General features: G+C 58.1%; 104 protein-coding genes, 1 pseudogene and 1 other annotated feature (2 of these 106 running past the window's edge). Of the genes and pseudogenes, 59 read left to right on the forward strand and 46 right to left on the reverse strand.

Annotated features, from left to right (window positions below; genetic code table 11):
- From AAHA39_RS03190 to xdhC, 4 genes are all read left to right on the forward strand, one after another.
- On the forward strand, positions 1–99 hold the final stretch of the coding sequence (locus AAHA39_RS03190; RefSeq protein ID WP_162516894.1) for an NCS2 family permease. Its footprint begins 1203 nt before the window's first position; 99 of the gene's 1302 nt are visible here — the last part of the coding sequence; its start codon lies off the left edge, out of view; the stop codon is at positions 97–99.
- Between the two features lie 311 nt (positions 100–410).
- Entirely contained in the window at positions 411–2729 is a 2319-nt protein-coding gene (gene xdhA / locus AAHA39_RS03195; RefSeq protein ID WP_320654915.1) for a xanthine dehydrogenase molybdenum-binding subunit XdhA, read from the forward strand.
- Positions 2722–3600, forward strand: coding sequence for a xanthine dehydrogenase FAD-binding subunit XdhB (gene xdhB / locus AAHA39_RS03200; RefSeq protein WP_320654913.1), 879 nt, complete (start codon positions 2722–2724; stop codon positions 3598–3600). The genes xdhA and xdhB overlap by 8 nt, the downstream gene beginning before the upstream one ends.
- A complete protein-coding gene (xdhC, locus tag AAHA39_RS03205; protein ID WP_005345665.1) occupies positions 3597–4082 on the forward strand; it encodes a xanthine dehydrogenase iron sulfur-binding subunit XdhC in 486 nt (161 codons plus the stop codon). Before xdhB ends, xdhC begins: the two co-directional genes overlap by 4 nt.
- A 123-nt stretch (positions 4083–4205) precedes the next feature.
- Here the strand turns inward: xdhC and AAHA39_RS03210 are convergent, their stop codons facing one another.
- A complete protein-coding gene (locus AAHA39_RS03210; RefSeq protein ID WP_043850854.1) occupies positions 4206–4745 on the reverse strand; it encodes a glycine zipper 2TM domain-containing protein in 540 nt (179 codons plus the stop codon).
- 483 nt (positions 4746–5228) lie between these two features.
- Here AAHA39_RS03210 and AAHA39_RS03215 point away from each other — a divergent pair, with 483 nt between their 5' ends.
- Positions 5229–5417: a hypothetical protein gene (locus tag AAHA39_RS03215; RefSeq protein ID WP_041207688.1), complete on the forward strand. Its 189-nt coding sequence runs from the start codon at positions 5229–5231 to the stop codon at positions 5415–5417.
- A gap of 64 nt (positions 5418–5481) precedes the next feature.
- Here the strand turns inward: AAHA39_RS03215 and AAHA39_RS03220 are convergent, their stop codons facing one another.
- On the reverse strand, positions 5482–7008 hold the full coding sequence (locus AAHA39_RS03220) for a YfcC family protein (RefSeq protein ID WP_320654909.1): 1527 nt from the start codon (positions 7006–7008) through the stop codon (positions 5482–5484).
- A gap of 636 nt (positions 7009–7644) precedes the next feature.
- Here AAHA39_RS03220 and AAHA39_RS03225 point away from each other — a divergent pair.
- Positions 7645–9267, forward strand: a complete 1623-nt coding sequence (locus AAHA39_RS03225) for an acyl-CoA synthetase (protein WP_320654908.1) — start codon at positions 7645–7647, stop codon at positions 9265–9267.
- Positions 9268–9363: 96 nt separating this feature from the next.
- On the opposite strand, the gene AAHA39_RS03230 is transcribed toward AAHA39_RS03225, so the two are convergent.
- The 9 genes from AAHA39_RS03230 to hisG form a co-directional block, all read right to left on the reverse strand.
- Positions 9364–10653 (reverse strand): sensor domain-containing diguanylate cyclase, encoded by a 1290-nt coding sequence (locus tag AAHA39_RS03230; protein WP_320654906.1) that lies wholly within the window; start codon positions 10651–10653, stop codon positions 9364–9366.
- A gap of 275 nt (positions 10654–10928) precedes the next feature.
- Entirely contained in the window at positions 10929–11579 is a 651-nt protein-coding gene (gene hisIE, locus AAHA39_RS03235; protein ID WP_320654904.1) for a bifunctional phosphoribosyl-AMP cyclohydrolase/phosphoribosyl-ATP diphosphatase HisIE, read from the reverse strand.
- Positions 11572–12345, reverse strand: a complete 774-nt coding sequence (hisF, locus tag AAHA39_RS03240) for an imidazole glycerol phosphate synthase subunit HisF (RefSeq protein ID WP_320654902.1) — start codon at positions 12343–12345, stop codon at positions 11572–11574. Before hisF ends, hisIE begins: the two co-directional genes overlap by 8 nt.
- Positions 12345–13106 carry a 1-(5-phosphoribosyl)-5-[(5-phosphoribosylamino)methylideneamino]imidazole-4-carboxamide isomerase gene (gene hisA / locus AAHA39_RS03245; RefSeq protein WP_320654900.1) on the reverse strand — a complete coding sequence of 254 codons (762 nt, stop codon included), beginning with the start codon at positions 13104–13106 and terminating at the stop codon, positions 12345–12347. The genes hisF and hisA overlap by 1 nt, the downstream gene beginning before the upstream one ends.
- Before the next feature lie 5 nt (positions 13107–13111).
- Positions 13112–13753 carry an imidazole glycerol phosphate synthase subunit HisH gene (gene hisH / locus AAHA39_RS03250; protein WP_058059763.1) on the reverse strand — a complete coding sequence of 214 codons (642 nt, stop codon included), beginning with the start codon at positions 13751–13753 and terminating at the stop codon, positions 13112–13114.
- Complete coding sequence (gene hisB, locus AAHA39_RS03255; protein WP_320654897.1) at positions 13753–14862, reverse strand: bifunctional histidinol-phosphatase/imidazoleglycerol-phosphate dehydratase HisB; 1110 nt, start codon at positions 14860–14862, stop codon at positions 13753–13755. The genes hisH and hisB overlap by 1 nt, the downstream gene beginning before the upstream one ends.
- Positions 14863–14877: 15 nt before the next feature.
- Positions 14878–15948 carry a histidinol-phosphate transaminase gene (hisC, locus tag AAHA39_RS03260; RefSeq protein WP_320654895.1) on the reverse strand — a complete coding sequence of 357 codons (1071 nt, stop codon included), beginning with the start codon at positions 15946–15948 and terminating at the stop codon, positions 14878–14880.
- Positions 15945–17270, reverse strand: coding sequence for a histidinol dehydrogenase (hisD, locus tag AAHA39_RS03265; protein ID WP_320654893.1), 1326 nt, complete (start codon positions 17268–17270; stop codon positions 15945–15947). The genes hisC and hisD overlap by 4 nt, the downstream gene beginning before the upstream one ends.
- Positions 17271–17282: 12 nt before the next feature.
- Positions 17283–18179, reverse strand: a complete 897-nt coding sequence (gene hisG, locus AAHA39_RS03270; RefSeq protein WP_042030928.1) for an ATP phosphoribosyltransferase — start codon at positions 18177–18179, stop codon at positions 17283–17285.
- A gap of 24 nt (positions 18180–18203) precedes the next feature.
- Positions 18204–18332 (reverse strand) — a sequence feature (His leader region).
- A gap of 187 nt (positions 18333–18519) precedes the next feature.
- On the opposite strand from hisG, the gene AAHA39_RS03275 reads away from it, so the two are divergent.
- The 7 genes from AAHA39_RS03275 (at position 18520) to rnd (ending at position 26151) form a co-directional block, all read left to right on the forward strand.
- On the forward strand, positions 18520–18762 hold the full coding sequence (locus tag AAHA39_RS03275) for a hypothetical protein (protein ID WP_041207701.1): 243 nt from the start codon (positions 18520–18522) through the stop codon (positions 18760–18762).
- A 67-nt stretch (positions 18763–18829) separates the two neighbouring features.
- Entirely contained in the window at positions 18830–20737 is a 1908-nt protein-coding gene (locus AAHA39_RS03280) for an ATP-dependent DNA helicase (protein WP_320654889.1), read from the forward strand.
- A 134-nt stretch (positions 20738–20871) separates the two neighbouring features.
- Positions 20872–21573, forward strand: a complete 702-nt coding sequence (tsaB, locus tag AAHA39_RS03285) for a tRNA (adenosine(37)-N6)-threonylcarbamoyltransferase complex dimerization subunit type 1 TsaB (RefSeq protein WP_320654887.1) — start codon at positions 20872–20874, stop codon at positions 21571–21573.
- Between the two features lie 101 nt (positions 21574–21674).
- Positions 21675–22190 (forward strand): Slp family lipoprotein, encoded by a 516-nt coding sequence (locus AAHA39_RS03290; RefSeq protein ID WP_320654885.1) that lies wholly within the window; start codon positions 21675–21677, stop codon positions 22188–22190.
- Positions 22191–22199: 9 nt separating this feature from the next.
- Positions 22200–23066 (forward strand): alpha/beta fold hydrolase, encoded by an 867-nt coding sequence (locus AAHA39_RS03295; RefSeq protein ID WP_320654883.1) that lies wholly within the window; start codon positions 22200–22202, stop codon positions 23064–23066.
- Between the two features lie 198 nt (positions 23067–23264).
- On the forward strand, positions 23265–24941 hold the full coding sequence (gene fadD / locus AAHA39_RS03300) for a long-chain-fatty-acid--CoA ligase FadD (RefSeq protein ID WP_108570586.1): 1677 nt from the start codon (positions 23265–23267) through the stop codon (positions 24939–24941).
- A gap of 97 nt (positions 24942–25038) precedes the next feature.
- Complete coding sequence (gene rnd, locus AAHA39_RS03305) at positions 25039–26151, forward strand: ribonuclease D (protein ID WP_042030934.1); 1113 nt, start codon at positions 25039–25041, stop codon at positions 26149–26151.
- 175 nt (positions 26152–26326) lie between these two features.
- Here the strand turns inward: rnd and AAHA39_RS03310 are convergent, their stop codons facing one another.
- The 6 genes from AAHA39_RS03310 to AAHA39_RS03335 form a co-directional block, all read right to left on the reverse strand.
- A complete protein-coding gene (locus tag AAHA39_RS03310; RefSeq protein WP_320654876.1) occupies positions 26327–26971 on the reverse strand; it encodes an MBL fold metallo-hydrolase in 645 nt (214 codons plus the stop codon).
- 22 nt (positions 26972–26993) lie between these two features.
- Positions 26994–28109 (reverse strand): tRNA 2-selenouridine(34) synthase MnmH, encoded by a 1116-nt coding sequence (mnmH, locus tag AAHA39_RS03315; protein ID WP_320654874.1) that lies wholly within the window; start codon positions 28107–28109, stop codon positions 26994–26996.
- Positions 28106–29143 carry a selenide, water dikinase SelD gene (gene selD, locus AAHA39_RS03320; protein WP_150997707.1) on the reverse strand — a complete coding sequence of 346 codons (1038 nt, stop codon included), beginning with the start codon at positions 29141–29143 and terminating at the stop codon, positions 28106–28108. Before selD ends, mnmH begins: the two co-directional genes overlap by 4 nt.
- A 409-nt stretch (positions 29144–29552) precedes the next feature.
- Complete coding sequence (locus AAHA39_RS03325; protein WP_320654871.1) at positions 29553–30671, reverse strand: acyltransferase family protein; 1119 nt, start codon at positions 30669–30671, stop codon at positions 29553–29555.
- A gap of 344 nt (positions 30672–31015) precedes the next feature.
- Positions 31016–32209 carry a class I SAM-dependent methyltransferase gene (locus AAHA39_RS03330; RefSeq protein WP_025201720.1) on the reverse strand — a complete coding sequence of 398 codons (1194 nt, stop codon included), beginning with the start codon at positions 32207–32209 and terminating at the stop codon, positions 31016–31018.
- 110 nt (positions 32210–32319) lie between these two features.
- The gene (locus AAHA39_RS03335) at positions 32320–33750 is read right to left on the reverse strand and encodes a methyl-accepting chemotaxis protein (RefSeq protein WP_320654869.1); all 1431 of its coding nucleotides are present in this window, start codon (positions 33748–33750) and stop codon (positions 32320–32322) included.
- Between the two features lie 82 nt (positions 33751–33832).
- Here AAHA39_RS03335 and AAHA39_RS03340 point away from each other — a divergent pair, with 82 nt between their 5' ends.
- Together AAHA39_RS03340 and AAHA39_RS03345 are read left to right on the forward strand one after the other, a co-directional pair.
- On the forward strand, positions 33833–34105 hold the full coding sequence (locus AAHA39_RS03340; protein WP_033113652.1) for an acylphosphatase: 273 nt from the start codon (positions 33833–33835) through the stop codon (positions 34103–34105).
- A gap of 15 nt (positions 34106–34120) precedes the next feature.
- Complete coding sequence (locus AAHA39_RS03345; RefSeq protein ID WP_320654866.1) at positions 34121–34879, forward strand: CHAD domain-containing protein; 759 nt, start codon at positions 34121–34123, stop codon at positions 34877–34879.
- Between the two features lie 109 nt (positions 34880–34988).
- On the opposite strand, the gene metG is transcribed toward AAHA39_RS03345, so the two are convergent.
- Positions 34989–37022, reverse strand: coding sequence for a methionine--tRNA ligase (gene metG, locus AAHA39_RS03350; RefSeq protein ID WP_320654863.1), 2034 nt, complete (start codon positions 37020–37022; stop codon positions 34989–34991).
- 186 nt (positions 37023–37208) lie between these two features.
- On the opposite strand from metG, the gene apbC reads away from it, so the two are divergent.
- The 4 genes from apbC (at position 37209) to AAHA39_RS03370 (ending at position 41557) form a co-directional block, all read left to right on the forward strand.
- Complete coding sequence (apbC, locus tag AAHA39_RS03355; RefSeq protein ID WP_320654861.1) at positions 37209–38291, forward strand: iron-sulfur cluster carrier protein ApbC; 1083 nt, start codon at positions 37209–37211, stop codon at positions 38289–38291.
- 110 nt (positions 38292–38401) lie between these two features.
- Complete coding sequence (gene udk, locus AAHA39_RS03360) at positions 38402–39046, forward strand: uridine kinase (protein WP_041207717.1); 645 nt, start codon at positions 38402–38404, stop codon at positions 39044–39046.
- A gap of 63 nt (positions 39047–39109) precedes the next feature.
- Complete coding sequence (gene dcd, locus AAHA39_RS03365; protein ID WP_041207718.1) at positions 39110–39691, forward strand: dCTP deaminase; 582 nt, start codon at positions 39110–39112, stop codon at positions 39689–39691.
- 396 nt (positions 39692–40087) lie between these two features.
- The gene (locus AAHA39_RS03370; protein WP_320654858.1) at positions 40088–41557 is read left to right on the forward strand and encodes an inorganic phosphate transporter; all 1470 of its coding nucleotides are present in this window, start codon (positions 40088–40090) and stop codon (positions 41555–41557) included.
- Between the two features lie 778 nt (positions 41558–42335).
- Here the strand turns inward: AAHA39_RS03370 and AAHA39_RS03375 are convergent.
- A pseudogene (locus AAHA39_RS03375) lies at positions 42336–42428 on the reverse strand (dCTP deaminase); the annotation flags it as partial.
- Between the two features lie 85 nt (positions 42429–42513).
- Complete coding sequence (rne, locus tag AAHA39_RS03380; protein WP_320654856.1) at positions 42514–45537, reverse strand: ribonuclease E; 3024 nt, start codon at positions 45535–45537, stop codon at positions 42514–42516.
- Between the two features lie 412 nt (positions 45538–45949).
- Here rne and rluC point away from each other — a divergent pair, with 412 nt between their 5' ends.
- Both rluC and AAHA39_RS03390 read left to right on the forward strand, forming a co-directional pair.
- The gene (gene rluC / locus AAHA39_RS03385) at positions 45950–46894 is read left to right on the forward strand and encodes a 23S rRNA pseudouridine(955/2504/2580) synthase RluC (protein WP_219277885.1); all 945 of its coding nucleotides are present in this window, start codon (positions 45950–45952) and stop codon (positions 46892–46894) included.
- A complete protein-coding gene (locus AAHA39_RS03390; protein ID WP_320654851.1) occupies positions 46894–47556 on the forward strand; it encodes an HAD-IA family hydrolase in 663 nt (220 codons plus the stop codon). The genes rluC and AAHA39_RS03390 overlap by 1 nt, the downstream gene beginning before the upstream one ends.
- A gap of 98 nt (positions 47557–47654) precedes the next feature.
- On the opposite strand, the gene AAHA39_RS03395 is transcribed toward AAHA39_RS03390, so the two are convergent.
- Complete coding sequence (locus AAHA39_RS03395) at positions 47655–48236, reverse strand: Maf family protein (RefSeq protein WP_255933808.1); 582 nt, start codon at positions 48234–48236, stop codon at positions 47655–47657.
- Positions 48237–48355: 119 nt separating this feature from the next.
- Between AAHA39_RS03395 and yceD the strand changes: the two genes are divergently transcribed.
- The 15 genes from yceD (at position 48356) to AAHA39_RS03470 (ending at position 60541) form a co-directional block, all read left to right on the forward strand.
- Positions 48356–48877, forward strand: a complete 522-nt coding sequence (yceD, locus tag AAHA39_RS03400; protein WP_069526885.1) for a 23S rRNA accumulation protein YceD — start codon at positions 48356–48358, stop codon at positions 48875–48877.
- Between the two features lie 19 nt (positions 48878–48896).
- Positions 48897–49064: a 50S ribosomal protein L32 gene (gene rpmF, locus AAHA39_RS03405; RefSeq protein WP_005300935.1), complete on the forward strand. Its 168-nt coding sequence runs from the start codon at positions 48897–48899 to the stop codon at positions 49062–49064.
- 9 nt (positions 49065–49073) lie between these two features.
- Positions 49074–50093 carry a phosphate acyltransferase PlsX gene (gene plsX / locus AAHA39_RS03410; protein WP_041207723.1) on the forward strand — a complete coding sequence of 340 codons (1020 nt, stop codon included), beginning with the start codon at positions 49074–49076 and terminating at the stop codon, positions 50091–50093.
- A 7-nt stretch (positions 50094–50100) separates the two neighbouring features.
- Positions 50101–51060 (forward strand): beta-ketoacyl-ACP synthase III, encoded by a 960-nt coding sequence (locus AAHA39_RS03415; RefSeq protein ID WP_320654844.1) that lies wholly within the window; start codon positions 50101–50103, stop codon positions 51058–51060.
- Between the two features lie 71 nt (positions 51061–51131).
- Positions 51132–52067 carry an ACP S-malonyltransferase gene (gene fabD, locus AAHA39_RS03420; protein ID WP_320655068.1) on the forward strand — a complete coding sequence of 312 codons (936 nt, stop codon included), beginning with the start codon at positions 51132–51134 and terminating at the stop codon, positions 52065–52067.
- 13 nt (positions 52068–52080) lie between these two features.
- Entirely contained in the window at positions 52081–52815 is a 735-nt protein-coding gene (fabG, locus tag AAHA39_RS03425; protein ID WP_104014793.1) for a 3-oxoacyl-ACP reductase FabG, read from the forward strand.
- Positions 52816–52972: 157 nt separating this feature from the next.
- Positions 52973–53209, forward strand: coding sequence for an acyl carrier protein (gene acpP, locus AAHA39_RS03430; RefSeq protein ID WP_005300909.1), 237 nt, complete (start codon positions 52973–52975; stop codon positions 53207–53209).
- Between the two features lie 82 nt (positions 53210–53291).
- Complete coding sequence (gene fabF / locus AAHA39_RS03435; RefSeq protein ID WP_041207727.1) at positions 53292–54533, forward strand: beta-ketoacyl-ACP synthase II; 1242 nt, start codon at positions 53292–53294, stop codon at positions 54531–54533.
- Between the two features lie 67 nt (positions 54534–54600).
- Positions 54601–55407 (forward strand): aminodeoxychorismate lyase, encoded by an 807-nt coding sequence (gene pabC / locus AAHA39_RS03440; RefSeq protein WP_320654842.1) that lies wholly within the window; start codon positions 54601–54603, stop codon positions 55405–55407.
- Complete coding sequence (gene mltG, locus AAHA39_RS03445; protein ID WP_320654841.1) at positions 55397–56398, forward strand: endolytic transglycosylase MltG; 1002 nt, start codon at positions 55397–55399, stop codon at positions 56396–56398. The genes pabC and mltG overlap by 11 nt, the downstream gene beginning before the upstream one ends.
- Positions 56398–57024 (forward strand): dTMP kinase, encoded by a 627-nt coding sequence (gene tmk / locus AAHA39_RS03450; RefSeq protein WP_041207732.1) that lies wholly within the window; start codon positions 56398–56400, stop codon positions 57022–57024. Before mltG ends, tmk begins: the two co-directional genes overlap by 1 nt.
- The gene (holB, locus tag AAHA39_RS03455; protein WP_320654838.1) at positions 57009–57956 is read left to right on the forward strand and encodes a DNA polymerase III subunit delta'; all 948 of its coding nucleotides are present in this window, start codon (positions 57009–57011) and stop codon (positions 57954–57956) included. The genes tmk and holB overlap by 16 nt, the downstream gene beginning before the upstream one ends.
- Positions 57957–57982: 26 nt before the next feature.
- Complete coding sequence (locus tag AAHA39_RS03460) at positions 57983–58762, forward strand: TatD family hydrolase (RefSeq protein WP_320654836.1); 780 nt, start codon at positions 57983–57985, stop codon at positions 58760–58762.
- 295 nt (positions 58763–59057) lie between these two features.
- Positions 59058–60086 (forward strand): site-specific integrase, encoded by a 1029-nt coding sequence (locus tag AAHA39_RS03465; protein ID WP_407707123.1) that lies wholly within the window; start codon positions 59058–59060, stop codon positions 60084–60086.
- Between the two features lie 170 nt (positions 60087–60256).
- Complete coding sequence (locus tag AAHA39_RS03470) at positions 60257–60541, forward strand: hypothetical protein (protein WP_104014800.1); 285 nt, start codon at positions 60257–60259, stop codon at positions 60539–60541.
- 222 nt (positions 60542–60763) lie between these two features.
- Here the strand turns inward: AAHA39_RS03470 and rsmF are convergent, their stop codons facing one another.
- The 4 genes from rsmF to AAHA39_RS03490 form a co-directional block, all read right to left on the reverse strand.
- Positions 60764–62191: a 16S rRNA (cytosine(1407)-C(5))-methyltransferase RsmF gene (rsmF, locus tag AAHA39_RS03475; RefSeq protein WP_320654833.1), complete on the reverse strand. Its 1428-nt coding sequence runs from the start codon at positions 62189–62191 to the stop codon at positions 60764–60766.
- Positions 62192–62323: 132 nt separating this feature from the next.
- On the reverse strand, positions 62324–64876 hold the full coding sequence (locus tag AAHA39_RS03480) for an MlaD family protein (RefSeq protein ID WP_320654831.1): 2553 nt from the start codon (positions 64874–64876) through the stop codon (positions 62324–62326).
- 55 nt (positions 64877–64931) lie between these two features.
- Positions 64932–65534: a paraquat-inducible protein A gene (locus tag AAHA39_RS03485; RefSeq protein ID WP_033113812.1), complete on the reverse strand. Its 603-nt coding sequence runs from the start codon at positions 65532–65534 to the stop codon at positions 64932–64934.
- Positions 65518–66144 (reverse strand): paraquat-inducible protein A, encoded by a 627-nt coding sequence (locus AAHA39_RS03490; protein WP_156852772.1) that lies wholly within the window; start codon positions 66142–66144, stop codon positions 65518–65520. The genes AAHA39_RS03485 and AAHA39_RS03490 overlap by 17 nt, the downstream gene beginning before the upstream one ends.
- Positions 66145–66291: 147 nt before the next feature.
- Here AAHA39_RS03490 and prpB point away from each other — a divergent pair, with 147 nt between their 5' ends.
- The 3 genes from prpB to AAHA39_RS03505 are packed head-to-tail and all read left to right on the forward strand — an operon-like array spanning position 66292 to position 69773.
- Complete coding sequence (prpB, locus tag AAHA39_RS03495) at positions 66292–67179, forward strand: methylisocitrate lyase (protein ID WP_320655063.1); 888 nt, start codon at positions 66292–66294, stop codon at positions 67177–67179.
- A 10-nt stretch (positions 67180–67189) separates the two neighbouring features.
- Positions 67190–68317, forward strand: a complete 1128-nt coding sequence (gene prpC, locus AAHA39_RS03500) for a bifunctional 2-methylcitrate synthase/citrate synthase (protein ID WP_042030963.1) — start codon at positions 67190–67192, stop codon at positions 68315–68317.
- A 10-nt stretch (positions 68318–68327) separates the two neighbouring features.
- Positions 68328–69773, forward strand: coding sequence for a bifunctional 2-methylcitrate dehydratase/aconitate hydratase (locus AAHA39_RS03505; RefSeq protein WP_320654826.1), 1446 nt, complete (start codon positions 68328–68330; stop codon positions 69771–69773).
- A 258-nt stretch (positions 69774–70031) separates the two neighbouring features.
- Here AAHA39_RS03505 and AAHA39_RS03510 read toward each other — a convergent pair whose 3' ends face one another.
- Positions 70032–70760 carry an FFLEELY motif protein gene (locus AAHA39_RS03510; protein ID WP_320654824.1) on the reverse strand — a complete coding sequence of 243 codons (729 nt, stop codon included), beginning with the start codon at positions 70758–70760 and terminating at the stop codon, positions 70032–70034.
- 258 nt (positions 70761–71018) lie between these two features.
- Here AAHA39_RS03510 and AAHA39_RS03515 point away from each other — a divergent pair, with 258 nt between their 5' ends.
- Positions 71019–71354 (forward strand): polyhydroxyalkanoic acid system family protein, encoded by a 336-nt coding sequence (locus AAHA39_RS03515; RefSeq protein ID WP_108570551.1) that lies wholly within the window; start codon positions 71019–71021, stop codon positions 71352–71354.
- 261 nt (positions 71355–71615) lie between these two features.
- Positions 71616–73046, forward strand: a complete 1431-nt coding sequence (locus tag AAHA39_RS03520; protein WP_124242914.1) for a wax ester/triacylglycerol synthase family O-acyltransferase — start codon at positions 71616–71618, stop codon at positions 73044–73046.
- A gap of 92 nt (positions 73047–73138) precedes the next feature.
- Here AAHA39_RS03520 and AAHA39_RS03525 read toward each other — a convergent pair whose 3' ends face one another.
- From AAHA39_RS03525 to AAHA39_RS03540, 4 genes are all read right to left on the reverse strand, one after another.
- Positions 73139–73927 (reverse strand): hypothetical protein, encoded by a 789-nt coding sequence (locus AAHA39_RS03525; protein ID WP_320654817.1) that lies wholly within the window; start codon positions 73925–73927, stop codon positions 73139–73141.
- Positions 73928–73952: 25 nt separating this feature from the next.
- Complete coding sequence (locus AAHA39_RS03530; RefSeq protein ID WP_320654815.1) at positions 73953–74594, reverse strand: TetR/AcrR family transcriptional regulator; 642 nt, start codon at positions 74592–74594, stop codon at positions 73953–73955.
- A gap of 1 nt (position 74595) precedes the next feature.
- Positions 74596–75783: a patatin-like phospholipase family protein gene (locus AAHA39_RS03535; protein WP_215801257.1), complete on the reverse strand. Its 1188-nt coding sequence runs from the start codon at positions 75781–75783 to the stop codon at positions 74596–74598.
- Between the two features lie 81 nt (positions 75784–75864).
- The gene (locus tag AAHA39_RS03540) at positions 75865–76437 is read right to left on the reverse strand and encodes a phasin family protein (protein ID WP_042030972.1); all 573 of its coding nucleotides are present in this window, start codon (positions 76435–76437) and stop codon (positions 75865–75867) included.
- Positions 76438–76685: 248 nt separating this feature from the next.
- Here AAHA39_RS03540 and AAHA39_RS03545 point away from each other — a divergent pair, with 248 nt between their 5' ends.
- Positions 76686–78659: an SDR family oxidoreductase gene (locus tag AAHA39_RS03545; RefSeq protein ID WP_320654808.1), complete on the forward strand. Its 1974-nt coding sequence runs from the start codon at positions 76686–76688 to the stop codon at positions 78657–78659.
- A gap of 85 nt (positions 78660–78744) precedes the next feature.
- On the opposite strand, the gene AAHA39_RS03550 is transcribed toward AAHA39_RS03545, so the two are convergent.
- The gene (locus tag AAHA39_RS03550) at positions 78745–79620 is read right to left on the reverse strand and encodes an esterase/lipase family protein (RefSeq protein WP_320654806.1); all 876 of its coding nucleotides are present in this window, start codon (positions 79618–79620) and stop codon (positions 78745–78747) included.
- A gap of 169 nt (positions 79621–79789) precedes the next feature.
- Here AAHA39_RS03550 and AAHA39_RS03555 point away from each other — a divergent pair, with 169 nt between their 5' ends.
- From AAHA39_RS03555 to AAHA39_RS03575, 5 genes are all read left to right on the forward strand, one after another.
- Positions 79790–80092, forward strand: coding sequence for a YebG family protein (locus tag AAHA39_RS03555; RefSeq protein ID WP_320654804.1), 303 nt, complete (start codon positions 79790–79792; stop codon positions 80090–80092).
- A 285-nt stretch (positions 80093–80377) separates the two neighbouring features.
- On the forward strand, positions 80378–81625 hold the full coding sequence (locus AAHA39_RS03560) for a tyrosine-type recombinase/integrase (protein WP_407707124.1): 1248 nt from the start codon (positions 80378–80380) through the stop codon (positions 81623–81625).
- A gap of 524 nt (positions 81626–82149) precedes the next feature.
- On the forward strand, positions 82150–82365 hold the full coding sequence (locus tag AAHA39_RS03565) for a hypothetical protein (RefSeq protein WP_156852781.1): 216 nt from the start codon (positions 82150–82152) through the stop codon (positions 82363–82365).
- A gap of 10 nt (positions 82366–82375) precedes the next feature.
- Positions 82376–82561: a hypothetical protein gene (locus AAHA39_RS03570; protein ID WP_156852782.1), complete on the forward strand. Its 186-nt coding sequence runs from the start codon at positions 82376–82378 to the stop codon at positions 82559–82561.
- Between the two features lie 303 nt (positions 82562–82864).
- Positions 82865–83065, forward strand: coding sequence for a DUF3653 domain-containing protein (locus tag AAHA39_RS03575; protein WP_342689995.1), 201 nt, complete (start codon positions 82865–82867; stop codon positions 83063–83065).
- A gap of 146 nt (positions 83066–83211) precedes the next feature.
- On the opposite strand, the gene AAHA39_RS03580 is transcribed toward AAHA39_RS03575, so the two are convergent.
- The 8 genes from AAHA39_RS03580 to AAHA39_RS03615 all read right to left on the reverse strand — a co-directional run bounded on the left by AAHA39_RS03580 (position 83212) and on the right by AAHA39_RS03615 (position 90688).
- Positions 83212–83778 carry a helix-turn-helix domain-containing protein gene (locus AAHA39_RS03580; RefSeq protein WP_320654795.1) on the reverse strand — a complete coding sequence of 189 codons (567 nt, stop codon included), beginning with the start codon at positions 83776–83778 and terminating at the stop codon, positions 83212–83214.
- Positions 83779–84091: 313 nt separating this feature from the next.
- Positions 84092–85234, reverse strand: coding sequence for a zonular occludens toxin family protein (locus AAHA39_RS03585; RefSeq protein WP_320654793.1), 1143 nt, complete (start codon positions 85232–85234; stop codon positions 84092–84094).
- Between the two features lie 42 nt (positions 85235–85276).
- The gene (locus tag AAHA39_RS03590; RefSeq protein WP_320654791.1) at positions 85277–85609 is read right to left on the reverse strand and encodes a hypothetical protein; all 333 of its coding nucleotides are present in this window, start codon (positions 85607–85609) and stop codon (positions 85277–85279) included.
- Between the two features lie 9 nt (positions 85610–85618).
- Positions 85619–87124, reverse strand: a complete 1506-nt coding sequence (locus tag AAHA39_RS03595; RefSeq protein ID WP_320654789.1) for a hypothetical protein — start codon at positions 87122–87124, stop codon at positions 85619–85621.
- A 190-nt stretch (positions 87125–87314) separates the two neighbouring features.
- Entirely contained in the window at positions 87315–87554 is a 240-nt protein-coding gene (locus tag AAHA39_RS03600; protein ID WP_320654787.1) for a hypothetical protein, read from the reverse strand.
- A 259-nt stretch (positions 87555–87813) separates the two neighbouring features.
- Positions 87814–88131, reverse strand: coding sequence for a hypothetical protein (locus AAHA39_RS03605; RefSeq protein WP_320654786.1), 318 nt, complete (start codon positions 88129–88131; stop codon positions 87814–87816).
- Positions 88132–88175: 44 nt separating this feature from the next.
- A complete protein-coding gene (locus AAHA39_RS03610; RefSeq protein WP_320654784.1) occupies positions 88176–90320 on the reverse strand; it encodes a replication endonuclease in 2145 nt (714 codons plus the stop codon).
- The gene (locus AAHA39_RS03615) at positions 90317–90688 is read right to left on the reverse strand and encodes a hypothetical protein (RefSeq protein ID WP_320654782.1); all 372 of its coding nucleotides are present in this window, start codon (positions 90686–90688) and stop codon (positions 90317–90319) included. The genes AAHA39_RS03610 and AAHA39_RS03615 overlap by 4 nt, the downstream gene beginning before the upstream one ends.
- Positions 90689–90815: 127 nt before the next feature.
- Here AAHA39_RS03615 and AAHA39_RS03620 point away from each other — a divergent pair, with 127 nt between their 5' ends.
- From AAHA39_RS03620 to fabA, 3 genes are all read left to right on the forward strand, one after another.
- Positions 90816–91178 carry a transcriptional regulator gene (locus AAHA39_RS03620; protein ID WP_320654780.1) on the forward strand — a complete coding sequence of 121 codons (363 nt, stop codon included), beginning with the start codon at positions 90816–90818 and terminating at the stop codon, positions 91176–91178.
- 79 nt (positions 91179–91257) lie between these two features.
- On the forward strand, positions 91258–93234 hold the full coding sequence (locus AAHA39_RS03625; protein WP_320654778.1) for a Lon protease family protein: 1977 nt from the start codon (positions 91258–91260) through the stop codon (positions 93232–93234).
- 76 nt (positions 93235–93310) lie between these two features.
- Entirely contained in the window at positions 93311–93871 is a 561-nt protein-coding gene (fabA, locus tag AAHA39_RS03630; protein WP_320654776.1) for a 3-hydroxyacyl-[acyl-carrier-protein] dehydratase FabA, read from the forward strand.
- Between the two features lie 87 nt (positions 93872–93958).
- On the opposite strand, the gene rmf is transcribed toward fabA, so the two are convergent.
- The 4 genes from rmf to rlmKL form a co-directional block, all read right to left on the reverse strand.
- Complete coding sequence (rmf, locus tag AAHA39_RS03635; RefSeq protein ID WP_005315693.1) at positions 93959–94138, reverse strand: ribosome modulation factor; 180 nt, start codon at positions 94136–94138, stop codon at positions 93959–93961.
- Positions 94139–94296: 158 nt separating this feature from the next.
- Positions 94297–96207, reverse strand: coding sequence for an ATP-binding cassette ATPase Uup (gene uup / locus AAHA39_RS03640; RefSeq protein ID WP_320654774.1), 1911 nt, complete (start codon positions 96205–96207; stop codon positions 94297–94299).
- A 73-nt stretch (positions 96208–96280) separates the two neighbouring features.
- Positions 96281–96511 carry a glutaredoxin family protein gene (locus AAHA39_RS03645; protein WP_320654772.1) on the reverse strand — a complete coding sequence of 77 codons (231 nt, stop codon included), beginning with the start codon at positions 96509–96511 and terminating at the stop codon, positions 96281–96283.
- Positions 96511–98688, reverse strand: a complete 2178-nt coding sequence (gene rlmKL / locus AAHA39_RS03650; RefSeq protein WP_320654770.1) for a bifunctional 23S rRNA (guanine(2069)-N(7))-methyltransferase RlmK/23S rRNA (guanine(2445)-N(2))-methyltransferase RlmL — start codon at positions 98686–98688, stop codon at positions 96511–96513. The genes AAHA39_RS03645 and rlmKL overlap by 1 nt, the downstream gene beginning before the upstream one ends.
- 250 nt (positions 98689–98938) lie before the next feature.
- Here rlmKL and AAHA39_RS03655 point away from each other — a divergent pair, with 250 nt between their 5' ends.
- From AAHA39_RS03655 to AAHA39_RS03695, 9 genes are all read left to right on the forward strand, one after another.
- The gene (locus AAHA39_RS03655; protein WP_104014815.1) at positions 98939–99307 is read left to right on the forward strand and encodes a response regulator; all 369 of its coding nucleotides are present in this window, start codon (positions 98939–98941) and stop codon (positions 99305–99307) included.
- Positions 99308–99323: 16 nt separating this feature from the next.
- Complete coding sequence (locus AAHA39_RS03660) at positions 99324–99644, forward strand: STAS domain-containing protein (RefSeq protein ID WP_320654767.1); 321 nt, start codon at positions 99324–99326, stop codon at positions 99642–99644.
- On the forward strand, positions 99631–101805 hold the full coding sequence (locus AAHA39_RS03665; protein WP_320654765.1) for a chemotaxis protein CheA: 2175 nt from the start codon (positions 99631–99633) through the stop codon (positions 101803–101805). The genes AAHA39_RS03660 and AAHA39_RS03665 overlap by 14 nt, the downstream gene beginning before the upstream one ends.
- Before the next feature lie 43 nt (positions 101806–101848).
- Positions 101849–103525, forward strand: a complete 1677-nt coding sequence (locus tag AAHA39_RS03670) for a methyl-accepting chemotaxis protein (protein ID WP_320654763.1) — start codon at positions 101849–101851, stop codon at positions 103523–103525.
- A 10-nt stretch (positions 103526–103535) separates the two neighbouring features.
- The gene (locus tag AAHA39_RS03675; protein WP_033113544.1) at positions 103536–104069 is read left to right on the forward strand and encodes a chemotaxis protein CheW; all 534 of its coding nucleotides are present in this window, start codon (positions 103536–103538) and stop codon (positions 104067–104069) included.
- The gene (locus AAHA39_RS03680) at positions 104069–104932 is read left to right on the forward strand and encodes a CheR family methyltransferase (protein ID WP_209298540.1); all 864 of its coding nucleotides are present in this window, start codon (positions 104069–104071) and stop codon (positions 104930–104932) included. The genes AAHA39_RS03675 and AAHA39_RS03680 overlap by 1 nt, the downstream gene beginning before the upstream one ends.
- On the forward strand, positions 104929–105999 hold the full coding sequence (locus AAHA39_RS03685; protein ID WP_104014820.1) for a protein-glutamate methylesterase/protein-glutamine glutaminase: 1071 nt from the start codon (positions 104929–104931) through the stop codon (positions 105997–105999). The genes AAHA39_RS03680 and AAHA39_RS03685 overlap by 4 nt, the downstream gene beginning before the upstream one ends.
- An 11-nt stretch (positions 106000–106010) precedes the next feature.
- A complete protein-coding gene (locus tag AAHA39_RS03690; protein ID WP_320654755.1) occupies positions 106011–107240 on the forward strand; it encodes an EAL domain-containing response regulator in 1230 nt (409 codons plus the stop codon).
- Between the two features lie 75 nt (positions 107241–107315).
- Positions 107316–108947 carry a methyl-accepting chemotaxis protein gene (locus tag AAHA39_RS03695; protein WP_320654753.1) on the forward strand — a complete coding sequence of 544 codons (1632 nt, stop codon included), beginning with the start codon at positions 107316–107318 and terminating at the stop codon, positions 108945–108947.
- Between the two features lie 241 nt (positions 108948–109188).
- Here AAHA39_RS03695 and AAHA39_RS03700 read toward each other — a convergent pair whose 3' ends face one another.
- The 3 genes from AAHA39_RS03700 to AAHA39_RS03710 all read right to left on the reverse strand — a co-directional run.
- Complete coding sequence (locus AAHA39_RS03700) at positions 109189–109725, reverse strand: cell division protein ZapC (RefSeq protein ID WP_201959368.1); 537 nt, start codon at positions 109723–109725, stop codon at positions 109189–109191.
- Positions 109726–109814: 89 nt separating this feature from the next.
- Entirely contained in the window at positions 109815–110825 is a 1011-nt protein-coding gene (gene pyrD, locus AAHA39_RS03705; protein ID WP_033113539.1) for a quinone-dependent dihydroorotate dehydrogenase, read from the reverse strand.
- 74 nt (positions 110826–110899) lie between these two features.
- On the reverse strand, positions 110900–115343 hold the 3' portion of the coding sequence (locus tag AAHA39_RS03710; protein ID WP_320654749.1) for an NAD-glutamate dehydrogenase. 395 nt of this gene lie beyond the right edge of the window; only the last 4444 of its 4839 coding nucleotides appear in the window; its start codon lies off the right edge, out of view — the gene reads right to left on this strand; the stop codon is at positions 110900–110902.

Consider the following 115343-nt stretch of genomic DNA (forward strand, 5'->3'; position numbering starts at 1 on the left):
GGCCGCATCTGCTCCAAGGAGTGGCACAAGCTCAACACGGGCACCGTCATCATCGCCCTGGCGCTGGTGATTTTCTATGCTGGGGGGTGGGCTATTTAGGGATAACCCGCCCGTTTCGGGGCTGTCATCGGCAGCCCCGCTTTTCTTTGTCAAACCTGCATGTTCCTTTGATTTTCACCCCGTACCATTTTGATAAATCCCCTTACCAGATTGATAGCGCTGCGGGAACTGGTTGCATCGGGGGCTGCTGCTTCGTCTCCGGCAGGCACCTTGCCGGCCAGAAAAAGGGAGACAGATGGGATCCTCTTCACACTTCTTCCCATCGCCGGGGAGAGAGGGGGAAACAGGCGCATATCTTGCTGTTTTTTATCCCGGTTCTGGATTTTTCTTCCCTGAAAAAGGACTTGATCATGTCCATAGGATTACCGCTCAAGCGGGTGGATGCCGAGGCCAAGGTGACCGGCAGTGCCCGTTATACCGATGACAACATCATGCTCGGCATGCGCCACGCCAAGTACGTGCGCAGCAATATCGCCCACGGCAAGGTGCTTGCCATCGAAGCCAGCGAGGCCCTGGCGCTGCACGGGGTCGAAGCCGTGTTCACCCATGAAGATGTGCCCACCACCTGTTTTCGCACTGCCGGCCACGCCTGGTCCCTCGATGAGGCCAAGCGGGATGTGAAAGACCGCCGTCTGCTCACCGACCATGTGCGCCACTTTGGCGATGGGGTCGCCATCGTGGTGGCCCGCGATCCGCTGGTGGCCGAGAAGGCTGCCGCCCTGGTCAAGGTGACCTACGAACCGCTGCCGGTGATGACGGATGCCCACAGTGCGCTGGCCGAGGATGCTTATCCCATCCATCCGAATGGCAACCTGCTGCGGCAAAGCCAGATCCGGGCGGGTGAGCCGGAACAGGCCATCGCCGCTGCGGATCTGCAGTTCAAGGCGCACTATCAGACGCCGGTGGTACAGCATTGCCATCTGGAGACGGTGACCTGCTACGCCTATATGGATCAGCCGGACCACATCATAGTGGTCAGCAGCACCCAGATCCCCCAAATTGTGCGCAGCCGGGTGGCCAAATCCCTCGGTCTGCCCTGGTCGAGCGTGCGGGTGATCAAGCCCTACATGGGCGGCGGCTTTGGTAACAAGCAGGATGTGCTGGAAGAGCCGATGGCGGCGTTTCTGAGCTACAAGCTTGGCGGTGTGCCGGTCAAGGTTACCTTGAGCCGGGAGGAGTGCTTCTTTGCTTCCCGCACCCGCCACGGCTTTGCCATCGACGGCACCCTCGGTATCAACCGGGATGGCACCCTTAAGGGGTATCAGCTCGACGTGCTCTCCAACACTGGCGGCTATGCCTCTCACGGCCACTCCATCGCCAGCGCCGGGGCCAACAAGATCAGCTACCTCTATCCGCGCAGTGCCTTTGGCTACGACGCCAAAACCTTCTACAGCAACCTGCCCACCGCCGGTGCCATGCGCGGTTACGGCGCGCCGCAGGTGGTGTTTGCCCTCGAATGTATGCTGGATGATGCCTGCGCCGAGTTGGGGCTGGATCCGCTCGAAGTACGCATCGCCAACGTGGCGCGCGAGGGGGATGTCAATCAGGTCAACCAGAAGACCATCTACAGTGCGGGCTTGCCCGAGTGTTTGCGCCGGGGCGGCGAGCAGTTCCAGTGGGAACGGCTCAAGGCCGAATGTCTGGCTCAGGATCCGGCAAGTCGGGTACGCCGTGGCATCGGGGTGGCGTGTTTTAGCTACGGCTCCAACACCTACCCGGTGGGGGTCGAAATTGCCGGCGCCCGCATGCTGCTCAATCAGGATGGCACCGTCAATCTGCAGATCGGTGCCACCGAGATAGGGCAGGGGTCGGATACCGTCTTTGCCCAGATGGCGGCCCAGACGTTAGGCATTCCGTTTGATCAGATCCGGGTCATTTCGACTCAGGATACCGACATCACCGCCTACGATCCGGGCTCGTTCGCCTCGCGTCAGAGCTATGTGGCAGCCCCCGCCATCCATCAGGCGGCGCTGCAACTGCGGGCCCGAATTTTGTCGCTGGCAGCCCAGCTCTGCCATCAGGATGTGGGGTCGCTCACCCTGATCGACGGCTACGTGGTGCTGGCCGGTGCGCCGGACAAGGTACTGATCAGCGTCGCCGAGGTGTCGGTCAATGCTTATTACCATCTCACCATCGGCGGCCAGATCACCTCGGAAGTCTCCCACAAGACCACCACCAACCCGCCGAGCTTTGGCTGTACCTTTGTCGATCTCAGTGTCGACATCGATCTCTGCAAGGTGACCATCAATCGCATCCTCAACTTGCACGATGCCGGCAAGATCCTCAACCCGCAGCTGGCAGAGGGGCAGGTGCATGGCGGTATGGGGATGGGGATCGGCTGGTCGCTGTTCGAGGAGATGATCATCGACGCCAAGAGCGGCGTGGTGCGCAACCCCAACCTGCTCGACTACAAGTTCCCCACCATGCTGGATTTGCCAGAGCTTGAGTGCGATTTCGTGCAGACCTATGAACCCCAGTCGGTCTATGGCCACAAATCCCTGGGGGAACCGCCCATCATTTCGCCGGGCCCGGCCATCCGTAACGCCATTCGCATGGCGACCGGCGTCGCTATCAACGAGCTGCCCATCACCCCCAAGACCCTGTTTCGGGAGTTTGTCGCGGCGGGTTTGATTGGCGAGGGAGCAGGGGAGGAGCAACACCATGTTTGATATTGCCCGTTACTACAAGGCCCGCAGTGTGGCCGAGGCGGTCGCCCTGCGTCAGGCTGACCCCGAGGCACGCCTTCTGGCCGGTGGCACCGATGTGATGATCCAGCTCCACCACCTCAATGCCGCCTATCGTCATATCGTCGATATTCACGACTTGCCCGAGCTCAAAGGGGTGTGCGAGTTGCCTGATGGGTCGATCCGCATCGGCTCCGGTACCACTTTTACCGAACTCATCGAAAACGAGCTGGTGCAGCGCCGCCTGCCGATGCTGGCCGAAGCGGCCGCCACCATCGCCGGTCCGCAGATCCGCAACGTCGCCACCTATGGCGGCAACATCTGCAACGGCGCCACCAGTGCCGACTCGGCGGCGCCTACCGTCGCGCTGGAAGCTGAGCTGGAAATCGCCGGGCCCAATGGTACGCGCCGCATCCCCATAGCCGGATTTCATACCGGCCCCGGCAAGGTGGCGCTGCAACCGGCGGAGCTCCTGGTGGCGTTTCACTTTGCCCCGGACGCACACCCCCAGGTGGGCTCCCAATACTTCAAATACGCCATGCGCGATGCCATGGATATCGCCACCATCGGCTGCGCCGCCTACTGCCAGATTGAGGATGGTCACTTCAAGAGTCTGCGGCTGGCCTACGGGGTTGCGGCTCCGACCCCGGTGCGCACTCCTCACGCGGAAGCGGCGGCCGAGGGGCAACCCCTGACTCGCGCCACACTGGCCGCGATTGCCGAGGCGGTGGTGGCCGACGTGGCGCCACGATCCTCCTGGCGGGCAGAGAAGGAGTTTCGCCTGCACCTTATCAAAACCCTGGCGCAGCGGGTGGTCGCCTGCGCAGTCGAACGTGCCGGAGGCAAGATCCTATGATGCAACCGCAAAGCTGTCCCGCCGTAGAGATCCAGTGCGAGATCAACGGCAAACCCTACTCCTATGCTGTGTCGCCCACCATGTCGCTGCTCCACTTCCTGCGTGGGCAGGGGCTTATCAGTGTTAAAGAGGGGTGCAGTGTCGGTGAGTGCGGCGCCTGTACCGTGCGGGTGAATGGCACGGCTATCGACAGCTGCCTCTATCTGGCGGTTTGGGCCGATGGTAAATCCATTCGTACCGTGGAGGGGGAGCGCAAAGGTAACGAACTCTCCGACGTGCAGCAGGCCTTTATCGACGAGGGGGCGGTGCAGTGCGGTTTTTGCACCCCGGGCCTAGTGATGGCGAGCGCGGCATTGCTCGACAAGACCGAACGCCGTCCGCTGACCGATGCGGAGATCCGCCGCGGGCTGTCGGGCAACCTCTGCCGTTGTACCGGTTATCAGAATGTGGTGCGGGCGGTGAAGAAGTGCTGCAAGGGTTGAGCAGCAGTTTGTCCCTTCGATGACGAACGCCGCGTAACCGCGTAACCGCGTAACAAGTCATAAAACCACAGGCCCGTCTCGCAAGAGGCGGGCCTTCTCTCTTTGAGTCGTTAACCGGGTTGATTACCCTTTTTGCGGCTCGATCACCAGTTTGCCATCCTTGACCGGAATGGTGGGGCCGGGAGCCTGTTTCATCCGGATCACCCCCTCCTGACCGGCTAGGCGGTAGGTCACGTCATAGCCGATGGTGCGGGTACTGCTATCCTGCACCGTCTTGCAGCGCTGCTCGGTGGTGGTATAGGTGTCGCCCGCCTGCATATTGCCCTGCACCTGATTGCCGGCGTAGCCACCCGCAACCGCTCCGGCGGCTGTCGCAACCTTCTTGCCGCTGCCACCGCCAAACTGGTGGCCGAGTACACCACCCAGCGCTGCGCCAACCACGGTGCCGAGGATCTTGTTCTCATCCTGTACCGGTTTGCGGTGGGTGAGCGTGACGTTGCGACACTCCTGACGCGGGGTCTGGATAGTCTCTGTGACCGGCTTGCTGGCAATCACCTCGGCAAAGGTTGGGGTCGGTGTAAAGAGCGAGCCACTGGCCGCCGCCGACAGCGCCAGTGCGGAAGCGACGCCAATACCGATACCTGCCATCATGGATCTGTTCATTTTGTTGTTCTCCTGCAATGTCCATTCGAGCTGTTCCAATCTGGCGCCATCTTGTCATAGCCGCTGCAGCGGACAAGGCGAGAGGGATGAGGGTGCGACAGCAGGTGACAAGGTCAAAAAACAGCCACTACAAAAAAGTGTCTGACTTTGGCGACAGCGCCGTAAAAATGACCATTTTGGGGATAATGAAAAGGAAATGAGAGGGTGAACAGCCCATTATGAGTCGCATTTTGCAATGAAAAAATGACGGTTGTCTGGCACGTCGCAAACTGCTTCCGCCCGCGAGGTCAAGTGCAGTAGGTAATCCCCAGGATGCTGCTGCCAACCCATTGATAAAACACTGCAGCCAGATCGTCTTTGTGCCGATAAGAGAATACGGCAAGCCTTTTGCTTGGATTGGGGTAAGGAGAGTGGAGGTGTTAGGCACCAAGGTGCCACACCAGACAGGAGACCACCTCCGAACCGAAGCAATGAGGGGGAGATATGTCAATGTTACCCAGGTGGATCACCCCGGCCATTCAGGCCAACATCATCACGGTGCAGCAAGCGGAGCGCCTGCTCGCCTCTCTCTACCAGCCACTTGCCGAGCAGGGTGAAGAGTTGCCTGCTGAGCTGGCCGACATCAGTCTCAAACTCTATTGCTTCCGCCAACAGGGGCGGGTACGTCATTAAGGCTGAAAAAGAACACCCCGCGCCTGGCTCGGGGTGTTTTGTTGGGGGGCACAAAGCTAGCCAATCAGGCCATCATCACCTGCGCCACTAGCATCAGGGCGCCAAATCCCAGCACAAAGCCCACCATGGGCAGCACGAACCTGACCCACTGGTTGAACTGGATGCCGAGCATCTGCAGGGTGACCAGCACCAGCCCGGTGGGGGCCAGGAACAGCATGGCGTATTGCCCCCAGTTGTAGGCCGACACCACTATGCAGCGCGGGATCATCACGGTATCCGCCAGCGGGGCCATGATAGGCATGGAGAGCACCGCGAGCCCCGAGGAGGAGGGCACCACCAGCCCCAGCAGGGTGAACACCAGCATCTGCGCCACCGCAAACACGGCGCCGTGCATGCCGGCCACCAGACCGGAGGCATAGGCCAGGATGGTGTCCGAGATCATCCCCTGATCAAGCACCAGGTTGACCCCCCGCGCCAGCCCGATGATGAGCGAGACGGCCACCAGTTCTGACGCCCCCTGGGTGAAGGCCTCGACCGCCTCTTTCTCCTTGAGGCCGGAGATGAAGATGATGACGATGGCGACGGCAAGGAAGGAGGCCGCCATCTGCGGGAACCACCAGCCAGCCATGGAGACGCCCCACACCATCAGGGGGAAAGCGAGGATGAACAGGGTCAGGATGATCTTGCGGCGCAGGGTGAAGGGGACCGCTTCATCGAGGGAGCCCTCTTTCAGGAAGCGAGCCCGAAAGCTCTCTCTGTCTTCATAGGTGTAGGAGAAGGCCGGGTTGGCCTTGATCTTCTTGCAGTACCAGTAGAGATAACCGATCACCACCAGGGTGCCCACCAGACAGCCGACGGCGCGAAAGCTCAGCCCCTCGGTAAAGGGAATTCCGGCGGCGTTGGAGGCGATCACCACCGAGAAGGGGTTGATGGTGGAGAAGGTGGTGCCCATGGAGGCGGCAAGGAAGATGGCCCCCACGCAGACGATGGCGTCATAGCCGAGCGCCAGAAAGATTGGCACCAGGATGGGATAGAAGGCGACAGCCTCTTCCTCCAGCCCACAGGTGGTGCCCCCCAGCGCCATCACAAAGCAGACCAGCGCCACAAACAGGAACTCGTTGCCGCGGGTCTTGCGCGACAGCGCCACCAAGCCCGCACTGAAGGCCCCCGTCTTGTTGATGACGCCGATAAGCCCGCCCAGCACCAGGATGAAGACGATGATGTCAGCCCCCTCTATGGTGCCTTTGACCATGCTCACCGCCACGTCGGAGAGTCCCTTGGGCGCCTGGGCCAGCCGCTCATAGGTACCGGGGATGGCGATGGGCTTGCGGATGGTGCCGTTGACGAATTGCTCCACCCCGATATTGATGTCGAGCTTGGTCAGCTCATCCTGAGTGGCGGGCACTCGCCGGGTTTCCCCTTGCGGCGTGTTGATGGTCAGCATATGGCTGGCGGCATTATAAGAGAGCTTGGCATAGGCGCCCGCCGGAATTATCCAGGTGAGGGCGATGGCCAACAACATGATCAAAAACAAAATGGTAAACGCGGTGGGAAATTGTCTGCGGGTCTGGGTATTCGGCTCGGCACACATAAAATGCTCCTCGATAAAGCAGGTTCGGGCTCGGCGGAATATCGGGTCGATAGGGTTCCTTCGTCATGCAGCGGGAGTGCGCAAACTCACTGGTTGTGGCGCATCGTATGGCGAGAAATCTGGCCTGATATTGAACATCCGGTAGATTGTTTCACCAAAAAACCATAACCCGCCGAGGGGAAGCATGAACAGCGCTGCGGGCCTGCTTTATGGAAGTCGTCACAAAATATATTTCATGAGAAATTTTTCATTAATTTACTGGCGATAAAGCGATGTGCTTGTTTATGCCATAAATATCCACGCAAACTATCTTAGTTAATAAGTCAATATTGATGACCCTGCAACCTAATATGGTTAGGCTGCATGCCAACATCAGCATATTCATTATTTATCTGGTTTTATGCCTAGAATATTGTCCGTCGACATTTGTCGTTGAAAAAACAGGCGCCAGAATGCAGTTCGGTCAGATTAGCGTCGTCGGCGCAGCGCCTCTAAGACGTTTTGCTAATACCTGTGGCCATCACTTCGCGGTAGGCTGTGATCCCCGATACGAGCACCATCTGGCAGGATGCCGGACGATGGTTGCCGGCGCTCCCGGGAGCGCACCGCTTTTGCTACCTGCGAGGAAGGAACCCGATGACAGAGCAGAACATCTATCAGCGCGATCTGGAAAAAAATCCCGCCAATTACGAGGCGCTGACGCCCATCAGCTTTCTGGGGCGGGCGGAGCGGGTCTACCCCGATTATCCGGCGCTGATCCACGGCCCGCTGCGTCAGAGCTGGGGCGAGACTGCCCGCCGTTGCCGCCAGTTGGCCTCGGCCCTGCGGCTTCGCGGTATCGGGGAGGGGGATACCGTCTCCATCGTTGCGCCCAATATCCCGGCGATGTTTGAAGCGCACTTCGGGGTGCCTATGAGCGGCGCCGTGCTCAACACCATCAATACCCGGCTCGATGCCGAGTCGATGGCCTTTATCTTCCTGCATGCCCAGAGCAAGGTGGTGCTGGTGGACAGGGAGTTTGGCCCTGTGGTGCGCAAGGCATTGGATCTGCTGGAGAGCCAACCGCTGGTCATCGCCATCGACGATCCCCTCTACCGGGAGGGGGCGCTTGTCAGTGACCTCGGCTATGAGGCGTTTCTTGCAGAGGGGAATGGGGATGAGCCTGGCTGGCTGCCGCAAGATGAGTGGCAGGCCATCTCCCTTAACTACACCTCCGGCACTACCGGCAATCCCAAGGGGGTGGTCTATCACCATCGCGGTGCCCACCTCAACGCCATCAACAACGTACTCTCCTGGGAGCTACCCAAACATCCAGTCTATCTCTGGACCTTGCCGATGTTTCACTGCAACGGCTGGTGCTTCCCTTGGACCCTGGCGGCCACGGCCGGGGTGAGCGTCTGCCTGCGCCATGTGCAGGCGGCCGCCATTTATGAGGCGTTGCATGAGCACAAGGTGAGTCACTTCTGCGCAGCGCCCATCGTACTCAACATGCTCAACAACGCCGATCCGGCCCTCAAGCGCGGGCTGCATCACCCCATCAAGGTGATGACCGCTGGCGCTGCGCCCCCCGCCACCGTGATCGCTGGCATGGAGGCGATGGGGATAAACGTGACCCACGTTTACGGCCTCACCGAAACCTATGGCCCCTGCGTGTTGTGCGAACCGCAAAGAAGCTGGCAGGGGCAGGATGCCACGGCGCTCTCCCGCCTCAAGGCACGGCAGGGCGTAGCATCACCCTTGCAGGGAGAGATGCGGGTGGTCCATCCGGTCAGCGGCGAGCCGGTCCCCCGGGATGGCAAGACCATGGGCGAAATCGTGCTGCGAGGTAATGTGGTGATGAAGGGCTATCTAAAAAATCCGGCGGCCAGCGCAGAGGCGATGGCCAAGGGGTGGTTCCGGAGCGGCGATCTGGCGGTGTGGCACCCGGACGGTTATGTGGAGATCAAGGACAGATCCAAGGACATCATCATCTCCGGCGGGGAGAATATCTCCAGTCTGGAGGTGGAAGATGTGCTCTATCGCCATCCCGATGTGGACGAAGCGGCAGTGATCGCCATGCCCGATGAGAAGTGGGGGGAAGTGCCCTGCGCCTTTGTGAAATTGAAAGAGGGGCGAGAGACCACCCAGGCGGAGCTTATCGCCTTTTGCCGTGATCAGATGGCCCACTTCAAGGCGCCCAAGCGAATCATCTTCACCCCGTTGCCGAAGACCTCGACCGGCAAGGTACAAAAGTTTGTGTTGCGCAAACAGCTGGGCTAGGCGCCAATGGCGCGTGAGTGAAAGCAGCGTGCAATAGGAGCGAGAGATCGGGATAAGTGCAAAAAAGGCGGTGTGAGAGCCTGACGGGCCAGCCAGCTATCGCGCCTTGCTCGCGACGCAGTTGCGGCCGGTCTGTTTGGCCTGATAGAGCATCTGATCGGCGCGGGCGTAGAGGCTCTCCATCAGCTCCCCCTCGCCATTTTCCACCAGTCCGGCACTGATGGTGATGACCAGCTCATCCCCATCGGGCAGGGGCAGCGTGCTTTGCATCACCTGCAGGCGCAGCCGTTCGGCCAGTGATGCGGCGGCCTGGAGGGTGGTGTTGGGCAGTAAAATGGCGAACTCGTCGCCACCGATACGAGCCAGCACATCTTCGCTGCGCAGCACCGATTGCATCACCCTGCCCAAATGAACCAGCGCCCTGTCCCCCAGGGGATGGCCATAGCGATCGTTGATGCACTTGAACTGATCCACATCCAGCACCATCAGCACCGAGGTGAGGTGGTGGCGCATGTCCAGACTGAGGTTCTTCTCGCACATCTCGAAAAAGAAGCGGCGGTTGTAGAGGCCGGTGAGGCCATCGCGCACCGACTGATGGTGCAGCTGCTCCTTGAGCTGGTGCAGTTCGGTGATATCGGAGGAGATACCGATCAGGGTCGGGGTGCCATCCCCCAGCAGGAAGGGTACCTTGACCGACCAGTAGTAGTGCTGATTGCCCTCGATATCGGTCAGCGTCTCTTCTCCGGCTTGCAGTTCTCCCGTTTCGAATACCCGGTTATCCAGCCGCCACAGCTGGCAGGCGCTGGCGGCCGGGAACACCTCATCATCGCGCCGGTTGATTATCTGCTCGGCAGGAAGGCCAAGCAGATCGGAGACCTTTTGATTGACGTAAAGAAAGCGGTGCTGGCTGTCCTTCATGTAGATATGGGCATCGACATTGGCGAGGATGATCTCCAGCAACTGGTGTTGCTCGGCCAGCCGGGCTTCTATCAGTTTTTGCTCTGTGATATCGGTAGAGATGCCGCATAGTCCGATAAGTTGTCCCTCACCGTCGTAGAGCGGTTTCTTTACACTCCAGTAAACCCGCTTTTCTCCGGTGCGTTTGAGGTAGTTCACCTCCTCTCTGGCAATCGCAACCTGTTGTTCCAGTACCAGCCGGTCGTTGCGGGAGATGGAATCCGAAATGTGCAGATCGAAGAAGGCACTGTCATCCTGCCCCTGCAACTCGCTCAGTGAGCAACCAAACAGGTCGAGGACTGCCTGATTGGCATAGGTGTAGCGCCCCTCCAGATCCTTGGTAAACATGTAGGCGCCCGTCTCGTTGAAGATGGATTTGAGGTGATCCAGCTCGTGCTGCAATCGGGTAGAGAAGGAGGGAGCCTTCATGTTTGTCTGGTCATCCTTGAGCAGAAACGATGGAGTTCGAACAGTGACGAACATTTCCATCAACTGCTTTAAATTAAGCACTATCCCCCTCAATTTTCGCGGATTTTGTGAGGGATCTGCGGTATATCACACAGTTATTGTCATGTCCTGATATCGAAGGAAATCAGCTGAGTCCTGCATTTTTTGAATGATGGAAGCTGAATGACAATGTGCGTGGTGAGGAGTGGCAAACAAGTAAAAAGCCGGGGTTTTAATCCCGGCTTTGCTGATGAACACTATTTTTGATGCCGCTCATAAAGCCGCTGCACGACATCTTGTAATCCCAACCCTTCGTTTTGCAGCAGCACGGTCAGGTGGTAGAGCAGATCGGCGGATTCGTTGATGAGCTCCTCCCGATCCTTGGCCATGGCGGCCAGCGCCACTTCGACACCTTCCTCACCGACCTTCTGGGCGATGCGCTTGGTCCCTTTGCCGTAGAGGCTGGCGGTGTAGCTGGTGGCCGGATCGGCCCCTTTGCGGGCTGCCAGCACCTGCTCCAGCTCTGCCAGAAAACCGAGGGGCGGCAGCGGGTGACCATGGAAGCAGGAGGTCGTCCCTTTGTGGCAGGTAGGGCCGACGGGGTTGGCGGCAATCAGCAGAGAGTCCTGATCGCAGTCGGTACTGATGGCCACGAGTTGGAGCACATTGCCCGAGCTTTCACCCTTGGTCCAGAGCCGCTGTTTGCTGCGGCTAAAGAAGGTGACTTGACCGGTACTCTGGGTCTTCTCCAGTGCTTCACGGGTCATAAAGCCCTGCATCAGCACCTCGCCGCTGGCGGCATGCTGAACGATGGCGGGGATCATGCCGTCACACTTTTCCCAGTCGAGTTGTTCGGCAAGGGGGCGCGCACTGGCGGTTGTTTGCGTGTTATCAGAGAAGTTATTCACGGATGGCGACTCCTTCGGTTTTCAGCCAGCGTTTCAATTCGGGAATGGGGATAAGGCCCTTGTGGAACACGGAGGCGGCCAGCGCCCCGTCCACATCGGCGAGGGTAAAGGCATCGCGAAAGTGCGCCATGGCACCGGCACCGCCGGAGGCAATCAGCGGCACCTTGCAGACGCTGCGCACCAGCTTGAGCTGGTCGAGATCATAACCTTGGCGCATGCCGTCCTGATTCATCACGTTCAGCACGATTTCGCCCGCGCCGCGCTTTTGCACCTCCTGCACCCAGTCGAGGGTGTGCCAGGCGGTGATGCGGGTGCGGCTCTCGTCACCGGTAAACTGTTTGACCTGATAGTGGCCTGTTTCGGCATCGAAGTAGGAGTCAATGCCCACCACTACGCACTGCACGCCAAAGCGCTCGGCCAGTCGGCTGATGAGGGTGGGATCGGCAAGGGCCGGGGAGTTGATGGAGACCTTGTCGGCGCCAAATTCGAGGATCTGGCGGGCATCTTCCACGCTTTTGATGCCACCGGCGACGCAGAAGGGGATATCGATCACCTCCGCTACCCTGCTCACCCAGCTCTTGTCCACCACCCGGGCATCGCTGGAGGCGGTGATGTCATAGAACACCAGCTCGTCAGCGCCCTCTTCGGCGTAGCGGCGGGCCAACTCGACAATGCCGCCCATCACTTCGTGGTTGCGAAACTGCACCCCTTTGACCACCACGCCATCTTTCACGTCGAGGCAGGGGATAATGCGTCTTGCCAGCATCAGTTGCCTCCTCTGGTATCGGCTGCGGGTGCTTGCCAGCAGGCGATGGCGTCACCCACCGAGAATTTGCCCTCCAGCAGGGCGCGGCCAAGGATGATCCCCTTGACGCCGGAGCCTTTGAGCGCTTCGATATCCGCGATGCCACCAATGCCGCCGGAGGCCTGAAAGGCGACGTTCGGGTAGCGGGCGCAGAGATCACGATAGAGCTCGACGTTGGTGCCAGCCAGGGTGCCGTCACGGCTGATGTCGGTGCAGAGCACATGCTTGAGCCCGGCGGGGAGGAAGCGCTCGATCAGCGCCTCGATGGTCACGCCGCTGTTCTCCTGCCAGCCCGCCACCGCGATATGGCGATTGCCCTCCCCATCGATATTGACGTCCAGCGCCAGCACGATCTGCTCGGGGCCATATTTCTCCATCCAACTCGCCACCAGATCCGGGGATTTGACGGCGGTGGAGCCAATCACCACCCGGCTGGCACCGGCGGCCAAGAGGTCTGCCACATCCTGTTCGGTACGTACGCCACCGCCGACCTGCACCGGTGCTTCGGTGGCTGACAGCAGTTGGGTCAGCAGGGGCAGCTGGCGCGCCTTGGCATCCTTGGCACCGTCCAGATCCACCAGATGGAGCTGCACCGCCCCCTGGGAGACATATTCATCGAAGCGGGCCTGCGGGCTGCTGCTGTATTCGGTCTTCTGCTCGTAGTCCCCCTGATAAAGGCGAACTACCTGACCGTTGATAAGGTCAATTGCGGGAATGATCATGCTAGTCATAGCTCCAGAAAATTTTGCAGCAAACGGGCACCGGCTGCGCCTGAGCGCTCCGGGTGGAATTGGGCGCCGAAGAAGTTGCTGTGCTCTGCAACCCCACCGACGATGGCGGTAAACGGCTGGCCGTAGTCGCAGGTTGCCAGCGTCGCTTCGGTCACCTCCAGCGCATAGGAGTGCACGAAGTAGAAGTAGCTGCCGCTCGGGATCCCCTTGAGCAGAGGATGGGTCTCGTCGTGTTCAATCTGGTTCCAGCCCATATGGGGCAGGCGCAGATTACCGACCTCCATCAGGCGGATCTTGCCCGGCACTATGCCAAGGCAGTCGATAAGCCGCTCTGACGAGTCATCCGTACCCATGCTCTCTTCGGAGGCCTCCGCCAACATCTGCATACCGAGGCAAAAGCCCAGCAGCGGCTGTTTGGCGGCGCGAATAAGGGGAACCAACCCGCGCTCGTTGAGGTTTTTCATGGCGGCTACTGCGGTGCCGACGCCGGGCAGGATCAGCTTGTCCGCCTGCTCGATATCAGCCGCCTGGCTGGAGACCAGCGGCTGCACGCCGAGGCGCTCGAATGCCATTCTGACCGATGCCAGATTGGCGCAGCCGGTGTCGATAATGACCAGCTTCTGCTTGCTCACATCCATCACAGCACTCCCTTGCTGGAGGGGAGGTCACTCCCTTCCACTCGAATGGCCTGACGCAGGGCGCGGCCAAAGCCTTTGAACAGCGCCTCTACCTGATGGTGGGTATTGCCGCTGCCCACCTTCATCTGCAAGGTGATGGCCATGGCATCGGAGAGGGAGCGGAAGAAGTGGGGCACCATCTCGGTGGCCATCTCGCCCACGTTGTCACGGCCAAAGCCGCTCGGGCAGTCAAACACGAAGTAGGGGCGACCGCTGAGATCCAGCGCGGTACTCACCTCCTGCTCGGTCAGCGGGCGCGCATCGATCACCGCCTGCACCTCGTCCATCGCCAGTACGAAGCCGAAGCGACCGATGCCGCGCTTGTTGCCAAGGGCCTGGCGCAGCGCCTGACCCAGCGCCAGCCCGACGTCTTCTACCGTGTGGTGATCGTCGATGTGCAGATCGCCGCTGACGTTCAGCTTGAGCTGGAAACCGGCGTGGGTGGCAATTTGATCCAGCATGTGATCAAAGAAGCCGATGCCGGTGGCGATCTGGTTGCCGTTGCTTTTGTCCAGATCAACGGCCACCTGAATACGGGTCTCCTTGGTGTAACGCTCCACCGAGGCTACGCGGCCTTTGGATAACAGCTGATCACGGATGGCGAGCCAGTTGTGATCCTGCGGGTGATAGCGAATACCGCCAATGCCCATATTCTCGGCGAGTTGCAGATCGGTCTGTCTGTCACCAATAACGAAGGAGTTGGCAAAGTCGATGCGACCGGAGGCGAGGTACTCTTTCACCAGCCCGAGGTGGGGCTTGCGGCAGCTGCAGCCGTCGGTGGGGAAGTGCGGGCAGATCAGCACCTGTTCCCACTTCACCCCTTGCGATTCAAACAGATGCATCATCAGGTCGTGGGGGGGCTGGAAGTTCTCCAGCGGCAGGCTGGCGGTGCCCAGCCCATCCTGGTTGGTCACCATCACCAGCACGTAGCCAGCGGCCTGCAACTCGCGCAGCACCGGAATGACCATGGGCTCGAAGCGAAGCTTGGCGAGGCTATCCACCTGCTTGTCGGTCACCGGCTCTTCAATCAGGGTGCCGTCGCGGTCGATAAACAAATACGGGGTCTTCATCGCTACATCCTTGTCTTAAAAAGAGGGAGAGGGCAGATCACGCAATACCGCCAGCACGGCATCCATCTCGCCCTGATAGCCGATTGTGATGCGAATGCTGTTGTCCAGACTCGGCTTGCTGGAGAAATCCCGCAGAATGATGCCGGCGGCTTTCATGGCGGCAAAGACGGTGGCGCCATCCACAAAGCGCACCAGCACGAAGTTGCCCTTGTCCTCGAATACTTCCTTCACGCAGGCAAGCTTTGTCAGCTCTGCCTTGAAGGCGGCTTTTTGCTTGTTGAGTTCCACCACTCGCTCGCGCATCAGCTCCAGCCCCATGGGGGAGAGAGCCTGCGCCGCGATCTGGGCGATGGGTTCGGGGATGGGATAGGGGGCGATCACCTTGGCCAGCATGGCGATCACCTCGGGGCTTGCCAGCGTAAAGCCGCAGCGGATCCCCGCCAGAGCAAAGGCTTTGGAGAGGGTGCGGGTCACCACAAGATTGGGGAAGCGGGTCAGCAGGTCCACCACGGACGCATCAGGACAGAACTCGATATAGGCCTCGTCCACCACCACGATGGCGCGATCCCGCGCTTTCTCCAGCAGGGCGATAAGGCCGTCGCGCCCCACCAGATCCCCGGTGGGGTTGTTGGGGGAGCAGAGAAACACCAGTTTCACGTCGGACAGGCGATCGGCGATGGCGGGCCAGTCCGGTTGGCGGCTGGCGGTCAGCGGCTGTTCGACGATGCCAACGCCACAGGTCTCGGCGCTGATGGCGTACATGCCGTAGGTGGGCGGGCAGATGAGGATCTGATCTTCACCCGCTTCGCAGAAGGTGCGAATAAGCAGCTCGATGGCCTCGTCGGCGCCACGGCTCACCAGCACCTGATCGGGATTGACTCCAGCGTAGGCGGCATAGCCGTTCACCACCTCGGCCGGTTGGCACTCGGGGTAGCGGTTGAGACGGCTCCCCTCGATGGTGAAGGGATAGGCCAGTGGCGCCTCGTTGGCATTGAGCCAGACGTGGCCCTTGCCGCCGATGCGGCGGGCGGATTGATAGGGGGTGAGGGCCCGCACCACGCGGCGCGCCAGGTTGGCAATGCTCATAACAAATCCTTCTGCTGTGCTGTTGGTTGGGGCGCGGCGGCCAGGGCGTTCAATCTGAGGGTGACGGCATTTTTGTGGCCATCGAGCCCCTCGGCCTCGGCGATGCGCTCGACGATAGGGCCAAGGCCGCGAATGCCTTCGGCGCTCAGCTCCTGCACCGTGTAGCGGCGCTGATAATCGGCGAGGCCAAGGCTGGAACAGGTGCGGGCATAGCCATAAGTTGGCAGGGTGTGATTGGTGCCGCTGGCGTAATCGCCGACCGATTCCGGTGTCCATGCTCCCAGAAAGATGGAACCGGCATTTTCAAGCAGGTCCAGCAGATCGCGCGGGGCTCGGGTCTGCACGATCAGGTGCTCCGGCGCGTAGGCGTTGGAGATGGCACATGCCTCGGCCAGATCGTCACAGAGGATCACCAGACTGCTGCCGAGCGCCTGGGCGGCGATATCGCGGCGGCTCAGCTTGGCCAGCTGGCTCTTGATTTCCCCTGCGATGGCATCGGCCAGCAGGGGCGAGGTGGTCACCAGCACTACCTGACTGTCTGGGCCATGCTCGGCCTGGGAGAGCAGATCCGCCGCCACGAAGGCCGGGTTGGCGCTCTCGTCGGCAATCACTAGCACCTCGGAGGGGCCGGCGGGCATGTCGATGGCGGCGCCGCGCCAGTCGCGCGAAACCTGGCCCTTGGCTTCGGTCACATAGGCGTTGCCAGGGCCGAAGATCTTGTCCACTTTGGGGATGCTCTGTGTGCCGTAAGCCATGGCGGCGATGGCCTGGGCGCCGCCGATGGCGAACACCTTCTCGACGCCACAGGCGCGGGCGGCAAACAGGATCTCGTCGCTGGCGGGGGACGGGGTACAGAGCACCACTTCACGGCAACCGGCGATAGCAGCCGGAATGGCCAGCATCATCACGGTGGAGGGGAGCGGCGCGCTGCCTCCCGGCACATAGAGACCGACCCGGCTGATAGGCTGGGTGCGCAGCTCGCAGACCACCCCGGGCTGGGTTTCTACCCGTACCACGGGCTGAACTTGCGCGGCGTGGAAGGTACGAATGTTGGCAATAGCTGCTTCGATGGCGCTTTTGATGCCGTCATCCAGCCGCGCGCAGGCGGCTTCAATCTCATCCTCGCTAACACGCAACTGTTCACGGGGGGCGCGCTCGAAACGCTGGCTCAGCTCGCGCAGGGCCTCATCGCCACGGCTTCGCACCGCTGCGATGATCTCTTTGACCACGGCGCCGATATCGGCCTCGTCATTGAGAGCGGGCCGGGTCAGTACATCGGCCTGCTGGGCGGGGGAGAGGGTCTTCCAGATCAGGGTCTGCATGATGTCCCTTCCTTATTCCATCATCTTTTCGATGGGCAGCACCAGAATGGAGCTGGCACCGAGGGCCTTGAGCTGCTCCATGGTCTCCCAGAACAGGGTCTCGCTGGAGACGACGTGCAGCGCCACCTGATTAGTGTCACCGGCCAGTTGCATGATGGTGGGGCGCTCGGCACCCGGCAGCAGATCGGTGATGGCATCGAGCTTGTCTTTGGGGGCGTGCAGCATGATGTACTTGCTCTCGCGCGCCTGCTGCATCCCCTGAATGCGGGGCAGCAGTTTGTCGATGAGTTTCTGCTTGGCATCGGACAAGGGGTTGGGGGACTGTACCAGTACCGCCTTGGAGCGGTAGATCACCTCTACTTCTTTCAGGCCATTGGCTTCCAGGGTTGCACCGGTGGAGACCAGATCGCAGATGGCATCGGCGAGACCCGCGCGCGGCGCCACTTCCACCGAGCCGCCCAGCATCACGCTCTTGAAGCCGAGACCCTTTTCGTCGAAGAAGCGCTTGAGCAGCCCGGGATAGGAGGTGGCGATGCGTTTGCCGGCCAAGCTCTCTGGCCCTGTGTAGGTTACGTCTTCCGGCACCGCCAGCGAGAGGCGGCAGCCGCCAAAATCGAGCTGCTTGAGAGTCTTGACCGCAAAGGGCTGACCCTGAGAAGCGCGGATCAGCTGCACCTCTTCCAGCACGTTCTCGCCGATGATGCCAAGGTCGACCACCCCTTCCATTACCAGCCCCGGGATGTCGTCATCGCGCACCCGCAGGATATCGATGGGCATGTTCTCGACATGGGCGATAAGGCGCTGCTCGCGCAGGTTGATCTTGAGGCCGCAGCTCTTGAACAGGGCCTGGGAGTCCTGGCTAAGACGACCGGACTTTTGCATGGCGATACGCAGACGTTGTGTTTCCATTGCTCGATTTCCTTTTAGTCAAAAACGAAAAAACCCTCGGAAGTGGGTGCTTCCGAGGGTTTATGAATCTTGCGGTCCTTTTGGAAGTCACCAGTAACGTGTCTTCCAGCAGTCAACCTCCTGAAAGACTATTCGGGATGATGATGGTGGTGATGAGTCTTCAGGCTGGTGAACTGCATGTAATCAATCCTTTACAAATAAGATGTCGTAATTGACGCCCGATTTAAACTACCTGCCTTGACGGAAAAAGCAACCGGAAAATGTAATTTGGTCGATTAAAGTTGAGAAAACGGTTTTCTGGTCGATAACTAGACAATAACCCCTTGCAGGAGTTCGTATCATGCCCAGCCAGGACCTGTTGTTCCCCATTTTGCCCCGGGCACCCGCCACCCCCGGCAGCGAAGAGATCAAGCGGGAAGTGAACCAGATCAGCAAGAAGCATCAGCTGCGCAAGACCAGCACTGACAACAGTGACTCCCAGCAGCGCGAGCAGGCTTATAGTCAGAAAAAGCACGATCAGCAGAAGGTGGAAGAGAGTGATCACAAGCCGGATCCCGACCACCAGATCGATCTCTTCGTCTGAGCAGATTATCTGTCCCGCTTTTGCCGCACTTTTGGCATAATGGCCGCTTTGACCGCGGGACGCCCCTTTGACCATCCAGACCCTGTTCAAACCAGATGGCCCTCTGGCCAGCCATATCGACGGTTTCAAAGCTCGCGCTCCCCAGCTGGAGATGGCCGAGGCGGTCGCCCGCGCTATCAAAAGCCATGGTCGCTTGCTGGTGGAGGCGGGGACAGGTACCGGCAAAACCTACGCCTATCTGGTGCCGGCGCTGGAGTCCGGCAAACGGATCGTGATCAGCACCGGCTCCAAAAACCTGCAGGAGCAGCTCTTCTATCGGGATCTCCCGACCATCACTGGTGCGCTCTCCTATACCCCGCCAGTGGCCCTGCTCAAGGGGCGCAGCAACTATCTCTGCATCGAGCGGATGAACCGGCTCCTGAGTGAATCCCATCTGCAAAAGCCGGAAGTACTCAATGATCTGGTCAAGGTTAAGTCCTGGTCCACCGCCACCGACAATGGCGACGTGGGGGATATTCCGGGGCTGCAGGAGAATGCCGAGATCCTGGCTCACGTCACCAGCACCAATGAAAACTGCCTCGGTCGCGATTGCCCCTATTACGACGACTGCCATCTGGTGGTGGCCCGCCGCCGCGCCATGGACGCCCAAGTGGTGGTGATCAATCATCACCTCTTCTTCGCCGATATGGCGGTCAAAGACACCGGATTTGGCGAGCTGATACCGGAAGCTCAGGTCTATGTGTTTGATGAAGCCCATCAGCTGCCGGAGATCGCCACCAGCTACTTTGGCAAGTCGGTGGGCAGCCGTACCATTCTGGATTTGGCACAGGATATCCAGCTTGCCTATCGGGCCGAGGCCCACGACATGGCCCAGCTCGGCAAGGCGGCCGACCGGCTTGCCATTGCCAGTCAGGATCTGCGGCTCGCTTTCGGCGTGGATGGTGGTCGCGGTAATACCCGCGACATGCTGCGCCAACCGCTCTGGGGCCAGGCACTGGCTCGTCTTAACGATGCCATCGGGCTCTGCTATGAAGTGCTGAAGCTGGCGCTGGGACGGGGTGAACAGCTTGATCACGCCTTCGAGCGGATCAGTGAGCTGCGCACCCGCCTTGGCGAGGTGCTGGCGGTCAATCAGACCGGATTCTCCTACTGGTATGACTGCTCACGGCTGCACTTTACCCTCAACCTGACCCCGCTCTCGGTAGCCGAGCGCTTTGGCTCAGAGGTGCTGCGCCCCGAGGTGGCCTGGGTCTTTACCTCTGCCACGCTGACTGTCGATCAACGTTTTGATCACTTCAAGGCCGAGCTGGGACTGGCGGGCAGTGCTGAGCTAATCCTCGACAGTCCATTTGATTATGGCGAGCAGGCGCGGCTCTGCGTGCCGCGTTTCCTGCCCGAGCCCAACGCCTTTGGCCGCGGCGAGCAGCTGGCCAATTTGATGATCCCGCTGATCAACAAGACACCGGGGGGCTGTTTCTTCCTCTGCACCAGCCATCAGGTGATGCGTCAGGTCGCCGAGGTGCTGCGTCGGGAGATTGGCCGTACCGTGCTGCTGCAGGGGGAGGACAACAAGCAGCGGCTGCTCAAGGAGTTTGTCGAGAATGGCCGCGCCGTGCTGGTGGCGACCAGCAGCTTCTGGGAGGGGATCGACGTGCGAGGCGCTGCGCTCTCCTGTGTTATCATCGACAAACTTCCCTTTGCCAGCCCCGATGACCCTCAGCTCAAGGCACGGGTGGAGGATTGCAAGTTAAAGGGCGGCGATCCCTTTGCCGAACTTCAGCTGCCCAAGGCGGTGATTGCGCTCAAACAGGGGGTGGGGCGGCTTATTCGTGATCGCAGTGATCACGGCGTGCTGGTTATCTGTGATCCACGAATGGTCAACAAACCCTACGGCGCCACCTTCATCAAGAGTTTGCCTGCCATTCCGCGAACCCGCGAGCTGGCGACGCTGGGCAATTTTTTTGACCGCAGTTGAATATACCCGCCTGACATATGGCCTGTCGCAGCCGTTCAGGTGGGGGATTGTCGCTAACAAACGATTTGAACAACGGGCGAGCATCTCTTGCTTGCCCGTTATGTAATTGACTGATTTTATAGAGATTGGAAAGCATGAACGAGTTGAAGATCCTGGCCGTTGATACCGCCACCGAAGCCTGCTCCGCCGCCTTGCTGGTGGGTGACAAGGTATTCTCCCGTTGGGAGGAGGCGCCACGGGATCACACCCGCAAGATCCTGCCGATGGTTCAGGCTCTGTTGGATGAAGCGGGGATAACCTTGGACAAGCTCGATGCCATCGCTTTTGGCCGTGGCCCGGGCTCCTTTACCGGCGTGCGGATCGGTATTGGCGTCGCACAAGGGCTGGCGTTTGGTGCTGGCGTGCCGCTGATTGGCATCTCCACCCTGGCGGCCATGGCGCAAGGGGCTCATCGGCTGGAAGGGGCCGAGCGGGTGCTGACCGCCATCGATGCACGCATGGACGAGGTCTATTTCGGTCACTACGAGCTGATCGATGGTCGCATCCAACTGGTGGGGGAAGAGGTGGTGAGTGGCCCGGCCGCGTTGGTGGAAGCCCGTGGCAAGCACTCTGGCCGCTTTACTTGTGTCGGCACCGGTTTTGAGACCTATGGTGAGACCCTAAAGGCCCTTGCCGACGAACTGGTGGTCAGCCAGGTGCGTTTCCCGGCCGCAGAAGATATGTTGCCGCTGGCCCGCACCGCCTGGCTGGCGGGTGAAGTGGTAGCGGTCGAGCTGGCGACCCCGGTATATTTGCGTGACAAGGTGACCTGGAAAAAGCTGCCGGGTCGCGAATAAGGGCAAAGGCGCCATGGCTTTCATGTCGCCTCTGCCACCGAGACTCGCCCTGTCATGGGTTGTGTCGTGGCCTTGGGGCCGTTCGGCGAGAGGAGAGTGACATGTTGAGACGTGCGATGGTGATTGGGGCGACCGCCCTGTTGCTCGGGGCCTGCAGTACGGTGCCCAAGGAGCTGGTCTATCAACCGGAGAACCAGTTGGTGGCCTATCAGCCGGCCCTCGGTGGTATGGAAGGCAAGCCTGCCCGCTGGAGCGGCATCATTTCCGCGGTGCACAACAAGGCGGATCAGAGTGTCATCGAGGTGGTTTATCTGCCGCTGCAGGCCAACGGCGTGCCGGAGCAGACCGAGCAGAGCCCCGGCCGTTTTCTGGCCATCATGAAGGGCTTTGTCGACCCGACCCTCTATGCCAAGGGGCGCAGCCTGACGGTGCTCGGCACCATAGGTAAATCGGTGGATAGCCAGATTGGCGAGCACAACTATCGCTTCTCGGTGCTCAATGTAACGGGCAGCAAGTTGTGGCCGCCGGTCAAGGAGGTGGAGGTTCGCTATGTGGATCCCTACTTCTACGACCCCTTTTACGATCCCTTCTGGCCAAGACGGCCACTCCATCGCTAGGAGCAGGCATTGAGTACCCCGATGCAAGAGCGTTTCGTCACCCTGGCGGATGGCCGCCGGGTGGCCTTGCTCGAGAACCGGCTAGCGGCTTCCGAGCAGCCACAAAAGCCGCTGTTGATAGCCCTGCATGGCTGGCTCGACAATGGTGCCAGCTTTCTGCCTCTCGCCCCGTATCTCGATGATTTTCATCTGGTGTGTGTCGATCTGCCGGGGCATGGTCACTCCGATCACAAAACCACGCCCTATGTCTTTGTCGACTGGCTCGACGATCTTTACCAGATCACCCAAACCGCAGGCTGGTCCCGTTTCACCCTGCTGGGCCACTCCCTTGGCGCCCTCATCGCTTCTGCCTATGCTGGCGTGTTCCCCGAACAGATAGAGCGGCTCATTCTGCTGGAGGGGCTCGGACCGCTCACGCAGCCTGACGAGGCGGCTCCCGCCCAGATAAGGAGAGCGATCCTCAATCGCAGCCGCACCCGCGAGCGAAGCGCGGGCGGCTTTGCCTCCATCGATGAAGCGGTCGCGGCGCGCTGCAAGGTGGCAGATATCACGCCTGCGGCAGCGCGCCTTATCTGCGAGCGGCAACTCGAGGAGCGGGCAGGACGCTGGCAGTGGCGCAGCGATCCCCGCTTGCGGGATCTCTCGCCGCTCAGAATGAGCGAGGGACAGGCGCAGGCGCTGATCAAGGCAATCTGCTGCCCGGTGCTCTTTATTCGCGGTGAACAGGGATTTGCCGAGCTGGAGGCTCAGTGGCAGTTGCGACAGGGGGCCTTCAGGCAGATAGAGCAGGTGATTTTGCCGGGAAATCACCATTTTCATATGGAAAATGGCGCAGAAACCGCCGTTTGTATCGTAAATTTTTGTCAAGTTCGGTAGAATCATCGGCTTTCTATAATTCCAGGTTTGTCATCCCCCTCACATTTTTCCGTTGTTAATTTGCTGTTAATTGATGTTGCGCTGTGTAAATATGGGCGGCATTAGAGTACGTGCTTAAAACAGTTGATTGAAATCGATGTGAACAGGGACGGAGGCAACAGAGTGAGCGCACAGGTGCTAGTTATGCAGGAGAAGTTCGTGGAAAAAGTTTGGCTCAAGCGTTATCCACAAGGGGTCCCCGCCGAGATCAATCCGGAGCAGTTCAGCTCGCTGGTCGAGATGTTTGAATCCTCAGTGAGCCAGTTCGCCGACCAGCCCGCTTTCGTCAACATGGGGCAGACCATCACCTACCGCCGACTGGAAGAGCAGTCCCGCGCCTTTGCTGCCTACCTGCAAAACGAGCTGAAGCTGGAGAAGGGTGATCGGGTCGCGGTGATGATGCCGAACCTGCTGCAATACCCCATCGCCGTGTTTGGCATCCTGCGTGCCGGCATGATAGTGGTCAACGTCAACCCGCTTTATACCCCGCGCGAGCTGGAGCACCAGCTCAAGGACTCCGGTGCCAAGGCCATCGTTATCGTCTCCAACTTCGCCCATACCCTGGAAAAAGTGGTCTACGACACCCCGGTCAAGCACGTCATCCTGACCCGCATGGGTGACAACCTGGGGCTGGCCAAGGGCACCCTGGTCAACTTCGTGGTGAAATACGTCAAGAAGCTGGTACCCAAATATAACCTGCCGCACGCCACCACCATGCGCCAGGCGCTGGCCAAAGGGCGTTATCAGCAGTACATCAAACCGGAGATTGCCTGCGAAGATCTCGCCTTCCTGCAGTACACCGGCGGTACTACCGGTCTCTCCAAGGGGGCCATGCTGACTCACCGCAACATGATTGCCAACGTCGAGCAGTGCCTCGGCGTCTATGGCCCCATGCTGGAGCGGGGCAAAGAGTTCGTGGTTACCGCCTTGCCGCTCTACCACGTCTTCGCACTGACCGTGAACTGCCTGCTCTTTATGCGCCTTGGCGGTTACAACCTGCTCATCAGCAACCCGCGCGATATCCCGGGTTTTGTCAAAGAGATCAAGAAATACCCCTTCACCTGCATCACCGGTGTGAACACCCTGTTCAACGCCCTGGTCAACAATGCCGAGTTCCAGAGCATCGCTTTTGACAAGCTCAAGCTCACCATAGGTGGCGGCATGGCGGTGCAACGCGCAGTGGCGGAGCAGTGGAAGAAGCTGACCGGCACCCCGCTGCTGGAAGGTTACGGCCTGACCGAGTGCTCACCGCTGGTGAGCGTCTGCCCTTACGATCTGAGCGATTACAACGGCTCCATCGGCCTGCCGGTCTGCTCCACCGATATCCGTCTGGTGGATGACAACGGTCAGGTGATCCACGAATTCGGTACCCCGGGCGAAATGCAGGTTCGCGGCCCGCAGGTGATGGTCGGCTACTGGCAGCGCCCCGAGGCCACTGCCGAAGTGATGCAGGATGGCTGGCTCTGTACCGGTGATATCGCCGTGTGCGACGAGCAGGGCTTCTTCAAGATCGTCGATCGCAAGAAGGACATGATCCTGGTCTCCGGTTTCAACGTCTATCCCAACGAGATCGAAGATGTGGTGGCGCTCCATCCGAAAGTGCTGGAAGTGGCCGCGGTCGGCGTGCCACACAAAGTCTCCGGCGAGCTGGTGAAGATCTTTGTGGTCAAGAAAGATCCAAAGCTGCAGGAGGACGAGATTATTGCCCACTGCCGCAAACATCTGACTGCCTATAAGGTGCCGAAACTGGTAGAATTTCGTGACGAACTTCCCAAGACCAATGTGGGCAAGATCCTGCGCCGCGTACTGCGTGACGAGGAGATTGCCAAGCAGTAAGGCGCTGCACCGGCTTTCTGGTGTGTCGCAGTGATGCAAAACCGTGGGTCATCCCACGGTTTTTTCTTTTTGGCCCTGATCAACCGCGCAGGCACAGATGCAATATCAACTTATCACTCAGCAAGCCGAACTTGAGCAGTATCTCGCTTCTCTGGCCGACGTTCCCTTGGCTATCGATACTGAATTCGTTCGCACCCGCACCTATTATCCCCAGCTTGGCCTGTTTCAGATCTATGACGGCCAGCAACTGGCGCTGCTCGACCCGCTTACTCTCGATCTGGCACCGCTCTGGCAGCGGCTTGGCCGGGCAGGGCAGATCGCCATTTTGCACGCCTCCGGTGAAGATCTGGAGCTGATCCAGCATCAGGCCGGCCATCTGCCCAACCAGATGCACGACACCCAGCTGGCTGCCGCGTTCCTCGGCCACGGCGTATCGGTCGGTTTCGGCGCGCTGGTCAAGGAGTTCCTCGGCGTGGAGCTGGAGAAGGATCAGGCCCGTACCGACTGGCTGGCCCGTCCGCTGACCCCGCGCCAGCTTGAATATGCCGCGGCTGACGTCTTCTACCTGATGCCGCTCTACGAGAAGGTGATGGCCAAATTGCGTGAAAGCGGCAAGTTTGCCTGGTTCGAGCAGGAGTGCCACAGCCACTCCGCCCGCAAGACCCAGGGCAGCGATCCCCGTCAGGCCTATCTCGATATCGTCAACGCCTGGCAACTGGGGCGCCGCGAACTGGCCATCCTGCGTGAACTGGCCGCCTGGCGCCAGCAGGAGGCGGTACGCCGCGATCTGGCTCTGAACTTTGTGGTCAAAGAGTTGCACCTGTTCAAGGTAGCTGAGCGCCGCGCCGCTTCCCTGCGCGATCTCAACGAGCTCGGTCTTTCGCCTATCGAGATCAAGATCCACGGCAAGCGGATGCTCGATATCGTTGCTAGGGCGCAGCAGAGCGATCCCGACAGCTGGCCCGAGCCCATTCGCCGGCTGGTGGACTATCCCCAGTATAAGGGTGAGCTCAAGCGGATCAAGGCGCTGGTGGAGGAGAAGGCCAAAGCGAGCAACATTCCGCCCGAGCTGATTGCCAGCAAGAAGATCATCCACCAGTACTTCACCTGGAGCTGGCGGATGGGAGATGCGGAGCGTGCTCGTGCCGACAAACCCATGCTGCTGCAAGGGTGGCGCCATGAGCTGGTCGGTCACCTTTTGGAACAATAAGCACACTTATTGTTGCACCTATGAATCAATCCTCACCCTCGGGTGGGGATTTTTTATTGGGCAACATTCAGAGAGAGGCAATGATGGGGTGGCCGATCTGGCCAAGCGATCAATTTGGCTGCTGCTAGAGATGGGAGGAGTGAAGAAGGCAGCGGAACACCGCTGCCTTTTTTGATCACCAGAGAGGCTGGGTCAGGTAGGGGTTGCTCGCCTTCTCGCGGCCGAAGGTGGAGCTGGGGCCATGGCCCGGGATAAAGACGATCTCGTCACCCAGTGGCAGCAGGGCCTCGGTGATCGACTTTATCAGCGTCCCGTGATCGCCACGGGGGAAGTCGGTGCGGCCGATGCTGCCGGCAAAGAGCACGTCGCCAACCCAGGCGAGCTGCTCGGCTTGGGAGAGCAGCACGATATGGCCCGGGGTGTGGCCGGGGCAGAAGTAGACATCCAGCTCGCACTGGCCAAGCTGCACCTTGTCACCCTGCTCAAGCCAGCGATCCGGCGTGAACGCGGGGGTATGGGCGAAGCCGAACATCTGGCTCTGCTGGGGTAGCATGTCGAGCCAGAAGGCGTCTTCCTTATGGGGGCCGGTGATGGCGACGCCGGTTTTTTCCCGCAACTCGGCGGCGGCACCGACGTGATCCAGATGACCGTGGGTCAGCAGGATGTGGGTCAGGGTCAGGCCGCGTTTGGCGATGGCGGCCAGCAGCTTGTCCGCTTCGCCGCCCGGATCGATCAGGGCCGCCTGATGGGTCTCGTCACACCAGATGAGGGAGCAGTTCTGGGCGAACTGGGTGACCGGGATCACCTCGAATTTCAACATAGAGTTCCTCTCTTGGGATGGGTCAGCCGCGCAGCGCGCTGGCATGCTGCTCGGCGAAATAGTCGAGGCAGGCCTGCTTGTCACCGCGAAACACGATGCGCTCCTGCTTGTTGCCAAGCTGGTAGAGATACATGGGGTCGTAGTAGCGGGTCAGCAGCAAGGTGATCCAGGCCAGATGCAGCGCGGTATCACCGCTCTTCTCCTGCTCGGTGAGGGCGGTCTGCATCAGGGCATCCAGCTCGCGGTGGGCCTGATCGCCAAGACGGCGCTTGAGGCGGGCCAGCGCATCGGTGAGGTAGGCAGCAAACAGTGGCCATCCCTCTTCTTGGCCATACATGGCTTGATAGCGCAGCCAGAGATCGTGCACGTAATCTTCGCGGATCTGCTCGGCCCGATCGATTTGCGGAACATCCACCACCACCAGCGGTGCCTGACTCATGGCCTCATGGAGGGAGAGGGGCAGGCAGCAGCGGCCAATCAGCCGGCTCTCGTCCTCGACCACGAAGGCGTGTTCGCCGCGATGGCGGCGCTTGAGCAGTTCGATGGCGAGGTTGTTTTCAAAGTTGATGTTGCTGGGCTGGCCGCCAGGCAGCTGACCGAAGGAGGAGCCCCTGTGATGGGCATGCCCCTCCAGATCCACCGCCTGGGTCACCTGATCGAGCATGTGGGTCTTGCCGGAGCCGGTCATGCCGGTGAGCACAGTCCAGTGACACTCGGCAGAGGCCTTGTCCTGGGTGTCGATCAGAAAACGGCGCAGCTCCTTGTAGCCACCGGCGACGCGGGGGCGAGTCACCCCCGCATCAGCCAGCCACTGTTGTACGGTTTGCGAGCGCAGGCCGCCGCGAAAGCAGTAGAGTACGGCATCGGGCTGCTGGCGCAATTGCGCCAGCCAGCCTTCGAGTCGCTCGGCACGTACTGCTCCCCCCACCAGCTTGTGTCCAAGCTCAATGGCGGCGGCCTGACCCTGCTTCTTGAAGCAGGTCCCCACCTGGGCGCGCTCATCGTCTGTCATCAAGGGCAGATTGGTCGAGCAGGGGAAGGCCCCCTCCTTGAACTCGATGGGGGCGCGCACATCAATCAACGGCACATTGTCCAAAAAGAGTTGGGCGTAGTCCGTGGCCAGTGGCAATTCACTCATTGGACAATCTCGATAAAGCGGGAGCCCTCAAGGGGCTTGATCTGGCCGATGGGCGAGAGCGCAAGGCCAGCTTCGCGCGCGATGGCGAGCAGCTCGGCTTCGCTCTCTTTACCCACTGCGACCAGCAGGCCGCCGCTGGTTTGCGGATCGCACATGATGTTGCGGGTGCGATCGTCCATGGCATCGAGCTTGTGTCCGTAGGAGTCGTGATTGCGCAGGGTCCCACCCGGGACGCAGCCCTCGGCGAGGTAGTAATCCACTTCGTCCAGCAGCGGCAGTGCCTTGAAGTCGAGGCGGGCGCTGACATTGGATCCTTCGCACATCTCCAGCAGATGGCCAGCCAGACCAAAACCGGTCACGTCGGTCATGGCGTGGACACCCGGTAGCTCGGCAAAGCGTTGACCGATCTTGTTGAGGGTGCACATGGCGTTGGGGGCCAGTTGCTCGTGTTCCGGCTTAAGCTTGCCCTTCTTCTGGGCGGTGGTGAGGATGCCGATACCGAGGGGCTTGGTCAGATAGAGGGTGTCACCCACCTTGGCGGTATCGTTCTGCTTGATGGCGTTGAGAGGCACGATACCGGTGACCGCAAGGCCGAAGATGGGCTCGGGGGCATCGATACTGTGACCCCCGGCCAGCGAAATCCCCGCTTCGTGGCACACCTGACGGCCGCCGTCGATCACCTGCTGGGCCACTTCCGGCGCCAGGGTATTGATGGGCCAGCCGAGGATGGCGATGGCAACGATAGGCTTGCCGCCCATGGCGTAGATATCGCTGATGGCATTGGTGGCGGCGATGCGGCCAAAGGTGAAGGGGTCATCGACGATGGGCATGAAGAAGTCGGTGGTGGAGACAATGCCCTGACCGTTGCCGATATCGACCACGGCCGCGTCATCCTTGCTGCTGTTGCCAACGATCAGGGTCGGGTCGTTGAAGCCCGGGATCTGGCTCTTGAGAATGGTGTCGAGCACCTTGGGAGAGATTTTGCAGCCACAGCCAGCGCCGTGGCTGTATTGGGTCAGACGAATGGAAGACATACTTACCCCTTGTTTGTGCACCGTGTGCAGAGGCTCTGTGGGAGCCATCTTGGTCAATGCGCGGCCATCTACCGTCATGTAAAGAGCCGCAAAAATAGGTGGCCTTGGCTGCTTCTGGAAGCAGTGATGTCAGGCAGTCACGCAGGGCTGCCGGGTAGGACGGGGAAGAAGAGGCGACAGATGCGCCAACACAGCCCCGCCAAGGGCCACAGGACAGGGCATTATGCCACAAATGCCCCCTCTGGTTCGAACAGGAATTCACACAAAGCGAAGGGGATTGGCGGGTGGAGGGTTAGGGAGGAGGGCGCTGGCATGAGCCGCTCAGTTATCGGCAGGGGGTGAGCTCTCGTGGATTTGCCCCGCAGAGGTTGGCTTGACCTCTGCGGGGCAATCAGCGGGCGAAAGCAGATTAGCCGGCTTGCTCCAGCACCGGCTGGCGAGCCTTGCCCCAGCGGCGCAGGCGCCGTTGCAGTGGCCGCTCCAGCAGGTTGTAGCTCAACGCCGAGAGCCCGATCAGCACCGCCAGCATCAGCAAGGTTGCTACCACCCCCAGCAGCGGGTTGGTCTGGCCATACCACCACTCGGTGATCCCCGGCGCCAGATAGTGGATGAGCTCGCACCCGGTGAGCAGCACCAGCGCATGGAGCAGGTAGATGGAGTAGGAGAGATCCCCCAGCCAGTTGGTGAAGCGGTTATCCAGGAGGTGCAGCAGCGGGCTTTGGCGATTGCCTTGGCAGGCGGCAATCCAGATCAGCAGCACGTAGGAGCCGATCAGCAGCGGCAGATCATGCTTCATCATGGGCAAGCCTTTTGCTGCCTTGACCCTTGGCAGCAGCCAGAGGCCGAGCACAAATTCACTCACCCCGCGCCCCACCGCCAGCGCGCCGCTGGTGACATCCAGGGTGCCGCGACTGTGCACGATAAAGGCCAGCACCGTCAGCGCCAGCAGGGGGGCGAGATGACTCCAGCGACTGCGGGTGACCGCCAGTGGAATAAGCAGCGGGAACAGCAGGTAGCTGATCCACTCCACGCTGAGCGACCAGGCGGCGAAGTTCCAGGTCAGCCCGTGATCGGTCACCACCTGCAGCAGCAGGAAGGCGCTCGGCAGCGCCTCGGCCGGGGTGAAGGGGGAGCCGAAGGGGGGCATCCCTTCCCACTCCCACATCTTGAACAAGGGGCCGGCGTAGAAGCCCACCCCGTGCTGCGCCTTGTAAAGCTCCCAGCCGACCAGCAGTAGCAGGGTGACGAGGTAGAGGGGGTAGACGCGGGTCAGCCGCAGCCAGAGAAAACGGCCATAGCTCACGGTGCGAGGCGTGCGGGTAAAGGCCTCTCCATAGACATGGGCCAGCACCACGCCGCTCAAAATAAAGAACAGATCGACCCAGAGGTAGCCATTCTCGATGAGTTGGGTGTGGCCTGCGATCGACTCCATCCACTGGGGAAAGAGCAGCAAGCGGGCATGGAACAGCACCACCATCAGGGCAGCGAAGCCCCGCAGCGGCGTTAACAGCGGCAATGATTGATTCATAACGGGATCCCTTGTGATGTTCAGCTTGGCCTGACATCGATTTTTGTTGTTGTACCGTCCATCAATCCTGATAGGACGGTTGCCCCGGCTTGGCTGCCGCAGGCGGGATCACACTACGGAAAAGAGAGTCATACGGGTGTGATTTAAATCATAAATGTGCAGTTATTGTGCAAAAAATTTAAACAGGTAAAGACGTGGGACGCAGGCAGGGAAAGAGGAGGAGAGAGAACACCCATAAAGCAGAGAGGGTGGTCAACGGTGCGAGGGTCAGGTCTATAGGCGTTAAGCAAAACAATCAGGCCCGCAAGGGGCCTGATTGATCACAAGGGGAGGGTGGTTGCCGATCAGCGGGCGCGTACCACCAGCCCCTTGAGGTAGAAGCCTTCCGGATAGGCGGTACCGATAGGGTGATCAGAGGCCTGGGAGAGCAGCTCCAGGATCTGGGCATCGCGACCGGCATCGAGCGCCGCATCGGCAACGATCTTCTGGAACAGGCTCTGCTCCATCAGGCCGGAGCAGGAGTAGGTCAAGAGCACGCCACCCGGTGCCAGCAGCTGGAACGCCAGCATGTTGATGTCCTTGTAGCCGCGGCAGGCACCCAGCAGCTGTGCCTTGCTCTCGGCGAACTTGGGTGGATCCAGCACGATGACGTCGAACTTCTCGCCCTTCTCGCGATATTCACGCAGCAGCTTGAACACGTCGTGACGGACGAACTGGGTATTGCTGGTATCCAGCCCGTTCAGCTCGGCATTCTGGCGGGCAATATCCAGCGCATTCTGGGAGAGGTCGACGTTGACCACTTCCTTGGCGCCACCCTTGAGGGCATAGACGCCAAACCCACCGGTGTAGCAGAAGCAGTTGAGCACCCGCTTGCCTTCGGTGTACTTGGCGGCAGCCTGACGGTTATCCCGCTGATCCAGATAGAAACCGGTTTTGTGGCCGTTGCGAATATCCACCAGGATCTTGACGCCGCCATTCTCCTCGATGACCACCGGCTCGTTCGGGGTCTCGCCATAGATGACGCCGGTGCGCTCTTTCAGCCCTTCCTTCTTGCGCACTGCTACATCGGAGCGCTCATAGATGCTGCACTCGGGGTAGAGGGTACGCAGTGCTTGCGTTATCAGCTCACGCTGGAACTCGGCACCGGCGGAGAGAATTTGGCACACCAGAAAATCGGCGTAACGATCGATGGTCAGACCCGGCAGACCGTCGGATTCGGCAGCGCAGAGGCGATAACCGGTGAGGCCCTGACGCTTGATGAGCCCGTCGCGGGACTCTTGCGCATATTTGAGGCGACGGATGAAGAAGTCGAGATCGACGGTCTCATCCTTGTCGAAGGTCCAGACCCGGGCACGGATCTGGGAACTGCCCGACCAGGCGCCACGAGCAAGCCATTTGCCGTCATGGGTGAGGATCTCGACGGTATCGCCGTCAATGGGGTTGCCCTGAACCCGCTCAATCCCCTTGGAGAAGATCCAGGGGTGGCGACGCAGCAGGGATTTTTCGCGGCCTTTGACGAGATAGATGGAAGCGCTCATGGATGTTTGCCAGATGGTCAAAAGAAAAGGGGCCACATTCTATGTGGCCCGCAGGTAAAACTCAAACGGCCCGGTGCATCAGCGTGCCCGAACCGGATGTGACTGACAGATCAGATCCGGATCCCCTTGAGTGCCCGGGTCAGCTCGCTGGCGGTGGCTTTCAGCCCCTGCGTGCCAGCCACCGAGGCGCTGGCAGACTCCTCCACCTGCGCTGCTTCATGGCGTACCTGATCCAGATTGTGGGTGATCTCGGCGGCCACCGAGCTCTGCTCTTCGCTGGAAGTGGCGATCTGGGTACTCATCTCCAGCACCGCATCGCTGTGATTGCTCAGCTTCTCGATATCGAGCCCCACCTCGCTGATGAGTTGCTGGCTGCTGGCGGCGCGACCCACGGTTTTCTCCATGATGTCGTTCAGCGCTCCGGTGCCGGCTTGCAGCTCTTCGATCATCTTCTGGATCTCGACCGTTGCCTGCTGGGTGCGGCTGGCGAGGGTACGCACTTCGTCGGCCACCACCGCAAAGCCGCGCCCCTGCTCACCGGCGCGGGCCGCTTCGATGGCGGCGTTGAGGGCCAGCAGGTTGGTCTGCTGGGAGATGGCGTTGATGACGCTTACCACCTCGTTGATGCGGTTGGCATTGTGGGTCAGGCGCTCTACCGCGCCGGAGGCATTGCCAATCTCGTCGGCCAGAGTGCGGATCGCCTCTATGGTACGGGCCACCCGGTTGGCGCCATTGGCCGCCTCTTCGCTCGATTGACGGGTCTGCTGCAGGGTGTCGTTGGCATTGCGCGCCACTTCGCGAATGGCGGCTGACATCTGTTCCATGGCGGTGGCCAGCGAATCCATGTGCTGGCGCTGGGCGCGCGCCATGTTTTCGCCTTCACTGGCGTGGTCACGAAACTCGTCGGCGGCCATGGTCAGCGCCTCGGCAGACTCTTCGACCAGCTTGACGATCTGGTGCTGGCGGTCGGTAAAGCGGTCGATGCTGCCCGCCAGGGTAGAGAACTCGTCGCGGACCGGGAAGAAGTTGAGGCGGAAGGTGAGATCGCCGTCGGCCACGGTTTGCAGCGCCTTGTTGGTGGAGTACAGGGCGCCGGAGACAAAGGTCATCATGTAGTGGATCACCAGTGCCATCAGGGCAGCCAGCGCCCCAACCATGGTGAGCGTGGTGCCCTGATCATCCCACATGGAGGACGTACTGGTGTCGAGCTCGCCGGTGACATAGCCAGCCTGGCCCGCTGGTGCGGTGAAGCGGTAGCGATCGCCCTGTTGTTCGAGTCCGCTCACCCCTTGTGGCTGGATGCGCAGATCGGCTGGCAGAGTGAGCGTTGGCTGCTGGCTGACCAGTTGTGCCGTGGTCTCGACCCGCTGCTGCAACTGCTCAACCTTGAGTTTTATCTCCTGCTCGTGGCTGTTTGCCAGCAGATACCAGCTGAGAAAGGCGATGATCAGCAAGGGAAGCCAGAAGGCGATGTGGAATTTTTCACTGATGGTGAGGTGAATGAGATAGCGGTCAACCCACCGGAATTTAACTTCTTTCATAATGGAGCTGCATCCTGCAGAGATAGAGTGTCGGGCACATTATCATCTCGGGAATTTTTTTCTTAAGCAGAAGGTGTGAGAAATGGGAGAGCAATCGTTTGTCATTCGGGTGTGGGGGCAGGTGCAAGGGGTCGGATTTCGCTACTTCACCCGCGAGCGTGCCTTGCAGCTGGGGCTGCGCGGCCATGCCTACAACCTGGAGGATGGGTCGGTGGAGATCCTCATCAGCGGGCCGACGCAGGGGGTACAGATGATGCTGGGCTGGCTGGAACATGGCCCGCGCACCGCCCGGGTGACCCGGATGGAGTATGAAGAGGCGCTGCCGCCAAGCGGTCAGGGCTTTCATACCAACTGATCTGCCGGGGACATCATGGTTGCCGATACGCGTGATCCCTTGCTGGCGCAGGCCCGGGTGCTGGTTGCCAGCTACCGCCATGCTGCTCGCGCGGTGCGCCGTGAAGCGAGCGAAACCCATGTCCATGGTTACCGCATCGCAGCGCGCCGCATGCAGGCGCTGCTCGCATTGTGGCGACCCGCCCTTTGCCATCCAAAACTGGAACGACGGTTGCAGCGAGCCATTGGCCGACTCTCGGCCCTGCGCGACGCACAGGTTTACGCCGCGCGCTTTGGCGCGTCATCCACAATCGTCTTGCCCAGGGTGACGGTTCCCCTTTTTTCGGGCCTGCTTGCCCACTGGCTGGATGAATTAGAGCAAATTTCCGATACCTCGGGGTTGGCTCGTCACTACCGGCGCCACCTGGCCCGTCGCCTCGATGGGGCATTGAGCCGACTTGATGAGCACCCGGCTGGCAACGTCTCCCATCGCCAGCAGCTGCGTCGCTGGCATCATCTGCGCCTTGAGATAAAACAGGCGCGCTACGGCGCCGAGTTGCTGCTGGAGCTGGGGGCGGGGGAGGCGCAGTGGGTCAGCGCCTTTAGTCATTGGCAGGAGCGGCTCGGGCAGTTGCAGGATTGGCGGCAGTGGCGGCGTACCCTGAAAGGAAACAAGCGGCAACGCAGGGTGAGGTGCAAACTCAAGCGCAAGATAGTGACGCGATTGCGGCGCCTCGATTGCCAGCAGGCGGAACTGGTGGGGCTCAAGGTGGCGATGCTGGATAGTCCGCTCTAACCATCTTGCCGGATCCTCAATGGGAGCAATCCGCAGAGTCGCAGAGACGAAAAGAGTGCAGAGACAAAAAAAGAGGCCCAGAGGCCTCTTTTTTATCGGGTCGATGCGCTTACTTGACGCGCATGCCCGGCTGGGCGCCTTCCTGCGGCTCCAGAATCCAGAGATCCTTGCCGCCCGGGCCTGCGGCCAGCACCATGCCTTCGGACATGCCGAAACGCATCTTGCGCGGTGCCAGGTTGGCCACCATCACGGTCAGCTTGCCTTCCAGATCTTCCGGGTTGTAGGCGGACTTGATACCGGCAAACACCTGACGGGTCTCGCCGCCGATATCCAGTTGCAGCTTGAGCAGCTTCTCGGCTTCCGGTACAGCTTCGGCCTTCTTGATCAGCGCTACGCGCAGGTCAATCTTGGCGAAGTCGTCATAGGTGATGGTTTCGCTGATGGGGTCATCAGCCAGCGGGCCGGTCACTTTCGGTGCCTGCTCCTTGGCAAGGTCTTCCTTGGATGCGTCGATCATGGCTTCAATCTTCGCAGGCTCGATGCGGGAGAAGAGGGCCTTGAACGGTGCAACGGTGTGATCGACCAGCGGCATCTCGATGCCATCCCAGCTGAGGGTTTCGGCCAGGAAGGCTTCGGCACGCTCGGCCAGCAGCGGCATGACGGGCTTGAGGTAGGCCATCAGCACGCGGAACAGGTTGATGCCAACGGAGCAGACCGCTTGCAGCTCGGCATCTGCCCCTTCCTGCTTGGCGATGACCCAGGGAGCTTTGTCGTCCACATAGCGGTTGGCCTTGTCGGCCAGCGCCATGATTTCGCGGATGGCGCGGCTGAACTCGCGGCTCTCATAAGCCTCCGCAATGGCGGTACGGGCGTTGGCGAACTCAGCGTAGAGCTCGGGCTCGGCGCAGGTTGCCGCCAGTTTGCCGCCAAAACGCTTGGCGATAAAGCCGGCGTTGCGGGAAGCGAGGTTGACCAGCTTGTTGACCACGTCAGCGTTGACCCGCTGCACGAAATCTTCGAGGTTCAGGTCCAGATCGTCGATGCGGCTGTTGAGCTTGGCGGCGTAGTAGTAACGCAGGCACTCCGGATCCAGGTGGTTCAGGTAGGTGGATGCCTTGATAAAGGTGCCCTTGGACTTGGACATCTTGGCGCCGTTGACGGTCACATAACCGTGCACGTTGACCTTGGTCGGCTTGCGGAAGTTGGCGCCTTCCAGCATGGACGGCCAGAACAGACAGTGGAAGTAGGCGATGTCCTTGCCGATGAAGTGGTAGAGCTCGGCGTCGGAGTCCGCTTTCCAGTAGCTGTCAAAGTCGATGTCGCCACGCTTGTTGCACAGGTTCTTGAAGGAAGCCATGTAACCGATGGGGGCATCCAGCCAGACGTAGAAGTACTTGCCCGGGGCGCCGGGGATTTCGAAACCGAAGTAGGGGGCGTCACGGGTGATGTCCCACTGCTGCAGGCCGCTTTCGAACCACTCCTGCATCTTGTTGGCCATCTCTTCCTGAATGGCGCCGGAGCCACGTACCCACTCTGCCAGCCATTTTTCAAACTGCGGCAGGTCGAAGAAGAAGTGCTCGGAGTCCTTCATCACCGGAGTGGCACCGGAGACGGCAGATTTCGGATCGATAAGCTCAGTCGGGCTGTAGGTGGCGCCGCAGCTGTCACAGTTGTCGCCATACTGCTCCGGAGACTTGCACTTGGGGCAGGTACCCTTGACGAAACGGTCCGGCAGGAACATCGATTTTTCCGGATCGAACAGCTGGGAGATGGTGCGACTCTTGATAAAACCACCATTTTTCAGGCGGCCGTAGATCAACTCCGCCAGCTCGCGGTTTTCGTCGCTGTGGGTGGAGTGATAGTTGTCAAAGCTGATGTTGAACCCGGCGAAATCTGCCTGGTGCTCCTTGGAGACCGCAGCAATCATCTCTTCCGGGGTGATCCCCATCTGCTGTGCCTTGAGCATGATCGGGGTGCCGTGGGCATCATCGGCACAGATGAAGTGCACCTGATGACCGCGCATTCGCTGATAACGAACCCAGATATCGGCCTGGATATGTTCCAGCATGTGGCCAAGGTGAATGGAGCCATTGGCATAGGGGAGGGCGCAGGTTACCAGCATTTTACGAGGATCAGTTGCCATATTACGTTCTTGATGTGCTTGTTGGGATGATAGAGTGCCGTGCATGTTACCCGAATTGGGGGTAGCCTGCCTAGGGTTGTGGCTGTGCCGGGCTTGGCCGGATGCACCATCTGTACCGCAGGCAAGCCACTGATTTGTGTGCGGTAACCGTTCACCTCAAGATAATGACAACATAATGAGGAGTTAATGGTGATTGATTCAGTAAAACAGATCCTCGCCGAATTTAAGCCGGCAGGCTGGAGCAAGGATCTGGTCGGTGCCGGATTTGTGCGCGACGTCATCTGCAAGGATCAAAGTCTCTCTGTCCGCCTGGTGCTGCCCTTTGCCGCGCTGTCGCTGCTCGATACCCTCAAGGAGGAGTTCGACGCCAGATTGCGCGCTGCCAGCGGCGCCTCCCGCATCGATTGGGCATTGGAGATCGATGTGGCCAGCATGCCGCGGGCGCAGGGGCTCAACGCAGTGCAGGGGATCCGCAACATCATCGCCGTTGCTTCCGGCAAGGGCGGGGTGGGTAAATCCACCACCGCGGTCAACCTGGCGCTGGCCCTGAAAAAGGAGGGGGCGCGGGTCGCCATCCTCGATGCCGATATTTATGGCCCCTCCATCCCTACCATGATGGGCACTCTCAAGGAGCGCCCCGTTAGTCATGACGGCAAGCTGATGGAGCCGGTGATGGCCTGTGGCCTCAAGAGCAACAGCATCGGCTATCTGGTCTCCGAGCAGGATGCCACCATCTGGCGTGGCCCCATGGCGAGCAAGGCACTGGCGCAGATCCTCCACGAGACCCGCTGGGGCGAGGTGGATTATCTGGTGGTCGACATGCCGCCGGGCACCGGTGATATCCAGCTCACCATGGCCCAGCAGGTGCCCACCTCGGCGGCGGTGATCGTCACCACCCCGCAGGATGTGGCGCTGGCCGATGCCCGCAAGGGGATCGCCATGTTCCACAAGGTCAATGTGCCGGTGCTCGGCATCATCGAGAACATGAGTTACCACGTCTGCAGCGCCTGTGGTCACCATGAGCCGTTGTTCGGTACCGGTGGCGGCCAGAAGATGGCAGAGCAGTATCAAGTGGCGCTGCTTGGTCAGCTGCCGCTGCACATCGACATCCGCCAGCACATGGATGATGGCTGTCCGACCGTCTTCAGTTCGCCGGAAGGAAGCCTGACTCAGGCCTATTTGAAGCTGGCACGCAGGGTGGGAGCTGAACTCTTTTTCAGCGCAAAACCGATTGCGACCCCGCTTTATACTGTCGCGCTGGATGAATAATCAGCTGTCGGTCACCTGATGGGGATTTGAGGGTGGGCATGGCCCACCCTTTTTCATATAATGGATCGGTTTAAACAATCCCCACTGCTCTTCTCTTTTAGGTATTTGTCATGTCTGATACTCAACATTCGTGTGTGATCATCGGTATTGCCGGCGCGTCCGCGTCTGGCAAAAGTCTTATAGCCCAGACCATTTATGAAGAGCTGGTGGCAGAACTGGGTGCAGGTCAGATTGGTGTGATCACCGAAGATTGCTACTACCGTGATCAGACCCACCTGACCATGGAAGAGCGGGTAAAAACCAACTATGACCACCCCAATGCGCTGGATCACGACCTGCTGGTTCAGCACCTGAGTCAATTGCTGAAAGGGGATGCGGTAGATATTCCCCAGTACTCCTACACCGAGCACACCCGGATGAGCGAGGTAACTCCGTTTGCCCCGCGCCGCGTGATTATTCTGGAAGGTATTCTGCTGTTGACCGACAGCCGTCTGCGCGACCTGATGGATGCCTCCATCTTTATGGATACCCCGCTCGACATCTGTCTGCTGCGCCGACTGGTGCGTGACGTGCAGGAGCGTGGCCGGACCATGGACTCCGTGCTCAAGCAGTATCAAAAGACCGTACGCCCCATGTTCCTGCAGTTCATCGAGCCTTCCAAGCAGTATGCCGATGTGATTGTGCCCCGTGGTGGCAAGAACCGTATCGCAATCGACATGCTCAAGGCGCGTATCCGCCACATGTTGATTGGTTAAGTTGAAACAAGCCGGGTGATGCCCGGCTTTTTTAAAGCACAAAGTAGTCAGGAGAGTCGCCCAATGCGTCTGTGTGATACCGATATCGAACGCCATCTGGATGAGGGCAAGATCGTCATTGAGCCACGGCCCGGTGTAGAACGGATCAGTGGCGTCAGCGTCGATGTGCTGCTGGGTAACGAGTTTCGGGTGTTTCGCGATCATACTGCTCCCTATATCGATCTGAGCGGCCCGAGCAGCGAGATGGCCGATGCCATCGATCGGGTGATGAGCGATGAGATCCATATCCCGGATGGCGAAGCCTTCTATCTGCACCCGGGTCAGCTGGCGTTGGCCGTGACCTATGAATCAGTCACTCTGCCGGCAGATATCGTCGGCTGGCTCGATGGCCGCTCTTCGCTGGCCCGTCTCGGTCTGATGGTGCATGTCACGGCACACCGTATCGATCCGGGCTGGTCCGGTCGTATCGTGCTGGAGTTCTACAATGGCGGCAAATTGCCGCTGGCGTTGCGTCCCAAGATGAAGATCGGCGCGTTGAACTTCGAGATGCTCTCAGGCACCGCAGCCCGTCCGTACAACAAGCGGGAAAATGCCAAGTACAAGAGCCAGCAGGGTGCTGTCGCCAGCCGTATCAACCAGGATTGATGCAGCCTGCAGGCATGATTGGAAAAGAGGAGCACAATGTGGCTCCTCTTTTTTTGGCTAGGTTGCAGGCGAGCTGGTGCTGCGAAGATACGGATGGCTCCTTGCTGGTCGGATGAGAATGGTTGGCAAACGATATTTTTATGCTTTTTTATGCCTGATGGGGGTGAAAAAGAGGGCTGAAAATGACGTTTGTTGGCTGAATTGTCAGCAACTTTGTTGTTTAAAGGCAACAACTGCTCGCTTTAATTAATCTCTGGCAAGCCGCATGGCGACTGGCCGTAAGATATTTTTTACCAAAAAGCTCTTTTTTTTTATGGCTGAAATATTTCATAGATAGCTATGGTGTTGGCCGCCATCTGGCATAATCCGCCGCAACTCATAAACAGGCTTTTTTTTATGTTTGAAATGTTTAGTGGTTTGGGTTTGTGGTGGTCAATCGGTTTGGTATTGGCCGTTTTTTTTGTGCTTGCCTATGAATTCATCAATGGCTTTCACGATACCGCCAACGCGGTAGCAACGGTTATCTACACCAAAGCGATGCCCGCTCACCTGGCGGTTGTTGCATCAGGGATCTTCAACTTTTTCGGTGTCATGTTTGGTGGTCTGGGTGTGGCTTATGCCATCGTCCATCTGCTGCCCATCGACCTGCTGCTTGGGATGGACTCCACCCAAGGGTTGATCATGGTCTTCTCGCTGCTCTTTTCCGCCATCGTGTGGAATCTGGGTACCTGGTTCTTCGGGATCCCGGCCTCCAGCTCACATACCTTGATCGGTTCCATTCTGGGGGTAGGCGGTGCCTATGCCTGGATTAGTCACAAGCCGGTGACCGAGGGGATCAATGTGAGCAAGGCGATCGACATCATGCTCTCCCTGATCATCTCTCCCACCATCGGTTTCATCGTGGCAGCGTTGCTGTTGCTGGTGATGAAACGCATCTGGACCAGCAACAAGATCCACAAGACCCCGGAAGAGCGTCAACTTGTTGATGGCAAGAAGCACCCGCCATTCTGGGCTCGCCTCACTCTGGTTGCTTCTGCGATGGGTGTGAGCTTTGTGCACGGCTCCAACGATGGCCAGAAGGGTATCGGTCTGGTCATGCTGGTACTCATCTGCATGGCGCCAGCCTACTTCGCGCTGGACATGAATAGCCGCTCTTACGATCTGGATCGCACCCAGGATGCCAACCAGCGCATCATGGAAATCTACAAGCGCAATCAGGATGCTGTGAGTGGTGTTATCAACTTCAACTCAGCCTCTGCTGTGCAAGAAGAACTGATGACTCACTGTTCCGCAGACAGCGTGCTGCAGGCGATGAACACTCTGGATTCGCGTCTTGGTGCTGTACGTACCTATGAAGAGATGAGCCTGACCGATCGCCGTGAAGTGCGTCGTCTGCTGCTCTGTATCGATGACACCGCACGCAAGGTTTCCAAACTCTCTCTGCCGGCCAAGGAGCTGACCGATCTGGCCAAATGGCGCAAGGATCTGACTGCGACAGCCGAATACGCTCCGACCTGGGTGATCGTCTCCATCGCGATGGCGCTGGGTTGCGGCACCATGGTGGGCTGGCGTCGTATCGTGCACACCGTTGGTGAGAAAATCGGTTCTACCGGTATGACCTATAGCCAGGGGATTGCAGCCCAAATCACGGCGGCCAGCTCCATCGGTATTGCCAGTCTGACTGGTATGCCAGTATCGACCACCCACATTCTCTCCTCTGCGGTGGCGGGTACCATGGTGGCCAACAAGTCAGGCCTGCAAAGCCAGACCATCAAGACCATCCTGATGGCCTGGGTGCTTACCCTGCCGCTGACCATGTTGCTCTCTGGTGGTCTTTTTATCATCAGCCATCATCTGTTCGCATAATGTCTTCAAGCGTTTATATACCAAAGGGCCTTCGGGCCCTTTTTTATTTCGACATGAGTTCCATCCCCCTTTTTTCCTATCGATTAGAGCCTGCAGCATCCTGCTAATTCAGATTGATATTATGAAGAGCGACGACTAACAAGTAGGGTGGGGGAGGGATATCTCGTTCTTGGTACAAGCAAAAGCCACACAGTGTGGCTTGTTGTTTTTTAGATACAACCCTGATCGGTGTTTATCGCAGCTCGCGTTATCCTGCGATACCCGGTCAATGATAGTATTTCACCCATAGACATGAGCAAGAGCGCCGTAGCCAAGTGTTCTCCAATCAGCATCAGGGATTTCTATTAACAGGAACCTGGGTTATTTGGTTAGTACATGTAGAGGGATAACTGTACCTTCAATCAGAAAGTTATCGCTACAAAATATACGATTACATGATGCAGTATTTGCTGTGTTGTGAACCTGATAATAAGTTTTGACTCAATCTATAACGCCATTCCAGATGTAAGTCGGATTGTGGTTTTATATGGAGCGGACTTCATCTGGATAGTGGATAGATTCCTGATATCTAAATCACATTTACAGTTCAAGGTGCAACCAACGACTCAGCAAAAATGAATCGGAACTGGAACGAGAGATGTACTATTGGGCGCATGACGGATGAGCTTCATATGCCAACAAACTAGTTTGTAACTTAAACCTTTGTGACCACATTTCGAATAAATAGAATTCAGGTAAAAAACTTAGGAAGTCTTTAGTTTTCAGGGAATAAACCTAGGACGTCACAGATCCGTTCTACACCGGGCCGTGGCTCAATGACGATCTTGCCCTCAGCCAAATGGTCTCCGATATCGGTATTACACAGACGCATTGGCAACTGATAACTAGGTGAATGTCACCCATAAAAAAGAGCCACACATTGTGTGGCTCTTTGCTTGTTCCAACAACAGGAACTATTAAGGACGACCTGCCGGGCAGGAAGCTACATTGACTGCTGCGGTGCTACCACCGTGACGGCCAGAGCTAACCACTTCGCCACGAACCAGAGGCGGATAGTCCACCGGTTCACGAGCGGGCAGGGCAGGAGCTTCGGCAGGGGTTGCCATTGGCGCAGATGCCTTGCGAGCTCGGGCCAACAGACCGGCACCGTGCTTAACCTGCTTGGTTACGGCTACGGGAGTCTCCTCAGCTACAACTTTTACCGGCTCTTCAGCAACAGGTGCAGTAGTTACTGCTTCGGTGACCTCAACTGCTTCAACAGCGGCTACCGGGGCTTCGGCAACAACTTCAGCAGGTTGCTCAGCTTGTGCAAGCTCAACCGGAGTAGCTTCAACTACTGCGACAGCAGGGGCTTCCACTTCTACGGTGTCAACAACAGATATTGCGGCCACTTCGGTCTGTACCGCATGAGCCTGTTCAGCAGACTCCTCAGCAACAGCTTCGACAACCACGTGTTCGGTCAGTGCAGCAGAAGCTTGCAGGGCTGCCGCGACAGCTTCAGCGCTCGGGATGGTAACAACTGGCACTACCGGCTCTTCAACCTGCGCTTTGGCGATATCGGCCTGGGCGGCGGTAGTCAGAGTAGGCTCGGCTTGTTGCTCTTCATCACGCTGGCTACGTGCTTCTTCATTAATACGCTTGCGACGTTGGCCTTCGATGCGCTGGCTGCGCGGAGTACGGCGGGAACGGCGCTGACCTTCGGCCTGCTCATCCTGGTCGCCAGTCTCAACGGCTGCAACCTGAACCTCTTCTACGACAGGCAGGGCAGGGGTGTCGCTCGCAGCAACATCAACGCGGATCTGCTTGCGCAGCTGGCGACGTTCGCGGCGCTCAGCCACTTTCTGCTCTTTTTCCTGACGTGGTTCGATGGCATCAACGGTTTCCACCGCGTCCACGACAACCTCGGCACGAGGCTCACGGGGAGCGCGTGGCTCACGAGCAGGGCGCGGAGCACGGGGCTCACGTTCTTGACGCGCTTCGCGTGGTTCACGTGGTTCACGTTCTATCCGCTGTTCAGTGCGAACTTCACGTTCCTGACGGGGCTCACGCTCTTTACGAGGACGACGATTGCGGTTTTCACCACCTTCGCGGTTGCCATTTTCACGTTTCTCGCCAGCTTCCGCATTGTTACGGTTGCCACGGTTGTCGTCACGACGAGGACGCTGACCACGGCCACGACCTTCTTCGCGCTGATGACGCTGACCCTCTTCCTTGCGTGCTTCACGAGCAGCCGGTTTATCAGCCGGAGCTTTTACTTCGGCAGGGGCTGCATCGCTGCTGAACAGGCCGGTAATGCCTTTGATCAGCTTGCTGAAGAAACCTGCTTCGGCAGGTGCAGCGGCAACGGCCGGGGCTGTCTGCTGCTGTGCTGCAACTGGCGCGGGTTGAGTCGGCTGGGCAAAGCCTTGCAGCAGCGGTTGTTCACGCTCGATCACCTGAGCTTGCTTCGGTTGGTAGACCGGCTTGGCAATCTCGGTTTTCAGCTCATAGCTGGCCGCTTCCGGGATCTCGTTCTGACGAATGCGGGTCACTTCGTAGTGCGGGGTTTCCAGATGCTGGTTCGGAATGATGTAAACACGCACATCATTTCGCTGTTCCAGACTAGCGATGGCAGCACGCTTCTCGTTAAGCAGATAGGCTGCAACATCCACCGGCACCTGACCGTGAACCTGCTCGGTGTTGTCCTTCATGGCCTCTTCTTCGATGAGACGCAGGATGGACAGGGCGAGGGATTCGTTGTCACGGATCACGCCTTGACCCTGGCAACGGGGGCAGATGTGGCTGCTGGACTCGTTGAGGGAGGGACGCAGACGCTGGCGAGACATCTCCAGCAGACCGAAACGGGAGATCCGGCCCAGCTGGATGCGGGCACGATCCTGATGAACCGCTTCACGCAGACGGTTTTCCACTTCGCGCTGATGGCGAACCGGGGTCATGTCGATGAAGTCGATTACGATCAGGCCACCCAGGTCGCGCAGACGCAATTGGCGGGCAATTTCATCGGCCGCTTCCAGGTTGGTTTGCAGCGCAGTCTCTTCGATATCGCCGCCCTTGGTGGCGCGGGAGGAGTTGATATCGATGGAGGTCAGTGCTTCGGTCGGATCGATAACGATGCTGCCACCGGAGGGGAGGCGCACTTCACGCTGGAAGGCTGATTCGATCTGGCTCTCAATCTGGAAGTGATTGAACAGGGCAACTTCACCCTTGTACAGCTTCACACGGTTGAGGAAATCGGGACGTACCAGCTCGATATGGGCCTTGGCACGTTCGAAAATCACCGGATTGTCGATCAGGATCTCGCCCACATCGCGACGCAGATAGTCACGGATGGCACGCACGATGACGTTGCTTTCCTGGTGGATAAGCACCGGTGCCGCGCGCTCTTGGGAGGCCTTGTGGATGGAGTCCCAGTGATTGAGCAGGACGTTCAGATCCCACTCCAGCTCTTCTGGCGACTTGCCCACACCGGCGGTGCGCACGATCAGGCCCATGCCTTCCGGCACGGTCAACCCACTCAGGGCTTCTTTCAGTTCAGTCCGCTCATCACCCTCGATGCGGCGGGAGATACCACCGGCACGGGGGTTGTTGGGCATCAGTACCAGGTAGCTACCTGCCAGGCTGATAAAGGTGGTGAGGGCTGCACCCTTGGTGCCACGCTCTTCCTTGTCGATCTGGACGATAACTTCCTGACCTTCGCGGACCACTTCTTTGATGTTGGGACGACCCTGATAGGAGTAACCGGAGGGGAAGTAATTGCGGGCGATCTCCTTCAACGGCAGGAAACCGTGGCGCTCGGCGCCGTAGTCGACAAAAGCAGCTTCAAGGCTGGGTTCTACGCGGGTGATCTTACCCTTGTAAATGTTCGCTTTCTTCTGCTCGTGTCCCGGACTTTCAATATCCAAATCGTAGAGCTGTTGTCCGTCAACCAGCGCTACGCGCAACTCTTCTTCTTGAGTTGCGTTGATAAGCATTCTTTTCATTGAGTTCTCATTATTGTGTCATTTTGATTTCCTCCATCTGGGTCCTGCCAGCGCCGGCCTCGGGTCTTCAGCATACTGGGGCAACCTCCCGGTTGGGGTATGCATGAGGCGCAAACTAAGGGCGCTCTGGTCATCTTTTCTCGAGAAGAGATGAATAAGGATGCCGAAATGGAGACAAATAAACGGTGATGTTTGTGTTCTCCATGCGTTGTACCTCGCACCCGGGAACCGTCATGTTCTTCTAGACACGGTGTATCGGGATTGGGTGGCATACTTTTTGGCCACTTAGTACAAGGCTTGAACACAATGACAAAACCTTGTTTATTATCCCATTTAAACCTCTTTTATAGCAAGGCGCCATTTTTCAACAAACCAGCAGCCAAGGGGCGCTGGCAGTGGTAAAATCCGCGCCATGACACAGATACATCAACAAGTGCAGCTGCTTACCATCGAAGCTGAGCATGACGGGCAGCGCATCGACAATTTTCTCAAGACTCAGCTAAAGGGCGTCCCCAAGAGCCTGATCTATCGCATCCTTCGCAAAGGTGAAGTGCGAGTAAACAAAAAGCGCATCAAACCGGAGTACAAACTCTGCGCAGGTGACGAGGTGCGGGTTCCTCCCGTGCGCGTTGCTGAAAAAAATGAGCTGCCATCCGCCAACCTCGGGGTTATCCAGCGTCTGGAGAGCCAGATCCTGTTCGAAGACGATGCCATGATCGTGCTTAACAAGCCTTCCGGCATGGCTGTACACGGTGGCAGCGGTCTGAGCTTTGGCGTTATCGAGGGGTTGCGTGCCCTGCGTCCGGAAGCTCGTTTCCTCGAGCTTGTTCATCGACTGGATCGCGACACCTCTGGTGTATTGCTGGTTGCCAAGAAGCGCAGTGCCCTGCGCAGCCTGCATGAGCAGTTGCGCGTCAAGACCATGCGCAAGCAGTATCTGGCGCTGGTTCGCGGCAAATGGCAGGCTCACGTCAAGGTGGTCAATGCACCTCTGCGCAAAAACGACCTGCAGTCTGGCGAGCGGGTAGTGCGGGTAAGCGCCGATGGCAAGCCATCGGAAACCCGGTTCCGTATCGTGCGTCAATTTGCCGAAGCGACCCTGGTCGAGTGCAGCCCTATCACCGGTCGTACTCACCAGATCCGGGTGCACACCCTGCATGCCGGTCACCCGATTGCGTGTGATGATAAGTATGGTGAAGCGGCGTTTGACGAGAAAATGCGCAGCCAAGGGCTGAAACGGCTCTTTTTGCATGCCTGGAAGCTCAGCTTCACCCATCCGGCCGATGGTCGCGAGATGCAGGTCGAAGCGCCGCTGGCACCTGAACTCGACAACTTCCTCAACGGCTTGTCACGCTGATGCAGGATATCCGGCTCGCCATTTTCGATTGCGACGGTACCCTGATGGATTCGGTGGGCCGGATTGTTGCCTGTGTGCAGGGGGCCGCCAGAGATTGTGAGCTGGCGGTACCTGCACCAGCCCAGATCCGGCAGATCATCGGATTGAGCCTTGATGTTGCCATGTCCCGCCTGTTCCCTTTGTGTAGCGACAGTGGCACCGCCATTGATGAGCGCCAGATTGCCACACTCATCGATCGTTATCGTCATCACTATCTGCACGACACCACCCCCAGTTCATTGTTTGCCGGGGCAGGGGAGCTGCTGCATGACTGGCGGTCACGGGGCCTGCAACTGGCCGTCGCGACCGGTAAATCACGCCGTGGGCTGGATCGGGTATTGGATGAGACCGGGCTGCGCCCGTTGTTTGTGACCAGTCGTGGCGTCGATGAGGCTCGATCCAAGCCTGATCCGCTGATGCTTGAGCAGATCCTGGCTGAACTGGGGCTTTCACCTAGGCAGGCCGTAATGATTGGCGACTCTGTTCACGATATGGCGATGGCCGAGGCAATCGCCATGCCGCGCATTGGCGTCACCTGGGGGGTGGATAGCAGCGAGGCCCTCAGTCGTTACGAGCCAGTGGCAGTGGTTGACTCTATGACGGCTCTTCGCACGTTGTTGTAAACGTCTCACTTCTTGAGTGACATCAATCTGATTGATAAAAGGCCCGGTCAATTGACCGGGCCTTTTATATATCTTCTAGCTCATCCATTCGCCCACCATCAGGGCAGGGCGATGCCGTGGCGCTCCAGCAGCTCGATCAGGCCGATCAGCGGCAGACCGATCAATGCGTTAGGATCGCGCCCTTCCAGCCCCTTGAACAGCACGATCCCCATCCCTTCGCATTTGAAACTGCCAGCACAATCGAGGGGCAGTTCAGCCTCTACATAGCGGCGAATGGCGGCTTCGTCGAGATCGCGAAAGTGAACCGTAAACGGTTCAATCAATTGATGAATCTCATTGGTTGCAGCGTTAAGTACGCACAAGCCGGTGTAAAAGGTGACGCTGCGACCCTGGGCCGCCATCAGCTGTGCTATGGCATTATCTATGGTGCCCGGTTTGCCGAGGATGCGGCCATTGCAGACACACACCTGATCAGACCCGATGATCAGCCCGTGATCACGACTATTTGCAATGGCCTGGGCCTTTGCCCGGGCAAGTCGGGCCACCAGCTCCTGAGCGGATTCATCTGCCAGTGGTCGTTCGTCTACGTCGGGAGCCGCACATTCAAAGGGGAGGCCAAGCTTCTCCAGCAGGGCTTTGCGATAGCGAGAAGTTGAGGCGAGGATAAGATTCTGTGGCATAATCCGAATACCGATGAAAGCAAGTACCGGCATTCTAGGGACTTGTGGCGTTAAAATCATCGGCGGTAAGGACTTTTTCCTTTGACTATCAGTTGTTGGACCTATATTATTCGCGCCCTATGCAAAAGGTGAAGTTGCCCGTTAAGGTTGATCCAGTCCGTAGTGCCTTGAAGCTGCTCGATTATGTCGGGATAGTGGAAAAGTCGCAGATGCCCAGGCTGGAGGAATCAACCGCTGGCTTGCGGAGTGATATCGAGGTATCACTGCACTTTGGCAAAGATGTCCAGAAGTTGACCGTTATGAAAGGCACTGCCCATGCCAAGGTCGACCTGGTTTGCCAACGTTGCGGAGAAACTTTCGAGCATCTCTGTGAAGCTGAATTTATCTACACTCCGCTGTTCGAAAGAACAAACGAGGAAGAACTGCCGGAAGCTTATGAGCCCATTGAGTTGGACGAAAACGGCGAGATGGACCTTCATCAAATCCTGGAGGATGAACTTATCCTCTCGTTGCCTCAGGTAGCCATGCATTCTCTGGATGTGTGTCCCCGCGGTAACATGGAGATGACTTGGGGTGAAATCGAACCTGCTGATGAGCGGCCGAATCCCTTTGCAGTTCTTGAAGAGCTTAAACGTAAGTGAATTTAGGAGTTAGCCTACAATGGCCGTACAACAGAACCGTAAAACCCGTGCCAAGCGTGGCATGCGTCGTTCCCACGATGCGCTGACCACCGCTGCCCTGACTGTTGATCAGACCAGTGGCGAAATCCATCGTCGTCACCACGTGACTGCCGATGGTTTCTACCGCGGTAAAAAGGTAATCGCTTAAGGATTGCCTTTGTCTACGCAAACTGTCGCGCTAGACATCATGGGGGGAGATATTGGCCCCTCGGAAACAGTGCCTGCCGCCGTGCAGGCACTGTCTCTTTTACCCCAGCTAAAACTGATCCTGGTCGGTGACCAACATCAGACCTCCTCTCTGCTGCAGCAACATGGCTTGCTGAATCATCCCCGCGTTCGTTTCGTACATGCATCCCAGGTGGTTGGCATGGGCGATAAACCGATCGTGGCGCTGCGTACTCTGAAAGATTCCTCCATGCGGGTGGTACTCAATCTGGTGAAAGCCGGTGAGGCCGATGCCTGCGTGAGTGCCGGCAATACCGGTGCGTTGATGGCGATGGCCAAGTGCGTGCTCAAATCTCTGCCCGGGGTCGATCGGCCGGCACTCATCAAGGCACTGCCGACGTTGAGCGGCAAGCGCACCGTGATGCTGGATCTCGGCGCCAACGTCAGTTGCGATGCGGATACCTTGCTTCAATTTGCGGTGATGGGCTCCGTGGTGGCCGAGAAAGTCGAAGGCATCGCTTCTCCTCGAGTTGCCTTGCTCAACATCGGCGAGGAGGAGATCAAGGGCAATGATCTGGTACGTCACAGTGCCGAATTGTTGCGCCAGTGCAACGCGCTCAACTATGTCGGTTTCATTGAAGGGGATCGCATCTTCAGCGGCGAGTGCGATGTGATCGTCTGCGACGGTTTTGTTGGCAATGTCGCCCTCAAAACGGCCGAGGGGGTAGTGCGGATGATGGCTCAGCTGGCGGGATATCCCCGCAAGAAGCGCACTTTTCTTGGTCGGATCGCCGGTTTTATGTTCAAACGGCGTTTTTCATACCTGAACCCCGACCAGTATAACGGGGCAAGTCTGTTAGGATTGCGCGGCATTGTGGTAAAAAGTCATGGGCGAGCCGAGCGGCGCGCCCTGTGTAATGCGATCCTGCTGGCCGCACAAGAGGCCAAACATCAACTTCCACTGCAAATAGCAGATCGCCTTGAAGCTGTCTTTTCCGACAGGGACCTATAAAAACTCTATGCATAGCAAAATTCTGGGTACTGGCAGCTATCTGCCAAGTTCAGTGCGTACCAACGCCGATCTCGAGCAAATGGTTGAGACCAGTGACGAGTGGATCGTGGAACGCACTGGGATCCGTGAGCGCCGTATTGCTGGCGCTGATGAAACAGTTGTAACTCTCTCTTACCAGGCCGCCCTGCGGGCCCTAGATGCCGCAGGCCTGACCGCGGCCGATCTCGATATGATTGTGCTGGCCACCACCAGCGCAGAAAACGCCTTCCCGGCAGCTGCTTGCGAACTGCAAGGGCTACTGGGTGTGCAGGGGATCCCTGCCTTTGACGTGGCGGCAGCCTGTGCCGGTTTTACCTACGCACTCTCCATTGCCGATCAGTTCGTCAAATCCGGCGCTGCCCGCCATGTGCTGGTTGTCGGGGCCGATGTGTTGTCGCGCATGTGCGATCCGGAAGATCGCGGCACTATCATTATTTTTGGTGATGGGGCCGGTGCCGTGGTGATTGGCGCCAGCGAAACACCGGGCATTCTCTCCACTCATCTGCATGCCGATGGCCGTTATGGCGATCTGCTCAAACTGCCGCAACCCCGTCGCGGTATGCCGGGCGCCGAACTCGAAGCCTACATGTACATGAAAGGCAACGATGTGTTCAAAGTGGCGGTCACCCGTCTGAGCGAGATCGTGACCGAGACGCTGGCAGCTGCCGGTCTCGAGCCGAGCGAGCTGGACTGGCTGGTGCCTCATCAAGCCAACTTCCGCATCATCAGCGCCACTGCCAAGAAGCTCGGTATGGGCCTCGACAAAGTGGTGTTGACCCTCGACAAGCACGGCAACACCTCTGCTGCGTCCGTACCGATCGCCTTCGATGAAGGGGTGCGGGATGGCCGGATCAAACCGGGCCAGCTGGTCCTGCTTGAAGCCTTCGGCGGTGGTTTTGCCTGGGGCTCGGCGCTGGTTCGCCTCTGATCCAAAGCGGGATGAGCGAGTGCTGTCATCCCGCAACGATTTCATTTTTGCTTATCTAAAAGGAATCAATGATGACCCAATTTGCCATTGCCTTCCCGGGACAAGGCTCCCAAACCGTGGGCATGCTGGCCGAGCTGGCCGAGCAACATGCCGTGATCAAGGAGACCTTCGCCGAGGCGAGCCAGGTGCTGGGTTATGACCTGTTTGCCCTAGTAATGAACGGTCCGGCCGAAGAGCTGAACAAAACCTGGCGTACCCAGCCCGCACTGCTGACGGCTTCTGTCGCACTGTGGCGTCTGTGGCAACAGCAGGGGGGGGCAACGCCTTCCGTCATGGCTGGTCACAGCCTGGGTGAGTATTCCGCTCTGGTTTGCAGCGGTGCTCTGGCCTTTACCGATGCCGTCAAACTGGTCGAGCTGCGTGGTCTGGCCATGCAGGAAGCGGTACCGGAAGGTACTGGTGCCATGGCTGCCATCATCGGTCTAGATAACGAATCCATCGCTGCCAACTGCGAAAAAGCGGCAGAGGGGCAGGTTGTTTCTCCGGTCAACTTCAACTCTCCGGGCCAGGTGGTTATCGCTGGCCACAAAGAGGCTGTCGAGCGTGCCAATGTGCTGATGAAAGAGTCGGGCGCCAAGCGTGCGCTGCCGCTGCCGGTCTCTGTGCCATCCCACTGTGCGCTGATGAAACCTGCCGCAGAAAAACTGGCAGCTGCGCTGGACGGGATCGAGATCAAGGTTCCTGCCATCGTGGTCATCAATAATGTCGACGTATCCTGTGAACAGGAGCCGGCCGCCATCAAGCAAGCGCTGGTACGTCAGCTGTTCAGCCCGGTTCGTTGGACCGAGACTGTCGAGCGGATGGCCAATGAGGGCATTACCCTCGAAATCGAGATGGGGCCGGGCAAAGTGTTGACCGGGCTCGCCAAGCGCATCGACAAGCGCGTGGAAGGTATTCACGCCAACGATGCCGCCTCTTTCGAGCAGGCGCTGGCCCAGATCAAGTAAACAGGAGCAAGTGATGAGCTTTACCGATAAGGTTGTGTTGGTGACTGGTGCCAGTCGTGGCATCGGCCGTGCGATTGCCGAAACTTTCGCGGCCCGTGGCGCGAAAGTGGTCGGTACGGCGACCAGCGAGAGCGGTGCCGAGGCGATCAGCGCCTATCTGGGCGAGAATGGTTGCGGCATGGCACTGAACGTGACCAGCCAGGAATCCATCGAAGCCGTCTTCGCCGCCATCAAGGCGCGCTTTGGCGACATCGACATCCTGATCAACAACGCGGGTATCACCCGCGACAACCTGTTGATGCGGATGAAAGATGACGAGTGGAACGAGATCATCGATACCAACCTGACCTCGCTCTACCGTCTGAGCAAACCGGTACTGCGGGCGATGATGAAGAAGCGCAATGGTCGCATCATCAGCATCGGTTCCGTCGTTGGTACCATGGGCAATGCCGGTCAGGTCAACTATGCTGCCGCCAAGGCGGGTCTGGTTGGCTTTACCAAATCGCTGGCGCGTGAAGTGGCCTCCCGTGGTATCACGGTCAACGCGGTTGCCCCCGGTTTCATCGAAACCGACATGACTCGCGCCCTGAACGAAGAGCAACGTGCCGGCATCATGAGCCAGGTTCCTGCCGCTCGTCTGGGTGATCCGAAAGAGATTGCCGCCGCTGTGGTATTCTTGGCTTCCGATGAAGCAGCTTATATCACCGGTGAAACCCTGCATGTTAATGGCGGGATGTACATGGTGTAATCAATTTGTCGTGAGTTCTGTTCAAATTTGCGATAGTACGCCGAAGTTTGGCGAATTTCGTGGTTTGACCAGCGGCAAGCTACTTGCAAACTCACGTCAATTGAATAAACTACCCCAACCAGACGCAATAGCGTATTTTTAAAGGAAAATTCAGGTCATGAGCAACATCGAAGAACGCGTAAAGAAAATCATCATTGAACAACTGGGTGTTAAAGAAGAAGACGTTAAGAACGCTGCCTCCTTCGTCGACGACCTGGGCGCTGACTCTTTGGATACCGTTGAACTGGTAATGGCGCTGGAAGAAGAATTCGATACCGAAATTCCTGATGAAGAAGCCGAGAAGATCACCACTGTTCAAGCGGCTATCGACTACATCACCGCTAATCAGGAATAAGTTCCTGTTCTGAAAGAAGCGGCCCAAGGGCCGCTTCTTTTGTATTTGTTTCCTTTCAAATCACCTCTCGGAGACTACCTCAGTGTCAAAACGCAGAGTCGTGGTGACCGGCTTGGGGATGCTTTCCCCGGTAGGCAACACAGCCGAATCCAGCTGGCAAGCCCTGCTCAACGGGCAGAGCGGCATTTCCCTTATCGACCATTTCGATGCCAGCGAGTTTGCAACCCGTTTTGCAGGTCTGGTCAAGGACTTCGATCCCGAGCAGTACGGTATCAACCGTAAAGACGCTCGCAAGATGGATCTCTTCATTCAATACGGTATTGCTGCCGGTATGCAGGCACTGGATGATTCCGGCCTCGTCATCAACGACGACAATGCCGAGCGCGTCGGTGTGGCGATCGGTTCCGGGATTGGCGGTCTGGGTCTGATTGAACAGAACCACGACAGCCTCGTCAACGGTGGCCCGCGCAAGATCAGCCCCTTCTTCGTGCCCTCCACCATTATCAATATGGTGTCCGGTCATCTCTCCATCATGAAGGGATTGCAAGGTCCGAACATCGCTGTGACTACCGCCTGCACCACAGGTACCCATGCCATCGGTATGGCTGGCCGGATGATCGCTTACGGCGATGCCGACGTGATGGTCGCTGGCGGTGCCGAGAAAGCCTCCACCCCGATGGGGATGGGCGGCTTCGCAGCAGCCAAGGCACTCTCCAACCGCAATGACGAGCCGCAGAAGGCGAGCCGTCCATGGGATAAGGATCGCGACGGTTTCGTGCTGGGTGACGGTGCCGGTGTACTGGTGCTGGAAGAGTACGAACACGCCAAGGCCCGCGGCGCCAAGATCTACGCCGAACTGGTCGGTTTTGGCATGAGTGGTGACGCCTATCACATGACTGCACCTCCTGCCGATGGCAACGGTGGCGCTCGCGCCATGAAGAATGCCATCAAGGATGCCGGTATTGCACCCGAGCAGGTGGGGTACATCAATGCCCACGGCACTTCGACCCCGCTGGGCGATGTGGCCGAACTGCGCGGCATGAAAGCCGTCTTTGGCGAGCACGCCAAGTCACTGATGGTCAGCTCTACCAAGTCGATGACTGGTCACCTGCTGGGTGCTGCCGGTGCCATCGAGGCGATCATCACTGTGCTGGCCCTGCGCGATCAGATTGCACCGCCCACCATCAACCTGGACAACCCGGATGATGAATGCGATCTGGATCTGGTGCCCCATGTGGCCAAGCCGGGTAACTTCGAGTACGCCCTCTCCAACTCGTTTGGTTTCGGCGGTACCAATGGTTCCCTGATCTTCAAACGCGTATAATTGCCTGCGGGCAATGACAGAGGCCCGATACTGCCGGTATCGGGCCTTTTTTATCGGAGGGATCTCTTTGCTGATCAATGGATTGAAGCTCGATACCATCTCGGCCCGCGACCGTGGTCTGGCCTATGGCGATGGCCATTTCACCACTATGGCCGTAAGAGAAGGAAAGGTATTGCAGTGGCCAGCGCATCTGGCTCGACTGCAACAGACCAATAGCCGGCTAGGGATGGGTGAACCGGACTGGGAATTGTTGGCTCGGGAACTCGAGACCCTGGTTGCCGGTGAACAACAGTGTGTTGCCAAGGTGATGCTGACTCGGGGGGAGGGTGGCCGTGGTTATGATGGCAGCGAGTGTCAGCAGACGACCCGTATTCTTTCGCTGGCGCCTTTTCCTGCCCAGTATGCCCAGTGGCAACGCGAGGGGATCAACTTGCTGGTGTGCCGCCAGCGCATTGGTGATGCCCCCATGCTGGCCGGGCTCAAGACCCTCAACCGGTTGGAGCAGGTGCTGCTCAAGAGCGAACTTGTCAGCCGTGGTGCAGTCGAAGGAGTAGTGCTCAGCAGTCGTGGCGTGCTGGTCGAAGGGGTCAGTGCCAATCTGTTTTGGCGTCGGGGCAAGACGGTGTTTACGCCCGATCTGGCCAGTTGCGGGGTTGACGGCATCATGCGCCGTCAGGTCATGGCGATGCTGAAACAGATGAGTATTGAGTTGCGTGTGGTAGAGGCTCCGTTGGAGTCACTATGGCAGGCGGAAGAGGTGTGGCTCACCAATACCCTGATGGGGGTGGTGCCGGTCAACGGCATCGAGGATAAACAGTATCCAGCCCCGGTATTGAGCCGCCGTTTACAGGAGCGTTTGGTCATTGAAGTTTAATCGGCTTTACACCCTGCTCGCGGGGGCGGCACTGACTGTGGCCGTCGCCGGGGGCTATGTGCATTACAAATGGCAGCAGGTGGAGACGCTCACCAACAAGGGGCCGACTCGCCTCTTTACGGTGGAGAAGGGGGCTCATGCCGCTCGCCTGATCGCCGAGTTGGGTGATGGTGAACCCAGTCCGTGGGCGGTGCGCCTCTGGCTGCGCGGTCATCCCGAGCTGGTTGCCATCAAGTCAGGCACCTATGAAATCAAGGAGGGGGCCCTGCTCAAGGACACCCTCTCGCTCTTTGCTTCGGGCAAGGAGTTTCACTTCAGCCTCACCTTCGTCGAGGGTTCCCGCTTTGAGGATTGGTTGAAGCAGTTATCCAGTGCACCTTATCTGGAACGGCTCACGGTTGAGTTGCCCGAGGCTGATCTGGCCAAGGAACTGGGTATCGAGAATGGCAAGCTGGAGGGGTGGTTTTTGCCGGAAACCTACGCCTATACCACCCATGCCAGCGATCTCTCCATTCTGCGCCGCGCTCACCAGGACATGGAGACATTCCTGCAGCAGAACTGGGACAAGCGGCAGGCCAATCTGCCTTACAAGACCCCCTATGAAGCGCTGATCATGGCCTCGATCATCGAAAAAGAGACCGGTCTGCCTGAAGAGCGGGCACAAATTGCCTCGGTGTTCGTCAATCGTCTGCGTCTTGGCATGAAGCTGCAGACCGACCCCACCGTGATCTACGGGGTGAAGGATCGCTATGACGGCAACATTCACCGCAGCGATCTGACCGACAAGAACCCCTACAACACCTATGTGATCGATGGTCTGCCGCCGACGCCCATTGCCATGCCGGGCAAGGCATCCATCGAAGCGGCACTCAACCCCAAGTCGACCGACTATCTCTATTTTGTCGCCAAGGGCGGTGGTGCTCACTACTTCTCCAAGACCCTCGATGAACACAATCGGGCGGTTCGCGAATACATATTGAAGAAATCCTGATGTCTAAATTTATCGTTATTGAAGGTTTGGAAGGGGCAGGGAAGAGCTCTGCCGTCCGTTACGTCACCGACTATCTGCACCGCCATGGCGTCGAGCGGATCGAATGTACCCGCGAGCCGGGCGGTACGCCGCTGGCCGAGCGGATGCGAGCCATCGTCAAAGAGGTGCATGACGAGCGCCTCACCATCGAAGCCGAGCTGCTGCTGATGTATGCCTCCCGGGTACAACTGGTGGAGACCCGCATCAAGCCGGCACTGGCCGATGGTGTCTGGGTGGTGGGGGATCGCCACGATCTCTCCTCCCAGGCCTATCAGGGTGGTGGCCGTGGTATCGATGCTGCTCTTATCGGTGCCATCAAGCAGGCGGTTCTCGGCAACTTCAAACCGGATCTCACCCTCTATCTCGATATCGATCCCGCACTCGGTCTGCAACGCGCCCGCCATCGTGGCGAGCTGGATCGGATCGAGCTGGAGCAGCTCAGCTTTTTCGAGCGCACCCGCACCCGTTATCTCGAACTCGCCGCCAAGGATGATTCCATCGTGGTGATCGATGCGGGGCAAACCCCGGATCAGGTAAAAGCGGCGATTGAAGCTGCGCTGGATGCACGCCTATGTATCCCTGGTTGATCCCCGACTGGCAGGCACTGAGCCAGACGGCGGCGGCCGGTAGACTGGGTCATGCCTGGTTGCTGCTCGGCGATCCCGGTCTTGGCAAGGAGCAGCTGGCTGAACGGTTGGCGCGTTTGCACCTTTGCCAACAACCGGATCGCGGAGAGCCATGCGGTCATTGCCACTCTTGCCAGCTCTTTGACAAAGGCCATCATCCGGATCTCGGCACCATCAGTCGCGAGAGCAAGACCATCGGGGTCGAAGCGATCCGTGATATCTGCAACCGACTGCAAGGCTCGGCCCAGCTCGGCCGCGGCAAGGTGGTGATCATTCCTGATGCGGAGCGGATGACCGAATCGGCAGCCAATGCGCTGCTGAAAACGCTGGAGGAGCCTGCCGGTGACAGCCTGCTGATCCTCATTGCCTCCCAGGTTTCCCGTCTGCTGCCGACCATTCTCAGCCGTTGCCACAAACATGTGTGCCAGCTGCCGAGTGAGGGTGAAACGGTGCGCTGGCTTGCTGAACAGGGACATCAGGCAACTCTGGCTCAGGTGCGGATCTGTCAGGGGGCGCCGCTGCGGGTGCTCGACTACATCGAGCAGCTGCAAGATGGTGCTCGCCGTGAGCTGCTCGAGGATCTGGTCGCACTCGCCAAGTCCCCGCTCAAGGCGACCACCTTGTGCAGCCAGCTCGGTCAGGAGACACAAGTTCGCCTGCATTGGGTACAGCTCTTTTTGTGCGATGCCCTGAAAACTCAGGCGGGATGCGGTCACCATCAACTGGCGATGCCGGATCTGGCTACCTTGAGCCAGCAGTTTGCCGGGCTGCATTCCAGTGAAAAACTGCTGGATGCCGAGCAGCAACTGGTCGCCCTGAAAGTGGCCTGTCAGCCCGGACAGCTATCCAATCCCACCATTCATCTGATGAACTGGCTCAGTCGCTGGTTATAGAACGTCATTAGCAATAAAGGTTTTGTATGTTACTCGTTGACTCCCACTGTCACCTCGATCGTCTCAGCTATGGCAGCAAACAGAGCAATATGGCTGATGTGCTGGCCAAAGCGGCAGCGCAGGAGGTGGGATACTTTCTCTGTGTCAGCGTGACGCAAGAACAATTTCCGACCATGATGACGGACATCGCCCCTTATCCCCAGGTGTTTGCTTCCTGTGGGGTGCATCCCCTGAATCAGGAACCCGGTGTCGATGCCGAGTTGCTGCTCAAGCAAGCTGCCGACCCACGTGTGGTGGCCATTGGTGAGACCGGTCTCGATTACTTCTACTCACCCGAGAACAAGGAGGTTCAGCAAGCCTCCTTCCGTGAACATATCCGGGTTGCCCGTGCGCTGAACAAACCGCTGATCATTCATACTCGTGATGCCCAGCAAGATACTTTGCAGATCATGCGCGAAGAGGGGGCGGATCAGGTTGGCGGCGTGTTGCACTGTTTCACCGAGTCTCTCGAGATGGCAGAAGCGGCAATGGAGATGGGGTTCTATATCTCCATCTCGGGGATCGCTACGTTCAAGAATGCCTCGGCGTTGCAGGAAGTGGTGAAGGCATTGCCTCTCGATCGACTGCTGGTCGAAACGGATGCGCCCTATCTTGCCCCGGTTCCACATCGGGGGAGGGAAAACGAACCCGCCTTCGTGCGCGACGTTGCCCAGTTTATTGCCGACTTGCGCCAAATAACGCTAAGCGAACTGGCCGAAGCTACCAGTCGCAACTTCTTTGAGTTGTTCAAACTCGCCCGAAAATAAGGGCCGACGCCCCGTATTACGGGGCGTTTTACTTTCAGTAACCCGCATATAGCGGTAAAACAAGACGCAACTCACCAAGCCGTTATCTCTCACTATCGCAACATTGTATTGCCATCAGCTTAATTACCCAACCTGTACACCGGAAATGAATACGACATCTGTTTAGAAAAAACGGAGATGCTGATTGGGGGTTAAACAGACACTCATAAGTATCGATAATATTCATTATCGATACTTGATGCAGCTGAAGGATCCTGTAAGATCCTCCTAAACTTCATATGAATCATGATCTTCCGTGTCACATCCATCCATTTCAGGCTCAGCTCATCAGTCATTGCAAACTGTCTTTGATGCCCAGCTAAATAGCCGTGCTCGCCGCTTCCTGCGCAGTGCCAAAGCAGATTCGACCCTCAATGCCTATCAGGCGGATACCCGGATTTTTGTCTTCTGGTGCCAGTTGCATGGTCTGGATCCACTGCAAACGACCCATCACGACATCATGAACTTTCTGGCAGATCAGGCCGACGGGGTACTGGCTGACTGGGTATGGCTCAATAAAGAAGAAGGGAGAGGGGAGCTGCGTAATGGTGAACCGCGCAAACCGGCAACTCTGGTACGAAGGCTCGCCGGGATCCGCTACGCCTTCAAACAAAAAGGCATCCACCCGATGCCGACCGAACACCCTGAAATCAAAGAGATGATGCGCGGTATTGTCCGTCTTGGTGATAACCGCAAGCGCAAAACGGGTGCACTCACGTTGCAGCCATTGACCCAGGTGCTGGATGGCATCGATACCAATGATCTGGCGGGACTTCGCGATCACACCCTGTTGCTGTTGATGTTCAGTGGTGCCTTACGCCGCTCGGAAGCAGCCAGGATTGAGGTGAGTGACCTCGATTTTGTGGGGCAGGGGATCCGTCTTCGCCTCAAACCTAGCAAGCATCAACTCCATGAAACCGAGATCGCCCTTATCCCCGGCAAGCACTATTGCCCGGTTGCTGCGATTGGCAACTGGCTCAAGAAGAGCCGGATCAATGAAGGGCCGCTCTTTCGGCGGATGAATCGCTGGGGCCAACTCACACCAGATCCTCTGGGACCGCAGGGTATCAACCTGATGATCAAGCGGCGCACCGGTCAGGCTATCGATGACCTCTATGTCAGTGGCCACAGTTTACGTCGCGGATTTATCACCTCGGCCGTCACCGCTGGCAAACCGATGAACAAGATCATCGAGGTTACCCGTCACAAGGATATGCGCACCCTGCAAGAGTACTTTGACGATGCCCATAAATTCTCTGATCACGCGCTGGATGGACTGCTTTAGCATAAATGCGTCACTGCATTTTTTATGTTAAATGATATCCCATTGATCTGATGGTATATTTGGTTGGCTTCGTAGTTAGCTGGCAGGGTAGGGGAAGCCCCCATCTTTCACCACTATGCGAAGAGAACGTGAGAGATAACCAGTAATAAAAACAACTATTGCAAGGTCATATGAGCCAGGAAATCAACGAGCTTGAGGCAAAAGAGACCGCCTCGCAGAACAACGCCAAGCGCCAGCGTCAGCATGTAAAACGCAAACAGGAGAGTCATACCCGGTTGCAATGCTGGATCAGTAATCGCCATGCCGAACGGTTGGCGGCACTCGGCTTGCATCTTGAAGATAGCCAGGCATCACTCATCGAACAGGCGATCGATCTGCTCTATCACCATGAGCTGGGGAGCGAACCTCACACAGAGAAAGTGGAGATAGCTCTGTTGGAAGAGAGTGTCGAATAACGATGAACTTGGCTAAGAAGAGATAAAAAAAGCCAGGTACGAATTCCGTGTACCTGGCATAGGGGAATTGGCTCCTTGCAGAGCCGTGCGCTAACTGGTGTTCGGATTGCCTTAAGCTTAGACAAGGCTCAAGGCTTTTCAAGAACCCGACAAAATTTCAACCAGAGTGTGGGTTTTGCAGACTCGAACAGCATCGAGTCACCTTTCCTCGTTCAGTTAAAATCAGCCAAACAGATTGTTGTCGCGCACCAGCTCCCGGGGCAGGGCATTCTTGACCCGACTGCCCACCCATTTTCCCATTCCCAGGGTATGCCCCTGATAGCGGACAATCACCTCGCCAGCGCCAGCATCCTGCTCTGGCCAGACGTCACGCCCCATCATGAATTCCCGCGCGTTGGTGCTGTCCAGCTCGACCACCCCCTTGCTTGCTTTGTCGCCATAGGCGAGCGCCCATTCATGGGTGAGGCGATAGCCTTTCTTGAACGTCTCGGCCAACTTGATACCGATGCGATCGAAGCGCAGCTTGCCCTGAACCTGTTCAAACAGATGAGGAAATAGCCAGATCTCGTCATTGCGGCCAAACAGTTGACCTTGTGGCGCCACACCAAAATTGGCTTCAATTTCGCGCAGCATAGGCTCAGACTCTTTCGCTGCCAATGGCAGGAAGGGGAACTTGCCGAGCTTGCCCGGTTTGAACATGGTGTTGGGCACTGAGTGGTGCTTGCGCAATCTGGCGACGAAAAAGCCTTCACTGTCGAAGATCTGGGGCCAAACGTGCAGGTATCCTTCGGATGTGCAGGCCTGTTCTGCATGGGGGAACAGGTCGGCCAGCGAGTCAAAACTCAAGGCATCGCCAAACTTCTCCAGCAGTGACTGACAGACCTCCTGGTTCTCCTGCAAACTGAGCGTGCAGGTGGAGTAGACCAGTACGCCACCCGGTTTCAAGGCATGGAAAGCACTCTCCAGCAGCCCCTGCTGCACCGCCGCAATCTCGTTCATGCTCTCGATGCTCCAGTTGCGCAGCGCATCTTCATCCTTTCGCACGGTACCTTCACCGGAGCAGGGGGCATCAAGCAGGATGGCGTCGAAGGTCTCCGGCAGCCACTGCCCAAACACCTTGGCATCAAAGTGAGTCATCCCCACATTGGTCACCCCGCAGCGCTGAATATTGGCGCTCAATACCTTGAGCCGACTGCTGGAAAACTCGTTGGCAACCAGCATCCCCTGATTGTTCATCAGGGCAGCGATCTGGGTAGTCTTGGAGCCGGGGGCCGCCGCTGCATCCAGCAACATGCCGTCCGCTTTGATCTTGTCGCTGGCAAAGAGTGCCGTCACCGGCAGCATGGAGCTTGCTTCCTGAATGTAAAAGAGGCCGCTCAAATGCTCGGCCGTGTTGCCTAGTGGCACGCTCTCATCAGTGCGGCTCAGCCAGAAGCCGGTCTCGCACCAGGGCACGGGATCGAACTGCCAGCCTTGTGGCTGCATCTTTTCAACGAAGTCAGAGACGGCAATTTTGAGCGTGTTGACCCGGATACTGCGGCGCAGCGGTCGCCGGCAACTTGCAACGAACTCATCCATGGAGAGATGAGCAGGCATGATGGCCGCTATATGGCGCAAAAAGTGATCGGGTAGATAAGTATTGTCGTGCACTGTGCCGTCTCGTTGACCGAAAAAGAGGGGCGACATCTTATCACAGGGCTAGGAATATTCTTAAAGTGCAGCAGGTAAAAATGAACAAGCCCGGCATTAGGCCGGGCTTGGATAGCTACGTGAGGGGAGGGCTCAGGGTTTGATGCGGGGACTCCACTCCTGCCACTCTTTCTCGGCCTTGCCGTAGAGGGAATAGCTGTGCCCGGCCTTGACGGTCGGCCCCATCTCTTTTTCCGGCGTATTGAAGGCAATGCCGCCGGCAAGCAGGCTCTGCACCGTCTCGACCTCGATAGTGCCACCGGTCAGGCCAATGTCCGCCTTGACACCGGAGACATTCCAGAAGCGAGAGTTGGCGCGCACCAGATGGGCATACTCCTGCTCTACATTGACGTCGATCACCACCTCGCTGCCATCGCGGGCCAGTGTTACCTTGGTAACGCTGCCGACCACCATCTTGCGAAACAGCAGCGGGCTGCCAACAGAGAGGCCATTCACCGACGGGCTTTTCAGGGTGAGGGCCAAACCCGCAGGGCCGCTCTGGCTCAGGGGGAAGCTGCTTCGACCAGCCCCTTTACCGGGCTCGGCCTCGACAAAGGCCCCCTTGATCAGGGTATCGAGATGGGCCACACCACCCAGACCAAGCTTGGCTTGCACCAGGGTAAAGCGCGCGCCAGATTGCAGGAAACGCTCGGCGTACTGACCATCCAGCTCTGCCTTGAAGATCACCTGACCCAAGGTCGGCTCCAGCTCGATCTCTTCAATTTTGCCGATATCCACCCCGCGATAGCGGATCGGGCTGCCAATCCCGAGCCCAGGATTACTCTCTGCCACCAGTGACAGCTGGCGCACCTTCGCCTTGGCTTGCTCCTTGGAATCAAACAATTGATGGCTGTTGCGGCCATTGGCCAGATAGTCGAACTCGATGGCACCGCGCAGCAGGGTACCAAGATTGCCAACTTTTACCTGCACACCATCGACCCGTACCCGGGTGTCGATAGCCGGTTTTTTCCAGAATTGTGGCTGGCGGGCGAGGAGAGGGGCATAGATGCCGTCAATCTCGAGCTCTATCTCCACTCCCTCTTTGGCGGCGCGCAGCTGTTTCACCTTGCCCGCTTCCAACCCCAGATAGAGCACCGGAGAGCCGATGCCGATGCCGTCCGCCTGATCCGCCTTGAGCAACCAGCGCTGGGGCTTGGCATCACGGGTACCGAGCAACGCCAGCTCCTGATTGGGGTAGAGGCGGTTGATCCGCTCGCCGCTGCTCGCCTGCACCAGCTTGATGCCACCGCTCAACCAGGCACTGGCCGGACTGGCCTCTACCTTGATACCGCTCAGATCGGCATCTATTTGCAGCGGCGCAGCGCGATAGAAACGGGCACGGTTCAACAGATGGGCGTAAGCGGGCTGGATCTGCAGGGCCACGCTGGCATTGCCGCGCCCATCGAGATCGAGCTGGCTGATGCGACCAACCTGCAGCCCCTTGTACCAGATGGGGGCATCCTGATTAAGACCGGCTAGATCGTCCGCTTGCAGCGTCACCTTGATGCCATCTTGTGGCGCCCGATCGGTCAGCGCCATCTTGGCCACTTCTTGGCCTGCCACATAGTCAAGGCGAATGGCTGGGCCGGAGAGCAGCCGATCGGCATTCTTCACGCCGGTCGGGGAGAGAGAAACGCTCTCCCATACCAGCTGACTCTTGTCGGTGATGCGATATGCCTGCTCCGGATTGATCAGTGCCGTCACCACCCGCCCCTTGTCGGTGAGATGGATGGGATCAACGCGACCAATCTCGATTCCTTCGAAGAGAATGGGCATCCCCTCCTTGATGGGCAGATCGCCCGCCACGATATCGATGCGCTTGCCGCGCGCCGCTTCTGCCAGCCCCTTGTAGAGGACGAAGGTTTGTCCTTTCTCCGACTCGGGAGACGCTTTGGGGGAGTCAAAGGCGATGCCGCCGCTCAGAATGGAAGTGAGGCTGCCAGCCTCAACGCTGACGCCAGCCAGACTGAAAGAGCCCTTGATGCCACTGATGTTCCAGAAGCGGGTATCGGTTTTGACCAGATGTTCAAAACGAGGCTCGATCACCAGATCCAGAATGACGTTCTGGTTGTCCTGACCCAAGCGGGTATTGATAACGCTACCCACTTCGATACCGCGAAAATAGAGCTTGGCACCGATGCCGACCGAGCCCAGCGAATCGGCGGTCAGATGCAGCATCCGCCCTTGCGCCTGATAGCCGGGGGGAGGGCCGTCGAGGGCATCAAACTTCTCCTGCAGCGGGTTGCTCTCGCGCCCCGGTTGCAAGTTGATGTAGTTACCGGAGACCAGGGTATCGAGACCGGAGATCTCGGTCAGCGATGCCTTGGGGCTTACCAGCCAGAAGTCGGATCCCTTGCGAATTAGCGGGCGGGCACGGCTGTCAATCTTGGCCAGCACCGCGATGCGGTGACCATCCTCGGCCAGCTCCAGCTCCTGCACTACCCCGATGGCAACCCCCTGATAACGGATCTGGGTCTTGCCCGGCAAGATGCCGTTACCCTGAGCGAAGTTAATTTGGATAAGCTGGCCGCGGCTCGCTATCTGTTGATAGAGAAAGCCGCCAGCCAGCAGCAGGGCGATGAGTGGTAACAGCCAGACTGGCGATAGCCAGCGGCGCTTTTCGATGACGGGTTCAGCCCCGATCATAGTGACTCCTTATTGACCGGGCGCAGCCGCCCATCAGACAGAAACAGAAAACGCATCAACGGGCCGCCTTGTCCCAAAGCAGCCGGGTATCGAGCATGCGGGCCGACATCATGGTCAATACCACCACGCCGGCAAAAGCGGTTGCGCCGGGACCGGCGCGGACGCTCAGCATGACGCCGCGATCGACCAGCGCCACCATCAGCGAAATGACAAACAGATCCAGCATCGACCAGCGGCCGATAAAGTCGATCACTCGATACATCAAGAGCTGGCGCTTGCGCCGCACCGGTTTGGCCCGTTGCAGCTGCCAGCAGATCCACGCCAACCCGATTATCTTGCCCACCGGTACCAGTATGCTGGCGGTGAGCACTATGGTGGCAATCCCGCTCATCTTGCTGCGATAGAGCATCAGGATCCCACTGAAGATGGTATCTGACTGCAATAGTCCCTTGTTATAGAAGTGGGTGATGGGCAGCAGGTTGGCGGGGAGCAGCATAAAGGTGGCCAGCGCCAGCAAGCCCCACGACCAGGCTAGCGAATGAGGGATCCGCACCTGCAGCTTGCTATCGCAACGTGGACAGACGCACCCCGCCTGATAACGCACCAGCAGGCCGCAGGTATGGCAGCGGCAGAGCCCCATCTCACGGGCGCTGGTCATCGCCTTTCTCCTTGAGCGGGATCCGATCCCAATAGGGGGACGGATCAAAGAGGATCAGCAAACTCATGTTGAGCAGCATCAGAATGCCGAGGCTGAGCAGCCCGCCCCCCAACCTGACATCGGCGATATCGATCAGTTTGAACAGGGCAACCAGCAGGCTGACGATATAGACCTCCAGCATGGCCCAGTGACGAAATACTTCGACGGCCTTCAAGGTTGGCGCAAGGAGATGCCAGCGTTTGGCAAGGCCCGATGCCAGCGCAAAGATCCCGGTCAACAGACCGATGGGGGCCAGCACGGCGCACCAGAGCACCAGAGAGGCAACCCAGAACTCCCCCTCGCCAAACAGCACAAAAATCCCGTGCAACAAGTTGGCATCGGAGTTGACGCCAGCCAGCCGCAGATAGATGAGGGGCTCGAAAAAGGCGGAGGGGAGCAGCAGAAATCCGGTGATGGTCAGCGCCATCAATTGGGAGGGACGAAAAGCATAACGGCCATAGAGATGCTGGTGACAGCGAGGGCAGTGGGCATGACGACGCAGCGGCAGCGCCTTGCGCTGGATAAGCAAGTCGCACGCCGGACAGACGATCACGGAACCGGGCTCCATCATACAATTCAACCTGTTGAAGCAATTGGTGAAATTTACCCTAAAACCGGTTCCCTGTCTTGCCTGCCTCCTTAATGTTACGAAAGTATAATTGACGTTAACGTAAACGTGATATTAGATGGTCAAACCAGACAGATGAAAGGAGTCATGATGTCCAGTTTGCCCCCCTCGGCAGGGCTGCGTTTTCGCACCGCTCTTGCCAACGAAAAGCCACTACAGATCGTCGGCACCATCAACGCCTATATGGCGCTGATGGCCGAGCGCAGCGGCTTTCAGGCGATCTACCTCTCGGGTGCCGGAGTCGCCAACGCCTCCTACGGATTGCCGGATCTCGGCATGACCTCCCTTAACGACGTGCTGATCGATGCAGAGCGGATCACTGCTGCCACCCGAGTGCCGCTGCTGGTCGATATCGATACCGGCTGGGGTGGGGCGTTCAATATCGCCCGCACCATTCGCGCGTTCGAACGGGTCGGTGTCGCCGCTGTCCATATGGAAGATCAGGTTGCCCAGAAGCGCTGCGGTCACCGTCCTAACAAGGCGGTGGTCACGCTTGAGGAGATGTGCGATCGGATCAAGGCGGCAGTGGATGCTCGCGAGAATAGCGAGTTCGTCATCATGGCTCGCACCGATGCGTTGGCGGTGGAGGGGATGGAATCTGCTCTTGAGCGCACCGCCGCCTATGTGGCCGCCGGGGCCGACATGATCTTCGCCGAGGCGGTGACCGAACTGGCCCAATACGACCAGTTCAAGCAGGTGGCCAAAGTGCCCATCCTTGCCAACATGACCGAGTTCGGCAAAACCGAATTGTTTGACAAGGAGCAGCTCGCCGCCCACGGGGTCGACATGGTGCTCTATCCATTGAGTGCCAACCGGGCCGCCAATCAGGCAGCCCTCAACGTCTATCACCATATTCGCCAGGATGGCCATCAACGCGCCGTCGTGGAGACCATGCAGACCCGGGAGTCGCTCTACGACTTCCTCGGATATCACCACTACGAGCAGACACTGGATCGTCTGTTTTCAGCCAAGGAATAGGAGGCAGCTTATGGGACAACAGAAACCGTTGGGCGGGGCTGGTCTGCGCGGCCAAAGCGCAGGGGAGACCAGTATCTGCACCGTGGGCAAGAGCGGCACCGGGCTTACCTATCGCGGTTACGACATCAAGGAGTTGGCCGATAGCGCCCAGTTCGAGGAGGTCGCCTATCTGCTGCTGAAGGGAGAGTTGCCGAGTAACCAGCAACTGGCCGACTACAAACGCGAGCTGCGCCGCTTGCGCACGTTGCCGGCGGCGCTGCTGGAGGTGCTGGAGCGCATTCCCGCCGATGCTCATCCGATGGATGTGCTGCGTACCGGCTGCTCCATGCTCGGCGATCTGGAGCCGGAAGATGGTTTCGAGCATGAACACGAAGTGGCGGATCGGCTGCTGGCCGCCTTTCCGGGCATTCTGATCTACTGGTACAAGTTCAGCCACGAAGGCGTTCGCATTGCCCTCGACAGCGACGAGGAGTGTATCGGTGGCCACTTTCTGGCCCTGCTGCACCAGAAAGCGCCGAGCGAGCTGGAGCGCCGGGTGATGCATGTCTCTCTCATCCTCTACGCCGAGCATGAGTTCAACGCCTCCACCTTTGCGGCGCGGGTCTGCGCCTCGACCCTTTCCGACATGTTCTCCTGCATCACCGCCGCCATCGGCACCCTGCGCGGCCCGCTCCATGGCGGGGCCAACGAGGCGGCCATGGCGATGATCGAAGATTGGCAAGATGAAACGCAGGCAAGGCGCGAACTGCTGGCCAAGCTGGCGGCCAAGGAGAAGATCATGGGCTTTGGCCACGCCATCTACCGCACCTCGGATCCGCGCAACGTCATCATCAAGGAGTGGTCGGCCAAACTCGCCGAGGCTGTGGGTGATGATCGCCTCTACCGCGTCTCCTGCGAGGCGGAGAAGGTGATGTGGGAGGAGAAAGAGCTCTTTCCCAACGCCGACTTCTTCCATGCCAGCGCCTATCACTACATGGGGATCCCGACCAAGCTGTTCACCCCCATCTTCGTCTGCTCGCGGGTCACCGGCTGGTGCGCCCACGTGATGGAGCAGCGCGAGCACAACCGGATCATCCGTCCGAGCGCCGATTATGTCGGCCCGGCCCCCCGTCACTTTGTCTCTCTACAACAACGATAAGGAAGTCACGATGTCCGCCAACGTCGACGTCAACCACAGACCAGACCCCGATCAGGTGCTGGTCGATATTGCCGATTATGTCTGCAACCACCCCATTACCAGCAAGGCGGCTCTCGACACCGCCCGTTACTGCCTGATGGATACGCTGGGCTGTGGCCTCTTGGCCCTGCGCTTCCCCGAGTGTACCAAGCACCTTGGCCCCATCGTACCCGGTACTGTCGTGCCCCATGGTGCCCGGGTGCCCGGTACCCAGCTCTGCCTCGACCCGGTCAAGGCAGCCTGGGACATCGGTGCCATCATCCGCTGGCTTGATTACAACGACACCTGGCTGGCCGCCGAGTGGGGTCATCCCTCCGACAATCTGGGCGGTATTCTGGCCACTGCCGACTGGCTCTCCCGTACTCGCGTGGCCGAGGGCAAGGCGCCGCTCACCATGGCCGATGTGCTGGTGGCCATGGTCAAAGCCCACGAAATTCAGGGGGTGCTGGCGCTGGAGAACTCCTTCAATCGGGTCGGTCTCGATCACGTGGTACTGGTCAAGGTTGCCAGTACCGCCGTGGTGACACATATGCTGGGGGGCACCCGCGATCAGGTGATCGATGCGGTCTCCCAGGCCTGGGTCGATGGCCAGAGCCTGCGGACCTACCGCCATGCCCCCAATGCGGGGTCGCGTAAGAGCTGGGCGGCGGGGGATGCCACCTCTCGCGCTGTGCGCCTCGCCCTTATCACCATGAGCGGCGAGATGGGCTATCCCGGCGTACTGAGCGCCCCCAAGTGGGGTTTCTACGACGTGCTGTTCAAGGGCAATCAGTTCGCCCTGCATCAGGGGTACGGCAGCTATGTGATGGAGAACGTGCTGTTCAAGATCTCCTATCCCGCCGAGTTCCATGCCCAGACCGCGGTGGAGTGCGCCATGAAGCTGCATGGGCAGGTGAAGGGGCGGCTCGACGAGATCGACCGTATCGAGCTCACCACCCACGAGTCAGCCATTCGCATCATCAGCAAGGTCGGCGCCCTCAACAACCCGGCCGATCGGGATCACTGCCTGCAGTACATGGTGGCGGTGCCGCTCATCTTCGGTCGCCTCATCGCCGAGGATTACGAGGACGCCGTGGCTGCCGATCCCCGCATCGATGGGCTGCGCGGCAAGATGGTTGTGCAGGAGGACAAGCGATACAGCCGCGAGTATCTGGAGGCGGACAAGCGCTCCATTGCCAACGCCATCCAGGTCTTCTTCAAGGACGGCACCCACACCGCCAAGGTGGAGGTGGAGTACCCGGTCGGTCATCGTCGCCGCCGCGAGGAGGGGATCCCGCTGCTGATAGAGAAGTTCCGCCACAACCTGGCCACCCGCTTCCCGGCCAAACGGGTCAGCGACATTCTGGCCCTCTGTCAGGATGGGTCACGGCTTGCTGCCACCCCGGTACACGCCTTTATGGATCTGTTGGTGATCTGACCGATATCTACAGGCGAACAGCGATAAACGAAAAGCGGGCCCAGCGGCCCGCTTTGTCGTCTGGCAACGGTTATCTGGCAACCTCTTGCACAATCAGACGTTCAGACATTGCTGCATCTGTCTGTTCCCAACGATCGGGCCTTGCGTTGTTGTTGTGTCACCACCACGGCAACGATCCGCTTCCCGCGCGCTGTTTCACTGACGCAACAATGACCAATTTCAACTCGATTTATTTGCAACAATCTTCGTCTACCGAGCTTAAGCCAGCACGCTGCTATCACCGCTAAAGAGCGCCGTCATGATCACCGTCTCGCGACTGGCGATGGTTTCAAGAAACTCGTTGGCACGCCCCATGTGATGGCACACCTGATAACCCCGCTCGACAAAGGAGAAGAGCTCGCCAAGCCCTGCCAGATGGGCCGGGCCCGAGACCAGCTTGAGGGTTGCCCCCAGCAGCGGCTTTCTCGCCAGCCGATCCAGCGTCATGCCAAGCTGGCTCACCAGCGCAATCTGATGCTCCCGACGCGCCTGCTCACCCACGGCGCGATAGGCGATGGTGTAGTGTTCGGCGGTAATGGGATTGAGCCCGCCAATGCGGCGCAGCGCCACCACCATCAGGTAATCGAGCTCTTCGGAAAGGGCGTCGAGCTCGATCGCCTGTGCCAGCACCTTGTGGCCGGACTCCGGCAACAGCCGCTCGGCAGTTGGCATTACCCGCATCACGTCGGCATCGCGGCGAGCGCTGTCACCCGGCCCGTAGAGATCGGTCAGAAAGAAGCGGGCGGCCGGCCCATAACGGTCGCTCTCCAGCAAATCCCTGTGGGTGCGCCCCAGCCGGTCTGCCTGCCACTGACGCAAACAGTCCCGATCCTGCATATCTTGCGGATGGCTGCGCATCTGATCGCGCAAAGCCGCCACCCGATTGAGCTGGCGATAGAGCTGGCCAAGGGTGCTCTCGTCATCGGGGGAGTGGGATTGATGGGTCATCGACAGCTCTCTGATTGTGTGTAACAGGGCGGAGTTATAGATTCGAAATAGACAACCGAATGAAAAACAAACAGTTTTTACACCTTCTTCACTGCCAAGTGTAGCCTGAAGGCGGCCGGGAATAAATCCTGCGCCACGCCAACCCTTGCCATGACGGCAGACACTGTTAAGTGAGTCCCATTTATGTAAATGACTCTTTCACTTGTTGTGAACATGTGTTTAATATCAACAGATATGTCATTACCCTGAGTACTCATCATGTTTCTATACGATTCGCTCGCTGGCAGTCGCGGGCTCTCAACCATCCAGATCAGCCGCCAGCACCCGCTGGGGCTGGCCGGTGCCCGGGTGGCCGCAGAAGCCATTGCCCAGGACATGTGCGAAAACTATCAACTGGATTGTGAATGGGCGGATGAAGAGGAGACCGAATTGCGGTTTCGTGGCTCGGGCGTTCATGGTTCGCTCATTCTCGATGAGGATAATTTGCAGCTCGATGTTCATCTTGGCCTGATGCTGCTGCCGGTACGCAGTGTGCTGGAGCAGGAGATCCTCGATTATGTGGAGAATCGATTACCCTGCCCGAAACGGGTATGAAACCAATTTCACCCGCCATTTAAAATAGCGGTGAAGAGAGTAAGACATGTATTGAACAGGCTATTTCTGCTCGACTCTCTGCTTATTGTTCGGTGAATGTTTAGCAATGCATTTTGGATATTTAATATAGCCATCACTTTTCGTACTTAATATTTCGAGCCGGCCTGACCACCTCATCTTTAATTACGTTTTCCGCTCATTGCGAGATGAAGGGAGAAGGTTTCTGGCTGTCTCGACAATTTCATTTTGCAGGGAAACAGCATGCCAACGAGTGAATTTATCTCTTGCGTTGATACCGCATGGCTACGCATGGACAGACCCAACAACCTGATGCAGATCATCGGCGTTCTGATGTTTGAAGGGCAGCTTGATGAAGAGCGTCTGCGCAACGGGTTGCGCCACACCATTTCGGTACAGCCCCGCTTCCACCAGCGAGCCGTGCTGGAGGGGGGATCCTACTGCTGGCGCCATGATCCCGACTTCGATCTCGACCAGCACCTCAAGCGGGTGATCCTGCCCGGCAAGGCGGGCAAAATCGAGCTGGAGAAGCTGGTGGCCGATCTCGCCTCGACACCGCTCAACCACCAGCGTCCCCTGTGGGACATGCACCTGACCGACACCTCGCTGGGCGGTCAGGCGCTGGTGGTGCGCATACACCACGCCATGGGGGATGGCTTCTCGCTGGTGCGGGCCATGCTCACCATGATGGACAACTCGCCGCAGCCGGTCACTCCCATCCGTCCCAAGGCGGCGCCGGAGCCCGCCGATGAGGAGGACGATGACGACACGCCCCACGGCAGTCGGCTGGTCAAGGCGGGCCTCAAGCTGACCGGCACCCTCTGGTCCAAATATGTCGAGGTGCTGACCCATCCCACCAAAGCGGTGGATTACCTCAAAGCCGGTCGCGATGTGGCCAGCGAGCTGTGCAACATTGCGACGCTGGGCGATGATTCATCCTCCCGCCTCAAGGGCAAGACAGGCAGCAGCAAGCGGGTTGCCTGGTCGGAACAGATCCCGCTGCCCGACATCAAGGCGGTGGGCAAAGTGTTGGGCTGCTCGGTCAACGACCTGCTGATCGCCGCCACCGCCGGTGCGTTTCGTCACTACCTGGAAGAGAAGGGTGACGATGTCGACAACATCGAAATTCGCGCCCTGGTGCCGGTCAATATGCGATCCCCAGACGATGACGGTGCCCTTGGCAACCGCTTCGGGCTGGTGGCCCTCGATCTGCCGCTCGATATCGCCCATCCGTTGCAACGCCTCTATGCGGTGCGAGATCGAATGCAGGCACTGCGCAGCTCGCTGCAGCCGGTTGTGGTGCTCAATCTGCTCCATGGTCTTGGCATGGCGCCCAAAGCGGTACAACAGCAGGCGGTCGATCTGCTGGCGGCCAAAGCCAGCGCGGTGATCACCAATGTGCCGGGCCCGCAGCAGACCCTCTATCTGGCCGGTGCGCGCCTGCGCCAGCCGCTGTTCTGGGTGCCACAGGCAGGGGATATCGGCGTCGGCGTCTCCATCCTCTCCTACGATCACGGCGTGCAGCTGGGGCTTATCACCGACAAGAAGCTGGTACCTGATCCTGATAAGGTTGTCGACCGCTTCGCCGTGGAGTTTGAACAACTTCTGCTGCTGGTGTTGCTGGAGCCAGAGTTGCTGTTCGATCCGAACGGCCTTGATGCGCTACTGGGCTGATCCGGTACGTAAAAATCCCGATAAAAAGAGGCCAACCCGCGGGTTGGCCTCTTTGCTATCTGTTGTTTGACGCAGCTGCGTAAAGCAGGGGATTAATCCTCCAGCTCTTCGCGCGCCGCCTCCACATCGAGACGTTCCATCGCATCCATCGGCTCGCACTCGGCCGCTTCGGCATAGAGAGCTTCGGCCGCTTTCAGGCGGCTCTTGCCATGCAGCATCACCTGGGCATTGGCATACTCCATCCGCGCGATGGCGGAGTCGGGGATCAGTGCCAGCGCCTCCTTGAAGTGACGCTCGGACTCCTCCTTCTTGGCACCATAGGTGAGGCCGCCGATCATGGCGCCCAGCTTGTCGACGATCTCGGCATGCCATGCACCAAAGGCGATATGGGCTTCGGCGTGGTCGGGTTCGATCTCCAGCGCCTTCTCCAGGCTTGCCTTGATCTTGTCGCCAATGCCCTGAGAGAGGGCTTTGGAGATGGAGATCACCTGGCTGTAACGGCCAAGGGCCAGAGCGTGGAAGTACCAGGCGTTGGCATTGTCAGGCTGGCGTTTTTGCAGCTTCTCGGCATGGCTGGCCGCCCACTCGAAGGCAGCACGTTTGGCATACTTGTCCTCCAGCAGGTAGCTGGCGTGGATCACCAGCGCCTTGTTCGCCACATTGAGACCCGCCTCACCGGCCGCTTCGCCAAGGGCGACGGCCTGGGCAAAATCCCCTGCGTGATAGGCCCGCCAGGCATCCTGTACCTGCTCATCTTCCGGCCATGGCTCGGCATCCCCCTGATGGAGACGTTCCCAGTTATCGGCCAGCTTCTGGCCAGCATAGTCATAGGCCGCATCCGCGTAGGGGAAGGGGACAAATTCGAGTTGTGAGGTGGTCATGCTTGTTCTCCCTGTAGCATTTGAGTCAAACCTTTTCGGTGTAGTGGTGGGCGAGAGCGCCCAGATGAACACGGGCATCGTCCCGCAGATAGGGGGCGACCAGCTGCATCACCTGAAAGACGCCCAATGCAATATCGGCGTCGTTCCGGGGGTGCAGTGCCCGCTGGTACGAGATCCAGAATGTGCCCACCAGCGCCACGTTGGCAGCCAGTGAACGCAGCTGTTGGGGACTTCCCTCCATCAGGCCGACCGTCTGCAGGTGAGTGCAGATGGTGATGGCTGTCTGCTCCTTGCGGCGCAGCAGGGCGGAGAAGCGCTGCTCGACCCGATGGTAGCCATTCATCAGGGTGGAGATATCGTAGTAGAAGAAACGGTATTTCCAGATGGCTTCAAACATCAGGTGGAGGAAGAGCCAGATATCCTCGGGCTCATCGGACGGGGCGCTGACCGCATCGAGCAGGCGCTCCATCTCCTGCTCGAACTCGTCGAACAGGGCATTGACGATCTCCTCCTTGTTGTGGAAGTGGTAGTAGAGATTTCCCTGGCTTATCTCCATCTCGGCCGCAATGGCCGAGGTGGTAACGCTGGGTTCGCCCAGCAGATTGAAGCGGGCGAGGGCAGTGCTCAGGATCCGTTCCCGGGTACGGCGTTTGGGCTTGCGATCCATGCTACTCCTTCACGTGTGGACGACGTACGCCACGGCGATAACGCCTGGCGAGCCAGTGTTGCAGCTGCTCCAGCGACTTGTCGAGGGCCGCGACCGAGCCGCTGCTGGGGGCCAGCAGGGTGCGGTCGGGGTCGGCGAGCGCCTTCAAATTGAGCTCGAAGCCATGCCTGGCCAGGATGGGGGCCAGCTCGTGGCGACGCTGCCAGAGATCACGACGGGTGTGCTGGAAAGCGTGTTCGCACAGGCGACGACGATCCCGATAGCTGAACACATTGGTAAAAAACATCTCGCCATCGGCGGGGGATGGCTCAAACAGCAGCGCATCGGCATTGGGGTATTGATGGCGATAGCGATCCATCCCCACATGCATCCGCGAGTGGATGATGGCGCGGAAGGTCTGGGCCAGCACCACAGGCAAACCGCTATCCACCAGATTGGTGGGCTCTCCGGGCGCCATACCGGCATCGAAGGGTACCAGCGGATTGATGCAGAAGACCAGATCTGCCCCCTCCTGCAGCGCCACCGAGGCGTGCAGGGTCTTGATCAGGGCGCCATCGACATAGTAACGGCCATTGATCAAGGAGGGGGGAAAGAGGCCGGGCAGTGCCGCAGAGGCCTGCACGGCCGCCGAAATGGGCACATCGTCGAGTCCCGGCCCGCCAAAGGCGACCGGATGGCCGGTATCCAGCTCGGTCGCCACCACGAACAGACGGCGGTTTAGCTGGCGAAAATCGTTGCTGCGACCGGGACGGGAGAAGAACTGGGTCAGGATGCGATCCACCCCGCGGTTGTCGAACAGTCCGGTCGGGATCGCCCTGGAGAGACCTTGCAGCGATTCAAACAGGCTGCGTTTCCAGGGGGCAGCCAGATAGCGCATCAGGCACTCCAGCGCCAGAGGCGGGATGGAGCCGAGTCGCAATGCGTATTCACGAAAGGCGGGACGCAGCAGAGTGGCGGGATCAAACATCTCGCCGGAGTCATCGCTGAGCAGTATGCGCACCAGCTTTTCTGCCGAGATGCCGTTGGCCAGCGCCGATGCCACCACGGCCCCCGAGCTGACGCCGACATAGATGTCAGCATGTTCAAGGCGCAGGCCACTGATGCTGTCGGAGAGGGCGGCGCAGGCACCGATCTCGTAGATGCCACCGAGCGGCCCGCCACCGGCAAGGGCGATTGCTACCGTACTCATAGAGCCTCCTCCCTATCCATAGAAAACCGGCCCAGCGCTGGGCATGGGCCGGTGATGCTCACTCTTTGCCATCGAGACGGATTACGGCAGAACGCTCTCGGCCTTGGCCTTCACCTCTTTGACTGCATCTTCTGCCGCGGAGAGGAGGTCAGCAGCCTGCTCAACCACAGCCTCTTTAGCCTTGGCGACCGGCGCCTTCTTTACCGGAGCTTTCTTGACCGGCGCTTTTTTCGGGGCTGCCGGTTTGGCTTCAGCGGCCGGGGCCTCTTCGTCCTGGGCATCCAGCAGCTGTTGCACCACTTCGGTCAGCTCGGCCATGCGCTTGGAGAGCTTGTCGATGTCCTTGCGAGTCGGGATACCCAGACTGGCTACAGCGCGGGCAACGCGATCTTCGAACACCTGCTCCAGACGGCCCCAGGTACCGGCAGTCTTGTCAGCTACCGCAGCAATCTTCTCGTCGGCGCTTTGACGGGTTTTGGCTTGCAGCGCTTCACCTTCCTGCACCAGCGCTTCAAAAATCTTGCCGCCCTCTTCCTGCGCCTTGGCATAGGCGCCCAGACCGGCCAACCAGATCTGCTGGGTGGACTCTTTGATGGTGGAGGTGAGTTGGTTGTCGGTCACTGAACCTGCCAGCGCTTTAAGTTTTTTAGCCATGATCTTCTCCTTGAATAACGACAGATAAATGTAATGGCGACAACGAAACTGCAATCGGGTTGTGGCATTACTGATTTTTCAACTTCAGTCTAGGGACAAAAAATAGAGGGTTCTACCTAATAACGGAACAGGCACACTACCGAAATTAGGGTTTGCTCACGAACCGACAATCAAATTGCGGATTTCCATATGAATCGTGATATATCTAACAACCTAGTAACACCCTAATCAGTAGCAGGATTCTCTTTATGAACTATTTCATTACCGGCGGTAGTGGTTTTATCGGGCGTCGATTGATCAAAAAGCTATTCCAACAGCATCCCGACTGTACCGTCTATTTTCTGATGCGCTCTTCTCATCAGGAAAAATTGCCAGAGCTGTTCTCATTCTGGAATGTGGATGAATCGCGCGCGGTCCCGGTTTTTGGCGACATGACGCAACCGCTGCTGGGGGTATCGGCCGAGATACAGGAGCAGTTGATCGGCAAGATCGACCACTTCTTCCATCTGGCTGCCATCTATGATCTCAACGCCAAGGCGGGGATCCAGCAGCAGGTCAACACCGAAGGAACCCGTCAGTCCGTGCAGCTGGCCGAACGACTCGCGGCCCGCCAGTTCCACCACTGCAGCTCTATTGCTGCCGCCGGTCTCTTTGATGGTCTGTTTCGCGAGGATATGTTCGATGAAGCCGAACACCTCGACATGCCTTATTTCCAGACCAAGCACGAAGCGGAAGGGATTGTGCGCAACGAGTGCAGCATTCCGTGGCGGGTCTACCGCCCGGGCATCGTTGTCGGTGACTCCAATACCGGCGAGATGGACAAGATCGACGGCCCTTACTACTTCTTCAAGACCATACAGAAGCTGCGCCGTCTACTGCCGCCCTGGATGCCGGCCATCGGGGTTGAGGGCGGGCGCATCAACATAGTGCCGGTCAACTTTGTGGTCGATGCCATGGTACATATCGCCCATCAGGAGGGAGAGGAGAACAAAACCTTCCATCTAACCGACCCCAACCCGATGCGGGTTGGCGACATGCTGAGCACCTTCTCCCGCGCCGCCCATGCGCCGGAGCCTGCTATCCGTATCAATGCCTCTCTCTTTAATTTCATTCCCCGCCACCTGACCGCCATGCTGATGACCATGGCGCCGGTGCGCCGCATCCGCGATGCCGCCATCGCCGATCTGGGTCTGCCCAAGGATGTGTTCCGCCTTATCAGCTATCCCACCCGTTTCGACAGTCGCGAAACCCAGCGGGTACTGAAAGGGACCGGTATCGAAGTGCCGCCGCTGCACAGCTACGCCTGGCGGCTGTGGGATTACTGGGAGCGCCACCTTGACCCGGAGCTCTTCATCGATCGCTCCCTGCGTGGTCGGGTAGAGGGCAAGGTGGTGCTGGTGACCGGAGCCACCTCCGGCATTGGCCGTGCAACCGCACGCAAGCTGGCGGGGGCGGGGGCCAACGTCGTGACCATCGCCCGCGACGAGCAGAAGATTGCAGAGACTAAAGCCGAGTTTGCCGAGCTGGGGCTGACCATCGAGATCTATCAGGGGGATCTCTCCAATCTGGCCCAGGCCGAGGAGATCACCGCTCGCATCGTGGCCGATCACGGCGGCGTCGATATTCTGGTCAACAATGCCGGCCGCTCCATCCGCCGCTCCATCGAGGACTCCTTCGATCGCTTCCACGATCTTGAACGCACCATGCAGCTCAACTACTTCGGCGCGCTCAAGGTGATCATGGGGGTGCTGCCCACTATGATCGAGAAGAAAAAAGGGCACATCATCAACATCTCCTCCATCGGGGTGTTGACCAATGCGCCGCGCTTCTCCGCCTATGTTGCCTCCAAATCTGCCCTCGATGCCTGGGTGCGTACCGCCGCCTCCGAGTTTGCCGATAAAGGGGTGAGCTTCTCCATCATCAATATGCCGCTGGTGAAAACGCCGATGGTCGCACCGACCAAGGTCTATGAGCAGGTACCGATGATGACGCCGGAAGAAGCGGCCGATCTGGTATGCGATACCATCATCAACAAGCACGTTCGTCTGGCTACTCGCCTCGGGGTATTTGGTCAGGTGGTTCACGCTCTGGCACCGCGCGTCGCCCAGGTCATCATGAACACCAGCTTCCGCACCTTTGCCGATCCCAAGGATGGCGACAAGTCCAAGGCCACCGCCGATCAGGTTGCCGTCTCCACCTTTATCAAGGGGATCCACTTCTAAGCCAGCACAGATGAAAGGAAGATAAAAACAGAGCGGGCCCGAACATTCGGGCCCGCTCTTTTATTGTGAGCTGATTGCCTATGGACTAATTACGAGCCAGCAGAGTGAGCAGCAGCGCCGTAGTGCGGCGCGAGTAGAGCAGGGTGAGGTGGCCAATGCCGGCCAACTCGATATCTTCCATGCCCGCCAGACGCTGGCGCTCCTGCGGCATAACCACGTTATCGTGGCTGGTGCGCACCGAGATCCCGGGAACGCAGAGCGGCACAGAAGCAAAGCGCTGCAACCAGCCAGAGCCCGGCTCCATCTCCCGCGCATTGGCACCCACCCCCAGCATCGCCAGCTGGCTGCCCTGATGGGGCGTTGCCAGCGTGATAAGGCTTGCCACCTTGTCGCCGCCATGGACCGCCAGATAGTCGCGGCAGACCAACCCCCCCATGCTGTGGCCGATCAGCACCAGCTGGCTGGCACCGGTTGTCGCGAGCACATCGTCAATTCGCTTGGCCAGCAGCGGCACCATCTCGTCGATATGACCAAATGGCGGCGTCAGGGTAATGGTAGCGACCACATGACCCGCAGCTTCCAGCCGGGCGCGCTGGGTACGCCAGATGCCGCGGCTGCAACCATAGCCATGCACCAGCAGTACCGGCCGTCTGCCGGGAGGCAGCCTGTCTGGCGCCATCAGCAGCGGCTCGAAGGGGAGCAACCAAGTAAAGGTGTAGAGATAGGCGAGCATCTCGCGCGCCATCATCTTTACTCTCGCCGACATACCGATGGCCGGGGAGGGATAAAAGCGGGTAAATAGCCAGCTACCGAGTACCACCAGGCAACGCAGGGTGAGCAGGGCCAAGATCACGAACAGCAGAGTGACCAACCATGAAAAATCCAGTACCAGATGGGCGATGCTCCCAATGAGCAGCACCTCAACCATCAGCAGAATAAACAGGTGTCGTACGATCGTCATGACCCCATGATCCGGCGACATAGCTATAGAAGTCAAATGACGCTTTTCTACCCTGCAGGCCCCGTCACGCTTGCCCCGATATAGCCCTTTCTCATTACCGTGTCAGGATATTTGCAATACTGTATATCCATACATATACTTATCTCATCATCATCAGGAGGAGGCCATCATGGCTGTTGAAATCAAATATGTTGTGGTTCGTGGGGGAGTGGAAAAAATGACTTTTGCCAGCAAGAAAGAGGCGGACGCCTATGACAAACTGCTGGATACCGCCGATGAGCTGATGGCACTGCTTGCCGGCGCTCCTGTCGAGATGACCCCGGAGCAGCAGGAGAGTCTGGCGTTTTACCTCGCCGAGCAGCGTGATCAGCTGCAAAACCTGCTGCGTGGTGGCAAGGTTGCGGCAACTGGCAACAGGGAGGAAGAGCCCGCAGCCAAGCGCAAGGAGAAGGCGCTCAAACAGGTGGCATAAACAGTTTTTTGGTGGCCTATCGGGGTAACGGCTTGAACATCATTCACTTAAATTGCATTTATCACCATTTCTAAGGCTATTTACCCCGAGAATTTTTTAACAAAGGTGCATATTGATTGCATAAGGTAATTCAAAACCAGGATCCTGTTTCAGGCTGGTAACCCTCCAATCACACCTTTGACAAACCGGGCCTGACCCTGTCTTTCGGTCGATATAGCGGCCATTTCTCTTCTTTTTTAACCAAGCAAGACCATGACTCATCAACCCATTCCCTTGCCGCCGGCCATGCCGCTTTTTGACAATCTCACCTATCTGGAAGAGGGCAATGCTCAGGTTAACCACTACCTCGCCAACCTCAGCCTCAACACAGTGCCTGATGCAGGTCTGGTCTATGAGCTGGCGGTCGATTGGCTGCTTGAACAGCGCCATAGCGAGAACAACTACAAGACCTACCGCAGCGAGCTGACCACCTTTTTGCACTGGTGCTTTTGCGAAATCGCCATCAGCCCAAAGGCGCTGACCCGGCGCATCATGATGCGCTACCTCGACTACTGCCAGTCACCACCGGAACCGCTCATCGCCTATCGCAACGTCGCCCAGTTCGTACAGGACAAAGAGTGGGGAGAGCGGTTGCCCAATACCCAATGGCGTCCATTTCTCGGTAAAAAGGAGCTGGGCCAGCCACTGCCATACCGCTTGAGCGAACAGGCGATGAAAACCAAGCTCGCTATCCTGTCAGCTTTCTTCCAGTTCCTCATTCAGGAGGAGTACATGGATAGAAACCCGGCACTGTTACTGCAACGGGTGAAAAAGCCCCTTGCAAAGGAGGCTGACGATCAGGTGCAAGCCTTCAGCGAACTGCAATGGTCCTACGTGCTTCAGGCAGCCGAAACACTGGCACAAGATAATCCGGAGCAACATGAACGCAGCCGGTTTCTCGTCATCCTGATGTATGCCTGTTATCTGCGGATCTCGGAAGTGGCGGCCAGGCCCGGCTTTACCCCCGTGATGGGGCAGTTTCGTCGCGACAGCAAAACCGGCGTCTGGGGTTACTACATACCGAGCAGCAAGGGGGGAAAACGCCGTACCGTCGCCGTCTCACAGGCGCTGATCTACGCCCTCGAACGCTACCGTGCGTTTCTGGGACTCTCGCCCTTGCCGACCCCCAACGAGCAGACCCCGCTCTTTATCCGTCATAAAGCGGCCGCCCACGGCCGGGAGCAGGGAGAATTGAATGCCAATCTTGGGATCCGTCAGCTGCGCGAACTGGTGCAGGCAGTAATAACCAAAGGTGCCGAACTGGCCGAGCTGGATGGCTTTTATCAGGATGGTGCCGAAATGCGGCAACTAACCCCCCACGCCATTCGCCATACCGGGATCACTCACGACATCAACCTCAACGGTCGACCACTTTCCCACGTACAAGCCGATGCCGGCCACGACAGTATCGACACCACCTCCAAATACCTGCACACCAGCCAGAGCGAACGTCATGAGAGCGCCCAGCAAAAGCCGCTCGACAGGTTGCGATAAAAACCCGGATAGGTGAGAGATAACAAGAAGTAAAAATCGGATATAGGACTACCAATGTTGCCGTAATTTTTACGGCATATACCTGTCAATCGGCGCGAGCGCAATGGCTGCCACAGCGAAAAGGGGAGCCCAATACACATATTGCTCAAGCGTTTTGATAGTGAATACTTGTCTCAAAATACGGCATTTGTGGTTTCAGAATATCGACCAAGGGGAGGGGGTTGGGTTCGTGGTAACCGAGAGAAATGGCTTGGCGCTTCAGCCATTTCATCACCTTGTTATCTCTACATATCACCCTGAGGAGTAATACGGGGGGAATTCCCAGACAACCATGCTTACAACATTCACGGAGGAGGGGTGTTATATCTTACAAGTAGGCTTTTTGTCAGTAATGGCTTGGTTTAACAGCAATTGCCCCAACTTTCATTTAATGCCGATAAAGCTAGTTATCGGCATTAAGCCGTTTGCTCTGTGTACAGATAGTCAGGAGGAAACCCAACACTTTGAAAAAAAAGGAAATCCATATGACAGTCGATCATATTGAAAAGTCAGAACACCTTGAGGCATTAGAGGTCTCTCTTCGGGAAGAATGGCATGCCATGATTGCATCAGGTGCGCCTAAAGCAGACATAATTGCTAAATCCCAAAATATACCGCTGCGTATTTTGCTAGTCAGAACTCAAGGTGCAAGTTTATCCAGCCTTATCGAGATGGGCGCTAGGTGCCGAACTCTACATTGAGGATGTGAATATGATTGAGCGTTTCAAAATTGAAAATGTGACTGAAGCTGATGCCTTCTTAAGAGATTTGCTAGCTAAAGATGAGTATCGCTCTATGGATGAAGTGATTGTACGGGCACGCGAGCTTGTTTCGGATGACAATCTTCGTATGTACTTCATTAACAAGGCGAAAGAGATTCTTGGCGTCACAGCCTGAGTGGAATTCAGGCGAAACAATCTATCAAGGGGCCTCAGGCCCCTTTGTTCTACCTACAGGCCTGACTGCGCATAATTCATGATTTTGTTAAATAGGCCGATTCCGTCGCCGCTGACAATTGTGTCAGATTCTAATAAGAGCGACGTTATGGAACGGAATCTTACAAAAAACTTTATATTTCGTTGGTTTGAGTGCGGTTTGAGTCCAGAGGAAACAGCAAAATTATGTTTTGTTTCTGTGATGGAGGTCACACTCTGGGATGAGGGAAAACCAATCCCTCCGGTATGCAAACGAGTCATGAGGATGGCAGTTGGACGGGAGCTGCCAACCGTCTTTACCCGCTACTGGGATGGCTGGCGAATGGCAGGCCATAACCTAATCACCCCCGCTGGCACGTACCTCTCTCGCCAGCGTCTTGAAATCATCGAAAGTTTCGGGTCAGAGGACTTACAGGCGCTGAGAGCCAGTGCGGCGCTGAGGCGTTCGCCGACCTCTGAACGCTGAAAGCCTCAAAAGCCGGTTTAGCAGGGAAGGGGGTGACCCAGTCTCGGGTCTAAATGGGCATGTTCCGCCGCCCACCGATTGGCGCATCTATCGGCCTCAGTGGGCGGCTTGTAGGGGCTACCGCCCCTGTTCTCTGGTGGGGTAACTCAGTGCCATTGGGGATTGGCTTTGTAGAGATCCTTGGCAAATTGACGTAGCTCCCTGATGTTGCACCATTGAACCGGAAAATCCTGCTCAGTCTTGGGCAACTTGGCCAAGCGCTCCAACAGCTGCAACAAGAAAAGATAAGTGTAGCCATCATCGAGCTCGACCATCTTGAAGTAGCGCTCTTTCAGCTCTGAATAGGCTTTGTACCCTGAGATAACGGGCATGTATACAGCCCAAGCCTCTTGGGCAGCAGACAGGGTTAGCGAAGACGATGAAGGAGCAAGAGGCAGATCAACCTGCTTATGGCGATCGCCGCGTTCGCGGGCAGAGGCGGGCGCGGTCTCTTGCCCTGGCTGTTGGCGTGATACCTTCTCGATCATGGCATGATGCCAAGCCAGATAACGCACGGCCAAGGCGGTGCGGCGCTCAACGGCCATGCGGCCTTGTTCCATGCGGTTAACCGTGTTGCGAGCAACACCCAGCTCATCAGCCATGCGCTGTTGTGACCAGTCCAGACGGGCGCGAATGTCCCTCAGTTCTTCAGCGGTCAAGCTCAAATCGTCCATGTTTCCCCCTTAGTGAGTGCAACATCATGTTGCATACATTGATTATAGTTTGACCTGATCTGAATGCAACATCATGTTGCACTTTCTTTTTGAATGTCCGTGTTTTGGCTACGGGCGGGGAGCAACGCTACACGAGGCGATTTATTTTGGGGAAGGGTGTCCTCGGGGGAGCGCCTATGCGCGGGGAAACGCCAGCGGTGGAGCTGCTGGCCCGCGCTCCGGCGCGGCCTCCGGCCACTGGCAAAATGAAATCGTGCTGAGAAGCCGAGGGACGCGTTGGAGGGACGCGTCACACTTGGACGGGGGTGAATTGCTACAAAGCCTTTTCAACTGAGCTTGCGACGCTGGCGGTCAAATTATCCCGATTGGATGGCGGCAGGGTGTTGCGCTCACGGATCAACATGGTTGTTTTGCCCTTGGTAATGACCAAGCCATACGACTTGAGGGCAACTGTCCAGCCCAAGTCTATGAGGTCAGCAGAACGCCACGTCATGAGTGAATTGTCTTTGCTATCCCACACCTCGATCCACGCATCAAGCAACTGGCCATTGACGACAGTCTGAGAGGTGAGCACGGGCTTGTTACCGTCCAGTGTCTGGGTGAACAGGTCATCCACTTTGGGAGGGGCGAGCGGTGGTGCAGCTGCTGGCCGTGTTGCCGGTTGCCCTAGCTGTTGGGGTGATGCAACATCTTGTTGCTGTGCCGTCTTGACCGCTTCATCTGCACCGGTCTTGCTGTTGAAGTTGATCAGGGTATCGATGGCGAACCATAGCCCGCCTACGAGCAGCACAAGCGCAATGGGGATCCCGAACTTGAACTTGGCCGACTTGAATACGTTCGTCCGGTCATCCTGATAGACCCCCATTTCGTTATCTTCTGAGGTGGTGCTGGCGTAGCTGCCAAAATACTTGGGGTCATACTGCTTGATGCCTCCGGTGAGCTTCTCGAACTCGATACGGGTACGCTGGCCATCTGCCCTTAGTGAGCCTTTGTAGGAAGTCCAAGAGTAACGCTTGGCTTGGCCTACGGCGTCCAGCTTCATGAATACGAACTTCTTGTCTATGCGGTTGCGCCACATGCTATGAACGTCGTTGAGGTTCTGCCCCATCAACACAATGTCGAGACCACGGTGGCGGTGTTCGGTTATCAATTGGATGATCGGGTCGGGTAACTTTTGCCGACCTGACGGCCAGAAGTTCTGGCTCTCATCGATGATAACAAGGCTCTTGTCCCGAACGTGCTCATGGATGTTGGGGACTTGCTCACGGGTGATCTGTTTCAGGCGTTCTTGGCACTCCTCGAGTGTAATTTCGCAGAGTTCCGCAATCTTCTCGTAATTCAGGCCCTCGATATATGCATCGACGGTGCGACCATCCCTCAACCGAGGGATGATATGCGCCACCAACGCTTCATAACTTTTGCCCGAACCCGGCAAACCTTCATGAAATATCAGCATGTTAATAATCCATTTAACATAAAAACATGAGTCCCGCAGTTATTACCACTGGAACAATGTCGCGATTTTACGGAGCATCCGAAAGCCCACGCCCATTGAAATAAACATGAATGCCTCACTTATGCCGCTTTGATTCAAGAAATACATCAGTTCGGGCGGCACATACGCAATCAAGTCTTGCAGCGAGTATTTCAGAAGATCGGGCATCGGTATTTGCTCAATCACAAACCGGAGCGCCGCCAACAGCTGCTCAAAGACATTGAGCAGGGTATCTTGGAACCACTGAAATATTGCCTTGAAGAAATCCACAATCCACATCAAGACGCTTTCAATGAATTCCCTCAGCCAATTACGGAACGAATCTAAAAGTTCCATATCTCCCCCTTAGTCCAGAACCGCAATTCTGAAACCAACGTACAGGCCCGCCAGCTTTATGCAGAGCGCAATTATTACGAATATCTTGGCGAGGTCTGGATTACAGAACGCATCAAACACCAACTGACCGCCACCAAAGCCGCCGATTTCAGGCACTGCTATCGTGAACTGGGGACACGAACCGGCTGACGTGTGGATACTGAAAAACGAGCCAATGCCCTGAAACATAGGCAAACCCTGCAAGGCTGACACATGATGTTGCAACACGGTGTTGTAATTACGTGTGGCCCAGTCGTTGCGATTGGTGTAGACGGTGCCCGCATCGGTCTGGACTTTGGTGATGCCAGGCGGCAACGGCTTGTTGTTGCCTTCGTCCTTTTTCTCCAACGCGTCTTTGATGGCGTCCAGCTTCTGGCCGGTCTGGGCGTTGCCGTCCTTGATGGCATTGGCCGTCTGGATTTGGCCCAAGCTGGCCCCCGCGTTGCCCTGTGACTGCGACAACTGGGCCTCTTTGATGGAGGTCTGTATATCCTTGCCTACCTCCTGTATGACCTTGCCCATCGCGGCGTTCTGCTCGCTGGTAGCCTTGATTTCCTTGTTGCTGGTCTCGGCTATCTTGTCCACCACGCTGTTGAGCGTCGCCGTTCCGGTGGCGCCGGAGGTCTGGTTACTGATGGCACTGCTTGCGGCGTTCTGGAGCTGGTTCTGGGCGTTGCCGGTGGCGGTGGACGATGAAACCGGATCCATCGTTCCGGCCACGTCTTCACTGTCCTGCTGGCCGTTGTGCTGCAACGGGCACTTTTCACCCGTGAACTTGATAACCGCCTTCCAGACATTGGGCTGGCCGGAAACGTTGATGGAACCACCAACCGGCACAACGGAACATTGGCCATAGCACTGCATCTGCACAGAACCGAGGGTCGCTTTCATGTACGACTTTAAATCGTCAGGGGCAGAGCCCAAGGTATTACCGGCAATGCCGTCACACATCGGGCGGCAGAACTCTTTTCCGGTGATGGCGTTAACGTCTTTAATTGAACCAGTGAGGCATTGCACGGGGGCTTTTTCACAGACCGTGCCTTTGTCTGTCACTTTTGGGCCGAATTTGAAATCTGGATTACCATCGGGAGGACAAACATATTGCAATGAGCCAGCGCCAAACCATGAAAAACTATAAGCGCCGGGAGCATAGTTGATATTCGAGGCTGGCGCGGTACAAGTGGTATTGCCTTGAGCATTAACGGCACCGCAAACCCACGGTGAAACAGGAACCCATTTTGACGAATCAGGGCGATTTGCTGCCAAATCCAAACAAGCCTGCTGAGTTAAATTGCGAGCTGATTCGCGAGGAATAACACACGAACCAACTGACGAAGGTGCGACAACGACTTTTTGTTGTGAAGCAACCCATTCAGCCGCCTGAACATAATTACCAGCCATCATTGTGACCATAGCGAGGAATATGCAGCCGAATACGAAATAGAAAAACCACTTCACCAAGCGAAGCGGATTCATGCAATAGATTGCGGCTCGGAGTGTTTTCTTGATTATCCACCGCCAACTAATGGCGCGAATTATTTCCCGATATGATCGCATGTGCCAGCACCAGCCCTGTGATGAACATAATGGGAGCCCAAATCATGATGGCGTCCTCTCCAATGAAAAAGGGGCGGCGATCGCCGCCCCTGATGGGTGCAACATGATGTTACTTGCTGCCAGCCAAGCTCTGGATCTTGCGCCAGCCCCAGACAGCCGCAGCAAGTCCGGCCTTGGCCAAACCTACGGCAGCCACGAAGCCCAGCAAAGCAGTGACAGCGGCGAGAACGGTAGTTTGCACACCGGACACATCCAGAGCACCAGCTTCAGCGGCGTTCGCGACACCGGCAGCCAGCAGCATGGAGGCAATGATGGTCATTTTCGGGGCATTACGGAGCATGTTTTTCATGTGACTTTCCTTATCTCATTCCAGTTATTGAGCGCAATCTGGCCCACGCCCAAGCGGCGTAGTAGACCATCAAGACACCCGTGCATGAGGCGGCCAATATGGCCCCCAAAGTTCCATAGCCAACCGTTGCGGGATCCAACCATGCAGCGATTGATGCTATGTCTTGTTGCTCGACCAAGTAAGCGCCTTGGCATTGGTCGAGCGCCACGTTGGCGACCTGCAAAAAGCCGTCAGCAGTTACTTGGACGCAGCGCATCTGTTAACCCTTCTTGTCGTTCTGGTTGCCGGACGGGATGGCGAACAGGCGGAACCCGTTGAAGGTTTTGTGCTGGCCACCTTCGCCCGCATAGGAGTTGTCAACGTATTCGAGCTGGAGGGTAACTTTGCGACCCACCATGGCGGCCAGCTCAACGTGATAATTGGCCTTGATCTGGTCTTCGCTCAGGCTGCACTCAACCACAGCCGTGGGCTTGGTAGTCATGAACTTAAATGAACCAACCTGCACCTCGGCGTTGTTGCGCTTACGGGTGCTCAGTGTGATGTCATCTGCATCGAGGATGGTGCCAACAATTTCCATTTTGCTTATCTCCGGTTATTTGGTTTTGGGTAAAGACAGGACACTTAATGACACGGGTCCAAGCCGCCGCCGAGCGGCTCGCACCCCTGAGGGGGCCCCGCGAGGCGCTCGGAGTCGGGGAAATACGCCCACGACTTGGTGCGATGGTCGCAGATGGCGAGGTGGCGCATTGCTTCGTACTCCATGTAGTCCATGAAGTCGTAAACCTTACCTTTCTGCATGGCATCAAACTGCTCGCTGACGCCTTCCATCGTTTTCTTACAGCCGGCCTCCCACTGTTCGCGGGAGACAATCAGCCACTGTTTGGCACGGGTGAGCATGAAGATGTCCTGATACATCAGGCCCATTGCGCGAACCGGCGCGGCGTCACCGTAGCGGGTCTTGCTGCGAGGCTCATACTTGAGCACACCGTCAGCATCACAGAGCATCTGCATGGTCTCGGGGATGCCGTAATGCACCTTGAGGGTCTGGTCATTGCGGCGAACCTGTACGCCACCCATGGCGCAGCAGAATGCGGCCCAATCCCCAGCGTCAGCAGCCTTGCGGACGTTTTCGAGCGCGAAGTGCTGCTCTTTGGTGAGGTCTTTGAACATAGGGTCTTCCTGATCAAGTTCGTCACGCATACGGCGCAGCTCACGCCATGCAGTAACAGAGGGGCCGCCGATTTGCTGGAACTGGCGGATACGGTTGTCGGATTTCCAAGCATCCACACGGGCGGCAGTGTCCACGGCCTTGGAACGGTTGCCCGCTTCGTGGTCTTTACCAACGGCGAAACCATCCACGTTTTTCGCGACGTATTTGGAGCAGTAGCCCACAGCGGAACCCTTGCGGGGGTCGATGAAGACCACTTTGAAGCGATGTTGCTTGGCGCCTGGCTCATTGCCGGAGTCGGCGAGCATCTGCTCGCGGCAGATCTTGAGATAGGTCTTGGTGTCAGCGAGGGACATGAAGAAAACAGCGTGCCAGTGTGGCGTACCGTCATGGTGCGGCTCAGCGAACCGGAAGCCATAAGGCCGGATACCAGCTTCATCAGCACGCTTGCGGATGTTGTTCCACTGGGCCACAAGCCAAGCCTGCGCATCACGAACAGAGGGGCAACCAGCATCAAGCCATTTCTGATTTTGCTGACCATTGCGGTGCACGGAATGGAACCGGCTTGGACACGTAAAGGTCAGGAAAATTGCAACATGGCGTTGCTCTTTGGCGCACTGCTCGAAACCGGACAAGCGGGTCATGAGCTCGGCGCGGCGGTTGCTTGGGTTGCTCACGGAGGCATCAACGGCCTCTTTCATGCTTACCGCATCGAACACATCCTTCGCATTGTGCGCCACAAGCGCAGACAAGGTTTCATCATTGCGAGCGAGACGGAAAGCACGGCGAGCAACTGAAAGATCAGTTGTATAGGCTGCCATTCTTGCGCTGACCAAGGCATACCTTCTGGAAACGTCATAGAGGCGCTTAGCAGAAACAGAACGAATGCGGCGACGTACCCAATCCATAGCAGACCAGCGATTGAGGGTAGGATAAGGATCTCGCTCTTGGTCAGGCGTGGGCTTAGCCACAGGTGTAAGGCCGTACTCGTAAGCCAGTCCAATAGTAAGGCGAAGAGCAATGAAATCAGCCCGAGTAGCAGCCAAGCGGCCCACGTACTCAGCAAATCGGGTTGCAAAGGTGTCAAGAGATTCGTCATCTGCAGAAAAACGAAACTCGCCAAGTTCACCCCTAACAGAAAGAGCGCTATCGAGTTGACGAATCGACTCATTAGCAGCTTGGACACCCAGTAGCGCATTACGCGATTGATAGACATGTGAGAACCACCCATTACAGGCGGGGTGACGCAGAACGACACGCTCCCGCAGCTTGGCATCTTCGGCACCACCGATGGGAAGGGCCGCAAACTTGTCCGCTACAGCCTCGGGGCTGAACGGGGCAGGGGAAGAGCGAAGCACCGGAGCCGGTTCGGCCGCGGGTGCTTTCCACCATTTGGTTGCAACATCAAGTTGCACATTGTTATCTTGCGCCCAGTCTTCACGCAGCATGTCCATGTACGCAGGGGAGCTGCGCAGGGCCATCAGGTAGTCTTCGCCCTTGAGTCCCGCAAGGGATGGGGAACGACTACGCTTTGCTGGGGCCGCAGAACGGGAGCCGTCGAGGCTGCGCTGGGCGGCGTAGGAGACGAAGCTGGTCATTCTTCACCCCAGATACCACAGCCTTCAAGGTAGGTGCGGTTGTCCTCAGAACGGACGGAGCGATAAGGCATCCGGGCAATAAGCTTGTTTACATTGGCCAGACGGGCCTCGGTGGAAAACGGGTAATCAGGGGTGGTGCCGATAACCCCATTTATCGGCGCCATCTTGGAGAGCAACTGAACACGCTCGGAGAAAGCGTCCAACCATTCAAGTTGTTCGTCTATGGTGTGTTCGGGTACGTAATCTGGGTCGAGCTGGATTTCACCATCGAGGATGCACAGGTCGGAACAAGCAGCACATCCTTCGCCGCCGCAGTTCTGGCAAACGTGGTAAACGGGGGTTTCTTGCTGTACGGTTTGCGCTTCCATGTCGATATGCCTGTTAACTAGTGGGCTAACAGAATTCAACTCGAAAGATTCGCGTTTATCAACACGCTAACAGACAGGCATAATTGGTAATAGACTGAAAGACTAACACCACCAGAGGGCAAAAAAGATGGACTCCAAAACACTACTTTCCGCATACATGAGAGCCAAAAACATCAGCACTTTGACAGAAGCGGCTAAGGAGCTGGGTTTTTCAGTACCTTACATTTGTGACATCAACAAAGGGTTCAAACAATTCGCTGATGAAACAATACTTTACTTGGCAAAGGAGCTAAATCTGGATTGCGACGAAGTGCTGATTAGCCTTGCAGCGGTCAAAGCGAAGAACCCAGAGGTTCAAGCCAAGTGGTACGCCATCTTAAAAAAGTACTGCGCAGGTACGGGAGCCGCTCTGGCCGTGGCCTGCATGATGATGGGAAGCCTTAATTCAGAGCCTGCCACGACTGCGCATAATGTATATTATGTTAAATGAAATATCTTGTATTCTGTTCCCACTAAGTGAACTGTGTATAATGGCAACAATTGATCCTCTCTCCGACCGGATGTCTTAAGTGGCTGAATTAACATCAGAACAATTAAAACCTGCTTTTGCGATTGAACAGTTTCCAACCCTCAGCGAGCTAGAACCCATTCCGTTTGCTGCGCTGCAACCCAGAGCCATTTCTGCCATCAAACGGTTAGCCAGTTTTGATGGCGATTGCCCAGTCATGTTGCTGAACGGGTTTCCCGGCGCCGATTACGAAGATGTCTGCCGTACCCTGATTGCTGCCTCCAACGGCAAGGATGGCGATCTGTTCGACCTATGCTACACCGAGAACCTCAACAACCCCTTCAAACCGATCTGGCTACGCCTGCAACCAGGCACTGGTATCGAGTTCTGCGAGATGGTTGGTGAATTGCTCAAACTGATGAGCCACCACCTTGATGCCGAGCGTCTTGTAACCCGCATCATGCGCAAGCAGAACAATGATCCCAAGATCGATGACTTCCTCTCCGATCTGGCCGCTCATGTTGCGCTGGGTCTGGAGTTCCAGCATCCGGTGCTGATCAATCTGCTCATTCATCACGAAGAGCAGGAAGCGCCGGTGATCTACGGCCGTGACCTCAACTGGGATACTCTGTTTGGCTCCATCAACTACCAGACCGAGCAAGGCTCCGTCTATGCCAACCAGCACCTATTGGAGCCCGGCTTGCTACGTCAGGCCAACGGCGGTTATCTGATCCTGCAACTGGATGAACTGCTCGATCAGCCCCATCTCTGGTTCAAGCTCAAAAACGCCATGCAAAAAGGCGAGCTTGACTGGAACGCCTATCAGGAAGGCAAGACGCTGACCCCCTTCTTCACGCCGGAAGCGACCCCCATCAAGCTCAAGCTCATTCTGGTGGGTGATCGTCTCGATGTGGCCGAGTTCCAGATGCTGGATCGGGATATGTCCGAGCGCATCTTCCTGCGCGCAGATCTGGTCTCTGAAGTGAACATCGAAGAAGACCTGCCGGAATTTCTGCAATATCTCGCCTGGCTGCGCGAGCGTTGGGAGCTGCTGGACTTCACTCCTGCTGCCCTCGCCGCGCTATGCCGTCACGCCAGCCGTCTGTGCGATCATCAGGAGTGGCTCTCCCTCTCCGAGGTACAGCTCTCCGCCATCATGCGGATGGCTGACAGTCTGGCACGCGAACTTGAAGCTGACGTCGTCACCGACGAGCATATCCGCGGCGCGCTGGAGGAGCAGGATTATCGCCTCAACTATCTGGTCGAACAGTCCGATCAGGGGGTTATCGATGGGCAGATCCTGCTGCAGACCGATGGTGAAGAGATTGGCCAGATCAACGGCCTTTCCGTCATTCAGGTCTCCGGTCACCCCTATGACTTTGGCGAACCGGTACGTCTGACCGCCACAGTTCACTTAGGTGATGGCGATGTGGCGGATATCGAACGCAAGGCAGAACTGGCCGGCCACATCCATGCCAAGGCGATGATGATCATTCACGGCTATCTCTCCAACAAATTTGGCGCCGAGAACCCCTCTCCTCTCTCCGCCAATCTGGTGTTCGAGCAGTCCTATCACGAAATTGATGGTGACAGCGCCTCGCTAACCGGTCTGTGTGCCCTGCTCTCTGCCCTCGCCCGCCAGCCCATTTACCAGCACTTTGCGGTAACGGGTGCGGTCGACCAGTTTGGCAATGTGCAGGCCGTTGGCGGCGTCAACGAGAAGATCGAAGGCTTCTTCCGGGTGTGCAAGATCCACGGTCTGACTGGCAAACAAGGCATCCTGCTGCCCGGCACCAACGCCCAACAGCTTAACCTCTCTGATGAGGTGATCGCCGCCGTCGAAGCGGGTCAGTTCCATATCCACCCGGTGGATCATGTGGAAGAGGCCATCGAGCTCTTGACTGGCTGTGTGGCGGGTGAGCCAGACATGCCCGATACCCTGTTCGGCCGCATTCAGGAGCGACTGGATGAGCTGAACGGCAGCACGGCGAAAGTCGGGCTGCTGCGCGCCCTTCTTGATCGGCTGTTTGGCCGCTAATGAAGTGATCGGAGTTGTTTAGCGCACATCTGTACGCTAAATTGGCGCAGCTTTACTCATTTGAAGGAAACTCAGCGTGACCGTAGACAATTCGACCCTGGAAGCCCGCCTTTCCCTGTGTGAACAGGGCAAGAACTCTTTTACCCGTGAAGAGCTGCTGGCTTGCAGCCGTGGCGAACTCTTTGGTGAGGGTAACAGTCAGCTGCCCGCCCCCAACATGTTGATGATGGATCGCATCGTCAAGATCAATGACAACGGTGGCGAGCACAGCAAGGGCGAGATCCTGGCAGAGCTCGACATTACCCCCGATCTCTGGTTCTTCGATTGCCACTTCCCGGGTGATCCCGTGATGCCTGGCTGTCTCGGTCTGGATGCCATGTGGCAGTTGGTTGGCTTCTTCCTCGGCTGGAAAGGCGGTCCGGGCAAAGGCCGTGCGCTGGGTGTCGGTGAAGTGAAATTTACCGGCCAGATCCTGCCGACCGCCAAGAAAGTGACCTACAAGATCACTTTCAAGCGGGTCATCAACCGCAAACTGGTGATGGGCATTGCCGATGGTGTCGTCGAAGTTGACGGCCGCCCCATCTATAGCGCAACCGACCTGAAAGTGGGCCTGTTCCAGGACACCACCGCATTCTGATTGATGCGAATCTAAATGTGGCGAAAGCCACAACGCAAAGGGGCCACGACGGCCCCTTTCCTTTTGTAATGAGTGTAATGAAGTAACTTACTTCATGAAGAGGCCTGAGCCCCGCCCTTCCATGGCATCTCGCCAACCACCAAGCCAGTGCCCACGGGCATCCAGACATTGATACGGACACGCTTCTTTCTGTTTGCCGACCACGCCAGCCTGATAACCACGAGCACGAGCTCTTTCCAGACGGTCCCGTTTCTGTCTCTTCATCATCTACGACCCTCTTCGTGGAACAAAAAAAGCGACCAATTCTTCATCGGTCGCTTTCATCTTTACCCCAGCAGGGAGGGAGGGTCAAACAAAAATTTCCATGCTAACCCCCCTCTGTGACATAAGGCACTGAACTCAATTAAATTTAAATTACAGGAAACTTATTCCTGATTTTTGAGTCCTTCCAGCTCTTCCCAACGAGCAAATGCCTCCTCCAGCGCTGTCTCGGCGGCACTCAATGCGGCCAGTTTGGGCTGGGTCTGCTCGCTTGGCAGGGAGAAGAAACCGGGCTGGTTGATCTCCCCTTGCAGCGCGTCAAGTTCGGCTTCCAGCTGCTCAAGACGCGCCGGCAGACCATCCAGTTCAAGCTGCAGCTTGTAGGAGAGTTTTTTGCCTTTCTTCGGCGTTTCGCTCACTGTAGCAACCGGCTCGGGAGCCTTCACCGGTGTGCTCTTGGCCTGTTGCTGAGCACGCTGCTGCTCGCGGGTCGCCATCATGTCGGCATAGCCGCCCACGTAGTCACTGATGCGGCCATCCCCTTCAAATAGCCAACAACCGGTTACCGTATTGTCGATGAAGCGACGATCGTGACTGACCAGCAGCAAAGTGCCCGGATAGTCCGCCAGCAGCTCTTCCAGCAGCTCCAGAGTCTCGACGTCGAGGTCGTTGGTCGGTTCATCAAGGATCAGCAGGTTGCTGGGTTTAAGGAACAGCTTGGCCAGCAGCAGACGGTTCTTCTCGCCGCCAGAGAGCGCCTTGACCGGCGTTCTGGCCCGCTTGGGCTCGAACAGGAAGTCCTGCAGGTAGCCAAGGATGTGGCGGGAGCGACCGCGCACCATCACCTCCTGCTTGCCCTCCCCGACGTTGTCTACCACCGTCTGCTCGGGATCGAGCTGCTCGCGGTACTGATCGAAGTAGGCCACTTCCAGATTGGTGCCCTGACGCACCGAGCCACGAGTGGCATCTAGCTGGCCCAGCAACAGCTTGATCAGGGTCGACTTGCCGCAACCATTGGGGCCGACCAGCGCAATCTTATCGCCACGTAGCACCTGCAGATCCAGCCCCTCGAACAGAGTGCGCTCACCAAAGTCGAGCCCCAGCCCTTCAGCTTCAAATACCAGCTTGCCAGAGCGGCTCGCCTCGTCGAGTTGCAACTTGGCTTTACCCTGCAACTCGCGACGCTGAGTACGCTCCATACGCATCGCCTTGAGGGCGCGCACTCGCCCCTCGTTACGGGTGCGGCGCGCCTTGATCCCCTGGCGTACCCACACCTCTTCCTGAGCCAGCTTGCGATCGAACTCGGCATTTTTCAGCTCTTCGACCCGCAACCACTCCTCTTTGCCCTGCTGGTACTCGTCATAGTTGCCGGGCCAGGAGGTGATCACGCCGCGATCCAGATCGATGATCCGGGTCGCCAGCTTGTGGATAAACTCACGGTCGTGGGAGATAAACACGATGGCGCCACGGAAATCCTTGAGGAACTCTTCCAGCCAGTTGATGGCCTCGATATCCAGGTGGTTGGTCGGTTCGTCCAGCAGCAGCAGATCGGGATCACAGGCCAATGCACGGGCCAGCGCCACCTTGCGCAGCCAGCCACCGGAGAGACTGTCGAGGGTCACGTCAGGATCAAGACCAAGCAGGGTCAGCACCTGATTGATACGGGTCTCGAACTGCCAGCCATTCTGGTAGTCGAGCTGCTCCTGCAGCTGGCTCATCTTGCGAATGTTGGCATCGGACGGGTCACTCGCCAGCGCCATGGAGACGTGGTGATACTGCTTGAGCAGCTCACCGACGCCGGCCAACCCTTCGGCGGCGTAATCAAACACGGTGAGCTCGCTCGAGGTGGGCGGATCCTGCTCAAGACGAGTCACTTTCAGATCCTGCTGCAACACCAGACGGCCATCATCGAGCGGCAATTCGCCGGCAATGACCTTCATCAGGGTGGACTTGCCTGCCCCGTTGCGGCCCACCAGACAGAGGCGCTCGCCTCGCTCGATGGTCAGCTCGGCCTTGTCGAGCAACGGAAAATCACTGAACGACAGACACGCGCCGTGCAATGTTAAAAGAGCCATGTTCGTTCCTTATCTCATATGAAAAAACGGGCAACAGACTGGGTCTGCCCCCGTTTCATCGTCAAATCACAAATCAGCCCTGACGAGCGAGCCAGCCCTTGAGCTCCACCAGCGTGAAGGGCCAGCCCAGCTCGCGGCCAACCTCGTCCCGCAGCACCGGGATTCGCACCCGATAAGCCTCAAGCCAGCCAGCATCGTCCATGATGTCGCAGCGGCGGGTCACATCGCCTGCCCCCGCCTCCTCCACCAGCGCCCACGCCTGTTCGCACAGGTGGCAACCGTCGGTGTGAAACAGGGTCAGCATCAGGCCTCAGCCCCGCTATCGGCATGGGTGATGATCCAGCAGTTGTGGATGTGCTGGTTGCGCTCGAAATCCTTGGGCCGGGTCTTGCCGGTGATGTTCTGTGCCTTGAGACCGATGGCCTCAAGACCGGCCAGATCCATCTTGAAGTGGCGCTTGTTGTTGGAGAAGACCAGGGTGCCGCCAGCAGCCAGCAACCGCTTCAGGTGCTGCATCAGCAGCAGGTGATCGCGCTGCACGTCGAAGCTCTCGTCCATCCGCTTGGAGTTGGAGAAGGTGGGCGGATCGATAAAGATGAGGTCGTACTGCTCGTCCGCTTCCGACAGCCACTTCAGGCAGTCGGCCTGGACAAACTTGTGCTGACGGCCCACCAGCGAGTTGAGGCGCATGTTGTCCTGAGCCCAGTTGAGGTAGGTGCGCGACATATCCACTGTGGTGGTTTCGCTTGCACCGCCAAGACCCGCGTGCACGGTGGCACTGCCGGTGTAGGCAAACAGGTTCAGGAAGCGCTTGCCCTTGGCCATCTGACCCAGCATGCGGCGGGTCTGACGGTGGTCAAGGAACAGACCGGTATCGAGGTAGTCGTAGAGGTTGACCCACAGACGGGCCCCATACTCCTGCACTTCCATCCGGTGCTGCTCTTCGGAGAGCTTCTGGTACTGCTGCTTGCCCTCCTGACGCTCGCGCACTTTCAGGATCACCTTCTCGCCGTCCATGCCGGTCACCTTGATGGCGGCCTGCACCATGTCGAGCAGACGCTGACGGGTCTTCTGGGCGGGGATATCCTTGGGCGCCGCGTACTCCTGCACCACCAGATAGTCCTGATAGCGGTCGATGGCGGCGTTGTACTCAGGCAGGTCTGCGTCGTAGAGACGGTAGCAGTCGAGATTCTCTTTCTTGGCCCACTTCTCGAGCGCCTTCAGATTCTTGCGCAGACGGTTGGCAAAGTCCTGCGCCACCTCTTTTTGCGAGGCGACGGCATCGAGCGCGATCTGGTAGTTACGCAGCTGACACTCAAGGGCACCGTTGAACAGGCGATATTGCTTGTCCGCGCGCAGGCGCAGACAGCTGAGCAGCTCGGGAGATGCGGACAGAATGGAGACTCTCCACCCCTGGAAGCTGCGACGCAGGGCATCGCCGAGGGCCTGATGCACTTCCAGCAGGGCCGGGAATTCGCCAAGACGCTCGCCGTAGGGCGGGTTGGAGATGAGCATACCGACCTGACGAGCCTCCCCTTCCACAGCCGGCATCGGCAGCGGGTTTTCCAGCTTGGTGACATCGGCCTGCTTGAAGGTGATGAGATGGGCGACATCGGCGGCTTTGGCGTTATCACGGGCTTTGAGCAGCACGCGCGAATCGGCATCACAACCAAACAGTTTCACCTCGCAGCGCTGCATGCCGCGTTTGGCTCGCACTTGCGCTTCCATCATCAGGCTTTGCCACAGCTCGCTATCGTGTTGCAGCCAGCGATCAAAACCGAAGCGCTCACGGCGCAGCGCCGGCGCCATGTCGGCAGCGATAAAGGCCGCTTCAATCAGCAGCGTACCGGAGCCGCACATCGGATCCATCATGGGCTCGCCGGCCCAACCGCTACGAGCAATCATGGCGACCGCCAAGTTCTCTTTGAGCGGTGCTTCACCTGTGCCCTGACGATAGAAACGCTGATGCAGCGCCGGGCCTGACAAGTCCAGCGTGATATTGGCCTTGCCTTTGCCCAGATGCGCCATGATGCGAATGTCCGGCGATTTCTTGTCCACGTCCGGGCGCACATGACCGCGCTTGGTAAAGCGATCGACGATGGCATCCTTGATCTTCAGGGCGCCATATTGGGTATTGCGAATGGAGGCGTTGGTACCGGTAAAGTCCACCGCAATGGTGGCGGTGCCGGAGAAGTGCTCTTCCCAGGGGATGGTATGCGCACCCAGATAGAGATCCAGATCGTCGTTCATCTGGAACTCGGAGAGCACCAGTACGATGCGGGAAGCCAGACGGCTCCAGAGACAGGCCTTGTAGCCCACCGCCAGTTCGCCTTTGAAGTGGACGCCAGCCACGGTCTCACGGACCTGCTCTGCACCCAGATTGGTCAGCTCGTCGGCCAACAGGTTTTCCAGCCCCTTGGGGCAGGTTGCAAAAAATTCTTTCATCACGCTCACGGGGAACCCATAAAAATAGTCCCGCATTATACCTCATCAGGTCACTCTGAGCATGCAAAAGTGGCTGACAATGACAGGAGATACGGCGTAACAAGCGCCTATTGAACCCTTTCCGTAGTACCTTAAAAACCGTCAGTCCCCCCCTTCCCCGATTTTTCTCCTGCACACGTCGATCCAGTTTTAAAAAATCCACACACATCAACTTATTGGACAACAATTAGGAAGCCTCGACCCATGTCACCCGGATACAAATAACGCCAGTGAACGAGTCACCCTTATGACCAAAACCATCCTTGTTGTAGAAGACTCCGCCAGCATCAGAGCCACCATTACCATGACGCTGCAAAGCGCCGGTTTTAGCGTGCTCGAAGCGGATGATGGCAACGCGGCCCTCTCCCGCCTCGATGGCCAGCGGGTACATCTCATCATCTCCGATCTCAACATGCCGGGCATGGACGGGATGACACTGCTGCGCCATCTCAAGGCACAGACAACCACCCGCTATATCCCGTTCATCATGCTGACGACGGAAGACTCGCCCGAGATCCGCCAGGAGGGGTTCGATGCCGGCGCCCGTGTCTGGCTGACCAAGCCATTCGAGCCGCTGAAGCTTATCGATGATGTCTACAAGGTGGTGCAACCATGATACGGGAGCACAAGGTATGAGTTTTGAACTGGATATTATGCACGCCCCTCCGACTGCCATTCTCACGGGGGAGTTCACCATCATGACGGTGGCAGAGCTGCAAGACGATCTCTTCGGTCTGCTCAACTTTCCTGCTGCCTTGCTGGATTTGAGCCAGCTTGAAGCGCTCGATAGCTGCGGCGCGCAGCTTGTCGCCCTCCTCCAGCAAGAAGCAAATACCCAAGGCAAGCGGCTGCGGATCAAGACGGGAGATGGCAGTGAAGCCGAACTGGCGCTGGGCCAGCTCGGGTTGCTTTCGTCCCTGACCAGAGCGGAGGGGCCAGATGGACGTAAATAAAGCGCGCACCCTCTTTTTCGAGGAGGCCTACGAGCAGTGTGATCATCTGGAGCAGGCGCTCCTTGATCGCGAAAGCTACCCGGCCAATCCCGAAACCTACAATCTGATGTTTCGTACCGCCCACACCATCAAGGGTTCAGCCAGCATGCTGGGCCTCACCATGCTGGTACGCTTCGCCCACGCCATGGAGAACATGCTGGCACGGCTTCGCAGCGGCGAGTTGCAGCTCGATGAGCATCTGATCAACCTGCTGCTGGCCTGCAATGATCAGCTGCGCGATCTGCTGCAGGGGGCCGAGCACAACCCCGAGCTGCCGCAGACCGAAACCCAGCAGATCCTGGCCCTGCTTTCCCAACTGCAGGGCCATCAAAGTTTGCCAACCCAACCGGTCGTAGTGCCGCCACAAAACGTACTCCCTTCACAGGATCTCAAGCGCTGGCATCTCTCTGTGCGTTTTTATCCCTCGCTCTATCAGGATGGCTTCGACCTGCTGGCCTTTATCCGCTATCTCGGCAATCTGGGCGAGATCGTCTTCATCGAACCGGTCTGGCACGAATGGCCTCCCCTACAGCTGCTCGATCCGACCGAATGTTTCTTTGGCTATGAAATTGGCCTGCGCAGTGCTGAATCCCCCGAGCGGATCCGCAGTACCTTCGATTTTGTGGCTCATGCCAGCATCATCTGCCTGCTGACGCCTCATCAGGATCTCGCCGGGTTTGCTGCGCAAGGTGAACGGCTGGCCCAGTGGCGCAACGAACCACTGACGGCCCAGCTTGCCCGCTGGGAGGCTGCTGACGTCCTGAGCCGTGAAGAGGCTGCCGCCATTGAACGGGGCGACTATCGCCGTAGCCAAACCAGCGAACCAGACAGCGCATCCGCCGCCCCTTCAGCATCATTTTCACAACCTACGCAGCCAGAACCGGAACTGCCGGTAACACCTCAGCCCAAGCCCGCCCCGCTGCGTAGTGAAGGGCACTACATTCGTATTGAGGCGGCGAAGCTCGACAGGCTGATCAACCGGGTCGGCGAACTGGTGATCGCCACCTCAGCGACAACCCTGCAGGCCAGATTGCGAGGAGATGCCGAGCTGGTCGAGTCGGTGGCCGCAGTCAATACCCTGGTCGAGGGGATCCGCGATGACGCCCTTACCCTGCGCATGGTGCCAATCAACGAGATCTTCAACCGCTTTCCGAGGCTGGTGCACGAACTCTCCCAGCAGACCGGCAAGAACATCAGCCTGCACATCAACAACGCCGAAACCGATATCGACAAATCCATGGTCGAGAAGCTGACCGATCCCCTGATGCATCTGGTGCGCAACGCCGTCGATCACGGCATCGAGGATGAGGCGCAGCGCCTTGAGGCTGGCAAGGCGGCTGGCGGCGTGATCACCCTGAACGCTTATCACGACGCAGGCGCCGTAGTGGTTGAAGTGAGCGACGATGGTCGCGGCATCGATCGCGACAAGATCCTGGCCAAGGCCCAGACGATGGGCATGGCTCAGGAGGGAAAAGTCCTGAGCGAGCAGGAGATATTCCAGTTCCTGTTCCAACCCGGCTTCTCAACCGCCAGCGGTGTCAGCGATCTTTCGGGTCGCGGTGTCGGGCTCGATGTAGTTAAACGCAATCTGGAGTCCCTGCGGGGCGAGACCACTATCGAGAGCCATCCTGGCCGCGGCACAACCTTCCGCCTGCGTCTCCCGTTAACCCTCGCCATCATCGACGGTTTTCGCATTGAGGTGGATCACTCCTCTCTGGTGATCCCCCTCGACATGATGCTCGAGTGCATTGATCTGCCGCCGGATGCCCTCGATACCCCCTCGCGCCAGATCAATATCCGCGGCGAGTGGGTGCCCTTTATCGTGCTGCGCGAGCTGTTTGCCCTTCCCCCCGCCGACGAGCCCGAGTTTGTCGTTATCGTCGACTATGCCGACAACCGCGCCGGCATTGTGGTGGATCGCCTGATTGGCGAAGTGCAGGCGGTGATCAAACCACTCGGAGAGCTGTTCAGGACGCTGCGATATGTCAGCGGTTCAACCATTTTGGGCAATGGCCAGCCGGCCCTCATTCTTGATGTACCACAGCTTATCGAGCTGGCCAGACGACGGGAGTTGCACTTGATCCATCAGCATGCCGATACCCACTCCGGCAGCCGAACCTGATTGACCACATACTGTTATCAACCGCTTTAACGGAGTCAAAACCATGGACTGGTTTCACAACTTGCAAGTCAGAACAAAACTGGTGCTCTCATTTTCCGTTTTGATGGTGCTGCTGGTGACCTTGACCGTCACCAGCTACTACTCCACCAAAACGATGGCACTGCTTGTCAGAAGCATGCATGCCAACCAACTGGTGCCCATTCGGGATCTGGCCAACGCCAACATGCAGGCGATCTACATGAACCGTGCTCTATACCGCTACGTGCTGGAGACCAAGGAGGAGACCAGAAAGCTCAATGCAGGCAACATCCTGCGTTACGAGAGTCAGCTCAACAAACTGCTCGATGCCTATCGCAAAACCTATCTGACCCAACCTGAAATCGATGCGCTGGCGCGCTTTGACCAATCCTGGGTCACCTACAAGTCCTATGCCGATATCATCATGCGCACCGCGCAGTCGGACACCGGCGATAATGTCAACAACCAGAGAGCAACCCAGATCATGGCCGAACAAGGCCGCCCAGCCTTCGACAAGTCAGATGATCTGCTGACCGAGCTGGTCAATATCAATGACCGCCTAGCCACCCAGTCGTTAAAAGAGAGTGAAGATATCTATCAGGACAACCTGAGCCTGCTGATCCTCATCTCCTGCTCCGCCTTCGTTATCTGTCTGGTTCTGGCCATGCTGGTCACCCGCAGCATCCTGCGTCAGCTGGGTGGCGATCCCTCCTATACCGTGCAGGTGGTTTCCCGTGTCGCCGCCGGGGATCTCTCGACTCCGGTCAAGCTGCGCAGCGATGACAGCAGCAGCCTGCTCTTTGCCATCAAGAGCATGGCCCATCGCCTCTCCGATATTCTCAACGAGGTGGGTGCCATGTCGGAAGCCATCGGCTCGGCTTCTGAACAGGTCGCCGCCACCGCCAACTCGCTGTCGCAAACCTCCTCCGAACTGGCCTCCAGCGTCGAGCAGACCAGCGCCTCCGTCGAGGAGATGGCGGCCACCGTCAGCCAGAACGCTGACAATGCCAAGGTCACCGAGAACATCTCCACCAAGGCGGCCAGCAGTGCCACCGAAAGCGGCAAGGCGGTGGGCGAGATGGTTCACGCCATGAAGGAGATCGCCTCGCGCATCACCGTCATCAACGACATCGCCAACAAGACCGATCTGCTGGCCATCAACGCCGCCATTGAGGCGGCCCGCGCCGGTGAACACGGCAAGGGTTTTGCCACCGTGGCGGCCGAGGTGCGCAAACTGGCGGAGCGCTCGCAAAATGCCGCCAAGGAGATTGGCGAGCTGGCTGGCCGCTCGGTCAGCGTTGCCGAACAGGCTGGCACCCTGCTGCGGGAGATGCTGCCGGGGATCGATCAGACTGCCACTCTGGTGCAGGAGATCGCATCGGCCTCCCGTGAGCAGCGAGCCAGCGTCTCCCAGATCAATATTGCGGTGACCCAGATCAGTGATGGCATGCAGGCCTCTGCCGCCTCGGCCGAGGAGCTCAGTTCGACCTCGGAAGAGCTGAGCTCCACCGCTTTGCAGCTGCAAGAGCTGATGCAGCAATTCACCCTGCGCGGCGGCAACAACCGTCAGCCCACCCAGTTTCATGCTGCCGGTTACAGTGCCAGACCGGTTATCCCGAAAAAGAGCACACTGAGCCAGCACCTGCACCATGACGACGATCTGGAGCGGGAAGTAGACGATGGCAAGTTCAGCAACTATTAGGAGCAGCCCAATGCGCACAACACATGCCCCTGATACTGTCACCTCCCACTTCCACTGCGTGACCTTCATGCTGGGAGGGGAGCTCTACGGGGTCGATATCGGCTGCATCCGCGAGATCATCGAGTTCGAGGGGATGACGCCGGTGCCCATGATGCCGCGCTTTGTCAGGGGGATCATCAACCTGCGGGGCGCCGTGGTGCCGGTCATCGACCTCTCGATCCGCTTTGGCCGGGGGCAGACCCCGATCCAGCCCACCACCTGTGTCGCAATCCTTTCGCTGCCCAACAGCAATGGCGAAGAGCAGGAGATCGGCATGTTGCTCGACTCCGTCTGCGAGGTGCTGGAGATTGCCACCGACACCATAGAGCCGGCCCCGACCTTTGGCGCCCATATTCGCGGCGACTTCATCCAGGGGGTAGTCACCATCGCCCAGCAGTTCGCCATTCTGCTCGACATGCACAAGGCGCTCTCCATTGCCGAGCTGAGCGCCATGGCCGAGGCCACCACCAGCCAGCTCTTCAACAGCGAGCAAGGGGGCTATTAGTGGCGGCATCCCTCACCACCCCGGATCAGGGGCCGGTGCTCACCCAAAGAGAGTTCGAACTGTTCCGGCGCTTTATCTTCACCGCCGCCGGCATCGATCTCGCTCCCTGCAAGCGGGCGCTGGTGCAATCCCGCCTCGCCAAGCGGCTGCGGGCGCTCAATCTCACCAGCTACTACGGCTACTGGGAGCGGATCAACCAGCCACAGAATGTGCAGGAGCGACAGCTCGCCATCAACCTGCTCTCTACCAACGAAACCTATTTTTTCCGCGAGGCACAGCACTTCAGCTGGCTCAAACACCATGCCGAACAACTGTTCGCTAGTCGCCATCAACCACTGCGGGTCTGGTCTGCCGCCTGCTCCACCGGCGAGGAGGCCTACTCCGCCGCCATGGTGCTGGCCGAACAGCTCGGTATCAACGAGCGCTGGCGGATCTACGGCACCGACATCAACACCCGGGTGATCCCCTTTGCCCAACGTGCCATCTATGCCGTGGAGCGGGCCCAGCATGTCCCGCCCCACCTCTGGATGCGCTATTTCCAGCGCGGTCACGACGAATATGCGGGTAAGGTGCGGGTGAGACCCGAGCTGGCGAGAAAAGTGTCATTCTCCAACCTCAACCTGCTCACCTGTGGCAACTTTATCGAGCGGGAGTTCGACGTCATCTTTTTGCGCAATGTGCTTATCTACTTCAACGAAGAGACCAAAGGCCAGGTGCTCTCCCAATTGTGTGAGCTGCTCAGGCCCGGTGGTTATCTGCTGGTCGGCCATTCGGAGATCATCCGTCAGCAGGATCTGCCACTGGTGCAGGAGGCCCCTTCGCGCTATCGCTGCCAACCTCAGCTTTTCAAGGATGAAACATGACCATACGGGTATTGATCGTTGACGACTCGGCACTGGTGCGGGAAGTGCTGACCCAGATGCTGGGCAAGGCCGCCGATATCGAAGTGATGGGGGCGGCATTCGATCCCATCTTCGCCATGCAGCAGATGAAGAAGAGCTGGCCGGATGTGATCATTCTCGATATCGAAATGCCTCGCATGGATGGTCTCACCTTTCTGCGCAAGATCATGAGCGAACGCCCAACGCCGGTCATCATCTGCTCCTCACTGACCGAAGAGGGGGCCACCATTACCCTGGATGCCATGGCTGCCGGAGCCATCTCCATCATCACCAAGCCCGCGGTCGGCATCAAAAGCTTCCTGCAGCAATCGGCCAACGAGTTGATTCAGGAGATCCGTACCGCCGTCAACGCCAAGCTGCGCAACCTGCTGCCAGACCACCAGCAACCCGGTTTTACTCCCCCTCCCAAGCGCACCGCCGATGCCATGCTCTCGCCCCCGCCGGAGCGGGTCAAATTTCGCACTACCGACCGGATCATCGCCCTTGGCACCTCCACCGGCGGCACCCAGGCCCTTGAGTATCTGCTGACCAGACTGCCGGTCACCTGCCCGGGGCTCGCCATCGTGCAGCATATGCCGGGGCGCTTTACCGCCTCGTTTGCGGAGCGCTTGAACGGCCTTTCCAAGATCGAAGTCAAGGAGGCGGCCACCGGCGATCGCCTGCTGCCCGGGGTGGCGCTGATCGCCCCCGGTGGCAAACATCTGCTGATCCAGCGCAGCGGCACCCAATATCTGGCTGAGGTGAAAGAGGGCCCCCCCGTCTCTCGTCACTGTCCCTCGGTCGATGTGCTGTTTCGCTCGGTGGCGGTCAGTGCCGGTCATAACGCCCTTGGGGTCATCATGACCGGCATGGGGGATGATGGCGCCCGCGGTATGCGCGAATTGCATGACACCGGCGCTCGCACCATCGCGCAGGATGAGGCGAGCTGTGTGGTCTTTGGCATGCCCAAAGAGGCAATCGCCCATGGCGGGATCGATGAAGTGATGTCCCTTGCCCAGATAACCCAGACGCTTGGCCGTCCCGATTGAGAGGAACCACCATGTCCCTAGAACAATGGCAGGGCCGCAGCGCCCTGGTGGTCGATGACTCCCGTACCCAGCAGTATGAGGTGACCTGTCTGCTGCAAGATCTGGGCTTTGGCCAGATCCATCTCGCCTGCGATGGTCAGGATGCCCTCAACAAGCTGCAGCAACTGGAGCATGTCGATCTGCTGCTGACCGATCTCAACATGCCGGGAATGGATGGGGTCGAGCTCATCAGCCAGCTGGAGAAGCACACCGGCTATCAGATGTTTGTCGCCGTGATGAGCGCCGTGGATCGGGATGTACTGGATGTGATCCACTCCATCGCCGATGCCGGCACGCTGGAGGTGATCGGCGTACTGGCCAAACCGCTCAGAACCCAGGATCTGCGCAACATGCTGCAGCACTGCGATCCGCGGATCCATCGGGAAAACAACAAATGGATGCAGCTCACCTTCACCAGCGACGATGTCCGCCATGCTCTGGAGCAAGGCCAGCTGGTTCCCTTTTTGCAGCCCAAGATCAACATGAGCGATGCCAGCCTCTATGGCTTTGAGGCGCTGGTGCGCTGGCATCACCCCGAACATGGCACCCTGCCTCCGATCTGTTTCGTTCATCATCTGGAAGAGGGGTCGCTGGCACTCGATTTTTTCTACGCCTTCCTGCAAGCCACCTGCGAGGCACTCAACAAGCTCACTCTGCAGACCGGCCAGCTTAGCTGCTCCATCAACCTGCCGGTCTCGCTACTGACGACCGACAAGCTGGTGGAAACCATGGTGGAGGTCGTGCAGGGCCATCGCCTGCCCTGTCAGGCCATTATCATCGAAGTCACCGAGACCACCTTCATGTCCAACCTCGCCGTGTCGCTCGGTACCCTCGCCCGCCTGCGGCTGCGTGGCTTCGGTGTGGCAATGGACGATTACGGCACCGGCTACTCCTCGATGAAACAGCTGTCCCGCTGCCCGTTTACCGAAATCAAGATAGACAAGGAGTTTGTCCACGATGCCCATACCAGCCCCAAGAAGCTGGCCATCCTCACCTCCGCCATTGTGATGAGCCAAAAACTGGGGCTCAAAACCGTCGCTGAGGGAGTTGAGAGCGAAGAGGATTGGGATCAGCTGGCCTTGCTGGGGTGTGATTTGGCCCAGGGCTATTACATCAGTCGCCCGCTGCCGGTTGAACAGATTGCACACTGGTTCGGCGAATGGCAGGCAAAAAACGCTATTTATCCGGCAGACCAACCCTGATTGGGAAAATAACGTAAATTTAAGGTGTCGTGTAATTTCGGCATGGAATGCAAATACATCAGCATGAGGCTATATATGATAAATCTGATCCGTCTTGTATCGATAAAAATGCGGCTGATGCTCGCCTTTTTGCTCGTCAACCTGCTCCTGATCGGGGTGGGGTTTTACGGCAAGCAAAATACCTCGACCGTCAACGACATGTTGAATGACATGTATCTCAACATGTTGGTTCCGATACAGGAAATTGCCAACACCAATATGCAGGCTATTTATCACAACCGATCGCTGTTTGATTATGTGATTGAGCCAACCAAACCGGGTATGGATGCCATCTCCAGTAAAATGGATGGCTACGAGCAGAAGATGAACGAGCTGCTCAACAAATATCGCGCAACCGAGCTGACCGAACCGGAAAAAGTGGTGCTGGCCGATTTTGATCGCGCCTGGTCCCTCTACAAAGAGGCGGCAAAAAAAGCGATGGCCGCCAGCTACGCCAATGATAACGACGGCGCGGTCAAATTGATGAAGGGTGAAGCAGCTGCGACCTTTCAGGTCGCTGATGACCTGCTCAGCAAGCTGGTGGATATCAACCAGGGGCTGGCTAAACAAGCCTATGACGATAGCGACGTGATCGTTGCCGATATCTCCACTGCAACCTACACCATCATCACAATATCAGTCGCCCTCTCGGTAGTGCTTGGCTGGCTGCTTAGCCAGAGCATCAACCTGCCGCTTGGCAACATCATGGAAGAATTGAAACAATTGGCCGCCGGTTATCTCACTGGCAGTGATAATCGTGACGGGCAAGACGAGATCACCCAGATGCAGATCTCCATGGGCAACGCCCGCCGCAGCCTGCGCAACATCGTATCCACCATGCAGCAAGCCGCCGAAGGACTCACGGCCAGCTCCTCCCAGCTGGTTGCCGCAGCGCAGCAAGTCAACACCAGCTCCCAGCAACAGTCGCTGGCGACCGCCAATACAGCTGCATCGGTTGAAGAGCTGACCACCTCGGTCTCCCAGCTCTCCTCCTTTGCCAATCAGGCCAACAGCGTGGTCATGGAGTCCGGTGAAATCGCTCATGCCGGTGAGGAGCAGGTCAAGCGGGCGTCGCAGGAGGTGGTGCGCGTGACCAATGCGGTCAACGATTCCGCCAAACAGGTACAGGGATTGTTTGATGACATCACTCGCATCAGCCAGATCTCGGTGATGATCCAGGGGGTCGCCGATCAGACCAACCTGCTGGCGCTCAACGCGGCTATCGAGGCTGCCCGGGCTGGCGACATGGGCCGCGGCTTTGCGGTCGTTGCCGATGAGGTGCGTACGCTGGCAGCCCGCACCACGCAGGCCACCCAGGAGATCAACGAGATGCTCCAGTCAATCCAGCAGGGTGCAACCGGCGCGGTCAAGGGAATGAACGCCTGCTCCGACAGCATGGGCACGGTACGCGAGACTACCGACAACTCCAGCCACACCATGGCGCAGGTCGATCAGAGCTCCCGCAAGGTAGTGGGCCTTATTCAGGAGATCAGTTCCATGCTGCATGAGCAGGCGGCAGCCAGCCAGCTGATCGCCCAGTCGGTCGAGGAGATCACCCAGATGTCGCTGGAAAACGTCTCGGCCGCCGAGAGTGTCAACCACGATGCCTCCCAGCTGACCGACATCATCAAGCAGCTCGACGAGGGGATCCGCTTCTTCAAGGTGTAAAGCGGGATCAAAACAGGATCAGATGCAAACAAAGTGGCGGGCAATCCCGCCACTTTTTTATTTCAACTCCACGTTGGGCAACACCCCGTCTCGATTACCAGACACGCAGTCAAGCCATTTGCCAAACAACGGCGGCATCACTCTCCGGGGAAACTGAAATATAAACAGATGACGGGGTAACACTGTGAGGAAATAGAGGCAGATAAATGGAACTGAGAATGGCGGCGACAGCGCGCCGCTTTCAGCTGACCTGACGATATTGCTCGGTCAGGACAATACGAGGGGTCATCCGGTTATTCATCACCTTGATAACGCCAAAACGGGACAAGGTTTTGCTGGTTGTCAGTACAAAATCCTGAGTCAGGTTCATGCAAACACTCGCCTGGTCACCCGCTTCAATGACCATAAATTCCCCTCTGCCGTGGGGCGTATTCATCCAGACCAGATCGCCGCTTTGTGGCGATATAACCGGGTGCTGTTCACCAAAAAACCAGCTTTGTGGCATCAGGGGTTTATAAAAACGGCTCACTGCGATGGCATTAAGCACCAACTGAACCTGATGAGGAATACTCCACGCCAGTTCTGCCGCTTTATCCATCAATTGATAATAGAGCGCCGCATCATCGACACAAAAAGGCTGGGTGGTAAATGAACTGGGTACCAATTGCCGCCCTTTATATTCGGTGGCAAATAGCATGTTATCAGACAGGTCCAACATCAGACGGTCATTCTGGGCATCATAGTGCCATTGCCAGCTATCGGTCGGTTGGATAAGCATGCGGGAGCCCTTACTTGATAATTACCAGTTGACTTTATTCCATATGCAGGAAATCAGCAACGTCAAATAAAGGGCTCCCCAACTATTTCTTAAATATTGGTCACAATCTCTTTGACCAGACCCGGCCCTTTATAAATAAAACCGCTATAAATTTGTACCAGACTGGCTCCGGCAGCCAATTTTTCACGCGCCGCCATGGCACTATCAATACCACCGACCCCGATAATTGGCAGAGCCCCATCAAGCGCTTTGGCCAGATGACGGATCACCTCGGTGCTCTTGTGCTGCAGCGGACGACCACTCAGGCCACCTGCTTCACCGGCATGAGGCATGTCGTAAATCATCTCGCGCTCGAGGGTGGTATTGGTGGCGATAACCCCGTCGATACCATTCCGTACCAGCGAAGCGGCCACCTGATCTATTTCCTCGAAGCTCAAATCCGGCGCAATTTTTACCGCCAGCGGCACATATTTTTTATATTGGGCGGCCAGTTCCTGCTGGCGGGTTTTCAGCGCGGCGAGCAATTCATCGAGCGCCTCGCCATATTGCAGTGAACGCAAACCCGGGGTGTTGGGAGAAGAGATATTGACGGCGATATAACCGGCATGGTCATACACCTTGTCCATGCAGAAGAGGTAATCATCCTTACCCTGCTCGATGGGGGTATCTTTGTTTTTGCCGATATTGATGCCAATTACACCCTGATATTTGGCCTCTTTGACCCGCGCGACCAGATGATCAACCCCCTTGTTGTTGAATCCCATCCGGTTGATGATCCCCTCTGCCGGAATAACCCGGAACAGGCGCGGTTTGTCATTGCCACTTTGCGGTCTGGGGGTAACGGTACCTACCTCGATAAAGCCAAATCCCATGGCCCCCAATGCATCAATACACTCCCCATCTTTATCCAGACCGGCCGCCAACCCCACCGGATTGGCAAAAGAAAGCCCCATAACAGTGACGGGGCGTTTCGGCAAATTCTGGCGGAAGAAACAATCGAGTGGCGTACCGAGAAGGCGGGGCAAATATTTCATGGAGAGATCGTGAGCCTGTTCCGGATTGAGTTTGAACAGGAAATGCCTGGCGATGGGGTACAACATCTTTGCTCCTTAAAGAAAGCCCCGGCAACTGGCCGGGGCTTTGGGTGTTATGCCGCTGTTATGCTTTCAGGCAATTACAGTGATCGGCAATTCAACTGGAGCAGGTTCAACTCTCGCAAGGCCACCGAGAACTTGGCGAACTCGTGAGTGCTGGTGGTCTTGAAGTCGGCCAACATATGGGTCCAACGGGACAAGAGTTGTTCATGCTCCGAAATCCAGTCGGCCAGTATGGTAGCGCATTCTCCCTGATCTTTGCACCCTTCCAGTACCACGGAAGTGAGACTGCGCTGCTGCCAGTCCAGATCTTCGCGGAAGGAGGCCCGCGCCATCGCCTGCCAGTGGTTGCCCACCGGCTGATGGTTGATCTGGTCGAGGAACCAGTGCAGATCCAGCTTGGCGCCTAGGCGGTAGTAGACGTTGGCGGCGCGCAGGATGTCGGTCTTGTGCTCCGCGGCAATCTGGGCCAGATCCAGAGTCGAGAAGAGGCTGCTCATATGAGCGACCTGACGGGCGATGGCCTCCGGCACCTGTTTCTCCACCAGCTTCTGCACTGCCAGCTTGTGTTCGGCTACTTCGCTCTCATCCATGACCTCATAGAGGTGCTGGCTCAGGGTTTCGAAGGCCGGACGGAAGAAGGCGATGTTCTCGCTGATACTCCAGCTGCGATTGCGGGCGCGCAGGAACCAGCGGGTAGCGCGGCGCACAATGCGGCGGCTGTAGAACATCAACTCGAGCTGGGTCTCTGCCCCCACCAGGTTGTCGCACCCTTCGATGTCGCGCCACAGCCGATTCATGCCAAACACCTCGCGGGCCATGGCAAAGCAGCATGCCACTTCGGCAACCGAGGCTCCGGTCTCGTCCTTCATCCGGCTGGCGAAGTTGAGCCCCATGTCGTTGACCAGCATGTTGGCTACCCGGGTCGCAATGATCTCGCCACGCAGCGGATGCTGGGCCAGTGCCGTACCAAACTGCTGCTGCAGTTTGGGCGGGAAGCTGGTGACCAGCATGTTGGCGAGGAACGGCTCGTCGGTCACTTCCGGGCAGTTGAGCTGCTCTTTCAGTACCATCTTGCCATACGCCACCAGCACGGCCAGCTCGGGTCGGGTCAACCCCTGCCCTGCCGCCATCCGCTCGGAAAGCTCCTCATCGGATGGCAGGAACTCCAGCGCACGGTCGAGCTTGCCTTCCCGCTCCAGCCCCTGAATAAAGCGCTGCTGCTCTTTGAGTTGTTCAGAGCCGCGGAAGCTGGTGACCGAGATGGACTGGGACTGGCGATAGGCGTTGGTGATGACGATCTGCGCCACATCATCGGTCATCTCGTAGAGCATCTGGTTACGCTGCTTGAGAGTCATATCCCCGGCTGCCACCAACTGGTTCAGCAGGATCTTGATGTTCACCTCGTTGTCGGAGCAGTCCACCCCACCCACGTTGTCGGTAAAATCGGTATTGATGCGACCGCCCTGACTGGCGTACTCCACCCGGCCAAGCTGGGTAAAGCCGAGGTTGCCGCCTTCACCCACGATGCGGGCACGCAGATCGCGGCCATTGACCCGCAGTGCATCGTTGCTGCGATCACCGACCTCGGCGTCGCTCTCGCGGGCGCTCTTCACGTAGGTGCCGATACCGCCATTCCACAGCAGGTCGACATTCAGGCAAAGCAGTGCCTTGATCAGCTCGTTCGGCGCCATGTTGGCCTTGTCGGTACCGAGCAGGGTCTGCATCTCGGGGGTGAGCTTGATGGACTTGGCCGAGCGCAGGAAGATGCCGCCCCCTGCCGAGATCAGGCTCTTGTCGTAGTCATCCCAGGTCGAGGTCGGCAGCTCGAACAGACGCTTGCGTTCAACAAAGCTCTTTGCCGAATCCGGGTTGGGGTCGACGAAGATGTGCATGTGGTTGAACGCGCCAACCAGTCGGGTGTGCTCGGAGAGCAGCATGCCGTTGCCAAACACGTCGCCCGCCATGTCGCCGATCCCGACGCAGGTAAAATCGGTGGTCTGGCAGTTGATACCCAGCTCGCGGAAGTGGCGCTTGACCGACTCCCAGGCGCCGCGGGCGGTGATGCCCATCTTCTTGTGGTCATAACCGACCGAACCGCCGGAAGCGAACGCGTCACCCAGCCAATGGCCGTACTCCAGGCTGATTTCGTTGGCGATATCGGAGAAGGTGGCCGTCCCCTTGTCGGCGGCCACCACCAGGTAGTAGTCATCCTCGTCGTGACGCACCACATCCTTGGGCGGGATCACCTCGCCGGCGATGATGTTGTCGGTCACATCGAGCAGACCGCGGATAAACAGGCGATAGCAGGCCTTGCCCTCTTCCTGAATGACGGCGCGAGGGGCCCCCGCCGGCATCTGCTTGCAGTAGAAGCCGCCCTTGGCCCCCACCGGCACGATGACAGTGTTCTTCACCTGCTGGGCTTTGACCAGACCCAGTACTTCAGTGCGGAAGTCTTCTTTGCGATCGGACCAGCGCAGGCCACCACGGGCTACCTTGCCCCAGCGCAGGTGTACCCCCTCCACCCGCGGTGAGTAGACAAAGATTTCGAACTTGGGCAGCGGCAGCGGCATGTCGGTGATGCTGGACGGCGCCAGCTTGAAGGAGATGTAGGGCTTGATGTTGCCCGCCTTGTCCAGCTGGTAGTAGTTGGTGCGCAGGGTGGCGTCGATCATCTCCACGTAGCGGCGAATGATACGATCGTCATCGAGGTTGGCCACCTGATCCAGCTTGGCGGCAAGTTCCTCGTGCAGTCTGGCCCCGGTTTCCGCATGGCGGGGCATGGCCGGATTGAGACGCTGCTCGAACAGTCCAAACAGCAGGCCGGCGATATCGGGATAGCGGGTCAGGGTCTCTTCGATATAGGACTGGCTGAAGGAGACTCCAGTCTGGCGCATGTATTTGGCATAGGCGCGCAGCACCGAGACCTGGCGGCCAGTGAGACCTGCACCCAGCACCAGTCGGTTGAAGCCATCATCTTCCAGCTGCTTGTTCCAGATGGCAGCGAAGGCTTCCTGGAAGCGCTGCTGGCTCTGCTCCAGATCGAACGGCTGATCGCTGTGCAACAGCATGGAGAAATCGAGGATCCAGAACAGCTCGCCCGCCGGAGTACGCACCTGATAGGGGGTCTCGCCAATAACCCGCAGACCCATGTTCTCCAGCATCGGCAAGACGTCGGAGAGGTGGATAGGTTCGGTGCGGTGGAACAGCTTGAGGCGTACCCGGCGATCGTTCTCCTCTTCCTGAGCGCGGTAGAACAGCATGCCGAGTGGCTCGGCTTCACTCAGGTTATCGAGCGCCATGATGTCGGCCACGGCAGAGCCCGGCAGCACATCTTCCTTGTAAGCGCGGGGGAAGGCGGTGCTGAAACGACGGCGCAGTTCGTTGCCGCGCGCTTCGCCATAGTGGGAGAGCAGCACGGAGTCGAGTCTGTCGTCCCAGCTGCGGGCCGCTTCAATCAGGTTGTTCTGTACTTCGTTCACATCCACATCCACGTTGTTGTTGTTAACCCGCACTATGTAGTGAGTCCGTGCCAGCACGCCCTCGGTGAAGTAGACGTTGAACTCCACCTCTTCGCTGCTGCCGAAATACTGTTGCAGGATCTGCTGGGTCTTGATCCGCAGCGCGGTGTTGTAGCGCTCCTTGGTGACATAAACCATGCAGGAGAAGAAGCGACCATAGACATCGCGGCGCACGAACAGGCGCAGCATGTCCCGCTCCTGCATCTCCAGCACACCCAGACCGGTAGCCAGCAGCTCCTCTTCACGGGCCTGGATCAGCTCGTCACGGGGGTAGGTTTCCAGCACGTTCAGCAGCGCCTTGTAGGCGTGGGAGCCCTTCTCATGGCCGGAGGAGGCCATGATGCGCTCGAGACGGTGGCTGATGAGCGGGATCTGGGTTGCACTGGTGTTGTAGATGGAGGAGGCATACAGACCGATAAAGCGATCTTCCCCCACCACCTTGCCATGCTCGTCGAAGCGCTTGATGCCGATGTAATCCACATAGGCCGGGCGATGAACACGGGATTTGCTGTTGGATTTGGTGAGGATCAGCAGATCCTGACTTAGGGCGGCGTGACGGGCACTGGCCGGCATATTGCCAAGACGCTGTCCCTCATCCTTGATGGAGTTCTTCATCAGCCCGAGGCTGGAGTTCGCCTGCGGCAGGATCTCGTGATCCCCCTCCACCGCCTTGACGTCGTAGCGGCGATAGCCCATCAGGGTGAAGTTATGGGCCGCTACCCATTTGAGAAACGCGATGCAGGAGTTGACCTCCTCCTGACTCACCGGATGGTTGCGCTTTGGCAGCTCGTCGATAATTTCATTGAGCTTGGCCAGCATCGGCTGCCAGTCACCGACCGCCAGCGCAACTTCGCCAGCCACGGATTTTAGCTCGGCTGCCAGCGCTTCCATCTGCGCTTCGCTGGTAAGGTGATCGATTTCGATGAGAAAGGCGGTTTCGACCGATGTCTGCCCGTCGGTATTGTCGAGATCCAGAATGGCGCTGATCTTGCCCTCTGCGCCG

The sequence above is a fragment of the Aeromonas sp. SE22 genome (assembly GCF_038739755.1).
Lineage (GTDB): Bacteria > Pseudomonadota > Gammaproteobacteria > Enterobacterales > Aeromonadaceae > Aeromonas > Aeromonas jandaei.

What these genes read in the sequence shown, in the direction of transcription:
- AAHA39_RS03225 (WP_320654908.1), top strand. Translation starts at nt 7,645, where the DNA reads ATGACAGAGCAGAACATCTATCAGCGCGATCTGGAAAAAAATCCCGCC.
- AAHA39_RS03290 (WP_320654885.1), top strand. Translation starts at nt 21,675, where the DNA reads ATGTTGAGACGTGCGATGGTGATTGGGGCGACCGCCCTGTTGCTCGGG.
- rne (WP_320654856.1), bottom strand. Translation starts at nt 45,537, where the DNA reads ATGAAAAGAATGCTTATCAACGCAACTCAAGAAGAAGAGTTGCGCGTA.
- AAHA39_RS03530 (WP_320654815.1), bottom strand. Translation starts at nt 74,594, where the DNA reads ATGGATCGCAAGCCCAAACGCCGTACCCGGGAACGGATCCTGAGCACT.
- hisD (WP_320654893.1), bottom strand. Translation starts at nt 17,270, where the DNA reads ATGCAGACCCTGATCTGGAAGACCCTCTCCCCCGCCCAGCAGGCCGAT.
- rlmKL (WP_320654770.1), bottom strand. Translation starts at nt 98,688, where the DNA reads ATGCGGGACTATTTTTATGGGTTCCCCGTGAGCGTGATGAAAGAATTT.
- AAHA39_RS03485 (WP_033113812.1), bottom strand. Translation starts at nt 65,534, where the DNA reads ATGACCAGCGCCCGTGAGATGGGGCTCTGCCGCTGCCATACCTGCGGC.
- AAHA39_RS03595 (WP_320654789.1), bottom strand. Translation starts at nt 87,124, where the DNA reads ATGAATCCGCTTCGCTTGGTGAAGTGGTTTTTCTATTTCGTATTCGGC.
- AAHA39_RS03535 (WP_215801257.1), bottom strand. Translation starts at nt 75,783, where the DNA reads ATGAGTACGGTAGCAATCGCCCTTGCCGGTGGCGGGCCGCTCGGTGGC.
- AAHA39_RS03490 (WP_156852772.1), bottom strand. Translation starts at nt 66,144, where the DNA reads ATGATGGAGCCCGGTTCCGTGATCGTCTGTCCGGCGTGCGACTTGCTT.
- AAHA39_RS03555 (WP_320654804.1), top strand. Translation starts at nt 79,790, where the DNA reads ATGGCTGTTGAAATCAAATATGTTGTGGTTCGTGGGGGAGTGGAAAAA.
- AAHA39_RS03575 (WP_342689995.1), top strand. Translation starts at nt 82,865, where the DNA reads ATGGCAGTTGGACGGGAGCTGCCAACCGTCTTTACCCGCTACTGGGAT.
- AAHA39_RS03695 (WP_320654753.1), top strand. Translation starts at nt 107,316, where the DNA reads ATGATAAATCTGATCCGTCTTGTATCGATAAAAATGCGGCTGATGCTC.
- AAHA39_RS03540 (WP_042030972.1), bottom strand. Translation starts at nt 76,437, where the DNA reads ATGGCTAAAAAACTTAAAGCGCTGGCAGGTTCAGTGACCGACAACCAA.
- AAHA39_RS03330 (WP_025201720.1), bottom strand. Translation starts at nt 32,209, where the DNA reads ATGAGCGCTTCCATCTATCTCGTCAAAGGCCGCGAAAAATCCCTGCTG.
- selD (WP_150997707.1), bottom strand. Translation starts at nt 29,143, where the DNA reads ATGTCTTCCATTCGTCTGACCCAATACAGCCACGGCGCTGGCTGTGGC.
- holB (WP_320654838.1), top strand. Translation starts at nt 57,009, where the DNA reads ATGTATCCCTGGTTGATCCCCGACTGGCAGGCACTGAGCCAGACGGCG.
- AAHA39_RS03520 (WP_124242914.1), top strand. Translation starts at nt 71,616, where the DNA reads ATGCCAACGAGTGAATTTATCTCTTGCGTTGATACCGCATGGCTACGC.
- AAHA39_RS03580 (WP_320654795.1), bottom strand. Translation starts at nt 83,778, where the DNA reads ATGGACGATTTGAGCTTGACCGCTGAAGAACTGAGGGACATTCGCGCC.
- AAHA39_RS03620 (WP_320654780.1), top strand. Translation starts at nt 90,816, where the DNA reads ATGGACTCCAAAACACTACTTTCCGCATACATGAGAGCCAAAAACATC.
- AAHA39_RS03550 (WP_320654806.1), bottom strand. Translation starts at nt 79,620, where the DNA reads ATGACGATCGTACGACACCTGTTTATTCTGCTGATGGTTGAGGTGCTG.
- mnmH (WP_320654874.1), bottom strand. Translation starts at nt 28,109, where the DNA reads ATGAGTGAATTGCCACTGGCCACGGACTACGCCCAACTCTTTTTGGAC.
- AAHA39_RS03610 (WP_320654784.1), bottom strand. Translation starts at nt 90,320, where the DNA reads ATGACCAGCTTCGTCTCCTACGCCGCCCAGCGCAGCCTCGACGGCTCC.
- uup (WP_320654774.1), bottom strand. Translation starts at nt 96,207, where the DNA reads ATGGCTCTTTTAACATTGCACGGCGCGTGTCTGTCGTTCAGTGATTTT.
- AAHA39_RS03685 (WP_104014820.1), top strand. Translation starts at nt 104,929, where the DNA reads ATGACCATACGGGTATTGATCGTTGACGACTCGGCACTGGTGCGGGAA.
- AAHA39_RS03525 (WP_320654817.1), bottom strand. Translation starts at nt 73,927, where the DNA reads ATGACCACCTCACAACTCGAATTTGTCCCCTTCCCCTACGCGGATGCG.
- AAHA39_RS03325 (WP_320654871.1), bottom strand. Translation starts at nt 30,671, where the DNA reads ATGAATCAATCATTGCCGCTGTTAACGCCGCTGCGGGGCTTCGCTGCC.
- rpmF (WP_005300935.1), top strand. Translation starts at nt 48,897, where the DNA reads ATGGCCGTACAACAGAACCGTAAAACCCGTGCCAAGCGTGGCATGCGT.
- AAHA39_RS03415 (WP_320654844.1), top strand. Translation starts at nt 50,101, where the DNA reads ATGCATAGCAAAATTCTGGGTACTGGCAGCTATCTGCCAAGTTCAGTG.
- rluC (WP_219277885.1), top strand. Translation starts at nt 45,950, where the DNA reads ATGACACAGATACATCAACAAGTGCAGCTGCTTACCATCGAAGCTGAG.
- AAHA39_RS03605 (WP_320654786.1), bottom strand. Translation starts at nt 88,131, where the DNA reads ATGGAAATTGTTGGCACCATCCTCGATGCAGATGACATCACACTGAGC.
- AAHA39_RS03390 (WP_320654851.1), top strand. Translation starts at nt 46,894, where the DNA reads ATGCAGGATATCCGGCTCGCCATTTTCGATTGCGACGGTACCCTGATG.
- hisB (WP_320654897.1), bottom strand. Translation starts at nt 14,862, where the DNA reads ATGAAGACCCCGTATTTGTTTATCGACCGCGACGGCACCCTGATTGAA.
- udk (WP_041207717.1), top strand. Translation starts at nt 38,402, where the DNA reads ATGTCTGATACTCAACATTCGTGTGTGATCATCGGTATTGCCGGCGCG.
- rmf (WP_005315693.1), bottom strand. Translation starts at nt 94,138, where the DNA reads ATGATGAAGAGACAGAAACGGGACCGTCTGGAAAGAGCTCGTGCTCGT.
- AAHA39_RS03585 (WP_320654793.1), bottom strand. Translation starts at nt 85,234, where the DNA reads ATGCTGATATTTCATGAAGGTTTGCCGGGTTCGGGCAAAAGTTATGAA.
- AAHA39_RS03615 (WP_320654782.1), bottom strand. Translation starts at nt 90,688, where the DNA reads ATGGAAGCGCAAACCGTACAGCAAGAAACCCCCGTTTACCACGTTTGC.
- tmk (WP_041207732.1), top strand. Translation starts at nt 56,398, where the DNA reads ATGTCTAAATTTATCGTTATTGAAGGTTTGGAAGGGGCAGGGAAGAGC.
- AAHA39_RS03210 (WP_043850854.1), bottom strand. Translation starts at nt 4,745, where the DNA reads ATGAACAGATCCATGATGGCAGGTATCGGTATTGGCGTCGCTTCCGCA.
- AAHA39_RS03220 (WP_320654909.1), bottom strand. Translation starts at nt 7,008, where the DNA reads ATGTGTGCCGAGCCGAATACCCAGACCCGCAGACAATTTCCCACCGCG.
- AAHA39_RS03395 (WP_255933808.1), bottom strand. Translation starts at nt 48,236, where the DNA reads ATGCCACAGAATCTTATCCTCGCCTCAACTTCTCGCTATCGCAAAGCC.
- AAHA39_RS03675 (WP_033113544.1), top strand. Translation starts at nt 103,536, where the DNA reads ATGCGCACAACACATGCCCCTGATACTGTCACCTCCCACTTCCACTGC.
- AAHA39_RS03345 (WP_320654866.1), top strand. Translation starts at nt 34,121, where the DNA reads ATGGTTGCCGATACGCGTGATCCCTTGCTGGCGCAGGCCCGGGTGCTG.
- AAHA39_RS03560 (WP_407707124.1), top strand. Translation starts at nt 80,378, where the DNA reads ATGCCGCTTTTTGACAATCTCACCTATCTGGAAGAGGGCAATGCTCAG.
- AAHA39_RS03665 (WP_320654765.1), top strand. Translation starts at nt 99,631, where the DNA reads ATGGACGTAAATAAAGCGCGCACCCTCTTTTTCGAGGAGGCCTACGAG.
- AAHA39_RS03660 (WP_320654767.1), top strand. Translation starts at nt 99,324, where the DNA reads ATGAGTTTTGAACTGGATATTATGCACGCCCCTCCGACTGCCATTCTC.
- dcd (WP_041207718.1), top strand. Translation starts at nt 39,110, where the DNA reads ATGCGTCTGTGTGATACCGATATCGAACGCCATCTGGATGAGGGCAAG.
- fabG (WP_104014793.1), top strand. Translation starts at nt 52,081, where the DNA reads ATGAGCTTTACCGATAAGGTTGTGTTGGTGACTGGTGCCAGTCGTGGC.
- AAHA39_RS03370 (WP_320654858.1), top strand. Translation starts at nt 40,088, where the DNA reads ATGTTTGAAATGTTTAGTGGTTTGGGTTTGTGGTGGTCAATCGGTTTG.
- hisH (WP_058059763.1), bottom strand. Translation starts at nt 13,753, where the DNA reads ATGGATGTGAGCAAGCAGAAGCTGGTCATTATCGACACCGGCTGCGCC.
- xdhC (WP_005345665.1), top strand. Translation starts at nt 3,597, where the DNA reads ATGATGCAACCGCAAAGCTGTCCCGCCGTAGAGATCCAGTGCGAGATC.
- AAHA39_RS03340 (WP_033113652.1), top strand. Translation starts at nt 33,833, where the DNA reads ATGGGAGAGCAATCGTTTGTCATTCGGGTGTGGGGGCAGGTGCAAGGG.
- AAHA39_RS03590 (WP_320654791.1), bottom strand. Translation starts at nt 85,609, where the DNA reads ATGGAACTTTTAGATTCGTTCCGTAATTGGCTGAGGGAATTCATTGAA.
- AAHA39_RS03505 (WP_320654826.1), top strand. Translation starts at nt 68,328, where the DNA reads ATGTCCGCCAACGTCGACGTCAACCACAGACCAGACCCCGATCAGGTG.
- AAHA39_RS03230 (WP_320654906.1), bottom strand. Translation starts at nt 10,653, where the DNA reads ATGAAGGCTCCCTCCTTCTCTACCCGATTGCAGCACGAGCTGGATCAC.
- apbC (WP_320654861.1), top strand. Translation starts at nt 37,209, where the DNA reads ATGGTGATTGATTCAGTAAAACAGATCCTCGCCGAATTTAAGCCGGCA.
- xdhB (WP_320654913.1), top strand. Translation starts at nt 2,722, where the DNA reads ATGTTTGATATTGCCCGTTACTACAAGGCCCGCAGTGTGGCCGAGGCG.
- AAHA39_RS03565 (WP_156852781.1), top strand. Translation starts at nt 82,150, where the DNA reads ATGACAGTCGATCATATTGAAAAGTCAGAACACCTTGAGGCATTAGAG.
- AAHA39_RS03655 (WP_104014815.1), top strand. Translation starts at nt 98,939, where the DNA reads ATGACCAAAACCATCCTTGTTGTAGAAGACTCCGCCAGCATCAGAGCC.
- AAHA39_RS03600 (WP_320654787.1), bottom strand. Translation starts at nt 87,554, where the DNA reads ATGAAAAACATGCTCCGTAATGCCCCGAAAATGACCATCATTGCCTCC.
- rnd (WP_042030934.1), top strand. Translation starts at nt 25,039, where the DNA reads ATGCAATATCAACTTATCACTCAGCAAGCCGAACTTGAGCAGTATCTC.
- prpC (WP_042030963.1), top strand. Translation starts at nt 67,190, where the DNA reads ATGGGACAACAGAAACCGTTGGGCGGGGCTGGTCTGCGCGGCCAAAGC.
- AAHA39_RS03670 (WP_320654763.1), top strand. Translation starts at nt 101,849, where the DNA reads ATGGACTGGTTTCACAACTTGCAAGTCAGAACAAAACTGGTGCTCTCA.
- AAHA39_RS03310 (WP_320654876.1), bottom strand. Translation starts at nt 26,971, where the DNA reads ATGTTGAAATTCGAGGTGATCCCGGTCACCCAGTTCGCCCAGAACTGC.
- yceD (WP_069526885.1), top strand. Translation starts at nt 48,356, where the DNA reads ATGCAAAAGGTGAAGTTGCCCGTTAAGGTTGATCCAGTCCGTAGTGCC.
- prpB (WP_320655063.1), top strand. Translation starts at nt 66,292, where the DNA reads ATGTCCAGTTTGCCCCCCTCGGCAGGGCTGCGTTTTCGCACCGCTCTT.
- AAHA39_RS03690 (WP_320654755.1), top strand. Translation starts at nt 106,011, where the DNA reads ATGTCCCTAGAACAATGGCAGGGCCGCAGCGCCCTGGTGGTCGATGAC.
- AAHA39_RS03645 (WP_320654772.1), bottom strand. Translation starts at nt 96,511, where the DNA reads ATGCTGACCCTGTTTCACACCGACGGTTGCCACCTGTGCGAACAGGCG.
- AAHA39_RS03275 (WP_041207701.1), top strand. Translation starts at nt 18,520, where the DNA reads ATGCCCAGCCAGGACCTGTTGTTCCCCATTTTGCCCCGGGCACCCGCC.
- AAHA39_RS03480 (WP_320654831.1), bottom strand. Translation starts at nt 64,876, where the DNA reads ATGATCGGGGCTGAACCCGTCATCGAAAAGCGCCGCTGGCTATCGCCA.
- hisG (WP_042030928.1), bottom strand. Translation starts at nt 18,179, where the DNA reads ATGGAAACACAACGTCTGCGTATCGCCATGCAAAAGTCCGGTCGTCTT.
- xdhA (WP_320654915.1), top strand. Translation starts at nt 411, where the DNA reads ATGTCCATAGGATTACCGCTCAAGCGGGTGGATGCCGAGGCCAAGGTG.
- metG (WP_320654863.1), bottom strand. Translation starts at nt 37,022, where the DNA reads ATGGCAACTGATCCTCGTAAAATGCTGGTAACCTGCGCCCTCCCCTAT.
- AAHA39_RS03460 (WP_320654836.1), top strand. Translation starts at nt 57,983, where the DNA reads ATGTTACTCGTTGACTCCCACTGTCACCTCGATCGTCTCAGCTATGGC.
- AAHA39_RS03470 (WP_104014800.1), top strand. Translation starts at nt 60,257, where the DNA reads ATGAGCCAGGAAATCAACGAGCTTGAGGCAAAAGAGACCGCCTCGCAG.
- hisC (WP_320654895.1), bottom strand. Translation starts at nt 15,948, where the DNA reads ATGAGCATTGCCAACCTGGCGCGCCGCGTGGTGCGGGCCCTCACCCCC.
- AAHA39_RS03510 (WP_320654824.1), bottom strand. Translation starts at nt 70,760, where the DNA reads ATGACCCATCAATCCCACTCCCCCGATGACGAGAGCACCCTTGGCCAG.
- acpP (WP_005300909.1), top strand. Translation starts at nt 52,973, where the DNA reads ATGAGCAACATCGAAGAACGCGTAAAGAAAATCATCATTGAACAACTG.
- AAHA39_RS03515 (WP_108570551.1), top strand. Translation starts at nt 71,019, where the DNA reads ATGTTTCTATACGATTCGCTCGCTGGCAGTCGCGGGCTCTCAACCATC.
- AAHA39_RS03570 (WP_156852782.1), top strand. Translation starts at nt 82,376, where the DNA reads ATGATTGAGCGTTTCAAAATTGAAAATGTGACTGAAGCTGATGCCTTC.
- AAHA39_RS03335 (WP_320654869.1), bottom strand. Translation starts at nt 33,750, where the DNA reads ATGAAAGAAGTTAAATTCCGGTGGGTTGACCGCTATCTCATTCACCTC.
- fabD (WP_320655068.1), top strand. Translation starts at nt 51,132, where the DNA reads ATGACCCAATTTGCCATTGCCTTCCCGGGACAAGGCTCCCAAACCGTG.
- hisF (WP_320654902.1), bottom strand. Translation starts at nt 12,345, where the DNA reads ATGCTGGCAAGACGCATTATCCCCTGCCTCGACGTGAAAGATGGCGTG.
- AAHA39_RS03545 (WP_320654808.1), top strand. Translation starts at nt 76,686, where the DNA reads ATGAACTATTTCATTACCGGCGGTAGTGGTTTTATCGGGCGTCGATTG.
- AAHA39_RS03700 (WP_201959368.1), bottom strand. Translation starts at nt 109,725, where the DNA reads ATGCTTATCCAACCGACCGATAGCTGGCAATGGCACTATGATGCCCAG.
- hisA (WP_320654900.1), bottom strand. Translation starts at nt 13,106, where the DNA reads ATGATCATTCCCGCAATTGACCTTATCAACGGTCAGGTAGTTCGCCTT.
- AAHA39_RS03215 (WP_041207688.1), top strand. Translation starts at nt 5,229, where the DNA reads ATGTCAATGTTACCCAGGTGGATCACCCCGGCCATTCAGGCCAACATC.
- pyrD (WP_033113539.1), bottom strand. Translation starts at nt 110,825, where the DNA reads ATGTTGTACCCCATCGCCAGGCATTTCCTGTTCAAACTCAATCCGGAA.
- tsaB (WP_320654887.1), top strand. Translation starts at nt 20,872, where the DNA reads ATGAACGAGTTGAAGATCCTGGCCGTTGATACCGCCACCGAAGCCTGC.